Annotated in this window: 116 protein-coding genes (1 of these 116 running past the window's edge); 4 read left to right on the top strand and 112 right to left on the bottom strand. The window is 37.4% G+C overall.

The genetic code is table 11. The features are described 5' to 3' along the window. The 86 genes from dapA to smc all read right to left on the bottom strand — a co-directional run. Positions 1–493, bottom strand: the 5' portion of a protein-coding gene (gene dapA / locus QBK89_RS05390) for a 4-hydroxy-tetrahydrodipicolinate synthase (protein ID WP_284140005.1). 377 nt of this gene lie to the left of the window's left edge; 493 of the gene's 870 nt are visible here — the first part of the coding sequence; the start codon lies at positions 491–493; the stop codon falls past the left edge of the window. A gap of 19 nt (positions 494–512) precedes the next feature. Then, complete coding sequence (gene dapG, locus QBK89_RS05385; protein WP_284140004.1) at positions 513–1,736, bottom strand: aspartate kinase; 1,224 nt, start codon at positions 1,734–1,736, stop codon at positions 513–515. Positions 1,737–1,764: 28 nt separating this feature from the next. After that, positions 1,765–2,820: an aspartate-semialdehyde dehydrogenase gene (gene asd, locus QBK89_RS05380; RefSeq protein WP_284140003.1), complete on the bottom strand. Its 1,056-nt coding sequence runs from the start codon at positions 2,818–2,820 to the stop codon at positions 1,765–1,767. Positions 2,821–2,891: 71 nt separating this feature from the next. Continuing rightward, entirely contained in the window at positions 2,892–3,482 is a 591-nt protein-coding gene (gene dpaB, locus QBK89_RS05375) for a dipicolinate synthase subunit B (RefSeq protein ID WP_284140002.1), read from the bottom strand. Next, positions 3,479–4,366 (bottom strand): dipicolinic acid synthetase subunit A, encoded by an 888-nt coding sequence (gene dpaA, locus QBK89_RS05370; protein WP_284140001.1) that lies wholly within the window; start codon positions 4,364–4,366, stop codon positions 3,479–3,481. The genes dpaB and dpaA overlap by 4 nt, the downstream gene beginning before the upstream one ends. Positions 4,367–4,504: 138 nt before the next feature. Next, positions 4,505–4,738 (bottom strand): YlmC/YmxH family sporulation protein, encoded by a 234-nt coding sequence (locus QBK89_RS05365; protein WP_284140000.1) that lies wholly within the window; start codon positions 4,736–4,738, stop codon positions 4,505–4,507. Positions 4,739–4,809: 71 nt separating this feature from the next. After that, positions 4,810–6,033, bottom strand: coding sequence for a M16 family metallopeptidase (locus QBK89_RS05360; protein WP_284139999.1), 1,224 nt, complete (start codon positions 6,031–6,033; stop codon positions 4,810–4,812). Between the two features lie 46 nt (positions 6,034–6,079). After that, positions 6,080–7,030 (bottom strand): polysaccharide deacetylase family protein, encoded by a 951-nt coding sequence (locus QBK89_RS05355; RefSeq protein WP_284139998.1) that lies wholly within the window; start codon positions 7,028–7,030, stop codon positions 6,080–6,082. 803 nt (positions 7,031–7,833) lie between these two features. Continuing rightward, positions 7,834–9,933 carry a polyribonucleotide nucleotidyltransferase gene (gene pnp / locus QBK89_RS05350; RefSeq protein WP_284139997.1) on the bottom strand — a complete coding sequence of 700 codons (2,100 nt, stop codon included), beginning with the start codon at positions 9,931–9,933 and terminating at the stop codon, positions 7,834–7,836. 357 nt (positions 9,934–10,290) lie between these two features. Next, on the bottom strand, positions 10,291–10,560 hold the full coding sequence (gene rpsO, locus QBK89_RS05345; RefSeq protein WP_284139996.1) for a 30S ribosomal protein S15: 270 nt from the start codon (positions 10,558–10,560) through the stop codon (positions 10,291–10,293). Between the two features lie 158 nt (positions 10,561–10,718). Further along, complete coding sequence (locus tag QBK89_RS05340; RefSeq protein WP_284139995.1) at positions 10,719–11,672, bottom strand: bifunctional riboflavin kinase/FAD synthetase; 954 nt, start codon at positions 11,670–11,672, stop codon at positions 10,719–10,721. Between the two features lie 20 nt (positions 11,673–11,692). After that, the gene (gene truB / locus QBK89_RS05335; protein WP_284139994.1) at positions 11,693–12,583 is read right to left on the bottom strand and encodes a tRNA pseudouridine(55) synthase TruB; all 891 of its coding nucleotides are present in this window, start codon (positions 12,581–12,583) and stop codon (positions 11,693–11,695) included. Between the two features lie 95 nt (positions 12,584–12,678). Next, entirely contained in the window at positions 12,679–13,020 is a 342-nt protein-coding gene (rbfA, locus tag QBK89_RS05330) for a 30S ribosome-binding factor RbfA (protein WP_284139993.1), read from the bottom strand. A 27-nt stretch (positions 13,021–13,047) separates the two neighbouring features. Beyond that, positions 13,048–13,326 (bottom strand): DUF503 domain-containing protein, encoded by a 279-nt coding sequence (locus QBK89_RS05325; RefSeq protein ID WP_284139992.1) that lies wholly within the window; start codon positions 13,324–13,326, stop codon positions 13,048–13,050. Next, on the bottom strand, positions 13,323–15,482 hold the full coding sequence (gene infB / locus QBK89_RS05320) for a translation initiation factor IF-2 (RefSeq protein ID WP_284139991.1): 2,160 nt from the start codon (positions 15,480–15,482) through the stop codon (positions 13,323–13,325). Before infB ends, QBK89_RS05325 begins: the two co-directional genes overlap by 4 nt. Positions 15,483–15,498: 16 nt before the next feature. Further along, positions 15,499–15,804, bottom strand: a complete 306-nt coding sequence (locus QBK89_RS05315; RefSeq protein ID WP_284139990.1) for a L7Ae/L30e/S12e/Gadd45 family ribosomal protein — start codon at positions 15,802–15,804, stop codon at positions 15,499–15,501. Next, entirely contained in the window at positions 15,801–16,073 is a 273-nt protein-coding gene (rnpM, locus tag QBK89_RS05310) for an RNase P modulator RnpM (RefSeq protein ID WP_284139989.1), read from the bottom strand. The genes QBK89_RS05315 and rnpM overlap by 4 nt, the downstream gene beginning before the upstream one ends. 12 nt (positions 16,074–16,085) lie before the next feature. Then, positions 16,086–17,180, bottom strand: a complete 1,095-nt coding sequence (nusA, locus tag QBK89_RS05305; RefSeq protein ID WP_284139988.1) for a transcription termination factor NusA — start codon at positions 17,178–17,180, stop codon at positions 16,086–16,088. A 14-nt stretch (positions 17,181–17,194) separates the two neighbouring features. After that, positions 17,195–17,665, bottom strand: a complete 471-nt coding sequence (gene rimP / locus QBK89_RS05300) for a ribosome maturation factor RimP (RefSeq protein WP_284139987.1) — start codon at positions 17,663–17,665, stop codon at positions 17,195–17,197. A gap of 356 nt (positions 17,666–18,021) precedes the next feature. Beyond that, the gene (locus tag QBK89_RS05295) at positions 18,022–18,840 is read right to left on the bottom strand and encodes an STAS domain-containing protein (RefSeq protein WP_284140116.1); all 819 of its coding nucleotides are present in this window, start codon (positions 18,838–18,840) and stop codon (positions 18,022–18,024) included. 236 nt (positions 18,841–19,076) lie between these two features. Continuing rightward, the gene (locus QBK89_RS05290) at positions 19,077–23,363 is read right to left on the bottom strand and encodes a PolC-type DNA polymerase III (RefSeq protein ID WP_284139986.1); all 4,287 of its coding nucleotides are present in this window, start codon (positions 23,361–23,363) and stop codon (positions 19,077–19,079) included. A gap of 105 nt (positions 23,364–23,468) precedes the next feature. Next, the gene (gene rseP, locus QBK89_RS05285; protein WP_284139985.1) at positions 23,469–24,728 is read right to left on the bottom strand and encodes an RIP metalloprotease RseP; all 1,260 of its coding nucleotides are present in this window, start codon (positions 24,726–24,728) and stop codon (positions 23,469–23,471) included. A gap of 169 nt (positions 24,729–24,897) precedes the next feature. Then, the gene (locus QBK89_RS05280; protein WP_284139984.1) at positions 24,898–25,671 is read right to left on the bottom strand and encodes a phosphatidate cytidylyltransferase; all 774 of its coding nucleotides are present in this window, start codon (positions 25,669–25,671) and stop codon (positions 24,898–24,900) included. Between the two features lie 15 nt (positions 25,672–25,686). Beyond that, positions 25,687–26,448 (bottom strand): isoprenyl transferase, encoded by a 762-nt coding sequence (locus QBK89_RS05275; RefSeq protein WP_284139983.1) that lies wholly within the window; start codon positions 26,446–26,448, stop codon positions 25,687–25,689. 254 nt (positions 26,449–26,702) lie between these two features. Next, complete coding sequence (gene frr / locus QBK89_RS05270) at positions 26,703–27,260, bottom strand: ribosome recycling factor (RefSeq protein ID WP_284139982.1); 558 nt, start codon at positions 27,258–27,260, stop codon at positions 26,703–26,705. A 3-nt stretch (positions 27,261–27,263) separates the two neighbouring features. Then, positions 27,264–27,986 carry a UMP kinase gene (pyrH, locus tag QBK89_RS05265; protein WP_284139981.1) on the bottom strand — a complete coding sequence of 241 codons (723 nt, stop codon included), beginning with the start codon at positions 27,984–27,986 and terminating at the stop codon, positions 27,264–27,266. 109 nt (positions 27,987–28,095) lie between these two features. Further along, positions 28,096–28,980 carry a translation elongation factor Ts gene (gene tsf, locus QBK89_RS05260; RefSeq protein ID WP_284139980.1) on the bottom strand — a complete coding sequence of 295 codons (885 nt, stop codon included), beginning with the start codon at positions 28,978–28,980 and terminating at the stop codon, positions 28,096–28,098. A gap of 205 nt (positions 28,981–29,185) precedes the next feature. Next, positions 29,186–29,938 (bottom strand): 30S ribosomal protein S2, encoded by a 753-nt coding sequence (rpsB, locus tag QBK89_RS05255; RefSeq protein ID WP_284139979.1) that lies wholly within the window; start codon positions 29,936–29,938, stop codon positions 29,186–29,188. A gap of 196 nt (positions 29,939–30,134) precedes the next feature. Further along, a complete protein-coding gene (locus tag QBK89_RS05250) occupies positions 30,135–30,614 on the bottom strand; it encodes a DUF6115 domain-containing protein (protein ID WP_284139978.1) in 480 nt (159 codons plus the stop codon). A gap of 11 nt (positions 30,615–30,625) precedes the next feature. Beyond that, positions 30,626–30,940, bottom strand: coding sequence for a hypothetical protein (locus tag QBK89_RS05245; RefSeq protein ID WP_284139977.1), 315 nt, complete (start codon positions 30,938–30,940; stop codon positions 30,626–30,628). A 46-nt stretch (positions 30,941–30,986) separates the two neighbouring features. After that, positions 30,987–32,360: a DUF342 domain-containing protein gene (locus tag QBK89_RS05240; RefSeq protein WP_284139976.1), complete on the bottom strand. Its 1,374-nt coding sequence runs from the start codon at positions 32,358–32,360 to the stop codon at positions 30,987–30,989. A 70-nt stretch (positions 32,361–32,430) separates the two neighbouring features. Continuing rightward, a complete protein-coding gene (locus QBK89_RS05235) occupies positions 32,431–33,210 on the bottom strand; it encodes a FliA/WhiG family RNA polymerase sigma factor (protein WP_284139975.1) in 780 nt (259 codons plus the stop codon). Positions 33,211–33,238: 28 nt separating this feature from the next. Further along, positions 33,239–33,736, bottom strand: a complete 498-nt coding sequence (locus QBK89_RS05230; protein WP_284139974.1) for a chemotaxis protein CheD — start codon at positions 33,734–33,736, stop codon at positions 33,239–33,241. Beyond that, on the bottom strand, positions 33,729–34,364 hold the full coding sequence (locus tag QBK89_RS05225; RefSeq protein WP_284139973.1) for a chemotaxis protein CheC: 636 nt from the start codon (positions 34,362–34,364) through the stop codon (positions 33,729–33,731). Before QBK89_RS05225 ends, QBK89_RS05230 begins: the two co-directional genes overlap by 8 nt. A gap of 4 nt (positions 34,365–34,368) precedes the next feature. Further along, positions 34,369–34,839: a chemotaxis protein CheW gene (locus tag QBK89_RS05220; RefSeq protein WP_284139972.1), complete on the bottom strand. Its 471-nt coding sequence runs from the start codon at positions 34,837–34,839 to the stop codon at positions 34,369–34,371. 90 nt (positions 34,840–34,929) lie between these two features. Then, positions 34,930–36,948 (bottom strand): chemotaxis protein CheA, encoded by a 2,019-nt coding sequence (locus tag QBK89_RS05215; RefSeq protein ID WP_284139971.1) that lies wholly within the window; start codon positions 36,946–36,948, stop codon positions 34,930–34,932. A gap of 11 nt (positions 36,949–36,959) precedes the next feature. Continuing rightward, a complete protein-coding gene (locus QBK89_RS05210; protein WP_284139970.1) occupies positions 36,960–38,009 on the bottom strand; it encodes a protein-glutamate methylesterase/protein-glutamine glutaminase in 1,050 nt (349 codons plus the stop codon). A 6-nt stretch (positions 38,010–38,015) separates the two neighbouring features. After that, positions 38,016–38,885 carry a MinD/ParA family protein gene (locus tag QBK89_RS05205; protein ID WP_284139969.1) on the bottom strand — a complete coding sequence of 290 codons (870 nt, stop codon included), beginning with the start codon at positions 38,883–38,885 and terminating at the stop codon, positions 38,016–38,018. Next, positions 38,878–40,011, bottom strand: coding sequence for a flagellar biosynthesis GTPase FlhF (gene flhF, locus QBK89_RS05200; RefSeq protein WP_284139968.1), 1,134 nt, complete (start codon positions 40,009–40,011; stop codon positions 38,878–38,880). The genes QBK89_RS05205 and flhF overlap by 8 nt, the downstream gene beginning before the upstream one ends. After that, positions 40,008–42,041 (bottom strand): flagellar biosynthesis protein FlhA, encoded by a 2,034-nt coding sequence (flhA, locus tag QBK89_RS05195; protein ID WP_284139967.1) that lies wholly within the window; start codon positions 42,039–42,041, stop codon positions 40,008–40,010. The genes flhF and flhA overlap by 4 nt, the downstream gene beginning before the upstream one ends. A gap of 19 nt (positions 42,042–42,060) precedes the next feature. Next, on the bottom strand, positions 42,061–43,140 hold the full coding sequence (flhB, locus tag QBK89_RS05190; protein WP_284139966.1) for a flagellar biosynthesis protein FlhB: 1,080 nt from the start codon (positions 43,138–43,140) through the stop codon (positions 42,061–42,063). Position 43,141: 1 nt separating this feature from the next. Then, entirely contained in the window at positions 43,142–43,921 is a 780-nt protein-coding gene (fliR, locus tag QBK89_RS05185) for a flagellar biosynthetic protein FliR (RefSeq protein WP_284139965.1), read from the bottom strand. 3 nt (positions 43,922–43,924) lie between these two features. Beyond that, positions 43,925–44,194, bottom strand: a complete 270-nt coding sequence (gene fliQ, locus QBK89_RS05180) for a flagellar biosynthesis protein FliQ (protein ID WP_284139964.1) — start codon at positions 44,192–44,194, stop codon at positions 43,925–43,927. Positions 44,195–44,225: 31 nt separating this feature from the next. Then, positions 44,226–44,891 carry a flagellar type III secretion system pore protein FliP gene (gene fliP / locus QBK89_RS05175; RefSeq protein ID WP_284139963.1) on the bottom strand — a complete coding sequence of 222 codons (666 nt, stop codon included), beginning with the start codon at positions 44,889–44,891 and terminating at the stop codon, positions 44,226–44,228. After that, positions 44,884–45,558: a flagellar biosynthetic protein FliO gene (locus QBK89_RS05170; protein ID WP_284139962.1), complete on the bottom strand. Its 675-nt coding sequence runs from the start codon at positions 45,556–45,558 to the stop codon at positions 44,884–44,886. Before QBK89_RS05170 ends, fliP begins: the two co-directional genes overlap by 8 nt. 16 nt (positions 45,559–45,574) lie before the next feature. Further along, positions 45,575–45,937 carry a response regulator gene (locus QBK89_RS05165; protein ID WP_284139961.1) on the bottom strand — a complete coding sequence of 121 codons (363 nt, stop codon included), beginning with the start codon at positions 45,935–45,937 and terminating at the stop codon, positions 45,575–45,577. A 17-nt stretch (positions 45,938–45,954) separates the two neighbouring features. Beyond that, entirely contained in the window at positions 45,955–47,088 is a 1,134-nt protein-coding gene (fliY, locus tag QBK89_RS05160) for a flagellar motor switch phosphatase FliY (RefSeq protein ID WP_284139960.1), read from the bottom strand. After that, positions 47,078–48,076, bottom strand: coding sequence for a flagellar motor switch protein FliM (gene fliM / locus QBK89_RS05155; protein WP_284139959.1), 999 nt, complete (start codon positions 48,074–48,076; stop codon positions 47,078–47,080). The genes fliY and fliM overlap by 11 nt, the downstream gene beginning before the upstream one ends. Positions 48,077–48,135: 59 nt before the next feature. Further along, positions 48,136–48,555, bottom strand: a complete 420-nt coding sequence (gene fliL / locus QBK89_RS05150) for a flagellar basal body-associated protein FliL (RefSeq protein ID WP_284139958.1) — start codon at positions 48,553–48,555, stop codon at positions 48,136–48,138. Further along, positions 48,548–48,769, bottom strand: coding sequence for a flagellar FlbD family protein (locus QBK89_RS05145; protein ID WP_284139957.1), 222 nt, complete (start codon positions 48,767–48,769; stop codon positions 48,548–48,550). The genes fliL and QBK89_RS05145 overlap by 8 nt, the downstream gene beginning before the upstream one ends. 45 nt (positions 48,770–48,814) lie before the next feature. Continuing rightward, a complete protein-coding gene (gene flgG, locus QBK89_RS05140) occupies positions 48,815–49,681 on the bottom strand; it encodes a flagellar basal body rod protein FlgG (protein ID WP_284139956.1) in 867 nt (288 codons plus the stop codon). 76 nt (positions 49,682–49,757) lie between these two features. Then, complete coding sequence (locus QBK89_RS05135) at positions 49,758–50,129, bottom strand: TIGR02530 family flagellar biosynthesis protein (protein ID WP_284139955.1); 372 nt, start codon at positions 50,127–50,129, stop codon at positions 49,758–49,760. Between the two features lie 14 nt (positions 50,130–50,143). After that, a complete protein-coding gene (flgD, locus tag QBK89_RS05130) occupies positions 50,144–50,617 on the bottom strand; it encodes a flagellar hook assembly protein FlgD (protein WP_284139954.1) in 474 nt (157 codons plus the stop codon). 9 nt (positions 50,618–50,626) lie between these two features. Then, on the bottom strand, positions 50,627–51,949 hold the full coding sequence (locus QBK89_RS05125) for a flagellar hook-length control protein FliK (protein WP_284139953.1): 1,323 nt from the start codon (positions 51,947–51,949) through the stop codon (positions 50,627–50,629). 36 nt (positions 51,950–51,985) lie between these two features. Beyond that, positions 51,986–52,570, bottom strand: coding sequence for a MotE family protein (locus QBK89_RS05120; protein ID WP_284139952.1), 585 nt, complete (start codon positions 52,568–52,570; stop codon positions 51,986–51,988). A gap of 5 nt (positions 52,571–52,575) precedes the next feature. Next, positions 52,576–53,022: a flagellar export protein FliJ gene (gene fliJ / locus QBK89_RS05115; RefSeq protein WP_284139951.1), complete on the bottom strand. Its 447-nt coding sequence runs from the start codon at positions 53,020–53,022 to the stop codon at positions 52,576–52,578. Then, positions 53,023–54,342, bottom strand: coding sequence for a flagellar protein export ATPase FliI (gene fliI, locus QBK89_RS05110; protein WP_284139950.1), 1,320 nt, complete (start codon positions 54,340–54,342; stop codon positions 53,023–53,025). After that, complete coding sequence (gene fliH, locus QBK89_RS05105) at positions 54,342–55,085, bottom strand: flagellar assembly protein FliH (protein WP_284139949.1); 744 nt, start codon at positions 55,083–55,085, stop codon at positions 54,342–54,344. Before fliH ends, fliI begins: the two co-directional genes overlap by 1 nt. Beyond that, positions 55,078–56,091 carry a flagellar motor switch protein FliG gene (gene fliG, locus QBK89_RS05100; protein WP_284139948.1) on the bottom strand — a complete coding sequence of 338 codons (1,014 nt, stop codon included), beginning with the start codon at positions 56,089–56,091 and terminating at the stop codon, positions 55,078–55,080. The genes fliH and fliG overlap by 8 nt, the downstream gene beginning before the upstream one ends. Before the next feature lie 14 nt (positions 56,092–56,105). Beyond that, entirely contained in the window at positions 56,106–57,698 is a 1,593-nt protein-coding gene (gene fliF / locus QBK89_RS05095; RefSeq protein WP_284139947.1) for a flagellar basal-body MS-ring/collar protein FliF, read from the bottom strand. Positions 57,699–57,747: 49 nt separating this feature from the next. Then, on the bottom strand, positions 57,748–58,047 hold the full coding sequence (gene fliE / locus QBK89_RS05090) for a flagellar hook-basal body complex protein FliE (RefSeq protein WP_284139946.1): 300 nt from the start codon (positions 58,045–58,047) through the stop codon (positions 57,748–57,750). A 14-nt stretch (positions 58,048–58,061) separates the two neighbouring features. Beyond that, entirely contained in the window at positions 58,062–58,511 is a 450-nt protein-coding gene (gene flgC / locus QBK89_RS05085) for a flagellar basal body rod protein FlgC (protein WP_284139945.1), read from the bottom strand. Positions 58,512–58,513: 2 nt separating this feature from the next. Further along, complete coding sequence (gene flgB, locus QBK89_RS05080; protein WP_284139944.1) at positions 58,514–58,909, bottom strand: flagellar basal body rod protein FlgB; 396 nt, start codon at positions 58,907–58,909, stop codon at positions 58,514–58,516. A gap of 561 nt (positions 58,910–59,470) precedes the next feature. Beyond that, positions 59,471–60,250 (bottom strand): GTP-sensing pleiotropic transcriptional regulator CodY, encoded by a 780-nt coding sequence (gene codY / locus QBK89_RS05075; protein ID WP_284139943.1) that lies wholly within the window; start codon positions 60,248–60,250, stop codon positions 59,471–59,473. 29 nt (positions 60,251–60,279) lie between these two features. Beyond that, a complete protein-coding gene (gene hslU / locus QBK89_RS05070) occupies positions 60,280–61,674 on the bottom strand; it encodes an ATP-dependent protease ATPase subunit HslU (protein ID WP_284139942.1) in 1,395 nt (464 codons plus the stop codon). Positions 61,675–61,695: 21 nt separating this feature from the next. Then, positions 61,696–62,241 (bottom strand): ATP-dependent protease subunit HslV, encoded by a 546-nt coding sequence (hslV, locus tag QBK89_RS05065; RefSeq protein WP_284139941.1) that lies wholly within the window; start codon positions 62,239–62,241, stop codon positions 61,696–61,698. A 26-nt stretch (positions 62,242–62,267) separates the two neighbouring features. Further along, positions 62,268–63,173: a tyrosine recombinase XerC gene (xerC, locus tag QBK89_RS05060; protein ID WP_284139940.1), complete on the bottom strand. Its 906-nt coding sequence runs from the start codon at positions 63,171–63,173 to the stop codon at positions 62,268–62,270. Between the two features lie 431 nt (positions 63,174–63,604). Then, positions 63,605–65,683 (bottom strand): type I DNA topoisomerase, encoded by a 2,079-nt coding sequence (gene topA, locus QBK89_RS05055; RefSeq protein ID WP_284139939.1) that lies wholly within the window; start codon positions 65,681–65,683, stop codon positions 63,605–63,607. 160 nt (positions 65,684–65,843) lie between these two features. After that, entirely contained in the window at positions 65,844–66,743 is a 900-nt protein-coding gene (dprA, locus tag QBK89_RS05050) for a DNA-processing protein DprA (RefSeq protein WP_284139938.1), read from the bottom strand. A gap of 116 nt (positions 66,744–66,859) precedes the next feature. After that, a complete protein-coding gene (sucD, locus tag QBK89_RS05045) occupies positions 66,860–67,762 on the bottom strand; it encodes a succinate--CoA ligase subunit alpha (protein WP_284139937.1) in 903 nt (300 codons plus the stop codon). A gap of 57 nt (positions 67,763–67,819) precedes the next feature. Next, on the bottom strand, positions 67,820–68,980 hold the full coding sequence (sucC, locus tag QBK89_RS05040; RefSeq protein WP_284139936.1) for an ADP-forming succinate--CoA ligase subunit beta: 1,161 nt from the start codon (positions 68,978–68,980) through the stop codon (positions 67,820–67,822). Positions 68,981–69,070: 90 nt separating this feature from the next. Then, complete coding sequence (locus QBK89_RS05035) at positions 69,071–69,340, bottom strand: EscU/YscU/HrcU family type III secretion system export apparatus switch protein (protein WP_284139935.1); 270 nt, start codon at positions 69,338–69,340, stop codon at positions 69,071–69,073. Continuing rightward, positions 69,337–71,097, bottom strand: a complete 1,761-nt coding sequence (locus QBK89_RS05030) for a hypothetical protein (RefSeq protein WP_284139934.1) — start codon at positions 71,095–71,097, stop codon at positions 69,337–69,339. The genes QBK89_RS05035 and QBK89_RS05030 overlap by 4 nt, the downstream gene beginning before the upstream one ends. Before the next feature lie 52 nt (positions 71,098–71,149). Then, the gene (locus QBK89_RS05025) at positions 71,150–71,917 is read right to left on the bottom strand and encodes a ribonuclease HII (RefSeq protein ID WP_284139933.1); all 768 of its coding nucleotides are present in this window, start codon (positions 71,915–71,917) and stop codon (positions 71,150–71,152) included. A 152-nt stretch (positions 71,918–72,069) separates the two neighbouring features. Beyond that, on the bottom strand, positions 72,070–72,918 hold the full coding sequence (gene ylqF / locus QBK89_RS05020; protein ID WP_284139932.1) for a ribosome biogenesis GTPase YlqF: 849 nt from the start codon (positions 72,916–72,918) through the stop codon (positions 72,070–72,072). A 6-nt stretch (positions 72,919–72,924) separates the two neighbouring features. Next, positions 72,925–73,497: a signal peptidase I gene (gene lepB / locus QBK89_RS05015; RefSeq protein WP_284139931.1), complete on the bottom strand. Its 573-nt coding sequence runs from the start codon at positions 73,495–73,497 to the stop codon at positions 72,925–72,927. Positions 73,498–73,656: 159 nt separating this feature from the next. Then, positions 73,657–74,001, bottom strand: a complete 345-nt coding sequence (rplS, locus tag QBK89_RS05010; RefSeq protein ID WP_284139930.1) for a 50S ribosomal protein L19 — start codon at positions 73,999–74,001, stop codon at positions 73,657–73,659. A 172-nt stretch (positions 74,002–74,173) separates the two neighbouring features. Next, entirely contained in the window at positions 74,174–74,917 is a 744-nt protein-coding gene (trmD, locus tag QBK89_RS05005; RefSeq protein ID WP_284139929.1) for a tRNA (guanosine(37)-N1)-methyltransferase TrmD, read from the bottom strand. Then, positions 74,917–75,435, bottom strand: a complete 519-nt coding sequence (gene rimM / locus QBK89_RS05000) for a ribosome maturation factor RimM (RefSeq protein ID WP_284139928.1) — start codon at positions 75,433–75,435, stop codon at positions 74,917–74,919. The genes trmD and rimM overlap by 1 nt, the downstream gene beginning before the upstream one ends. Then, the gene (locus tag QBK89_RS04995; RefSeq protein WP_284139927.1) at positions 75,428–75,835 is read right to left on the bottom strand and encodes a YlqD family protein; all 408 of its coding nucleotides are present in this window, start codon (positions 75,833–75,835) and stop codon (positions 75,428–75,430) included. Before QBK89_RS04995 ends, rimM begins: the two co-directional genes overlap by 8 nt. Positions 75,836–75,924: 89 nt before the next feature. After that, positions 75,925–76,152, bottom strand: coding sequence for a KH domain-containing protein (locus QBK89_RS04990; RefSeq protein WP_284139926.1), 228 nt, complete (start codon positions 76,150–76,152; stop codon positions 75,925–75,927). A gap of 16 nt (positions 76,153–76,168) precedes the next feature. Next, entirely contained in the window at positions 76,169–76,441 is a 273-nt protein-coding gene (gene rpsP, locus QBK89_RS04985) for a 30S ribosomal protein S16 (RefSeq protein WP_284139925.1), read from the bottom strand. Positions 76,442–76,520: 79 nt separating this feature from the next. Continuing rightward, entirely contained in the window at positions 76,521–77,864 is a 1,344-nt protein-coding gene (gene ffh, locus QBK89_RS04980) for a signal recognition particle protein (protein ID WP_284139924.1), read from the bottom strand. 13 nt (positions 77,865–77,877) lie between these two features. After that, positions 77,878–78,201 (bottom strand): putative DNA-binding protein, encoded by a 324-nt coding sequence (locus QBK89_RS04975; protein WP_284139923.1) that lies wholly within the window; start codon positions 78,199–78,201, stop codon positions 77,878–77,880. 70 nt (positions 78,202–78,271) lie between these two features. Next, entirely contained in the window at positions 78,272–79,273 is a 1,002-nt protein-coding gene (ftsY, locus tag QBK89_RS04970; protein WP_284139922.1) for a signal recognition particle-docking protein FtsY, read from the bottom strand. 17 nt (positions 79,274–79,290) lie between these two features. After that, on the bottom strand, positions 79,291–82,857 hold the full coding sequence (gene smc / locus QBK89_RS04965; RefSeq protein WP_284139921.1) for a chromosome segregation protein SMC: 3,567 nt from the start codon (positions 82,855–82,857) through the stop codon (positions 79,291–79,293). A 241-nt stretch (positions 82,858–83,098) separates the two neighbouring features. On the opposite strand from smc, the gene QBK89_RS04960 reads away from it, so the two are divergent. Beyond that, positions 83,099–83,323, top strand: a complete 225-nt coding sequence (locus QBK89_RS04960) for a DUF1128 domain-containing protein (protein WP_284139920.1) — start codon at positions 83,099–83,101, stop codon at positions 83,321–83,323. A gap of 93 nt (positions 83,324–83,416) precedes the next feature. On the opposite strand, the gene rnc is transcribed toward QBK89_RS04960, so the two are convergent. The 9 genes from rnc to sdaAB form a co-directional block, all read right to left on the bottom strand. Further along, positions 83,417–84,103 carry a ribonuclease III gene (gene rnc / locus QBK89_RS04955; RefSeq protein WP_284139919.1) on the bottom strand — a complete coding sequence of 229 codons (687 nt, stop codon included), beginning with the start codon at positions 84,101–84,103 and terminating at the stop codon, positions 83,417–83,419. Between the two features lie 124 nt (positions 84,104–84,227). After that, positions 84,228–84,461, bottom strand: coding sequence for an acyl carrier protein (gene acpP / locus QBK89_RS04950; RefSeq protein WP_284139918.1), 234 nt, complete (start codon positions 84,459–84,461; stop codon positions 84,228–84,230). A 36-nt stretch (positions 84,462–84,497) separates the two neighbouring features. After that, complete coding sequence (gene fabG, locus QBK89_RS04945; RefSeq protein ID WP_284139917.1) at positions 84,498–85,238, bottom strand: 3-oxoacyl-[acyl-carrier-protein] reductase; 741 nt, start codon at positions 85,236–85,238, stop codon at positions 84,498–84,500. Next, the gene (gene fabD, locus QBK89_RS04940) at positions 85,239–86,177 is read right to left on the bottom strand and encodes an ACP S-malonyltransferase (RefSeq protein ID WP_284139916.1); all 939 of its coding nucleotides are present in this window, start codon (positions 86,175–86,177) and stop codon (positions 85,239–85,241) included. 4 nt (positions 86,178–86,181) lie between these two features. Then, positions 86,182–87,189, bottom strand: coding sequence for a phosphate acyltransferase PlsX (plsX, locus tag QBK89_RS04935; RefSeq protein ID WP_284139915.1), 1,008 nt, complete (start codon positions 87,187–87,189; stop codon positions 86,182–86,184). A 73-nt stretch (positions 87,190–87,262) separates the two neighbouring features. After that, a complete protein-coding gene (gene fapR / locus QBK89_RS04930; RefSeq protein WP_284140115.1) occupies positions 87,263–87,835 on the bottom strand; it encodes a transcription factor FapR in 573 nt (190 codons plus the stop codon). Between the two features lie 89 nt (positions 87,836–87,924). Then, complete coding sequence (recG, locus tag QBK89_RS04925) at positions 87,925–89,958, bottom strand: ATP-dependent DNA helicase RecG (protein ID WP_284139914.1); 2,034 nt, start codon at positions 89,956–89,958, stop codon at positions 87,925–87,927. Positions 89,959–89,975: 17 nt separating this feature from the next. Then, positions 89,976–90,851: an L-serine ammonia-lyase, iron-sulfur-dependent, subunit alpha gene (sdaAA, locus tag QBK89_RS04920; RefSeq protein ID WP_284139913.1), complete on the bottom strand. Its 876-nt coding sequence runs from the start codon at positions 90,849–90,851 to the stop codon at positions 89,976–89,978. 19 nt (positions 90,852–90,870) lie between these two features. Further along, the gene (gene sdaAB / locus QBK89_RS04915) at positions 90,871–91,533 is read right to left on the bottom strand and encodes an L-serine ammonia-lyase, iron-sulfur-dependent subunit beta (protein WP_284139912.1); all 663 of its coding nucleotides are present in this window, start codon (positions 91,531–91,533) and stop codon (positions 90,871–90,873) included. 295 nt (positions 91,534–91,828) lie between these two features. On the opposite strand from sdaAB, the gene QBK89_RS04910 reads away from it, so the two are divergent. Further along, positions 91,829–93,106 carry an NCS2 family permease gene (locus tag QBK89_RS04910; RefSeq protein ID WP_284139911.1) on the top strand — a complete coding sequence of 426 codons (1,278 nt, stop codon included), beginning with the start codon at positions 91,829–91,831 and terminating at the stop codon, positions 93,104–93,106. An 853-nt stretch (positions 93,107–93,959) separates the two neighbouring features. Here the strand turns inward: QBK89_RS04910 and QBK89_RS04905 are convergent. Both QBK89_RS04905 and QBK89_RS04900 read right to left on the bottom strand, forming a co-directional pair. Then, positions 93,960–95,624 (bottom strand): DAK2 domain-containing protein, encoded by a 1,665-nt coding sequence (locus QBK89_RS04905; RefSeq protein ID WP_284139910.1) that lies wholly within the window; start codon positions 95,622–95,624, stop codon positions 93,960–93,962. Positions 95,625–95,654: 30 nt separating this feature from the next. After that, positions 95,655–96,017 (bottom strand): Asp23/Gls24 family envelope stress response protein, encoded by a 363-nt coding sequence (locus QBK89_RS04900; protein ID WP_284139909.1) that lies wholly within the window; start codon positions 96,015–96,017, stop codon positions 95,655–95,657. A 323-nt stretch (positions 96,018–96,340) separates the two neighbouring features. Between QBK89_RS04900 and rpmB the strand changes: the two genes are divergently transcribed. Further along, the gene (rpmB, locus tag QBK89_RS04895) at positions 96,341–96,529 is read left to right on the top strand and encodes a 50S ribosomal protein L28 (RefSeq protein ID WP_088050134.1); all 189 of its coding nucleotides are present in this window, start codon (positions 96,341–96,343) and stop codon (positions 96,527–96,529) included. A gap of 364 nt (positions 96,530–96,893) precedes the next feature. Here rpmB and spoVM read toward each other — a convergent pair whose 3' ends face one another. The 15 genes from spoVM to QBK89_RS04820 form a co-directional block, all read right to left on the bottom strand. Continuing rightward, positions 96,894–96,977: a stage V sporulation protein SpoVM gene (gene spoVM, locus QBK89_RS04890; protein WP_284140114.1), complete on the bottom strand. Its 84-nt coding sequence runs from the start codon at positions 96,975–96,977 to the stop codon at positions 96,894–96,896. A 50-nt stretch (positions 96,978–97,027) separates the two neighbouring features. Next, positions 97,028–97,675, bottom strand: coding sequence for a thiamine diphosphokinase (locus QBK89_RS04885; protein WP_284139908.1), 648 nt, complete (start codon positions 97,673–97,675; stop codon positions 97,028–97,030). A gap of 4 nt (positions 97,676–97,679) precedes the next feature. Then, the gene (gene rpe, locus QBK89_RS04880; protein WP_284139907.1) at positions 97,680–98,336 is read right to left on the bottom strand and encodes a ribulose-phosphate 3-epimerase; all 657 of its coding nucleotides are present in this window, start codon (positions 98,334–98,336) and stop codon (positions 97,680–97,682) included. A 2-nt stretch (positions 98,337–98,338) separates the two neighbouring features. After that, positions 98,339–99,220: a ribosome small subunit-dependent GTPase A gene (gene rsgA, locus QBK89_RS04875; RefSeq protein ID WP_284139906.1), complete on the bottom strand. Its 882-nt coding sequence runs from the start codon at positions 99,218–99,220 to the stop codon at positions 98,339–98,341. After that, positions 99,221–101,239, bottom strand: coding sequence for a Stk1 family PASTA domain-containing Ser/Thr kinase (pknB, locus tag QBK89_RS04870; RefSeq protein WP_284139905.1), 2,019 nt, complete (start codon positions 101,237–101,239; stop codon positions 99,221–99,223). Further along, positions 101,233–101,994 carry a Stp1/IreP family PP2C-type Ser/Thr phosphatase gene (locus QBK89_RS04865; RefSeq protein WP_284140113.1) on the bottom strand — a complete coding sequence of 254 codons (762 nt, stop codon included), beginning with the start codon at positions 101,992–101,994 and terminating at the stop codon, positions 101,233–101,235. Before QBK89_RS04865 ends, pknB begins: the two co-directional genes overlap by 7 nt. 140 nt (positions 101,995–102,134) lie before the next feature. Next, positions 102,135–103,484 carry a 16S rRNA (cytosine(967)-C(5))-methyltransferase RsmB gene (gene rsmB, locus QBK89_RS04860; RefSeq protein WP_284139904.1) on the bottom strand — a complete coding sequence of 450 codons (1,350 nt, stop codon included), beginning with the start codon at positions 103,482–103,484 and terminating at the stop codon, positions 102,135–102,137. Positions 103,485–103,486: 2 nt separating this feature from the next. Beyond that, positions 103,487–104,428 carry a methionyl-tRNA formyltransferase gene (gene fmt, locus QBK89_RS04855; protein WP_284139903.1) on the bottom strand — a complete coding sequence of 314 codons (942 nt, stop codon included), beginning with the start codon at positions 104,426–104,428 and terminating at the stop codon, positions 103,487–103,489. 24 nt (positions 104,429–104,452) lie between these two features. Continuing rightward, a complete protein-coding gene (gene priA / locus QBK89_RS04850) occupies positions 104,453–106,861 on the bottom strand; it encodes a primosomal protein N' (RefSeq protein ID WP_284139902.1) in 2,409 nt (802 codons plus the stop codon). After that, on the bottom strand, positions 106,861–108,066 hold the full coding sequence (gene coaBC / locus QBK89_RS04845; RefSeq protein WP_284139901.1) for a bifunctional phosphopantothenoylcysteine decarboxylase/phosphopantothenate--cysteine ligase CoaBC: 1,206 nt from the start codon (positions 108,064–108,066) through the stop codon (positions 106,861–106,863). The genes priA and coaBC overlap by 1 nt, the downstream gene beginning before the upstream one ends. Positions 108,067–108,242: 176 nt before the next feature. Continuing rightward, on the bottom strand, positions 108,243–108,443 hold the full coding sequence (rpoZ, locus tag QBK89_RS04840) for a DNA-directed RNA polymerase subunit omega (RefSeq protein WP_284139900.1): 201 nt from the start codon (positions 108,441–108,443) through the stop codon (positions 108,243–108,245). Beyond that, positions 108,440–109,060 (bottom strand): guanylate kinase, encoded by a 621-nt coding sequence (gmk, locus tag QBK89_RS04835; protein ID WP_284139899.1) that lies wholly within the window; start codon positions 109,058–109,060, stop codon positions 108,440–108,442. Before gmk ends, rpoZ begins: the two co-directional genes overlap by 4 nt. 71 nt (positions 109,061–109,131) lie before the next feature. Beyond that, positions 109,132–109,392: an extracellular matrix/biofilm regulator RemA gene (gene remA / locus QBK89_RS04830; RefSeq protein ID WP_284139898.1), complete on the bottom strand. Its 261-nt coding sequence runs from the start codon at positions 109,390–109,392 to the stop codon at positions 109,132–109,134. 84 nt (positions 109,393–109,476) lie between these two features. Beyond that, complete coding sequence (locus QBK89_RS04825; protein ID WP_284139897.1) at positions 109,477–110,361, bottom strand: YicC/YloC family endoribonuclease; 885 nt, start codon at positions 110,359–110,361, stop codon at positions 109,477–109,479. A gap of 348 nt (positions 110,362–110,709) precedes the next feature. Next, positions 110,710–113,364: a calcium-translocating P-type ATPase, SERCA-type gene (locus tag QBK89_RS04820; RefSeq protein ID WP_284139896.1), complete on the bottom strand. Its 2,655-nt coding sequence runs from the start codon at positions 113,362–113,364 to the stop codon at positions 110,710–110,712. A gap of 120 nt (positions 113,365–113,484) precedes the next feature. Here QBK89_RS04820 and QBK89_RS04815 point away from each other — a divergent pair, with 120 nt between their 5' ends. Next, positions 113,485–115,188, top strand: coding sequence for an Rqc2 family fibronectin-binding protein (locus QBK89_RS04815; RefSeq protein ID WP_284139895.1), 1,704 nt, complete (start codon positions 113,485–113,487; stop codon positions 115,186–115,188). Positions 115,189–115,343 lie beyond the last annotated feature (155 nt).

The following is a 115,343-nucleotide window of genomic DNA, read 5'->3' as shown; positions in this document are numbered from 1 at the left end:
TAGCCTCTTTTACAGAAACGATATTATCAATATTACTTAACGAAATAATTGTTTCTGCATTCATTTTAACGACAGATCGGCCTGGAATATTATAAAGCATGATTGGTAACGTAGTTTCCTTTGCAATCGCACTAAAATGCGCTTCTAATCCTTTTTGGTTAGGCTTGTTATAATATGGTGCGACAAGCATAATCCCATCTACACCACACGCTTCAGCTTGTTTTGTTAACGCGATGGATGTAGCTGTATTATTACTTCCTGTACCAGCGATGACTGGTACTCTTTTATTTGCAGCAGCAACAACATGCTTAAAAAGTGCGACTTTTTCATCTGTTGATAAGGTTGGTGATTCACCTGTCGTTCCAGCCACGACCAAACCATCTGTACCATTTTCTATTAAATGGTCGACAAGCCGCGTTGTTTGATCAAAATCAATGTCCCCTTTTTCATTAAAAGGAGTTACCATCGCAGTTAATACTTTTCCAAAGTCCATTGAACAACACCTATCCTTATTATAACTTGTTTATTTTTCCTAATTCAAAGGCATCATGTAATGCATTTACTGCTTTCTTTAAATCATCCTCTTGTACAAGCACCCATATCGTTGTATGACTATCTGCTGATTGTAAAATTCGCACGCCTGCACTTGTTAACGCACGGACAATACGCGAAGCAACACCGGGAACACCAGTCATCCCTGCTCCGACCGCAGAAACTTTTGCACATTTTTCCGTCACCTCTGGATCATACCCTAACGTTTTTAAAATATGAACGGCTTTTTGTGTAAAAGCTTCCGGTACCGTATAAATAACTCCTGTTGGAGAGATGTTAATAAAGTCTACAGATATACCAGCATCAGCCATCGCCTTAAAAACATCCGATTGAAATAAATGCTCGCCTTCTTTAAACACCTTTATTTGAGTAACAGATGAAATATGGGCGATTCCAGTTATTAAACGATCCGTAATATCGACTCCAAATTCACTTTCACGAGAAGCGGTAACGAGTGTACCTCCTTCATCAGCATATGTCGATCGTACACGCATCGGAATTTTAGCTTGCATCGCAATTTCAACTGCACGCGGATGAATGACCTTTGCACCTTGATAAGCTAAATTACAAATTTCAGTATATGTCACGACATCAAGCGGACATGCAGATTCAACAACTCGTGGATCTGCTGTCATTATCCCATTTACATCAGTGAATATTTCAATACTTTCTGCTTGCACTGCAGCTCCAAGTGCGGCAGCCGTCGTATCGCTGCCACCACGTCCAATTGTTGTAATTTCGCCATCTTCTGTCTGTCCTTGAAATCCAGCTACGACAACAACATCATGTTCTTCAAAGGCGTGGTAAATTCGTTCTGGATTTACACGTTTAATTTTCGCTTGATTAAAATCATTATTCGTAATAAATCCTGCTTGTGCCCCTGTTAAAGCAATAGCCCGAATATGGTTTCGCTTCAATTCGTTTGTTAATACGACAGAAGCAATTGTTTCTCCACAAGACATGAGTAAATCAAGCTCTCTTTTTGAACTGTGATTTGCAGGAAAGTCGACTAATCCAAGTAAAGAATCTGTTGCATATGGATCTGGTTTTCGTCCTAATGCAGATACAACGACAATCAGCTTATAGTCCTTCATCAGTGCATCTTTTATATGTTTTAATACATGTTTTCTATTTTCTGCGCTTTGAACCGAAGTTCCACCAAATTTTTGAACCAAAATCTGCATGCTTACACCTCTATTTTATGTCCCAATTCTACATTTTCGTTAACCAATTATTTTTTATCGCTCGTTCTGCAATTTGTACGGTGTTCAATGCCGCACCCTTTATTAGATTGTCGGACACTACCCATAAATGAAATCCTTTTGCATTGTCCAAGTCTTTCCTAACCCTTCCTACAAATACTGCTTCTTTATTCGCAGCTGACATAGGTGTTGGATAGGTTTGTGTATTTGGATCATCCTGCAATATTACACCCTCTGCTTTCTCCAATACATTCCATAAATCGCCAACCTGTAAATCTTCTTTTTCTACCTCAATATAAATACTTTCTGCATGAGAAGTGAAAAAAGGAAGTCTAACGCAAGTTGCAGCAACCTCTAAATCATCTGCATGCATTATTTTTTTTGTTTCATTAATCATCTTCATTTCTTCAAAAGTATACCCATTCTCTTCAAATAAATCAATTTGTGGTAATGCGTTAAATGCTATTGGATAATGCTTTTTATCTCCTTTTACAGGTAAAAGCTTGGCATCCATTTCGGAATGATTCAAATATGCTTTCGCTTGCGCTTCTAGCTCGTGACAAGCCTCTGTACCAGCGCCAGATACTGCTTGATAGGTAGAAACGATAATTCGAGTTAGACCAAATGCTTCCTTAATAGGCTGCAGTGCCGCGACCATTTGAATGGTAGAACAGTTTGGATTCGCGATAATCCCTTGGTGAGTCTTAATATCTGCCTCGTTAACCTCTGGTACAACGAGCGGAACATCTTTATTCATGCGAAAAGCACTCGTATTATCTATTACTAATGCTCCGCGCTTTACTGCCTCTGGAGCCAATAGTTTTGAAACCGATCCTCCTGCAGAAAACAGAGCAATATCTATTCCTTCAAAACTACCAGGTTCCGCTTTCTCTACAACTACTTCTTCATTTCGGAATGTTATTTTCGTTCCTGCAGACCTTTCAGAGGACAACAGCTTTAATGTATCAACAGGAAAGTTTTTACGTTCTAAAAGCTCGACTATTTTTTGTCCTACCGCTCCAGTTGCTCCAACTATTGCTATATTGAATGTAGATTTTACAGCCATTTAAGCTACTCCCTTCACCTTACAATCATCTATGAGTTATCAACTATCTTTTATATTTTATCATACTACCTTTATTCCTTAAATGGAACAATAACAGGTTGCAGCTGTTTATAATTTATCGCAGCATCAATAGTTTCAGGAAGAAGTTCCATTTTAGCAACAAGTGAATTGGGCTTTTTTATTGGATCATCCTGTCCGAATGGTATCATATAAATGAATTTACTCGCCATTAGTCGCATTAAATTAACGCCATTTAAACCAAGTGCATCGTTCGTTGATATTCCGAGAACAACTGGCTTTTGATTTCTCATCGTTGCTTTAGCTGCCATTAAAGGAGGAGAATCCGTTAATGCATTAGCAAGCTTACTCATCGAATTGCCAGTTAAAGGTGCTAGAACCATGCAATCTAGTGGATTTTTCGGTCCCAAAGGTTCTGCATCGGGCATCGTCGCAATCACGTTTTTACCTGTTATTGCTTCTATCTTTTCGATATGATCTTCTGCCTTCCCAAACTTTGTATCAACGGTTCTTACAGTGTAAGAAACAATCGGTACGACCTCAGCCTTTAATTCCATTAGTCGTTCGAGCTGTGGAAAAACAGCATCATACGTACAATGAGATCCAGTTAAACCAAATCCAACCCGTTTGCCTTCTAAATTCATGGGGTAATCTCCTTTCTTCCATTCAAAATTTGAATAATAACATCGGCTAAAATTTTACCCGCTGTTTTTGGTGCAACAACTCCAGGTAAACTTCGAGCCAAAATAGCTTTAATACCACGCTGTTTAGCAAAATCAAAATCCGTTCCACCTGGTTTTGAAGCTAAATCAAATATTAAAGCATGGGACGGAAGCTGTTGAATTGCCTCTTTTGTTATGACCGGTGCGGGAATAGTATTGATTAATAAATCGCATTGCTCTGTATAATCAGGTAGGTTGTTTAACGGAATTGCCTGTAAACCCATTTCTGTAATTCTCGCTAAATCCTTTATACTACTTGCAGCTACGGATACCTTCGCACCTAAGGCTGAAAATTTATTAGCTACGGTATTGCCAACTCTGCCAAAGCCAGCAACAATAATACGAGAGGAATGGATTGTATAGTCTGTATGTTCAATAGCCATCATGATCGTTCCTTCAGCTGTAGGAATCGAATTATAAATTGCAACATCATCTCGATCCAATAATGGAATAAGTGTTGCTTTTGCATTCGCCATCATGCTATCTAAATATTGATTCGTAATTCCTGTAAAAACAACCGTCCCATAAGGCAGTCTTTCAAACCATTCTCGCCGTACATATATCTTTTGATCAGAAAAAACTGCTTCTACTTCTCCGGCTTTTTTCGTTCCCGTAATAGGTAAAATAACGACATCGAGCTTTTCTGGCTCTAAGTCATCAAAGTCCATTTTTTTCGTTCCCGTAAATCCTTGTTCTAATTTGTCATATCCAACAATGATTGTCGTAACATCGCCAAGCCCATGCAATTGACGAATCAACTCCAAGTACCTCGCATCTCCACCGATAACAGCTATTGTCTGATTCATTCGATAGAACACCCTCCAAGCAACATTCTTTTTATCATCTTACTATTTAAAAGCTTTTTCCTTATAGCTTATGATGTTTACGTTAGAGAGTGATTACATATCAAAAAAAACTGGTATCCTACTCGGGATACCAGTTTACTATTCCATCTCGATCATGATCATGTCTTCACCAATTTTTTTTATGGATCGCCAATTAATTTTAATTTCTTCTCCTTCTTTTTTGAGTCCAAACCACTTATAATTCGGAATAATAAGTGACTTTATTTGTCCAGTTTCCTCATCTATTTCTAAATCTGTTTGCCCAAGAATTCCTAATCGTGATCCATGATATACATTAACGATTTCTTTCCCACTAATATCTCTATACCGCATCGATATCCTCCTAACTAGCATCGTTAATCTATATATATGTAGCAATGAAAAAACCTATGTATATACATAGGTTAATTTTGCTTATTCGGTGCAATGATTGCAATAGAAGGGCTTTTCTCAAATACAGTTGAGAGTACACGTTGGACAGACTCCAATGTTACCGCATCTATTTCAGCAAGCATTTCGTCCATAGAACGATGTCGCTGAAGTAATAATTCATTTTTACCGTTACGACTCATTCGACTGCTGGTGCTTTCTAATCCAAGCATAAAGCCGCCTTTTAATTGTTCCTTACTATTTTTTAGTTCTTTCTCGGTCAAGCCTTCTTTTACAAAGCTTGCGATCGTTTGGTCGATTGTTTCTCGTAATAAAGGAAGCTGTTCCTTCCCTGTTCCAGCATATATTGTCAAGAGTCCATTATCTAAGAACGAAGAATGGTATGAGAAGACGGAATAAGCAAGCCCTTGCTTTTCGCGAACCTCTTGAAACAACCTTGAACTCATACTTCCACCCAAGACATTATTCATCACTGTTAAACTATAAATATCTTGATCAGAAACAGAAAAGCCTTCATACCCAATACATACATGCGCTTGCTCTGTTTCCTTATGTCTTTCGATTTGGTTGTTTATGAATGCGGGCTTAGTCAATCGTTCACTGTTACTATTTCTTGTAAACGTACCAAAATAAGCTGCTACTTTTGAAATAAATGACGTATCAACATTACCAGCTATGGATACAACGACATTGTCTGGCGTGTATTGCGCATCAATATACTGTCTTAACGTTTCTGGTGTAAACGTGGCCAATTGTTTTTCTGTGCCTAAGATTGGGAGTCCTAGTGCATGGTCTCCATATGATGCACGAGCTAACAAGTCGTGTACTAGATCGTCTGGTGTATCCTCATACATTTTAATTTCTTCATAAACTACCTTTTTTTCTCGCTCCATTTCAGATTCGTCAAACGTCGAATTGAAAAACATGTCAGCAAGAATATCTAGTGCTTCTTCTTTATGTGTATCTAAAACCTTCGCATAAAAGCATGTATATTCCTTTGATGTAAAGGCATTTACTTGACCACCAATGGCATCAAAAGCTTCTGCGATATCCTTTGCAGTTCTACTACTCGTTCCCTTAAAAAACATATGCTCAATAAAATGTGAAATACCATTTAGTGCTTCGTTTTCATTCCGTGAACCAGTTAAAACCCATATGCCAATCGTTACAGACCGAACTGAGGGGATTGTTTCTAACACTACTCGAAGTCCGTTATTACATGTATGTTTTTGTATCAAAAAAATTTCCTCCTATATACCTTCTATATATCGCGATATTATTCTATTACCTATCCTCGCTTAATAGCTTGTCAACGGTACTGATTTTATACCCTTTTTTCTTAATCTCTTGGATCATTTGATCTATGCCCTTTTCTACAGACGCAGTAGGATGCATTAAAATCATTGCTCCTGGATGCACTTTATCCATTACTCGATTCATCATAACAGAAACAGATGGATTCTTCCAATCAATCGTATCCACTGTCCACAGTATTGTTTCCATTTTTAAATTATGTGCAACTTCTACAACCGAATCGGAAAAGCTACCACTTGGAGGAGCGAACCATTTCGGTGTTTTACCGATAATTGCTTCTAAAATCTCATTTGTTTGATTGATTTGTTCTAGAATTGCCTGATTTGAAATCCTAGCCATGTCCGGATGATTATAAGCATGATTTCCAATTAAATGGCCTTCATCATCGATCATCTTTACAAAATCTGCATTTTCCTTTGCCCATTTTCCTTCAATAAAAAAGGTTGCCTTCACATTATTTTTCTTTAATTGACTTAGTATACCTGGAACATACTCCGTTCCCCACGAAACATTAATTAAAAATGCTACCATCTTCTTTTCTGGATGCCCTCGGTAAATCGGGGCTGCCGGCAAATCCTGCAAGGATACTTTCGGCGATAGTTGATCATAAACAAGAAGTTTTTCTGAGAACATGCCTTTTTTCTTCATGTTTTGATAGGATTTCGAAATATTCACCTGAAGGCCATTTCTCCCTGGCGTTTTTTTCCAAACTTTATCAATATATGCATCCTGTGGTGCTTTATTATACGTTTCAGCCTTTGCTTGAATTTCTTTATACAATGGTGCTTCTTTTTTTACAACCTGCATTGTGTTTAAAGATTGATCAAAGGATGCTGTAAAGGGATTATAATCCTCACTATATGCTGTAAAAAACAATATGGCAAACACAATTAGAGTTATTAAACCACGGAAACGTCTCATGACAACCCCCTCCTCAATGGAAGTATATGAGAGAAAAGGACAAGATATGTTCTGCATAGGAAAAGTGCATTAAAAAAGGTTCTCTGGCAAATGTGGTGGTGTGATTTTGACTCCACCATCTCTTTTACTAGATGTATATTATAACTAATACTTGTGCCTAAACCGCAGTGTATATGCTTGCATGGTCTCAGCTAATTCGGTAAAGGAAATCACTTTACCAAGTAAGTCTTCAGACGCGTGCTAGTCCTATAGGACAAGGAACGCTACTGCAGCGACACATCGCACGCAGAAAAAGTAAACGGTAAAAATGAACCACGCATTAAAATCTATTTTACCTGCATCGGTGCAATCGAAGTACAACCTATACTGATGCAAAGTTAGAAACTGCTTCACCTCCATCAGCGGAAGAACCCTACGAAGACTCCTGCAGTAAAAGTAACAACCGAAAATCCTTATTGCGACACGACAGTGGAGCAATAATAGTTGAGGTGGCGCCTGCGGAAAGCGAAGTAGGTTTCTGTAGCGAGATTGTAAGCACGTTTCAAACAGAAAAAGGCATAGCCGCAACCATTTACGACTATGCCAATTTTTAATAACAGTTGAATCACTACTCCCAAAAGTTAGTTTCACTCTAACTTTTCTTACTACCAGTCAAGTGGTTGGTGTATCGAATGCGTGTATTTTTTTTTGCTTCTATTGAATCCCTGATAGAAAAGAGGCACTATCATACTTAGCATAGAGCCATAAAAAACAAAAAGAAACTGGTATTCCAGCTTCTTCTACTCTAAATCAATTTAGATTGCTTATTTACCTTCATTTTGTTCCTTTAGGACAGCTTTACGTGAGAGATTTACTCGGCCTTGGTGGTCTACTTCCTTTACCTTAACCATTATTTCATCCCCAAGCTTTACAACGTCCTCCACCTTATTCGTTCTTTCCTCTGCAAGCTCGGAAATATGAACAAGTCCGTCTTTTCCTTTAAACAATTCTACGAATGCACCAAATTTTTCTATCCGTTTTACTTTTCCTAAATAAATTTGGCCAACTTCAACTTCTCGTACAAGATCTTCAATGATTTTTTTCGCTTTTTCATTCATGTCCGTATCTGTAGAGGAGATGAATATTCCACCATCTTGCTCGATGTCAATTTTAACGCCAGTTTCATCAATAATTTTATTAATTTGTTTTCCACTTGGTCCAATAACATCACGGATTTTATCAGGATTGATATGCATCGTTAATATTTTTGGAGCATATTGAGAAAGCTCTACTTTTGGCTCTTTAATTGTTGCAAGCATGGATTCTAATATTTGCATGCGTCCTACTTTAGCTTGTGTTAGTGCTTCTGTTAATATCTCTCTTGATAATCCATCAATTTTAATGTCCATCTGGAGTGCTGTTACACCGTTAGCAGTACCAGCAACTTTAAAGTCCATATCTCCTAAAGCATCTTCCATTCCTTGGATATCAGTAAGTATCGTATAATCGTCTCCTGATTTCACAAGTCCCATCGCAATCCCAGCGACTGGTGCTTTAATCGGAACACCTGCATCCATCATTGCTAATGTGCTTGCACAAATACTTGCTTGAGATGTTGAGCCATTAGATTCAAGTACTTCTGATACAAGACGTATCGTATAAGGGAAATCTTTGTCAGATGGTACTACTTTCTCTAGTGCTCTTTCTCCTAAAGCACCATGACCGATTTCGCGACGACCCGGTCCTCGGATTGGTCCAGTTTCACCAACACTATATTGTGGGAAATTATAATGATGCATAAATCGTTTTGATTCCTCTAAATCTAAGCCATCTAATATTTGCACATCTCCTAGTGCACCTAGCGTACAAATGCTCAATGCCTGTGTTTGACCACGCGTAAACAAACCTGAACCATGTGTTCTTGGGAGCACACTGATTCTAGAAGATAGTGGACGAATTTCATCTGGTTTACGCCCATCTGGACGAACCTTTTCTTTTGTAATGAGGCGACGCACTTCTTCTTTTACAATGCGGTCTAACACTGCTTTTACTTGCTTGATTGTTGCTTCTTCTTCCGCTTCATAAGCTGCTAATACCTCTTCTTTTACCGTATTAATAGCAGCTTCTCTAGCATGCTTTTCTTTTACTTGAATCGCAGTAATTAATTTATCTTTTGCCGCAGCATCAATTTGATCTGATAAAGCTTGCTCTACATCAAACAGCTTAACTTCCATTTTTTCTTGTCCAACCGCTTGAATAATCTCTTCTTGGAAAGCTACGAGACGCTTGATTTCTTCATGTCCAAACATAATTGCTTCTAACATGATTTCTTCTGGCACTTCATCTGCACCAGCCTCAACCATATTTATTGCATCCTTTGTTCCTGCCACAGTTAGATCAATATCACTTTGCTCTTCTTGTTCGATGGAAGGATTAATAATAAACTCTCCATTTACTCTTCCTACATGAACCCCAGCAATCGGTTCTGAGAAAGGAATGTCAGAAATGCTCAATGCGATGGAAGAACCAATCATTGCAGCGATTTCGCTAGAACAATCTTGATCAACACTCATTACCGTACTAATTACTTGTACTTCATTACGGAATCCGTCGGGGAATAAAGGACGAATTGGTCTATCGATTAAGCGTGATGCTAAAATCGCTTTTTCGCTTGGTCGCCCTTCTCGCTTAATAAATCCACCAGGGATTTTTCCTACTGCATAAAGTCGTTCTTCATAGTTCACCGTTAATGGAAAAAACGGTAAATCCTTCGGTTCCTTTGAAGCTGTTGCAGCAGCTAGCACTGCTGTATCGCCATAATGGACCATACATGCACCGTTTGCTTGTTTTGCTAGTTCTCCAATTTCTACATTAAATTTTTTTCCGGCGATTTCTGTGGAAAAAACTTTTTTTCCTTCTGCCATAAATAGTTGAACTCCTTTCAAAAAACATTCTAAATTCTATTTTATAGTTTCCTTTGTTGCATGTAAATTTTATGTATGTGAATCAGTGTGAAGCATTTTGATTATCATAACTTTTAGCTCTCGTACGAAAAAACAGTTCCTATATCGTAAACTGTCCGTCAATTACAGTATTCCTACATCAATCATAATCCATTCTCAACATTGCATGGAAGACACATAGCAAGAAGAAAGTAGAAACCCGGAGCTTGACGAGGACTTTTGATGAGATCATAAGCAAATGCCTTCACTGTGTTCGCACCACAATCATTTCTTTCAATTGTAAAAAAAAGCAGGATTTCTCCTGCTTTTTCCATCATTTTATCGACGTAAACCAAGTCGTTTAATTAGTTCGCGGTAACGAGTAACATCTTTATTACGTAGATAAGTTAACAAGTTACGACGTTTACCAACCATCTTCATTAAACCACGGCGTGAATGGTGGTCTTTTTTATGAACACGTAGATGCTCATTAAGTGTTGTGATTTCTTCCGTTAGTACAGCAATTTGTACTTCTGGAGAACCAGTGTCGTTTTCATGAACCTTGTATTCATTGATGATTTCATTCTTACGTTCCTTCGTGATAGCCATATGGCTCACCTCCTAGTAATTTTTCATATCCCCAGTTCCCTAGCAAACGCCGGAGTTGCAATTTGCCAAGCAAACGGTTTTACGTTCTTAAGATTACATGTTTTTCATTAAAATTGCAAGTACAAAGAATAGATTTCGTGATATTTTTATTTCCTTTGCTATACACGATGGGGAAGCTCTGAAAAATAGTTGCGAATTACGGCTTCATCATTTTTCATTTGCTTGATTAACCCATCAACTGTCGTGAATTTCTGTTCATCTCGAATAAAACGGAACCATTGTAATTGTAATTCTTCTCCATACAAATCATTATTATAATCGAATATATAAACTTCTAAAGATAAGGAATCTCGATTCTCTGTAAATGTTGGATTCGTACCGAGACTGGCCATTCCCTCATAGCTTTCATTCTTATAGCTGACTTTTACTGCGTAAATTCCCGGCTTAGGCAACAAAGCCGCATCATTTACTTTTAAATTTGCTGTTGGAAAGCCTAATGTTCGACCCCGTTTCTCTCCATCAACAACCATTCCATATAAAGAAAGAGGTCTGCCAAGTAATTGCGCAGTTTTTTCCATATCTCCTGCTGCAAGGAAGCTTCGAATACGAGTGGAGCTTATTTTCTCCTTATCCATTTCAACCTTTGTGATCGTAGAATAGGTAAAATGATTATCTGCATATTCCTTCATATCTTCCATTGTACCTTGTCCTCGATGTCCATATGTAAAATCAAATCCAGCAACAAGATGCTTAATATGCAGTCCGATAATAAAATGATCAATAAACGCTTTTGGTGATAAGGAAGAAAGTTCCTTGTTAAAGGTAATAATATAGAAACGATCCACACCAAGGCGCTGTAAAATCTCTTGTTTTTCACGGAGTGGTGTAATATATTTTACATCTTCTCGTCCTGCTTTCAAAACAACAGATGGATGTGGAAAAAAAGATATGACAGCACTCTCCATCTCTCGCTTCTTTGCTTCATCGACAGCTGCTTCGATAACCTGTTGATGCCCAAGATGAACACCATCAAAAAAACCAATTGCTGCAACTGTTTTTGGTAATGCCTCTAGGTTTAATGTATGCGGATACGTTAATTCAATTGTTCGCAATTTCTTCACCTACACTTTATCTATCCGTTAAACACACGTACAGGCTTTATCTGATCGGGTTTCTCCGGATGGTTTTGATAGATTGCCAATAATGTTTCATCATATATGACAGCAAACGGGTCAGTGTTTAATGCCTTTTCTGGCGTGGTTAGCTTTTGTCCATTCTGCACTTTTTGCTTTGTTTCAAGATCCACATGTAGTTTATCTAAATGCTGAATACCTTTTAGAATTGGCTGCAATAAATCTTGTTCAATACCTAAGCTTACTGCTTCTTCTATCTGAGAAAATGTCACGGTATTCTCTTTAGAAAATGCTCCTGTTTCCATTCTTACTAAGTCGTGCATATGGGCTGGATAACCAAGCTCGCCTCCAATATCAACACAAAGTGTACGTATATAGGTCCCCTTTGAACAAATCACCTCGATTTTAATCGAGCTTGGGGCTTTATAATTGATCAGCTTTATGTCATAAATGATGACTTCTCTCACTGGACGTTCTACTTGAATATTTTGTCGAGCATATTCATACAGTTTTTTTCCGTTTACCTTTACCGCAGAATACATTGGTGGGACTTGTTTAATTCTACCCATAAATGATTGTAGCACATTTTCAATATCCTGTTTAGAAGGTGGATTAATAATTGGCTTATTTTCGATTATTTCTCCATGGGCATCCTCTGTTTCCGTCGCAGTACCAAGTTGTATTTCAGCGATGTATCTTTTTTTTGTATCCGTTAAAAATGGAACAATTTTTGTCGCTTGCCCAATACATATCGGTAATACACCTTCTACCTCGGGGTCTAAAGTGCCCGTATGACCTACTTTTCTCGTCCGTAATAACCTTCTTATTTTCATGACACAATCATGGGATGTCATGCCTCTTGGCTTCCAAAGTGGTAAAATACCATCCATTGATTTTCCTCCAATGCTATCTAAAGCCGCTCCATATGGAAAAATCCGACTCACAATAAAGGTGAGTCAGATTTATGCTAGCTAATTTTCAATTACTAGTTGTTTAAGTCGCGTAAAATCGACTCAATATGATTACCATATTCAAGTGCTTCATCAAATTCAAAGGTTAGCTCAGGTGTTTTGCGCAACCGAATTCGTTTTCCAATTTCTGAACGAATAAACCCTTTTGCTTTTGCAAGACCTAATAACGTATCGTGCTTTTGCTTTTCATCACCTAATACGGAAATGAAAATTTTTGCCTGTTGCAAATCACCTGTTACCTCAACATCCGTAACAGTTACGAAGCCTACTCGAGGATCCTTGATTTTTCGACCAAGAATTTCCCCAAGCTCCTTTTTCATTTGCTCTGCAATTCGATTGGCTCGTATATTACTCATTAAATTCACCTCATTGTAAGAAAGCCACTATAAGCGTGCAATATTGGTAATCGTACGTTCCATTTCAGCGTATGAATCAATGACGCGCAGTACATCATGTATTACTTTCTCAGCATGAACATAATCATTGGATATCGTTACGATGCCAAGCTTTGTTCGTTGCCAAAGGTCGTGGTAATCCAACTCTGTAACAGATACATTAAAATCTTTACGGATTTTATTGATCAAACGTTTTAAAACAGAGCGCTTTTGCTTTAACGAATTTCCTTCATACATGATGCACTCAACCTCTAAAAAGAGAATCATTGTCGTTCGATTTCCTCCATTACAAACGCTTCAATAACGTCGCCTTCTTTAATATCATTGAAATTTTTGATTGTGATTCCACATTCATAGTTTTGCGCTACTTCTTTCACATCATCCTTAAAACGCCTTAAAGCATCGATTTCTCCCTCAAACAAAACGACTCCGTCTCGAATAAGGCGTACTCCCGCATCACGTGTGATTTTTCCATCAGTAACATAGCTTCCAGCAATTGTACCAATTTTAGATACTTTGAACGTTTCGCGGACTTCTGCTTGACCTATTACTTTTTCAGCATATTCTGGATCAAGCATTCCTTTCATTGCTGCCTCAATTTCCTCAATCGCTTTATAAATAACACGATGAAGACGAACATCAACATTTTCTGATTCAGCAGCTTTTTTCGCATTCACATCAGGTCGTACATTAAAACCAATTACAATCGCATTTGAAGCAGAAGCTAAAATAATGTCGGATTCCGTAATCGCTCCTACGCCTGTATGAATAATTTTTATATTAACGCCTTCAACATCTATTTTTTGCAAGGATGAAGCAAGTGCTTCAGCAGATCCTTGAACATCTGCTTTAATAATGATATTAATTTCCTTCATTTCTCCCTGCTTAATTTGTTCAAATAAATCATCCAAGCTAACTTTTGTTTGTTCGCTACGATTTTCTTGGATTTGCTTTTGTTGACGAGCTTCTCCAACTTGACGCGCTTTTTTCTCATCTTCAAAAACGAGGAAGCGATCCCCTGCTTGTGGAACATCATTTAATCCAGTAATTTCAACAGGTGTTGATGGTCCCGCTTCTTTCACGCGCTTACCAATATCATTCACCATTGCGCGCACACGGCCATACGTACTACCAACAACGATGGAATCTCCAACCTTTAACGTTCCATTTTGAACGAGTAAAGTAGCAACAGAGCCTCTTCCTTTATCAAGCTGTGCTTCAATTACTGTTCCAAGTGCGCTTCTGTTTTCATTTGCCTTCAATTCCTCTACTTCAGAAACAAGTAAAATCATTTCTAACAAATCGTCAATACCTTCGCGTTTAATAGCAGATAAATTAACAAAGATTGTACTGCCGCCCCAATCCTCTGGAATGAGCTGATGCTCCGTTAACTCTTGCATCACACGATCTGGATTTGCTGTTTCTTTATCCATTTTATTTACAGCGACAATGATCGGTACCTCTGCCGCTTTTGCGTGATTAATCGCTTCAACTGTCTGAGGCATAACACCATCATCAGCAGCCACAACAAGTATCGCGATATCCGTGATTTGAGCTCCACGTGAACGCATACTTGTAAAAGCAGCGTGACCTGGTGTATCTAAGAAAGTAATCTTTTTACCTTCTCTTTCAATTTGATATGCGCCAATATGCTGGGTGATTCCGCCTGCTTCTCCTTCAGTTACCTTCGTATGACGAATGGCATCAAGCAAGGTTGTTTTTCCATGGTCAACGTGACCCATTATCGTTACGATTGCAGGACGTTCTTTTAGTTGATCTTCATCGTCTTCAACGATATATTTATCAAGATCTGTATCCTCTAGGATAATCTCTTTTTTAGCTTCCACTTCAAACTCTGCACAAATTAATTCAATGGCATCATCATCTAGGTCTTGATTTTTAGTCGCCATCACGCCGAGAAACATCAATTTTTTAATAATTTCTGAAGCGTCCTTGTTCAGCTTTTCTGCAAGCTCGCTTACGGTAAGGGTACCGTGATATACAATTTCCTTCGGTGTTTCTTTTACTACCGACTGCTTCGTTGAAACGTTATTTCCCTTATTCCCTTTATTACCTCGTTGTTTATGCTTTCGATTATCATTTTGTCTATTGCCCTGATGCTGTGGTTTTTGCTTTCCTTTATTTGCTTTGTCTGTTCGTGGCTGTGTTCCTTGATTTTTAGGTTTTCCTTCTTGCTTGGATCCTTTTTGCCCACTCGTTTTTGCAGATTCAGAATCCTTCTTTTCACTCGCTTTTTTCTCATCTGCTTGCTTAAATTTATTATCTAATTTTGTAATCACATCAGGTGTAATGGTTGACATGTGGTTCGTAACCTCAAAGTTGATTTCATTTAAAAAATTAATAACATCCTTACTTGCGATATTGTTTTGTTTTGCATATTCATATATACGCATTTTACTCATACGTTCACCCCCGAATTTAATTGCCGAGTAACGAAATTAATTTGTTTGCAAATCCTGTATCTAAAATTGCAATTGCTACTCTTTGTGATTTGCCAATCGCATCAGATAGTGCATGTCTATCTTCCTCTACGATTAAACAAGGTATATGATAAGTTTGACATTTATCTGTCAGCTTCTTCTTCGTTTGTGGTCCGATATCGTTTGCCAGCAATACGAGTTTTGCTCGTTTTTTTTGGATATCCTTAACAATTTGTTCTTCCCCAAGGGAACATTTCCCTGCACGAAGCGCTAAACCTAACAAATTCAAATAGTTCGTTTTCATACGTTTTTACCAACAAGGCTTCGTAAATCATCATAGATAGTTGGAGAAATATCGGCCTCTAAATGACGCGCAAGTATTTTCGTTTTTTCCGCTTCTTCAATAACCGCTAGCTCATTCGAAATATATGCTCCTCGTCCGTTTTTCTTCCCGGTAGGATCAACAAATACTTCTCCGTCCTTTGTACGAACGATTCGAATCAATTCCTTCTTTGGTCTCATTTCATTGGTTACTACACATTTTCGTAATGGAACTTTTCGCTTCTGGACCAATTAAATCCCTCCTCATTCAAAAAGATCTTCCTGAATGTCAGCATCTTCTTCGCCTTCTTGGAGCAGTCCTTCTTCACGAGCCTCTGATTCACTCTTAATATCAATTTTCCACCCTGTTAATTTAGCTGCTAAGCGGGCGTTTTGTCCGCGCTTTCCAATTGCTAGGGATAATTGATAATCTGGAACAATAACGGTAGTCGCTTTTTCATCCTCATTTACAATAACCTTCACTACTTTTGAAGGACTTAAAGCATTCGATACATAAATGACTGGATCCTCTGACCACTCTACAATATCGATTTTTTCGCCTTTTAATTCATTGACAATTGCTTGTACGCGTTGTCCTTTTTGTCCAACACAGGAACCAACTGGATCAACTTCAGTGTCTTCAGCATAAACGGAAATTTTAGAACGATCACCTGCTTCACGTGCAACTGATTTAATTTCCACTGTGCCATCAAATATTTCAGGTACTTCCATTTCAAATAAACGCTTTAAAAGCCCTGGATGCGAACGAGAGATATAAATTTGCGGTCCCTTACTCGTATTTTCTACTTTCGTAACATAAACCTTTAACCGATCATGTACTAGATATTCTTCTGTAGGCATTTGCTCGGCTTCTGCAAGCTTTGCTTCGATCTTCCCAAGATTTACATATACGAATCGTGGATCTTTTCGTTGGATAATTCCTGTCATAACATCATCTTCACGGTCCGCATATTCACTGAAAATAACGCCACGCTCTGCTTCACGAACACGTTGTGTCACCACTTGTTTTGCTGCTTGTGCTGCAATACGTCCAAAATCTTTCGGCGTTACCTCTACCTCAATTACATCCTCGATTTCATAATTAGGATCAATTGCTTTTGCTTCCTCTAAGGTTATTTCCTGCTGATTATCTTCTACTTCTTCAACAATTGTCTTACGTGAAAACACGCGCATTTTTCCTGATTTTTCATCTAAATCGACACGTACATTTGTAGCTGATTTAAAATTCTTTTTATACGCGGAAATTAACGCCGCTTCTAATGCCTCTAATAATATTTCTTTATCGATGCCTTTTTCTTTTGCTAATGATTCAATTGCATCAAACAGTTGACTGCTCACCTTTTATTCCCCCTTTAAAATACAACTGCCAGTCTTGCTTTTGCTATTTTATCAAAAGGTATCTCTACCTTTTTCTTCCGTGTTTTTACTTTGTATTCAATCGTTGCTACATCATTTACAAAGGCTAAAAGTGTTCCTTCATATTCTTTTTCACCATCAATGGGTTCATATAATTTAACAAAAATATGATCGGCAATATGCTTTTGGAAATCCTCTTTTGTTTTTAATGGTCGTTCTACTCCTGGCGAGGATACTTCTAGGAAATAAGCTTCCTTAACAGGATCTGCCTCGTCGAGCTTTTCACTTAATCGTTCTGATACTTCTCCACATTCCATAATATCGATACCACCAACTTTATCGATATACACACGCAAGAACCAATTTTTTCCTTCTTTTACATATTCAACGTCCACTAATTCTAGATTTTTTTCATCCAAAATAGGTTGAACCAATTCCTCGGTTGTCTTGACAACATGTGAGCTCAAAACCCATCCTCCTTTTTTTGTGTAATTAATTTGTTGTTATTATTATTGCCGATTTTCATCGTTTCATTTGAACTGGAACCCAATTAGATGTGCTTTTAAATGGCATTCCCAAAATGCTATCAATATAAAACCCTTGCCAAAATCGATGGGCAAGGGAGAAATCTGACGCATGATGGGTGATAGTATGAAGAAAGAGTGGGCGTTTTCCCACTCTTGTAACCATTCGTATCAATACTCACAATAAAAATATATCACAATGCTTCGGAAGTTGCAACAATGTTGTTGACAAAAATTGGACGTTATCCTTCTCCATTTAGAAATTAACTCAAAAACATCTACGCTTTCATATTATGCGCTTACAAATAATTATGTAATACCGATTGTAGTGTACCTTTTGTTTCCGCACGTTTACCAAAGTCAATGTTTAATGTTGCCATGCTCCGCACAATTTCTGGCCGTAAACCGGTAATTACAGGACGACATCCCATCATTTCAATACCATCTAACAATCGCAAAAAGGGTTGAATCGCTTCTTCATCCATCTGTGCAATCCCTGAAAGATCCATTATCAACGTCTCAACACGCAATCTTCCAATTTCTAATAAAACTTTTTCTTCAATAATATTCGCACGGTAAGAATCGATTCTACCGATTAATGGTAAAATACTTACCGTTTGGGTGATCGGGATAATGGGCACGGACAAATTATCAACAAGCTTCCGTTGTTCTTCGATTAATTCATCTTTCGCTTTGGAATAACTTATAAAAAAACCATTTAAAAATTGATCGATTAATTGATTTGTTTTTTCTTCCATTTGATAAAAGTCTTCTGCAGCACGCTTATGTTGATTTAATTTATCCCACTCATATAAAAACTCCCAGAGGGTTCTACGAATAGCCTGTACCCATTCAAGCTTAAAAGATAATGTTAAAGCATATTTTGCCCATAACCCACCTTCTTGTTTTGCGAATAAATCAACTTCTTCGTCTGCTTCGTCAACAACAAGTAGAACGAGCCGTTCTGCATTCGCAATAAGATTAATATTTCCGATTGCTTTAATTTCTTCAATCTTATCTTTTACTGTTTTAGCTTGAACTAACAAACGTTTTTCAAAAATATCTCGATTTGCCTTTAAAAAAGTTCGAATATCCTTTTCATTTTTAAACGCCACAATCCAGGCCCCCTTTTATTGCTATCTAATAAACATATACGTAGTTTAAACTAGATTTATTGTACCATGTTCCATTTTACTAGCAAAAATAAATTACTTAGGCACTAAAAAGATATGGAAGAGATGGGATGTATTAATTAAGTTCTTCTATTTTCACATTCCTTTAAAAAGGTCAGGTAGTCCATCGAAAGATGTACGCCCTGACCTTTTTCAGCCCTATGTTTTTCATATGCTATTTATTAAAACAATGAAAGTTGATTTTTTTCAGCCATGCCTTCTAAACAGCCATGATTATCAAGATATTCAAGGACAGTTTTAGATATTTTACTTCTTTCACGTAAATCTTCCTTTGATAGAAACTCTCCTTCTTCTCGAGCTTTTACAATGTTAATGGCCGCATTTGTACCAAGGCCATCTACTGCATTAAAAGGTGGAATTAACGCATCACCTTCGACAATAAACTCGGTTGCGCTAGATTTATATAGATCAACCTTTTTAAAAGAAAAGCCTCTTTCACACATTTCTAAAGCAATTTCTAATACGGTTAACAGGTTTTTCTCTTTTGGAGAGGCATCGTTTCCCTTCTGAGCAATTACAGATATCTTCTGTTTCATTGCATCAGACCCTTTCACCATCGTATCAAGGTCAAAATCATCTGCTCTTACTGTGAAATATGCAGCATAAAATAAGATTGGATAATGCACTTTAAAATATGCAATTCGAACCGCCATTAACACATAAGCGGCAGCGTGTGCTTTCGGGAACATATATTTAATCTTTTTACAGGATTCAATATACCAATCTGGTACGCCTTGCTTTTTCATTTCAATTATCCATTCATCCTGTAATCCTTTCCCTTTACGAACCGACTCCATAATTTTAAATGCTAACGAGGCATCAAGTCCTTTATGCATCAAGTACACCATAATATCATCACGACAACCGATAACATCTGGGAGCTGACATATTCCATCGTTAATAAGCTCCTGCGCATTTCCAAGCCATACATCTGTTCCATGAGAAAGACCAGAAATAATGACAAGCTCTGCAAAGGTTGTTGGCTTTGTATCTTCCAACATTTGTCGTACAAATTTCGTTCCAAACTCAGGTACACCTAATGTTCCAGTCTTACAATTAATTTGCTCAGCTGTAACTCCTAGTGATGAAGTTCCTGAAAATATTTTCATCACTTCGGCATCGTCCGTAGGGATTGTTTTCGGATCAATTCCACTTAGATCTTGCAGCATTCTAATTACGGTTGGATCATCGTGTCCAAGTATATCCAACTTTAGTAAATTATCGTGGATCGAATGGAAATCAAAATGTGTTGTACGCCATTCACTATTACGATCATCAGCAGGATATTGAATAGGTGTAAAATCATATATTTCCTTATCTCCAGGAACAACAATAATTCCTCCTGGATGCTGGCCAGTTGTTCGCTTAACTCCAGTACAGCCTTGTACGAGCCGTTCTACTTCCGCTGCCTTTAACACGAGCTGCTTATCAGATGCATACCCCTTTACATACCCAAATGCCGTTTTTTCGGCTATCGTTCCAATCGTTCCTGCGCGGTAAACATTGTCTTCTCCAAATAACACCTTTGTATAATTATGTGCTTTTGGTTGATATTCACCTGAGAAGTTTAAATCAATATCTGGAACTTTATCTCCTTTAAAACCAAGAAATGTTTCAAAAGGAATGTCCTGTCCATCCTTCGTTAAGGAAGCTTGACAGTTTGGACATGTTTTATCAGGTAAATCAAATCCACTTCCGACGGAACCATCTGTAATAAACTCATGATAATGACATGCAGCGCACACGTAATGAGGTGGTAAAGGATTTACCTCTGTTATTTCTGTCATCGTTGCAACTAGTGAAGAACCAACTGATCCCCTTGATCCTACTAAATAGCCGTCATCAAGTGACTTCTTTACTAGTTTATGAGAAATAAGATAAATTACAGCGAAACCATGTCCAATAATACTTGCTAATTCTTTTTCTAGTCGATCAACAACGATTTGTGGTACCGGATTTCCATATATACTTTCCGCCCGGCTATAGCATAGATCACGGATTTCTTGGTCAGCACCTTCGATTGTCGGTGTGTATAGGCCGTCTTTTACAGGAGCTACTTCTTCAATTTGATCTGCTAAAGCTTGCGTATTTGTTACAACAACTTCTTTAGCTACCTCTTTCCCGAGAAAATCAAAGCATTCTAGCATTTCACTAGTTGTTCTAAACGGTGTATCAGGTAGTTGTTGTCTATTTAATGGATTACCAGCTTGAGAAGCTATTAAAATTTGACGATACATCTTTTCATGATCTTCAATATAATGTACGTTACCAGTTGCTACAACGATTTTATCCATTCGTTTACCTAGTTCAACTAGTTTCCGTATAATATCTAAAAGCTGTGCTTCATTTTGAACGAGTTCCTTTTCCATTAAATGTACAAAATTCGCTGGAGGCTGTATTTCAATATAATCATAAAATGCAGCAGCCTTTTCTGCTTCCTCTGCTGATTTTTGCATCATCGTCTCAAATACTTCTCCTTTATCACATGCTGTACCAATTAAAATTCCGTCTCGCAGTTTTTGTAGTAATGATCGAGGTACTCGTGGAACGCGATAGAAATAATCAATATGTGCATGCGAAACAAGCTTATAGATGTTTTTTAACCCTGTTTCATTTTGTGCTAATAATGTGCAGTGATAAGGTCGTGAGCGCTGATACGCATTGCCCTCTCCCATATGATTGTTAAGCTGTAAATGGTTGGTAATTTCTCGTTTTAAGAGAAGCTGCAGCAGCTTCCACATCAGGTAGCCAGTAGCCTCCGCATCGTATATTGCACGGTGGTGCTGTGTTAGTTCGATATCTAGATGCTTACACAATGTATTTAAACGGTGATTTTTCAACTCGGGAAATAAAAAGCGTGCAAGCTCTAACGTATCAATAACAGGCTGTTCTACTTGGTTATATTCAATCCTCTTATAGCCTTGATTTAAAAAGCCAATATCAAAGCTTGCATTGTGTGCAACTAGGATAGAATCCCGTGCCCATTTCTCAAAATCCTTTAACACTTCTGCAATTTCTGGCGCATCCTTTACCATCTCATCGGTTATACCTGTTAGTTCTATTGTTGTTTGTGATAAGGGGTGGTGTGGATTTGCAAATGCTTCAAAACGATCAATAATTTCACCTTGATGGATTTTCACCCCAGCTAACTCGATAATCGTATCATATACGGCTGAAAGTCCAGTCGTTTCCACATCAAATACAACATATGTACCTGTTTCCAAGTCAATATCCTGTTCATTATAAGCAATTGGAACACCGTCATCTACAAGGTTTACTTCTACGCCATATAGCACCTTTATTCCATGCTTTTTTCCAGCATGAAAAGCATCCGGGAAGCCTTGTACTCCTGCATGGTCTGTAATGGCAACTGCTTTATGCCCCCATTTTGCTGCTTGTTCAACGAGTCTAGAAGGTGAAACAACCGCATCGATTTGACTCATCGTCGTATGTGCGTGTAGCTCCACTCTTTTTTCTTCATCTGGAGCAGTATCCTGCTTTACTGCTACGGTTACTTCATGTATATCATTCGCCATCATCGCAAGCTCATTAGAATACATGTCTGTTTGAATGCTACCTCTCGCTTTAATCCACATTCCTTTTTTTAATTTCTCAAAAGTCGCAGCATCCTCGTCATTTTTAGAAAACATTTTTATTTGTAGCGAATCTGTATAATCTGTTGCTTTTGCAATTAATAGACTTCGACCCGAACGTAATTTACGTATATCTACGGCAAATACATACCCTTGAACAGTTATACGTCGCTCTTCTTCTTGTATTTCTTCCATAGACATTGGCTCATCCTGAATTTTATAGCCAAGCACGAACGGTTTATCGTCTCCTCCTTGTTGTTTTTCCTGATCCCGTTTTTCTTTTTCCTGCATTGTTTTAAGGATCAATTGTTGATCTTCTGCTGCCTTTTGTTTTCTAAATGCTTGTATTGCTTCCTGCTCATTTTTTACTTCGATAACAAATGGGAACGCTGGCAAGCCAACTTTTTTGCAAAATTGGTGAAAATCAGGTTCGAGCTTCTTTTTTAGCGCATGTGCTTCTGCGTCATTCCTAGCAACTAATGCTAATTTATGATTTACAATAGAAGGCGCTTGTCCACAAACTTGATCACGATAACCTGGTGAGATTGGAGTCGATTGAACAAAATGCTGCCAATATTCCAGAATAGTTTCCTTGTCACACTCATTTGACTGTGCAATAATCGTTAGCTCTGTTTGAGCGATATGATGAAATGTCTCATGAAGTTTTGCAGAAATCAGCTGATAAACCGTAAGCGGCAAAACATTTAATACTTGGATATAGAAATGCCATTTTTTATCTTGCTTAAAAACCTCTAGGCGTTCTAATGTACTATCATTTAAATACCCTGCATATTCTTCAGATATTTGGAGCTGTTGTAGTAAAATCATCATTTTTTCTTTTTTTGATATGTCCATTGTTATGCCTCCTGGAAAAGCCATCTAAATCCATAATCATAATGGAAAACCCTTGCCACAATAACAGACAAGGGTTTCTATTCGTTTCAAGCACACTAAAAGCAATTATAAAAAGAGTCGTTGTATATCATTCCACGTTACAATGATCATTAAAAGCATAAGTAACGCAAAACCGATAAAGTGGACAATTCCTTCTTTTTGCGGATCCATAGGTTTACCGCGAACCGCTTCAATTGCAATAAACATTAACCTGCCACCATCCAATGCAGGTAATGGTACAAGGTTGACGATTCCAAGGTTAACACTTAAAATCGCTGTCCACATGAGGAAATTCATAAAACCAGTTTGAACCACTTGGTCAGTTACATCATAAATTCCTACTGGACCTGATAACATGTCAATCGAGTACTGACCAGTAATCAACATAAACAAATTCGTTAAAATTAGCTTTGTTGTGTCATAAGTTTTTACAACACCATATTGAAACGCACCTAAAAAGGACTTTTCAAATGCTTGGCGCACACCGATTTGACCAATTACCATATCCTGAGCTTCGACTTTTTTAGGTGTAACCGTTAATGTCTCTGTAGAATCATCCCGTTTTACAACCATTTGCAGCTCATTCTCCGGATTTTCTCGAACGATTTCCGTAAATTCCTCCCACGTTGAAACAGGATTTCCATCGATCTCAATAATTTCATCCCCGCTTTGAAAACCTGCTGTTGCTGCAGGGCTTCCTGGCTGTACATCATTAATTGCAGCTTGCTCTACAGGAACCCCTTGAATGGTACCAATTATTAAGAACAGAACCATAGCAAGTAAGAAGTTCATCATTGGTCCAGCAAAAAGCTGCATGGCACGTTGACGAATACTTTTAGAAGCAAATTGACGATCAAATGGGGCAATTTGTGTTTCTTTTTCATCCATCACAAAAAATGCCTTTGGATCTACTTTAAAACGAAGCTTTTCTTCCTCATTATCCGTATCATAGCCTTCAATAACAAGCTGATGATCTAAGTCGGCGTACTCTACTTCAATTACTCGCGCATTCGGATGCTTTGACTTATTATTTACAATAATTTTATTTACACAGTTATCTTCGTTAAACTCAAGACCAATATGGTGGCCAGGCTTTAATTCAATTATTTCTGGATCTTCACCAGCAACGCGAACATAACCACCGATTGGCAGTAATCGAATCGTATATAGTGTCTCATTTTTTGTAAAGGCAAAGATTTTTGGACCAAATCCGATTGCAAATTCACGTGCAAGCATTCCAGCTCTCTTGGCAAAGATTAAGTGGCCTAGCTCGTGAATGAATACAAGCAGTCCAAACATAAAAATAAACGCAATAATTGTATTCAAATGCTGCACCATCCTTTAAAAATTAGGGAGAAAATTCCTTTCTTGTATCCATAACCAGTTCTTTTAAAACGATCTTGTCTTTCTATTAATTAGTTTACACTATACCATATGTTTTATATATAATAAATATATTATATTTATCTGTTTTCCTAATTAAAACTAATTTTATTCAATGGATAAACTGAATAAAGTGAAGCATTGGAAACACGAAAATCAAGCTGTCAAATCGGTCAAGGATGCCACCATGGCCTGGTAAAATATTTCCAGAATCTTTTACGCCAAAATGACGCTTAAAGGCAGATTCAACTAAGTCACCTACTTGTCCAAAAATAGAGACAAGTACCGTTACGCCTAGTACAGCTGACATAGATAATTCAAATGGATACATTAATTGAAAAACAATACCTACAATAGCGGCTAAAACAATGCCGCCAATTGCTCCTTCAATTGTTTTATTCGGACTAATTTCTGGCCAGAGCTTATGTTTTCCCAATGCTTTACCAACGAAATAAGCTCCTGTATCCGTTGCGTAAACGAGTAATAGTACAAAGAAAATCTTAGCTAACCCATCAGCACGGGTTTCTAGAAAATAATAAAAACCCATTCCAACATAAATCGTAGCTAAAATAACAAAACCAGCATTCTCAAAGGTGAATTTATTCTTAATAACCACTGTAAAAGCTAGAATTAGCAATACGAACAGCATAAGCCATTCGGCCTTCGTAAAAAAAGTCATCAAGTTACGGTCTAATAATAACCAAAGAACAGCAATAGCAAGTAACGCCGGAAAAGAAAATAAAGGTATTTTTCCCATACGCATAAACTCAATTAAAGCAATTGTCGCTAATGCATATAACAAAACTGTAAATGGCCAATTGCCATAAATTAAAATTGGAATAAAAATAAGTAATGCCCAGCTTGCGGTAATTATCCGTTGCTTCATTTGATTATCATCACCTTATAATCCTCCATAGCGTCGCTTCCGAAGCTGATAATCCTGAAGCGCCTCTACAAATTTTTCTTCTGTAAAATCTGGCCAATAAGTCTCTGTAAACCAAAATTCTGAGTAAGCTAATTGCCAGAGTAAAAAATTACTTATTCGTTGTTCACCACTTGTACGAATGAGTAAGTCTGGATCTGACAGCCCTTTCGTATACAAATAGTTAGCAAAAACATGTTCATCTAGTGACTCAGCTGAAAGCTGTTGCTGTTCTACATCTGTAACAATTTGTTTCATTGCTTGGATTATCTCATCTCTACCCCCATAATTCAAAGCAAAATTGAGTAATAATCCATCATTGTCTTTCGTTTGTTCTTTCGCATGCTGAACCGCTTCTCTCGTATGTGCAGGTAACGAATCAAAATCTCCAATTGTCTCTACTCGAACATTATTTTCCATTAATTCTGGTAAATATTTATGTAGAAACTCTTTCGGAAGTTTCATCAAAAAATCAACTTCTAGCTTCGGCCGCTTCCAATTTTCAGTGGAAAATGTAAATAAGGTTAGAACATCAACCTCATATTTCACTGCAGCCCTCACAGTTGTTTGAACGGTATCCATACCCGCTTTATGCCCCGCAATACGTGGTAGTCCTCTTTTTTTTGCCCATCTCCCATTTCCATCCATGATAATGGCCACATGGGAAGGGATATTTATAAGCTCAAAATCGTTTAATGGCTTTTTTTGTTTCTTTTTTAAAAATGGAAGTTTTATCGACATAAATTGTCCTCCGAATATTGAAGATTGTTCTCAGCAAACAATCCATAGAATCCTACACTATATATATATGATAAGAAAAGATATTGAATCATTATTATAACATGAAAATCCATTCTTCATTATACCTAGTTTTCATCTATTCGAAAAACAAAAGCCCTCTTAAACAAGAGGGCTTTTTGCATCTTATTTGTTTTCACCCGATGAAAGCATGTTAATAAATCTTCTATGGATTGTGGGTTCTAATCGTTTTAAGACTAAACTTCCATAATTTCGTTTTCTTTTGTTTTTGCAAGCTGATCAATTTTACCAGTGAAATTATCTGTTTCTTTTTGTACATCATCCTGAGACTGACGAAGTTCATCTTCCGTGATTTCACTGTCTTTCTCAAGTTTTTTCAAGCGATCATTGGCATCACGACGAATATTTCTAATTTGCACGCGTGCTTCCTCTGCGTATTTGCCGACTACTTTAACTAAATCTTTGCGTCTTTCTTCAGTTAAAGGTGGAATATTAATGCGAATCACATTCCCATCACTAGATGGAGATAAGCCTAAATCTGCCTTTTGAATCGCTTTTTCAATTTCACCTACAGCTGTTTTATCGTAAGGAGTAATGACTAATAAACGAGCTTCTGGAGCTGAAACCGTAGCAAGCTGATTTAGAGGTGTAGAGGCTCCGTAATAGTCAACATACACACTGTCTAAAAGACTAGGATTCGCTCTTCCCGCTCTTACTGTCGCAAGACTTCTGGAAAATGCTTGTACTGCTTGTTCCATCTTATCACGCGTATCTTTCAAGACTGCTTCTTTCACTTTTTATTTCCCCCTTATAGTAGTTCCAATTGTTTCACCAAGAACTGCTTTTTTAATATTACCGTTATCTGTAATAGAGAACACGATGAGCGGAATGTCGTTATCCATGCATAGAGAGGATGCTGTTGAGTCCATTACGCCTAGCCCTTCGTTCAGCATATCCATAAAGGATAACCGGTCATATTTAAACGCATCTTTATTAAGCTTAGGATCATCAGAGTAAACACCATCTACATTATTTTTTGCCATTAGTATTACTTCAGCTTCAATTTCAGCAGCTCTTAATGCTGCGGTTGTATCTGTCGAGAAGTAAGGATTTCCTGTTCCAGCTGCAAAAATAACAACGCGCTTTTTCTCTAGATGACGGATTGCTTTTCTACGAATGTATGGTTCAGCTACTTGGCGCATCTCTATGGAAGTTTGTACTCTTGTTGGAATACCGATGTTTTCCAAACTATCCTGCAAAGCAAGCGAATTCATAATCGTAGCAAGCATTCCCATATAATCTGCGGTTGCACGATCCATTCCCATTTCACTGCCAACCTTACCACGCCAAATGTTTCCTCCGCCTACAACAATGGCAATCTCTACACCTAATTCAGCCACTTCCTTTACTTGATTTGCAATTGACTGAATAACACTAGGTTCAATACCATAACCTTGTTCTCCACTAAGTGCTTCTCCGCTAAGCTTTAAAACGATTCTACGGTAACCAGCTGTTGTCATAATAACCTCCATAGAAAATTTATATGTTTATTTATTCTTGTTTGTTTGTATCGTTAAGTAATTCTATTGAGAAATAGGGAACAATAGATGTCCCCTATGACAATAGCTTTTATTTTTTAATTTGACTCATTACTTCTTCAGCAAAGTTTTCTTCACGCTTCTCCATACCTTCGCCAACTTCATAACGAACAAATGCTTTTACTGTAGCATTTTTATCAGCAACGTATTTCTTCACTTTCTGGTCTGGATCCTTTACAAAGCTTTGCTCGAGCAAGCAAATATCTTCAAAGAATTTACCTAGTCGACCTTCAACCATCTTTTCAACGATTTTTTCTGGTTTACCTTCATTAAGTGCTTGTGTTTTTAGTACTTCGCGCTCACGGTTTACTTCTTCTTCTGCAACCTCGTCACGTGAAACATAGCTTGGGTTAACAGCAGCAACATGCATTGCGACATCTTTCGCAACTTGTTCATCTGTCGTACCTTCTAGCAATGTCAATACACCGATTCGTCCACCCATATGCAGGTAGCTTCCGAATGTATCATTATCGCCTTTAGTTAAAATCGTGAAACGGCGTAGGGAGATTTTTTCTCCAATTTTTGCAACCGCACCATTAATATATGTTTCTACAGTGTCTCCTTCACCATGAAGCTTTTGCTGTAATGCTTCTTCAACGGTTGTAGGCTTTTGTTCAACTAAATGCTTTCCTAAGTCTGCAAGAAGTTGTTTAAACTGATCATTTTTTGTTACAAAGTCTGTTTCACAGTTTACTTCTAAAAGTACTGCTGTATTATTGTGAACTTCAATATATGTGGAACCTTCAGCTGCAATACGATCTGCTTTCTTAGCAGCTTTTGCAATTCCTTTTTCGCGAAGATAATCAATTGCTTTTTCAATATTTCCGTCTGTTTCTTGTAACGCTTTTTTACAATCCATCATGCCAGCGCCTGTTTTTTCGCGTAATTCTTTAACCATTTGTGCAGTAATTGCCATCATAAATCCTCCTTGAATGTTTTGATGCTAAATTTTTAAGTCTTGAATTAGATAACCCCGCAAGTGATGTTGGATCTATAAGTAATACGCTGTAACTTAACAAATCACTCATAGTTATAGGAAGCACCTAAATCAAGTGAAATATCTCTTTCAAAAAAGGTGATAAAAGGCTTATCCTCTTATCACCTGACCTTTTCTTGAAAATTTATTCTTGTACAGCTTCTTCTTGAGTCGCTTCTTCTTTAATTTCCTCAACCTTAGCTTCTTCTAATTCTTCGCCTTGCTTTACTTCTAAAATAGCGTCGGCCATTTTAGATGTAAGAAGCTTTACAGCACGGATAGCGTCATCGTTTGCAGGAATAACATAATCAATTTCATCTGGATCACAGTTCGTATCAACGATACCAACAATCGGTATGTTTAGCTTATGCGCTTCCGCAATTGCAATACGTTCTTTACGTGGATCAATTACGAATAAAGCATCTGGAAGCTTTTTCATTTCTTTAATTCCACCTAGGAATTTAACAAGACGTTCTTTTTCTTTAAGAAGATTCACAACTTCTTTCTTCGGTAATACGTCGAATGTACCGTCTTCTTCCATACGCTCAATATCCTTTAAACGATTGATACGTTTACGGATTGTTTGGAAGTTTGTTAATGTTCCACCTAACCAGCGTTGGTTTACATAAAACATTCCAGAACGTGTTGCTTCATCGCGAACAGAGTCCTGTGCTTGTTTTTTCGTACCTACGAAAAGAACCGTTCCACCATTTGCAGCAATGTCCTTTACGAAATTGTATGCTTCTTCAACCTTCTTCACTGTTTTTTGTAGGTCAATAATATAAATACCGTTTCTTTCCGTGAAAATATACTTTTTCATTTTTGGATTCCAACGGCGAGTTTGGTGTCCAAAGTGAACACCTGCTTCAAGCAATTGCTTCATAGAAATTACTGACATTCTTTTTTCCTCCTAATGGTTTTTTTCCTCCGTTTGCATCATTTTTGTATAAAGACCAAGGGTTTCCGTAATTAGAACCCGAATTATGGCACCACATATACAAATTAACAAACGTGTGTTTTTATCCTGATTCATTCAATTTGAATGAACTTGGTATTTACACCAAAAATAAATATATCATACGATAATGATGCAATCAAGTATTTCTATTATTTTTTGCATGTAATTTTATAATTAAAGCTGCTTCTGTTTTTCCACAGTTTAACTCTTTTGCAATTGCATCTGTACTTTTCCCTAGATGATGTAGCTGTAAAATCCTTGCTTGTAAAGAAGCTTCAACTTGGTCATCTGTTTGATCATCTTTTCCTTTTGCATGGATTAACGATTCATCCTGTTCCTCATTCGTAGCCACTACTTCTGACTTAGCTACCTTCTCGTTCTTTATATATGCTGGAGTAGCAGCGAAATTGGCCTTTTCCTTGGCCTTCGATAATAAGATATCTTCCTGTAACCGCCTATTTTCTTCTTTTATTTCCTCGATATACGTTTCCATGAGCTGAATAAGCTCATCTGGTGCTTGTTGTTTAGAATGATATGATTGCTTAAATATGATAAAAATAACTGTCAAAGAAATAAGATGTAATAAAAAGCTTACAAACAATAAAAATGAAATCATTTTAACCCCTTCTATCTTCTATAATCAATGGTATTTCCTAAGTAAGGATGTTCGTTCCGTGCTTGTTTTTCTTGCTCGTCTTTTTTTTCCTCTTTGTGGCGCTCATGCTGCTGTTTTTCTTCTTGCTTATTCATTTTCACATAATCAAACTGTTCTAATTCATTTACTTTTTTACGTTTTGCTAATTCTTGCTTTAATTGACTTTGTGCAAGCGACTCTTGGAAATGCTGATTTTGCTTAAGCATTTGTTCTTGTTGTTTTCCTGCATCCTGTACTCTTGGCAGCGCTACTTGCATCTCTATTGACTTCCAACTCAATAGAACCACATCCTTAGTATTGGTAAGAACTATATTTAAAAGGTTGGATGCCTGATTACAGGCTGTTGATTACGATTTCATTTTGTTCTAGTTTTATTTTAACATATTTATGATTTGTATTAATTAATCGTTTATATTTTCCAAATGAAACGATTACATTTGGAAATAAATGATCTCTTACAAGTAAAGTCGCTTCCTCTTCTTTTCCAATACTCGCATTCGTTTGCTGAAGAAGAGAATCAATTTCTTCCAATCTTTTCTTCACTTTATACATGGAATTTTGTTGGCGTAGCAAGGTGATTCTCATTTTGGCATCTTGATTTTGAATGCTTGTATTTTGGGCTAATTTTTTGCCAATCGCTTCAAGCTTTATTAATGTGGCTTGCAGTTCCTTCTTCTCTGCATTCAGTTTTTGTTCACGCTCATTAACTTCCTTCATAATCCCGAAATATAATTCTGTTTTCGTATTTAATCGATTCCCAATATCCTTTGCTTCAATCGATTTTCCAGCAGATAATGATCCACCAATAATATTTCCTCGTTGGCAGAAAACTTGATTCTCTGCAGTACATTCACTATGCAATATTGAATTTTCTACATACAAATCCTTTCCTGCGTGCACAATTCCTTGATTTATATAGCCGATATGAATACTGTCTGCTGCCTTAAGCACACCCTTCTGTAAACCAGCTAATCCTTCTGAAATCATAATGGAACCACCTGAAATAACCGTAGCTGCCTCAACCATTCCGAAAACTTTAATGTCTCCCTCTGCTTTTACAGTATATCCAGATGGGATATCCCCTTTTATAATGATGGAACCAACAAAATCAATGTTCCCTGTTTTCATCGTTATCGTTTCATTTAATTCATATACATTATGCACATGGATAAAACGATCATTCACACTAACCTGACCGTCCGCATCTGCATAAAAGGATAAATCTGATTCTTTATAAATAACATGTTTACCTGGTTTAACATTACTCGGTTTTCCATCTCTGGCTGCTAGTTTATTACCAAAAATATCCATTCCATCTTGACCCTTTGTTGGTTCCGTAATCGTAGCAAGGCGCTGTCCGCTTTTAACAGACGGAATACGCATGACATCTCTGAAATTCCAGTCATCACTTTTGGTAATCTCTGTGCTGAAGTCAAATTCATAAGTTGTTTCACTGTCTTTTCCATGTTGTGCTGGAGTTCCTTGGGCAATGAGTAGTGGAAATTGAATGGAAGCATCCTTAGATACAATTAGTTGTACATTTTCTTGGATTATACCAAACCGAATATTTTGCTGCTTCAAAAAATTAATCATATCTGATTCGTGAAGCTGTACATCTAATTCGCTATATTCATCCGTACAATGAAGATAAGCGTTCATTCGATCCTTAGAATTATTAATCTTAAAAAATCTTTGTAATTGTTCCATGATTCTTAGCCCCTTTAGTATATTCGCAACACTATCATAATGAAAAAGTTACTCAACCATCACATGCAGACTAAAAGTGAACGACAACTTTCCCAAGCGTTTTACGGAGCTTGAAAATTGCATTTTTATGAATTTGTGAAATCCGTGATGTAGTTAATCCTAATACATGTCCAATTTCCGTAAATGTTAGCTCATCATTGTAAAACAAACTAATAATTATCTGTTCGTTCTTATTGAGCGCTTTTATCCCTTCCTTAAGTTCATCCTTTAATTCAAGGTTTAGAATATTGTCTTCTGGTTTTATAACCATTTCATCTGGAATTGAATAGCCAATTCCCTCTTTTCGATCCTGTGCATTTTCTTTTGGTTTTTCTTCAATGGACAGCATGCTTGTAAACAATGCGTCCTTTACAATTGTTTCGACCTCTTTTACATCTAATCCTACTTTATTAGCTATTTCCTCCGATGTTGGTTCTCTTTGAAGTTTTTGAAAAAGCTCCTGAGCGGCATGATCAATTTTTTTTGATTTTTCTCTGATGGACCGAGGCACCCAATCATCTCTTCGTAATCCATCAATGATTGCCCCTTTTATTCGGAAGGAAGCATATGTATCAAATTTCAATTCTCGGCTAGGCTCAAACTTCTTTAATGCATCAAACAAACCTAACAATCCATAGCTTCTTAAATCATCTTTACTAATCATGCTTGGCAAGTGACTCGCAGTTCTTTCTACATGAAAACTAACAAGATACATGTAGTGTTGTATTAAGTCATCTGCTGCATGACAATCCTTATCCTGGAGCCATCGATTCCATAGCTCTTGCTCTAGAGGAGATTGATTTTTTTTCATTCCATACGCTCCTCTCCATGTCCATTAGTTAAATATACGTTTCACCTTTGTTTACTGTCTTAATTTTTAATTTACCTGTTTCTGGTTCAAATTCAATCGTCCGTCCGCAATTGCCACCCACGTCAGAAGCAATGATTGGAATACGAAAAATTTCAAGTTGCCTTTCAACCGCCTCTACATTTCTTGGACCTATCCGCATTGTATCCGAGCTTACAGACAATTGAAACATCTGTGCTCCACCAGCCAACTTCGCCTGAAGGGAAGATTTTCTAGCACCATTTTCTACTAATAGCTCAATTAACTTGGGTATTGCTGTATCTGCGTACTTACTTTCATTTAAATTAGATTGCTTATTCAGGCTTGAGTCAGGTAGCATAACATGTGCCATACCAGCAATTTTCTTTGGTAAATCATAAATCACCGCCCCAACACATGAGCCAAGTCCAGAAGTACGAATCGTGTCTGGTGCTTTTACGATATTAAGATCTGCTATACCTACTTTAATCACGGTTTGCATCTTATTCATAGCCGTTAATCCCTAATGCATGAAATAGCTTTGAAAACGCCTCTGGATCGGGCAGGAAAAAGAACTGCCCCATATTCCCATCCATGTGTTTCTTTTTGTTTATTTTCGTATCAATAATAATCGCATAGTCCGATACTTGTGATAACTCATTTAAGCCAACCGTTAATATCGCTCCCGCCATATCAATACCAAAATATGGAATAGAAGGATGTAAATCCAAATCTGTAAAGTCAGATAGAGCTGATAAATAAGAACCTGTTAAAATGTTGCCAATTTCTTGTAGCGCAGATATCGCTAAATCGTTTGGCACTTGATCGTCATCATAAAGCGTAATTTCATTGCCTGTCACTTCATTAACCAACTCAACTGCTTCTTCCATCGATAAAATAAAGAAAACAGTACCTGGTGCATCCCCATGAATTCGAAACATGATCGCTACAATTAAGTTCTCAGGCCCGCCTAATAAATCCATAACTTCATCAAATGCAACAATGTTTACTGCTGGAACCTGCATGTCAATTTTTTTATTAAGGAGCTTGGATAAGGAAGTTGCTGCATTTCCAGCACCGATATTGCCAATCTCTCGCAGTACATCCTTTTGCATGCTCGTAAGTTGATTGAAGTGCATTCCATTACCCTTCAACATGTTTTAATTCATTCATTTCGTCATTCGATAATACCTTTTGTAAATCTAAAAGAATAAGAAGTCGCTTATCGAGTTTTGCCACTCCCTCGATATAATCGACATCCACAGCTCCTACCACTTCTGGAGGTGGTTCAATAGCATCTTTTGGAATATCGATGACATCATTAGCAGCGTCTACAATGAGTCCGACTTCTAAATCATCAAGATTGAGAATAATAATTCTAGTGGATTCGTTGTATTCTTGTTCTTCGATCCCAAATCGAACTCGAAGATCTATAATTGGTGTTACCACGCCACGCAAATTAATAACTCCTTTTACAAATGGCGCTGTTTGTGGAACTCTTGTAATTGGGAGTAATCGTTCAATCCCACCTACTTTACTTACTTCTACAGCATACTCTTCATCCTTTAATTGAAACACAATTACTTTTTTGTCCAGCATTATATCATTTTCCATCTTTCAAGCCTCCCTGTTTGTTTTCAAAGGTTAGGGTTTACATTCCTAGCCTTTTATTAATGCAATGAACAGCTGTTTTCCTTTTTGAATCTATTTAATTAGTGCATTGCTATCAATAATTAATGCTACTTCACCATTTCCAAGAATAGTTGCACCAGATATAGCAAATATATTACTTAAATAATCTCCCATTGATTTTAGGACAACCTCTTGCTGACCAATAAAGGAATCAACAACAAGACCTGCTAATTTATCACCTTTTTTAACAACAACGACAGAAACATATTCATCTGCTTCTTTCTCTTCTTGTGGAACTTGAAAAATACGCTTTAAAAATGCAAGTGGTACAACATTTCCTCTAAAATCGATTATCTTTTTCTTATGTGCAGACATGATTTCGTCTTTTCGAATCACGGCAGTTTCAATAATCGAGGACAATGGAATAGCAAATTTTTCTTTTCCTATTTCAACGAGTAATACAGACATAATTGATAGAGTCAGCGGCAATTGTATTGAAAAAACAGATCCTTTTCCAACTTCTGAATCAATGGTGAGATTTCCACCTAATGATTCAATTTTATTTTTTACAACATCTAACCCTACTCCACGTCCAGAAATATCAGAAATTTCTTCTGCTGTAGAGAATCCACTCTCCATAATTAACTCAAATATTTGTTGGTCGGTTAAAGCTTCTGATTGTTTTTCTGTTATGACACCGCTTTTAATTGCTTTGTTCAATACTTTATCTTTATTAATTCCGGCTCCATCATCAGAAATTTCAATGAAAACATGATTTCCGCTATGAAATGCTTCTAGCTTAATTGTCCCTTGTGCCTGCTTTCCTTTTTGCAAGCGTTCTTCAGGGGTTTCGATCCCATGATCAATTGCATTTCGTAAAAGATGTACGAGCGGATCACCAATTTCATCAATTACTGTACGGTCTAACTCCGTATCAGCCCCGATAATATCTAACTCTATGTTTTTATGCAGCTCTCGAGCTAACTTGCGAATCATTCTTGGAAAACGACTGAAAACCTGGTCAACGGGAACCATGCGCATTGTTAATATAATATTTTGAAGGTTACCAGAAACTCGTGTCATTCGTTCCACGGTTTCTTCTAGTTCTGGATGCTTTACATCCATTGCAATCTGTTCAAGCCTTCCGCGATCAATAACAAGTTCTTCAAATAAATTCATTAACATATCAAGGCGTTCAATATTTACTCGAATTGTTTTAGTTGATGCCCCAGTTTTAGAAGTAGAATTATTATTCGCTTCAGTATCACTTACTGCTTGTGCTACGTCTGTTTCTGTTAGCTGTTCTTCTCTTTCCGTTTTATTAGATTGCACAGAGAAAGGTGTTACTTCTACATGATGAATTTCTGAAACTTTGTTAATCTTATTCTTTATTTCATTTTGAGAAGAGGTGGATACAAATAAGATGTTAAAACTCGTGTCGAAATTCTCTTCTTCTAGTTCAGTTACAGCTGGAGAGGATTTAATTACTTCTCCAAGCTTCTCTAGTATTTCAAAGATCATAAACACGCGTGCGCCCTTTAATAAACAGTCATTCGTTAGTTCCACCATAATTTCGTAATTGTGGAACCCTCTTTCCAATGATTCATTTAAAATGGACAATTCAAATTCATCGAGATGATCGAATGCTTGCGTAGATACAGCTTCTTTAGAGTCAGCAGTTCGAGTACGAGTAGAATCCGAATCGACTGTTTCACCATTTTCTAGTTTTTCTAGCTGAAGTGCTATATTGACAACATCTCTTGCACCATTGCCTCCGTTTGAAATATCCTCCACCATTGCATTCAGATGATCCACTGCTTCGAATAAGATATCCAACATAGATGCTTGAACAGAAAGCTTGTCATACCGAATGCCGTCAAACACATTTTCTAGCTTGTGTGTTAAATTAGCCAGATCCTGATACCCCATTGTTGCTGACATTCCTTTTAAAGTATGGGCTGCTCGGAATATTTCTTCAATAATTGTTTTTTCTGAAGGTTTTTTTTCTAACTCGAGTAACTGCTTGTATAAGACCTCTAAATGCTCCGTGCTTTCATCGATAAATACATCTAAATATTGCGTTGTATCCATTTTATCCCCTCCTATTCCGGTAGTAATTTACAGATTGTTTCTCCAATTTGATGAAGATGAACAATATAATTAACGGAGTTTGTTTTCACTGCGGCCTTTGGCATTCCATAAACAACAGCAGATTCCTCCGATTCTGCAATAATTACGGTATTGGGATCCTTTTCTTTCATTAGCTTTATACTATTTGCGCCATCACTACCCATCCCAGTTAGCACGATAGCGATTTTGTTCAGCTTTGTTAACGTCGAAATGGATTCAAATAAAACATCAACAGATGGGCGGTGACCGCTTATTAAGGCATCTTGTGAAAGCTCAATAGCATAGGTAGTTCCAACTTGACGAATTCGCATATGATAATCTCCTGGTGCTATATACACCGTTCCATTATGTAAAATCTCACCATGAGTTGCTTCTTTTACGCGAACCTGGGTCAAACTATTTAAGCGATCTGCTAGCGAGCGAGTAAATCCTGCAGGCATATGCTGCACAATGACAACTGGTGCAGCAATATTCTTCGGAAGCTCTGTCAGTACTCGCTGTATAGCTCTCGGTCCTCCAGTGGAGGTTCCAATTGCAACAATTGATTTAGAAAATTGCTTATTCTGCTGTTTAGGTAGGATTCGAGATAAATCGTTTTGTTTTGGTTTTGCTGTTTGCAGCTTTACATTTGCAGCTGCTATTACTTTGGAGATAATCTCTTCCTTAATCTTGGCAATATCAAGTGAAATAGATCCTGATGGTTTCGCAATAAAATCGACTGCCCCTTTTGAAATAGCTTGAACAGTTTTAGCAGCACCATCTTTCGTTAGACTAGATAGCATAACTACTGGTGTTGGCATTTCTTTCATAATACGTGTTAATGTGCTTATTCCATCCATTTCTGGCATTTCCACATCAAGAGTAATTACATCTGGTGCATGCTTTCTAGCTTTCTCTAAGCCGTCAACACCATTTCTTGCAGTTGCTACTACTAGAATGTGGTCAGCACTTTCTAAAATATCAGCGATCATTTTTCTCATAAATGCAGAGTCGTCAATTACTAGCACGCGAATTTTTTTCATTGCTGGCTACCTCTTTACAAATCGTTTTAATTTGCCGATAAAAGTATCAGCTTGTTTTGTACGTCTTGTTGTTGCTTGATTTGTATGATAATTTACTACAAGCAGCTTAAGTGCCCTTGCAACGGCAGATTTTTTATTCAACAATACGTATGGAATTTGACGTGTTACAGCAAGTGATACGTTTTTGTCTTGTGGTAACACACCTAACATATGTACATTTATATCTAGGAAGTGGAAGATAATTCGTTTAAACCTCTCTAAGGCTTTGGTCCCGCTTTTGGGGTTCTCAGCTTGATTCATCACTATATATATCGGCATATTATCTTCATTGTTAATAATATGCTTGATCATGCTGTACGCATCCATAATTGCGGTTGGCTCTGGTGTTGTAACAACAATACACTCATCTGATGCTAGCACAAAATGAATGCTTTCAGCGGTAATACCTGCTCCCATATCAAAAACAATATAGTCGTACTTTTGAACTATTTTTGCATATTGATCGAGAAAGTAATCCATTTTGGTATTGTCTAATGTGAATATAGAGGCTAATCCAGATCCACCAGCTAAAAAATGTAACCCATTTGGACCTTCTTCGATTATCTCGGTAATCGATAATTGTCTTTCGAGCATATCAACAATGGTATAACTCGTTTGTTGTCCAATTAATATTTCAATATTACCCATGCCAATGTCTAAATCCATGAGGAGGACATCATATCCAGCGCGAATTAACTCGATCGAGAAATTTAATGCTGTATTTGACTTACCCACTCCACCTTTTCCACTTACAAATGAGATTGTTTTTCCAATTTTTTCATTGGAAAGTGGAGGGGCCTTTAATTGTTTTCGTAAGCCTTCCGCCTGATCAGCCATCAATAAATTCACCTACTAAAAATTTACTAATTTTATATGGTGTTGGCATGATTATATCGTCCGGAACATCTTGACCATTTGTAATATACGCTATTCCCATGCCTTGAAGTAATGCCAGGGTCGCAATACTGCCATATCGACTTGTTTCATCCATTTTCGTAAATATCATCTCTTTAATTGGTACTCCACTAAATTGGTTTATAACATCTATTAAATCCTGTTGTTTAGCAGTTAACGATAATACAAGATATGTTTCTACATTTTTTTCAAGGTCAATCGTATTTTTTAATTCTTGCACATAGTGGTCATCTCGAAAATTTCTACCTGCTGTATCAACTAGAATTAAATCATAATCCTTGTATTGATTGACAGCTCGTTTATAATCGTCTAATGAATAAGCTACTTCGATCGGAACATCTAATATGCTTGCATACGTTTTTAATTGTTCGATTGCAGCAATTCGATATGTATCTGTTGTAATAAAAGCAACTCGTTTTTTATCCTTTAACACACTATTGGCTGCTAGCTTGGCAATCGTTGTTGTCTTTCCCACCCCTGTAGGTCCAACAAATTGAACAATCTTTTTTTGATAAGAAATTCCTTCAAAAGTTAGTGGAGATAGCTGCTTTTCTATTACTGCTAATGTATCTTTTACAATTTGCTCTGTTGAAGGTGCATCTACTAAACTATCATGTAATTCGATAACTTTATTTATAATAGATGCTGCGAGTTGTGCTTCTAGTTCTTGCTCAACTAGGTGCTCGTACATTGGTTGATATGTCGGCGGAAAAGTAGTTGGTTGTTGTGCCGCTTGTTGTTCCATCATCTTTTTTAAGTACTTAATTTCCATCAACACAGGATCATCTTGTTTTAACTTTTTTTGAGCAAAAGGCTTCTTTTTTAAGTTAGGTTCTTGAAATGCCATCGTTTCAGCTTGCGGCTTTTTTCGTATCGGATTAGGATCCAAAGCAGCAATCACCTCGATTTTTCGCTTTTTAAAAAAACCGAGGAAGCCACCTTTTTGAACTTCTTTAGAATTTAAGATAACTGCATCTGTGCCAAGCTCTTTTCTAATTTGATGCATCGCTTCTGGCATTGTCGGTGCTACGTATTTTTTTATTTTCATGCTACATTCACCACCCCAACACTTTGTACATTTACATTTGGCTCTAATTCATTGTAAGAAAGAACAACGACCTGTGGCATAAAACGATCTAAAATCTGCTTTAAGTACATCCGAACTGCAGGAGAGCATAAAAGAATGGCTGTTTCTTCCTGCAATGCAAGTTTTTCGGCTTCTCCGTGAATGGTCTTGATTATTTCTTGTTGAACGTCTGGCTCCATGGCGAGATAATTCCCGTGCTCTGTCTGTTGCACGCTTTCCGCAATAATCTTTTCTACCTTTCCTGATACAGTTATGACTCGAATAGACATATCTTCTTGTGCATACTGCTTCGTTATTTGTGCAGATAATGCTTGTCTTACATATTCTGAAAGAAGATCGGCATCGTTCGTCATTTTTGAGAAATCTGCCAATGTTTCAAATATCACTGGCAAATTACGAATCGAAACATTTTCCTTTAATAGCTTGCTTAAAACCTTCTGAATATCACCAATTGCTAAAGGCTCTGGTGTAACTTCTTCGACTAATATCGGGTAATTCTCTTTTAGATGATCGATAAGCTGTTTTGTTTCTTGTCTTCCTAATAATGTATATGCCTCTTGCTTTAATATTTCAGTTATATGCGTGGAAACAACAGAAGGTGGATCTACTACCGTATATCCTAAGAGTTCAGCTTCATCTTTACTCTCCTCACTAATCCACTTTGCAGGCAATCCAAAGGCAGGTTCCTTTGTCTCGATTCCTTCAATCGATTCTTCTTCCATATTCGGTGTCATTGCCAAGTAATGGTCAAGCAATAATTCACCAGAGGCAACTTCATTACCTTTGATTTTCAAACGATACTCATTCGGGTTTAATTGGATGTTATCACGAATTCGAACAACAGGAATTACAATTCCAAGCTCTATTGCAAGCTGACGCCGAATCATAATCACTCGATCTAATAGATCCCCTCCTTGTTTCGTATCAACAAGTGGAATTAAGGCATAGCCAAATTCAAATTCAATCGGATCCATGCTTAAAAGGCTAACTACATTTTCTGATGACTTCATTGCGGAGGACTCTGTTTCATCTTCTGCTTCTTCTACTTGAACTTCAGATGCTTCCGGCTTCTTCGTTAAAAAGTAGGCACTGATTCCAAGTGTTGCTGCAATGGAAGTAGTTAAGAAAAAGTTAATCGGAGTCAAACCGAGTAAAAAGATTGCACCCGCAGCGATGAAAAGCAACTTTGGATATTGAAGCAACTGATCTGTTACATCGCTTCCAAGGTTACCAGTCGTACTAATTCTCGTTACAACGATTCCTGTTGCGGTTGAGATAAGCAAGGCTGGTATTTGACTTACTAATCCATCTCCTACAGTGAGTCGCATAAAGGTATTTATTGCCTCTTGGAAAGAAAGGTCCATTTGCACCATTCCAATGATTAATCCGAAAAGAATGTTAATTAATACAATGATGATTCCAGCAATAGCATCCCCTTTTACAAACTTACTGGCCCCATCCATCGAACCATGAAAGTCTGCTTCCTTTTCTACCTTTTCACGTCTTTCTTTTGCTTGCTGCTCAGAAATTAAACCAGCATTAAGGTCAGCGTCAATACTCATTTGCTTTCCTGGCATTGCATCTAATGTAAAACGTGCGGCTACCTCGGATACCCGTTCTGCCCCTTTTGTAATAACGAGAAACTGAATAATCACTAAGATAACGAATACGACAAAACCGACTAACGGATTATTACCAATAACAAAGCTACCAAATGTGTCTACAACGCCTCCTGCTTCTGCTTTTGATAAAATAGATCTCGTCGTAGAAACATTTAAGCCAAGACGGAACAATGTTAAGAGCAATAATAGAGAAGGAAAAATAGAAAATTGAAGTGGCTCTTGCGTATTCATCGAAACAAGAATAACAATTAATGCTAACGATATGTTAAGCAAAATAAGAATACTGAGCATCCATCCTGGCAATGGAATTACCAGCATGACAATTATTAATATAACACCTAGCAGAACGGATAAATCTCGGGCTTTCATAATCTTCTCCCCTTATTGCTTATGCTTTTTTACCTATTCGATATACGTAAGCCAATATTTCTGCTACTGCCTGATAAAATTCTTCAGGAATTAAATCGCCAATTTCAAGTCGACTATATAATGCTCTGGCCAAGGGACGATTTTCTACAGTAGAAATATTATGGGCTTTTGCGACTTCCCTAATTTTTAAAGCTACCAAGTCTGTTCCTTTGGCAATGACATATGGTGCATTCGCTTTATTTTCATCGTACTTTATAGCTACCGCAAAATGTGTCGGGTTAGTTATAATAACATCTGCGTTTGGAACTTCGCTCATCATACGACGCATTGCCATTTGCCTTTGCTTTTCTTTAATTTTAGACTTAATTAATGGATCTCCTTCAATGTTCTTATGTTCATCTTTAATATCCTGTTTTGACATTCGCATATTTTTTTCGAAATCATAGCGTTGATACGCATAATCAAAAACAGCAAGAAACAACAAGACAACAGCAGCTGATATTCCCATCACCATCGCGGTCTTTCCAAAAAAAGCCAAGGATGAATCTGCATTCTTAAAGGATAACATGAGCATTTCATCCTTATACATCCAAATTACCATAAAGGTTATTGCACCAATGAATGTAATCTTTAATAATGATTTTGCTAGCTCTACAAGCGCTCGAACCGAGAAAATTCGTTTAGCCCCTTGAATTGGATCAATTTTTTTTAAGTCTAATTTCAAAGGCTCTGTCGTAAACAAGAAACCAATTTGCATTAAATTCGAAGCTAGTCCTGCTACTATGGCAATTAAAAATACCGGTGCTAACAATTTTGCTGTCTCAATAGTTATTCCATTAAAAAGTTGACTTACTGTTTTTTCGGTAATATCCCAATGAATAAATTCCGTAAAGGACTGGCGATACATCGCCAGCATGCCATTTTTTATATACGCACCAAATATGACTAATATAATAAAGGAAAATAAAAGCAATAGGCCTGTATTAACATCTTGGCTTTTCGCTACCTTTCCTTTCTTTCGTTCATCCTGCCTTTTCTTTGGCGTTGCCTTTTCTGTTTTTTCACCCGCAAAAAATTGTAAATCCAATTTTAATAGCAAGCTACGCACCTCCAAACAACTGCATTAACCTATGCATTGTCTCGTACATCAGACTAAACAAGCCTTTTGCCAAAGAAACATACAGGCTCATAAAAAATAGAATCACGACAAAACTAACTAGTATTTTGAGTGGCAGTCCAACAACGAAAACATTTAACTGTGGAACTGTTCTAGCAATGATTCCCAATGCCACATCCACTAAAAACAAACAACCTACTATAGGAATGGATATTTGAAATGCAATAACAAACATTTTATTAAAAGAAGTAATAACAAAATCTGCAATTGTCCCATCTTGAAATGGAATGAAACGATCTAATGGAATAAATTCAAAACTATAAAATATCCCATCAATTAATAAATGATGTCCATTAACCGATAATAAGAATAAGAGCGCAATAATATAAAAATACTGTCCCATTAATGGGCTTTGCGCCCCAGTTTGGGGATCAATCACATTTGCGATAGCAAATCCCATTTGAAAATCTATAAATCCACCAGCAATTTGAATGGCAGATACAATAATATACGCAATTAGGCCAATTAACACTCCAACCAACATTTCCTTTAGTATCAAGAAAGGATATGTACTATCAAACATAATTGCCGAGCCATCTACCGTATAGTAAAGGATGAATGCTAGAAAAAAACTAATTCCAATTTTAAATGGGACGGGTATCGTACGATAAGAAAACAAAGGCATTACTACAAAAAATGCAGTGACACGAATAAAAACCAATAAAAAAACAGGAATACTTTGCAAGTTTATAAATTCTAGCATATCTTACCCTACAAACTTATTTAAATTTTGATAAATATCAATCGTAAATTCTACCATTTTAGTTAACATCCATGGTCCGAAAAAAATCATCCCGACTAATACTGCAACTATTTTCGGAATAAAGGCAAGCGTCTGTTCTTGGATTTGGGTTGTTGCCTGAAAGACACTTACAAGCAGCCCTACCCCTAAGGCAAGAATTAATAAAGGGCCAGTAACAAGTAAAATGGTATAAATGCCTTTTTCAGCAAGCGTCAAAACAAATTCGCTACTCAATGAAACACACCTTCTTTTTTAGAATCGACCGTTAAAACCCATCGAGAATGGAATGACTAATCAAGTACCAACCATCGACTAATACGAATAATAATATTTTAAACGGTAACGAAATCATTACCGGCGGTAACATCATCATCCCCATAGACATTAGAACACTAGCAACTGCCATATCTATAATTAGGAAGGGAACAAAAATCATAAATCCCATTTGAAAGGCTGTTTTCAATTCACTAATTGCAAAAGCAGGGACTAGTGTGGTCAAAGGAATATCTTGGACACTTTCTGGCTTTTCCAATTCGGCATAATTCATAAATAATGCAAGGTCTTTTTGTCGCGTATGCTTTGCCATAAATTCCTTCATCGGCGAGCTCGCTCGGTCATATGCTTCATCTAATGTTATTTCTTCATCAAATAATGGTTGTAACGCATTATCATAAACATCACTAAAGGTAGGTGCCATAATAAAGAATGTTAGAAACATTGCTAAGCCAATTAACACCTGATTAGGTGGCATTTGTTGCGTTGCTAACGATGTTCTTACAAAGGATAAAACAATGATAATTCGAGTGAAACTCGTCATCAATATTAGAATACTTGGTGCTAAAGATAATACCGTTAACAAAAGTAATAGCTTAACCGATGTAGAGACGGATGAAGGATCTGAACTAGAAAACATATCTATAAATTCATTCATGGGAATCTTCCTTCTGCTTTGATTGGCTAATTAATTCTTTTCTATTCTGGCTTAGGTGTTGTAATTCTTTCGCAAATAAATTTTTAAAATCTTTTTGCTCGTTCTTAAAACGTCCTTCGCCTTGTTTGCTACCCGAGTTTTTAAGTAATGAAGAAAGAAACTTGCCAGGCTTTACAGACATGAGTTCCTCGCTTGCTACGTCTAGCTCTTGTTTCATTTCTTCATCATTGATCTCTTGAAGCATATGTATATCATCGCCTACACCGATTAAGAAATACTTTTTACCTACTCGGATAATCTGAATAGATTTATTTTGACCTACCGCTATTCCACCAAGGTTTTCAAGTGTTTTTACATGATTAAATCGTTTATTCCGATGATTCAAAAACCGTAACAGTGCATAGATAAGTGCTAAAATGAAAAATAATGCGATGATCGTTTTTAGAATACTAATCCATATAGATTCGTTTTTCTCCACTTTTTCTACACTTTCTTCATCTGCTTTAACCGATGGGCTTTCGTTTGTATCCGCTTCATCTACTTCGCTATTCTCATTTGTTTCTAGCCAATCAGATACATTCGTTTCCTTCGCCATCATTTCCGTTGGAAAATAAATATTCCAAATGAGCAAAATGATCCCTATACTAATGGAAATCTTATTTTTCATCGATCTCACTCGTTTCCTAGTTTAACGCTTTTTGAATCGCTTCAATGACACGGTCTGCTTGGAATGGTTTTACAATAAAATCCTTGGCACCAGCTTGAATCGCATCAATAACCATTGCTTGCTGTCCCATTGCAGAGCACATAATAATTTTAGCGTCCGGATGTGACTCTTTAATTGTCTTTAATGCTGTAATACCATCCATTTCTGGCATTGTAATATCAAGAGTTACTAAATCAGGCTTTAACTCATTATATTTTTCAACTGCTTGCGCACCATCCTGCGCTTCTCCTACAACTTCAAAGCCATTTTTAACTAAAATATCCTTGATCATCATTCGCATAAATGCTGCATCATCTACAATTAAAATACGATTTGCCATATGTAATTCCCCCATAATTATCTTAGTTTTTTCAATCTATCAGATTGACTTGCAATGTCCGTTAAACGTACGCCAAAGTTTTCATCAATAACGACAACTTCACCTTTGGCAATCAATTTATCATTTACTAATATATCAACAGGCTCTCCGGCCAACTTATCTAGTTCAACAATCGATCCTGCTTGCATGTCAAGAATCTCCTTAATAGATCTTCTCGTTCTTCCAAGCTCAACTGTTACCTTTAATTGAATATCTAATAGCATATCTAAGTTACGTTGTTCATTTTGAGCAAGTTCAACCTGATCAAAATTAGAGAATGCCGCTTGTTGAACAGACGCGTTTTGGACGTTTGTTGGGTTTCCGATAAATTGTGGCTCACCAGTAATTTGGTCTGTTGCTACTACATTTGGCTTAGTGTGATTATTCTGCCCATTCATATCCACTTCTCGTTCCATTTCAATTGTAGCTGCTTGCTCCTCTTGATTTGTTATTTCTTCAACTAATTGTTTTGCAAAATCAATCGGCATCACTTGCATAATGTTAGAATCAACTAAAGTTCCAACCTTTAATTGAAAGGATACCTTAACAAGCGCTTCTTCTTCCTTAATTTGTTCGTTTTCTTTCACATCATCTTTTTGATTTAGTTGAATCGAAGGTGGTGAAATATCTACTTTTTTCTTAAAGACAGTGGACATACTCGTAGCAGCCGCACCCATCATTTGGTTCATTGCTTCTTGAACTGCGCTTAAGTGGATTTCATTTAATTCTTCTTCAGGTGATTGCCCATCTCCACCAAGCATAACGTCCGATATAATTGCAGCATCTTCTGTTTTCATAATGAACAAATTACTTCCTGTAAAGCCTTCCGTATAGTTCACTCGAATGCTAACATGTGGAATAGAGAATTCTTCCATGATGCTTGTTTGCGTCATAATAGATACTTCTGGAGTTGTTATCTCTACTTTTTGACTTAATAACGTCGACAATGTCGTTGCAGAGCTTCCAAAAGAAATATTACCAATTTCTCCGAGCGTATCCTTTTCAATTGTTGTTAAATATTCTTCTTCACTATGAAGGGATGTATCATCATCGTCACCGACCTTCAATAGTGCATCTATTTCATCCTGTGAAAGCATTCCATCATCCATCATTTTGATTCCCCCCTTTAATTTCTTCCAATAGTTGAACAGACATTTTATTTTTTACTTTTCCAGGCTGTACAAGGAATTTCGGTTCATTGTTAAACAACAATTGTAATGGCTGTTCAATCGATTGATTTAATGAAATTACATCATTTGCTTTTAGTTTTAAAAATTGCTCAATATTTATGGAGGTTTCTCCCAAAATCGCCTTTACTTCAAGTAATGCAGGCTGAATGTTTGCAGAAATCTTCTTAGAGGCTTCTACGTCTCGCTTTTCCGGTGTCGCCTGCATCCAATAGTGTACAGAAAGCCTCGGAATAATTGGTTCAAGTACGATATGTGGAATACAAATATTGATCATTCCACTTGCTTCACCGATTGTTGTGTTTAAGGATACGACAACAACCGTTTCATTTGGTGCAACCATTTGAAGAAATTGAGGATTCACCTCTAAATCTTCTAGAATTGGATCGATCTCAATAAGATCGGACCATGCTTCCTGAAGATTAACAACAGCTTTTTCAAATAGCTGTGTCATGAGTAATGTCTCTATTTCTGTTAGATTTTCAACCTTATTGATGCTCGTACCCTTTCCACCAAGAATGCGATCCAACATACTGTATGCAATGTTTGGATTTACCTCCATGATAATTCTTCCATCTAGTGGAGCAAGACTAAACACATTTAATATCGTCATACTTGGTATGGATCGAATAAATTCCTCGTATGGAATCTGATCAACAGACGCGACCGATATATTAACATATGTGCGCAGTTGGCCAGACAAAAACGTGGTCAATAGACGCGCATAATTTTCGTGAATACGGCTTAAACTACGAATCTGATCCTTGGAGAATCGTAAAGCTCGTTTAAAATCATACACTCGAACCTTTTTTTCCTTTTCCTCTTGAATGAGTTCGTCAGCATTCATTTCACCTGATGAAATTGCAGATAACAAAGCATCTATTTCGTTTTGTGATAATACTTCCTCGACCAAAAAATCACCTCCACATTGGAGAAAATACCACTGCTTATCATTCTATTCTTTAAATCTCCTTATTGGAGAATCTTATTAATGGTATAAACATCGGTTATTTTTCCATCTTTCATAACTTCGTTTAATTTCGATTGAACAACATCTTCTAGATCGGACAAGCCGGTTTTAAAATCTTCTTCATTCATCTTCGCGAGCTCTTTAATTAGGATGTTTTTTACTTGAAATTCGCGTTTACTAATTTCTTTTTTTGCATCTTTTCCATCCGTTAGTATTTGAAATTGAATACGGACAAAGCTTCCATCTTCAAGATCAGTTGTAACTTCTGGTGTTTCATACGAATATTCCACGATGTCATCAATCGTCTGTGCATCGCTTCGATTGTTATTGCCAATAAGGTTCAAAATGATGACAGCTGCAACAGTAGCAATAAATAACAAACTAATTAATGATGTGATCGTCATTTTAACCATTTTATTCATTTCCTTCACCTGCCTCTTCCACAAATAGTCGCTGTAATCCAATCTTTTCATAATATGCTGTCACTAATTGGATAACTGTTTTTTCAGGTTCTTTCACAACAATTTTCTTCCCATTAAACATCGTAATGGTAGTATCAGGAAACGATTGAATTTGTTCAATCATAATTGCATTTAAGGTGAACGTATCTCCATTAAGCCGTGTTAATTGAATCATATTGGGCGGAAGTGCCTAAATTAGACACTTCCTACCTCCTTATTTTTATCGTTTTAAGTTAACAAGCTCCTGTAGGATTTCATCAGATGTTGTAATGATTCTAGTATTTGCTTGGAAGCCACGCTGAGCTGTAATCATTTCCGTAAATTCCTCAGCTAAGTCTACATTCGACATTTCAAGCGCACCACTTATAACGGATGCTACTCCATCTGTTTCAGGTACAAGTAAATTTGCTGATAAACCTGCGTTTTGTGTGTTTAAGAACAAGTTACTTCCTGCTTTTTGAAGACCTGCTGGATTTGAAAATTGCGCAAGCGCAATTTGCCCTGCAACTTGTGTATCACCTGCTTGATCGATATACGTAACCGTACCATTTGATTCCACACTAAAGCTTTTAGCCGTGCTAGGAATTTGGATTGTCGAATGTGATGCAGTTGAGATAGCTCCCGATGCTGTATCATATGGAAAACCTATTAAATACAACCCTTGTGGATTAACAATACTTCCATCTTCATCCAAGTAAAAGTTCCCTGCACGCGTATAAGCTACACTAGCAGTATCAAGCGGGATATTTGTTGGATCAGCACCAATATCACTTGCCACAACAAACATTCCATCTCCTTCTAATGCAAAGTCTAATGGGTTGTTCGTTGTTTGACGAAAGCCTTGTGTATGAATGTTATCAATGGAACCTAATTGCGAGCCAAGACCTACCTGTGCAGGATTCACTCCCCCGCGAGTTGCATTTGGCGCTTGAGCTCCACGCGTCATCTGACTCATCATATCTTGAAACGTTGCACGTCCTTTTTTAAATCCGGCGGTATTAACGTTAGCGATATTGTTACCAATTACATCTAGCTTCGTTTGAAAGTTTCGCATTCCTGAAATTCCTGAGTACATTGAACGTAACATATTCATTCTCCCTTATTGTATGTTAATTAGCTGTATCAATCCTTCAACAGCCCTTGGCTTCCCATTCGGGTCCAGCCTATTGGTTAATAACGATTGTTCCGTTAATATTGGTAAAGATTCTACTTGTTGCTTCTTCACGGTTCATTGCCGTGACGACAACGTTGTTTTTTAGATTCACAAGTAATGCAGCATTACTTGTTACGACTAAAGAATCTGTTACACCTTTATCTCTTGCTTCCGTAACCTTTTGCGAAATCGTCTGCCACTCTTTTGCGTTAATTGTAATATTTCGCTCTTGAAGGCGTTGCGTGGCATGTTTACTTAGCTTTAATTCTTCTTGTTGTAATAATATTTCTTTAAAGCTAGCAGTAGGTTGTTTCGCTTTAGTTGGTCCTTTAGGAAGCGGTAAAATATGATGTTGCTGTAAATGTTGGATACGTGGATCCATTTTGATTCACTTCCTTACGCGTTTCCTCCTTGGTCGCCATTTTCATTGTCAAAAGTAGGATCACTGATTTGCGTGATTGCATCAGCATACACCTTTTCTCCGTTATCAAGCTCTAATATAGCCCAGCCATCCTTTTGACTCACCGCAACCACTTTTCCTTTTTCCGTTCCTGTCACTTGGCCAGTTTCATCATCGAAAACTTGATACGTAACTTCTTTGCCTACCATGTGACTGTACTGAATCACTGGTGACATCAATTGACTTTGCACCAATGTTTCTATTGAATTAGACATGTTCATCATTTGTTCAAGTGAAGAGAAGGTTGCCATTTGTGCAACAAAATCGCGATCTTCCATCGGATTTAATGGATCTTGGTTTTGCAACTGTGTCATCAATATTTTTAAAAATTCATCTTTTCCTAACTCAGCACTTGGCGTTCTTCCCTTTGGCTGGTTGTTTAAATAAAGTGATGGATCAATTTTAGTCATCTCATTCACCTACACTTTCTCATTCATTAGGAAGTCACTGAATTGTAGCTCAGCATTTTCCTCCTGTTGCTGTTGTTGCTCTTTAGCATCGCCAGACTCGTTTTGTTGCTGTTCCTTTAACATTTGTTCCCCTTGCTGTTCTTTCGTAAAGCTCTGCGAAGATTGTAATGTGATTTCTTGCTTTTCAACCACTACCTGGTGCGGTGAAAACATGTGCTTTAGTTGATGCATATTTTTTTCAAGCATCTCTTTTGCAGCATGGGAAGAAACAAGTATTTTCACTGCCATTTCACCATTTATCTGTGTGAAACGAACCATCATCTCACCAAGATTTTCAGGGCGTAGCATGATCGATAACTGTTGTTTTCCACCTGGCGTCGTCAAAAATCGACTTGATTGAACAATTCTCTGAAGCTGATCCATTGTTTCTGTTTCAGCAGTTGGAGAGTGTTGTGGTTGATTAATGTATAACACATATTGTTCTACCTTCGACATTGGTATGTTATGACCCGCTGGCACAGTGTGTAAAACAGGGCGATCTACCGTCATTGATGTTGACTCTATTGCGTTTGCTACCCACTTTGCTACATCCTGACTACTCACCTTGGATTCCATTGCATATAATTTATTAGAGGCAAATTGATTTCGTTTATGAAAGGCTTGAACAAGCTCCTTCCAAATGCCATTTAATCTTTTTTCCTCGTTAGGTAAAGCATCGAATAATTTTGCCAACTCTGGCGTAGCAGACGTTTTCTTGCTAAGCATCTCCCATTGGTTTAACAAAGTAAGCAGCTTGGGAGCAACCTGTTTCATATCTTGCTCATTGACAATTCCCTTCAATAACGAGTGGGCTTCTTTTACAATCTGTATAAGCTCTACCAGTATTGGATTGATTCTTATGGCTTCAAGGTCTAATGTGTTCAACCCTCCAAGTTTTTCAACTTCCGCGAGTAACTTGTCCAGTAGCTCCCCTTGTTCTTGTGTTGTTGCTTTATCGTCTAGTAAGATCCCCAATACACCTTCAGAACCTAAATCAGATATACCTTCTCCTTCACTCCCTGGAATAGTTTCTAGTGAAGCATCATCTCGTCCTAGAAAAAGCTGTGTTAAGAGTGCTTGCAACTCCAATTGCGACTGGTTACTCGGTAGCGTAGGATTGCCTTGGTAAAAAGACATAAATGGATTTGACTCGTCTTTAAGCACCGCTTGATTTCGAGCTAATAAAGCATGAAATAAGGCTTCCTTATTTAAGTCATCTGTAGGTTGCTTGTTTTCTCCCATCAAACGAGCGTTTACGTTTCCTTGTTGAAATAGCATGGCAATCGCATTCATTTTTTCACCTCCTTTCAATTAAAAATTGAAAATTTATTATTCATTACTATTCATTAAGCGTTGTGTTAAATCTGCAGCTATTTCTGGATCCATTGCTCCTAAAATTTTACCGCGAACTTCATTTGAAAGTTCATTCATTAGGATAATTGCAGTTTCCTTTTCCATCTTTGTAACAATATTTGCAGCTTTCACGTCATCCATATCTTGAAATGAACGAGCAATTGCTTTTATGTTGTTTTGCTCGGAACCGGCTTCATCTTTGGATGCATTAGCATTTTTCTTTTCTAATTTAGCAATTTCCTGTTTCAACTGCTCGATCGTACCTTCAAGGCTTGCAACTTCCTCATTTAAATCCTCAATTTGTGCATCTTTTCCTTCTATTACACGCTTCGTTTCTTGCTCTTTATCTTGCTTTACTTTTTCTTCATCTGTTGTAATGACAGATGAAAGAACTGGAATTTTATTGCCCGTGTTTTTTGCCCAGTCCACCACATTTACGCCGGCAATGCTAAAAATAACAGCCGCTAAAATTAATGCGATAACCACTGGTATCACAATGGCAAAAATAAACCAAAGAATCGGATTCATCTTGTTTTTATTTTCTTTTTTTTGCTTGACCATATGTCTCACCTATTTTTATAGCTAATATGCTGTTGGATTGATATTGCATCCATGGATTCATTTTCCACTTTTTGAGCTAACTCTTCCGCTGCTTGTCTACGATGTTCAATTACGCTTTCGAATTTTTTCACTTCAACATGCGCATCCGTAAGCTTTAACTGTTTCGATTCCATTGATTCCCGCGCTTTTTGAACCGTTGCTTGTAAATCTACTATTTGGCGATTTAAACTTTCAATATAGGCCATTTGCTCGCGTATTTTTTCTAATGAAATCGAATCTGCTAAAAACGCGTCGTAAGATTTTTCAGCATCCTCTTTTTTTCTTAATATCGTATAAAGCTTTGTTGCCACTTCTTCAAAAATTTCCATCGACTCACGGTAAGCAATTTGTGCATCTTTTTTTTCTTGTTCGCGCAAATTGAGAACCTTGGAAAGTGCCATCGTTTGAACCATTTATGCATTTCCTCCATTCAATAGCTCCGACATTTGAGTAATTGATTCATCCAATGTGACAGATTCATAGACCCCTTGTTGCAAAAACCGCTGTATCTTTGGATGAAATGAAATTGCTTGATCAATTTCAGCATTTGTTCCTCTTTTATATGCGCCAATTTGAATGAGCTCACTATTTTCTTCATATGTTGCCATTAACGATCGCAACTTTTGGGCTACCTCTAAATGCGTTTTGCTCGTAATCTGATTCATTACACGACTAATTGATTTCAAGACATTTATCGCTGGGTACTGCCCTTTTTCAGCAAGCTTCCTATCCATAACGAAATGACCATCTAATATCCCTCGTACCGTATCGGCAATCGGCTCATTCATATCATCACCATCAACTAGAACGGTATAAAATGCTGTAATGGTGCCATTTTCATTTGTGCCTGTTCGTTCTAACAATTTAGGTAATGTCGCGAATACAGATGGAGTGTATCCCTTAGTTGTTGGTGGTTCACCTGTTGCGAGACCAATTTCTCTTTGCGCCATCGCTACACGTGTGACAGAATCCATCATTAGATTCACTTGATAACCTAGGTCTCGAAAATATTCACTAATTGCTGTCGCTGTATAAGCTCCTTTTATCCGCATTAAAGCAGGTTGGTCAGAGGTGGCAACAACAACAATGGATTTTTTTAATCCTTCTTCCCCTAAATCGTTATCAATGAATTCTCTAACTTCTCTCCCACGTTCACCGATTAATGCAATTACATTAATATCTGCACTACTGTTACGAGCAATCATTCCTAGAAGTGTACTTTTTCCAACACCACTTCCTGCAAAAATACCAATACGCTGTCCCGTTCCAACTGTGAGAAGTGAGTCTATTGCCTTCACTCCAACTTGGATCGGTGCATTTATTGGAGGACGGGTCATTGGATTTGGTGGAGTCTGCTCTGTTAAGTAATTTGATAATCCTTTTGGAAGCAATGATTGATCTAAAGGGACACCTAAAGAATCTACTACCTTTCCCAATAAACCTCTTCCTACTTTAATACTTAATGGTTTTCCTGTTGATTCTACTAGACAGCCTGGTCCAATCTCCGTTACCTCTGCATATGGCATAAGAATGATGCGTTCATGATTAAAACCAACAACTTCCGATAAAACGGGGGATTTATTTTTGTTTGCCGGATGAATGTAGCATACTTCACCAATATTAGCTGCCGGTCCTAACGATTCGATCATTAAACCAACTACTTGTAAAACCTTTCCATAATGCTTATAAGTATCAACTTGGTCAATTGCTTGCTTTATAAGAGAACTATTCATTATTCATTCCCCGCCATTATTTCACTAAGTGCCTGTCTAATTTGGCTTAATTGCGTGTCAATACTTGCATCGATCTGCCCAAATGGATGTTCAATAATGCACCCATCCTCTGGAAGCTCATCATTTGCATAAATAGAAAGCTTGGTATCATCTTCTACGATGCGAGAAAGCTCACTTTTTTGTTGTAATACAAATTCATAGGAATTTGGTGGAACATAGATTGAAATGATCGACTTATCCTTTATTTCTTTTATTGCATCTTGTAACAAACCGATATATGCGGAAGGTTCCGCTTTAATTTCTTGATTCAATATTCTCTCTGAAATATAAATCGCTAAATCCAATATCGTTTGATCACTTCGTTCAACAGCGGCATGATAATCCTTTCGGGCAGCATCTGTAATAGTGTTCGCCTGCTCAATTAACTGTTGATACTGTGTGAGGCTTTCTTGTTTCCCAAGCTCAAAACCAGCTTGATAACCTTCTTCCTTTGCTGCCTCCATTAATTCATTACGCTCGTTCTTCCAGTTTTCTTTTGCTTCATTAATCCTAGAAGTTGTTTCTTGAAGTAGTCTTTCTTGTTCTTTCTGGATGCTCTGCAACTTCTCTTCTGAGTCTTTGATCGAAGCAAGGAGATGCTTCTTCTCTATTAATAAGCTATCATTTGTTGTCGAGACTTGAGGTGGTGATTCAACTTGAATTGATTTAATCTTTATTACTCTTTCGCCATGTAGATTAGACAATGATATCGTCTCCTCCGCCTCGAGCTATCACGATTTCTCCAACTTCTTCTAGTCTTCTAATAACAGCAACAATTCTTGTTTGCGCTTCTTCTACGTCACGCAACCTGACAGGCCCCATATATTCCATCTCTTCTTTAAAGGTTTCTGACATTCGTTGTGACATGTTTTTAAATACGATTTCTTTAACTTCTTCACTAGCGACTTTTAATGCCAATCGTAAATCTTCATTTTCAACTTCACGGATAACACGTTGAATTGCGCGATTATCCAATACAACAATATCTTCAAAGACAAACATGCGTTTCTTAATTTCATCTGCTAGATCTGGGTCTTGAATCTCTAAAGCATCAAGTATCGTACGCTCAGTACTACGATCTACTCCATTCAACACTTCAACAACAGCTTGGATACCACCTGTTTGCGTATAATCCTCTGTAAAAGATGAAGAAATGTTTCTTTCGAGTATTTGCTCGACCTGTCCAATTATTTCAGGAGAGGTGGAATCCATTGTCGCAATTCGTTTCGCAATATCCGCCTGTACCTCTTGTGACAACGCAGACAATATTTGCCCTGCTTGTTCCGGATCTAAATAGGAAAGGACGAGTGCAATAATTTGCGGATGCTCATTTTGTATAAAATTTAGAATTTGCTGTGGATCTGCTTTCCTTGCAAAATCAAAAGGTCTTACTTGCAAGGAAGACGTTAGTCGGTTAATAATACTAGATGCTTCCTGCGAACCAAACGCTTTTTCAAGCACTGTTTTCGCATAACCAATTCCACCTTGCGAGATATAGTCCTGCGCTAATGCTATTTGATGAAATTGTTCTAGTACTTGTTCCTTCATTGAATTATCTACTTTTTTTACTGAGGAAATCTCTAAGCTGAGCTTTTCAATCTCCTCTTCTGATAAATGCTTATATACTTGAGCAGATACGTCCGGACCAAGAGAGATTAATAGTATCGCCGCTTTTTGTTTTCCTGTCAGTCCTTCTTTTTGTCTTGCCATGTCCGATAAACCTCCTACTCTTCCCCAATCCAGCTACGGAGTAATTTCGCAAAGTCTTCTGGCTTGTCTTGCGCCATTTTTTCGAGCTGTTTTTTGCGAACGACTAATTCAGAATCTGGATTTTCTTGAATGTCCGGAATTTCCATTTGCTGTTCTAAATTAGTTGACTCTTCCATTAATGCCGCTTCATTCTTCCTTCTATTCCGTATTAAAAGGAATATTAAAATAGCGATTATCAATAAAAGTGCTACACCAGCAATGTACATCCACGTTGAAATACCTTTACTTCCACCAGAAACATTTGCATTCGTACTAAATTCTTGAAAAACGATAGAGGTTTTATCATCTGGTATTACTTCGCCATACTCTTTATCGACTGACGTACTTATAATCGAATTAAGGATGGAAGCAATCCCTTCCTGTACAACGCCCTGTTCTTGTTGAGATAAATATTGAATGTTATTTCCGTCTTTCGTTTTCACATTGTTCACCGCTACTTGAATCCCTAAGTCTCGAACCTTATAAGGACTTTCGACGATTTCCTTCCGAATACGGTTAAATTCATTATTAATTGTTTCTTTTACTAGTTCATATTCCCCATCACTATTGGATTCTGTCGCTTCATAATTCGGAATATCGCCTTCCCCTGTTCCAGTTGTTCCTCCTACAGGTGGATTTCCTGAGTATGTTTCATGTATTTTTTCTACACTTACAGGTAGACCTTCCATATTTTCTTTATCTACTGGGTCGACAATTTCCTCAACCCTGTTTTCCTTCGTAAAATCAATGTCAGATGTTACAGAGACGATGACATTATCTAAACCAACCATTGTACCAAGCATTTGCTGTACACGACGTTGGATATCTCGTTCAAAATCTTTTTTTACTGTTTGTTGATATGTATAGTTATCTTGTGCAACATTACCATCTGCATTACTTTGATCGTAATATTCAAAGTACTGGTTCATTATTGCGATGTTCTCAGGTGGTAGATTGGGCACTGCTTTTGACACTAAATGATATAACGAATTAATTTGATTCCCTTGAAACTGATAGCCTGGCTGCACTGTTAAAACAATTGAAGCGCTCGCAGGCAGTGTTGCCTCACTCACAAACACAGGTTCCTTAGGCATGTTAATCATTACTTTTGCATTTTCGATGCCTTCAATTCCTTTTATCAAATTTTGCAGCTCGGTTTGCATTGCATCGAGCTTCATAATATTAAACTCATTATCTGTTATGCCCCATGAAACATTTTCACTAAAAAAAGAGTAATCGATATTCCCACTATTCGGAATCCCTTGGCCTGCAAGTTCTACAAGTAATGTATCTGCTTGCTCCTTTGGCACAGTGATAATGGTTCCACCCTGTTCCAACTCATAGGGAATTCCTCTCGTATCTAATTCCGCTTTAATTTGTCCTACTTCCTTAAGAGACAAATTATTATATAAAGGAACATACTTCGAGCTAGTAGAAAGTAATGAAATAACTACCAATAATGCAATCACTATTCCAATAGAACCAAAAATAATTCCTTTTTGAGTTTTTGAACGGTTTGTCCAAAAAAGCTTTGCCTGCTGATTAAATTTCATCATTTTTTCCTTCATATAATCCCCCGCCAAAGTTCACAAACATGAATAAATAGATCGTTCATACTTACACTTGCATTCGCATTACTTCATTGTAAGCATCAATTGCTTTACGCTGAATTTGCACAGCAGTTTCTAATGTAATACTTGCTTTTTGGGCTGTGATCATGACATCGTGTAAATCATCAATTTTACCAGCCGCGAGTAATTCCGTCTTTTTATCCGATAATGTTTGTGCTTCATTTACCTTTTCGATTGCCTTCTTTAACGTGTTACCGAATTCTGCTTGCGCCTTTCCAGGACTTGTAACTTGTTTATTTCCTTCTATAATTCCCGAGTTTTGAATCCCTTGTATTGATTGCAACATATAAATCCTCCCATCTATTTACCGATTTCTAGTGCTTTCATTAGCATGCTTTTACTCGCATTTAAAGCAGTAATATTCGCTTCGTAAGATCTTGTTGCACTCATTAAATCAACCATTTCTTTTAATGGATCAACATTGGGTAATTGAACGTAGCCTGCATCATCTGCGTCAGGATGAGCTGGGTTATAAACCAATTTAAACGGTTCGTCATCCGCTACGATTCCGGTTACTTTTACACCATCGGTTTTCTCTGCATTTGCAGCCTTATGCAAAAATGATTGAAAGCTTCCTTCACGTGGTGCAACAGTTACCATTTTCCGACGATATGGCTCATATTCTCCGTTCTCATTTACAGTTGCGCGAGTTGTTTGTGCGTTTGCTATGTTTGCTGAAATTACATCCATGCGTAGCCGCTGAGCAGTGAGTGCACTTGAACTAGCATTAAACGAATGAAAAATCGTCATCTTTACCTACCTCCTTTTAATACCGACTCAAGACTTCGGAACTTTCCATTAATTCTATCAACAAGACTATTATAATAAATTTGGTTTTTAGCTAATTCAGCCATTTCTTTATCAACATCCACGTTATTGCCATTATGGTTATACATGGTATTGGTTTTTCTAATCATTTGGTAAGGTTTATGTATGTCTTCATTAAAAGCAATATGCTTTTTATGTGTTCGTTTTGCGGCAAGGGAATCTTGAAGTGCATTATTTAACACATCTTTAAAGACAACATCCTTCGCTTTGTATCCAGGGGTGTCGTTATTTGAGATATTGGTAGAGATCGTTTGATTTTTAATACTTGCAAAATCTAAGGATTTCTCCAAAGTTTGGATAGTTCCTCCAAAAAGATCCATGACTTACCTCCTATTTTTTGTATTTCATACATGTAAAATGGTAATTTTGGTACAAAAAACTTATGTAAGACCGACACAATTCTTTGTGACTATACGAACATTGTAGATTATATTAAACATAAAGTCTACCAAAATTCGACAATTATTATGTTGGGAAATTAAAATAGTAATAAAATACCATTACTTTATTACTATTTTACTATTATTTCTTTCCTCTACCCCTCAAAAATAAAAACTCGCAGAGATATTTATGAGCGTTAAATTATCTTTTTTGAATAAAAATTCCTACCAAATAATAGATAGTAGTTCTTTATGCCTGACAATCGTGTGATTTAGCTAGTTTTCGACAAGTTTTCTGAAACATAAGAACTAGTTTTCATTGGATTTTTTGTTAAAGAGAGAATCAGTATAAGGAAAAGTTATTATTAAACGAGGATGGAAAACACCTTTGCACAAATCGATGTTTTAAAAAGGAGCTACGTCTTATCATTTGGTGCTCGATGAAATAAAAATAGGCTGTTCATGATGAACAGCCTATTTTATGCCTATTTTATTCTTTTATTATCTTGAACGAAGCTTTTCAAGCTCTACCAAGAATTTATCATTTAATACCTTAATATACGTACCCTTCATACCTAAAGAGCGTGACTCAATAACTCCAGCACTTTCGAGTTTACGAAGCGCATTTACAATAACAGAACGTGTTATTCCTACTCGGTCTGCAATTTTACTTGCAACTAAAAGCCCTTCTTTACCATTTAATTCTTCAAAAATATGATCAATCGCTTCTAATTCACTATAGGATAGGGAACTGATTGCCATTTGAACCACAGCTTTGCTTCGTGCTTCCATCTCAATTTCTTCTGTTTTTTCGTGTAGAATTTCCATACCTACTACTGTAGAACCGTATTCAGCAAGGAGTAAATCATCATCGTTAAAGCTTTCAGTTAAACGACCAAGAATTAATGTACCTAAGCGCTCTCCGCCACCAATAATTGGAACAATCGTAGTTAGACCGTTTTTAAACAAATCGCGATTTTCAACAGGGAATACGGTATATTCACTATTCACATCAAGATTAGCAGTTGTTTCGCGAATATTAAACAATCCTTCTGTATACGTTTCAGGAAATTGTCTATCTTCTAACATTCCCTTCATTCTTTCATTTTCAATCTCTTGGTTAATTGCATATCCTAAAAGCTTCCCACGTCTACTTACAATAAAGATGTTTCCTTTAATTACATCTCTTAAGGAAGCAGCCATATCATTAAAGTTTACTGACTTTCCTGTTGCCTTCTGTAGCATTGCGTTAATTTTTCTAGCACGTGTTAATAGATCCATTATAATCTTCCTCCATTCAATTCTTTAAATTATAGGATAAATTGGCTTAAATCCTTGTTTTTTACGATGGTGCTCAATTTATTATCGACATATGCTGGTGTAATTTCAATGGTTTCCATTAATATGTCGGGAGCTTCAAATGATAGATCTTCTAAAAGCTTTTCCAAGATCGTATGAAGTCTTCTTGCTCCAATATTATCTGTGTCTTGATTTACTTGAAAGGCAATTTCCGCTAGTCTGTCTATCGCCTCATTCGTAAACACAACGTTAATACCTTCTGTTTTTAACAGTGCGGTATATTGCTTTAACAAGGCATTGGACGGTTCCTTTAAAATGCGCTTAAAATCCTCAGTTGAAAGTTTTTCTAACTCTACTCGAATAGGAAATCTCCCTTGAAGCTCTGGAATTAAATCCGAAGGTTTCGCCATATGGAATGCCCCTGCAGCAATAAATAACATGTGATCGGTTTTAACAGGACCATGCTTTGTCACAATTGTAGATCCTTCTACAATTGGTAAGATGTCTCGCTGGACACCTTCACGAGAAACATTTGGAGAATGCTCCTGTTTACCAGCAACTTTATCGATTTCATCGATAAATATGATCCCAGATTGCTCGGCACGAACAATTGCTTCCTGCGCTACTTCCTCCATGTCAATCAGCTTTTGAGCTTCTTGTTGAGTTAGCACTTTTCTTGCCTCTGATACTGGAAGCTTCCGAGTCTTTTTCTTTTTTGGCATGAATTGTCCTAACGCATCTTGCATATTCATACCCATATGCTCCATGCCAGAGCCTTGAAGCATATCAAAAAAAGATGGTTGTAATTCTTCAATATTTACAGTAACGATGTTGTCTTCTAATTCGCCTAATGCTAATTGATGTTGTACTCGCTGGCGTTTTGTTCTGATTTCATGGTCCTGTTCCTGATCCTTTTCTTGGTCGTCATCACTTTGCTGACCCGAAAAGAGTAATTCAAATGGATTTTTAACACTTGTTTGCTTTTTGGTCTGCGGCACAAGCAAGGTCACAAGAATTTTTTCCGCCTCTTGTTTTGCTTTTTCCATTACTGAATTCATCTTTTCTTCACGAACCATGCGTACAGACATTTCTACCAAATCGCGAACCATCGATTCTACATCGCGCCCAACGTAACCAACTTCAGTAAACTTCGTAGCTTCTACTTTAATAAATGGTGCGCCAACAAGTTTAGCAAGCCTTCTAGCGATTTCGGTTTTCCCAACCCCAGTTGGACCGATCATCAAAATGTTTTTTGGTACTATTTCGTCTTTAATTTTTTCTTCAAGCTTCATACGTCGATAGCGATTTCTAAGTGCAACAGCTACCGATTTTTTAGCTTGCTGTTGACCAATAATATATTTATCCAACTGACCCACAATTTGCTTTGGAGTTAAATCTACACCCATTCCTTTGTAATGGCCTCCTTATTACTCTAAAACTTCTAGAGTAAGCTGATCATTAGTAAACACACAAATTTCACCAGCAATTGTTAAAGCTGCTTCCGCAATGTCTTTCGCTGTCATTTGGTCTGCATACTTAGCCATTGCTCTTCCAGCACTTAGAGCATAATTCCCTCCTGAACCAATTGCGAGGATACCATCATCTGGTTCAATGACTTCTCCAGTGCCGGAAACTAAAAACATATGCTGCTTATTCATGACAATCAACATAGCTTCTAACTTGCGAAGTACTTTGTCACTTCGCCACTCTTTTGCTAATTCAACAGCTGCCCTAGCTAAATTACCATTATACGCCTCAAGCTTACCTTCAAACTTTTCAAAAAGCGTGAAAGCATCCGCAACAGAACCAGCAAATCCAGCTAAAACCTGCCCATTGTATAGCTTGCGTACCTTTTTTGCTTTATGCTTCATTACGACAGAGTTCCCTAAAGTTACTTGACCATCGCCACACATAGCGCATTGTCCGTTATGCATGATTGAAAAAATTGTCGTAGCATGCATTTCATTCGCCAATAAACTCACCTCTTCACTGGCATATTTCAATGATGTGCTCTAGGATGACTGTTCATATAAACTGTTCGCAAACGATCTTTCGTAACATGTGTATATATTTGCGTAGAGGATAGATTTTCATGCCCAAGTAATTCTTGGACGGTTCGTAAATCAGCACCTTCATTTAACATATGTGTTGCAAATGTATGTCTTAATTTATGTGGGTGCACATGTATAGTAAGAGACGCTTGCTCTACTAGCTTATTAAGAATTAAGCGAATCCCACGAACAGTTAATGGATTACCTCGAGCATTTAAAAATACAGCATCAGTAGTATTCCCAGACTTCTCTATTAATTGTTTTCTACCGTCCTGTATGTAAGTTTCCAAAGCGGCTTCAGCAAACCTTCCAAAAGGAATATATCGTTCTTTATTTCCTTTTCCTTTTACAAACATTGTTCCAATAGCAAAATCAATATCGACGAGTTTTAAGTTTTGACACTCACTAACTCGCATACCTGTAGCATATAGAACTTCTAATATTGCTTGATTTCGTTGTCCTAATGAACTCGATAAATCACTTACTTCAAACAATTTTTCAAGTTCTTCTGTATATAAGAAGCCTGGTATTGATTTTCCTGCCTTTGGTAATGATACTTGAACAAATGGATTGCCAGTAACGATATTCTCTCGTTCTAGGAATCGATAAAAACTTCTCAAACTAGAGATGTTTCTAGACACTGATCTTCTGCTCAGCTTTCGGCTATACAACGTAGTTAAGAATAAACGCACAACTCGATAATCAATCTCAGCTAGTTCTGTTAACCCTTCCTGCTCCATAAACAAAAAAAATGTTTCCAGATCATTCTGATAATATTTTACAGTATATGGAGAAGCGTTTTTTTCAATTTGCAAATACTCCATAAATTGCTTGCACGCTATCTCATGCTTCATTACGTCTTCACCCCATTGAACAGCGACTAAATCATATCATACTGAATTTGAGAAAGCAATAAATTTAACAAAATTGTAACAAGATTCAGAATCGATTACTATTTTTTGAAAATGGAAACAAGATTTAATGAATTTTAGTAGGATTTTCTTAGAAGTTAAGCTCACTACTAAACTTATTATCATACAGTGTGTGTCAAGTAAAAACACTTACCAATAGGGAATTATATCCCTTTTTAATTAAATAGTCAACTAATTTACGTTTCATAGAAAATGGGAACGATACTATCATCATAACCGTTTTATCACAACATTAATCATAATACATTGAATTTTTTTGTTTCATAAGATCATTAGCGTTAATTACTACATACCAAAACCGAATCAAAGACAAACGAAAAAGTCGTTTGACTATAGATCAAACGACTTGTCATCTAGCTTTGTAGCTTTTCTTTATAATCACATTTCGTACATTGAATTTGGGTTGTTTTTTTATTTCGCTTTTCTACAAGCAAGGATTCACATTTAGGACAAGGTCTAGCAACTGGCTTATCCCAAGAAACGAAATCACATTCAGGAAATTGATCACAACCGTAAAACACACGACGTTTCTTTGATTTCCTTTCGACAATGTTTCCTTTTTTACATTTTGGACATGGTACGCCTATTTCTTTCAATATCGGTTTTGTATTCCGACACTCTGGAAAATTGGAACATGCCATAAACTTCCCATAGCGGCCCATTTTAAATACCATCTCATGTCCGCACTTCTCACAATCCTCGCCAGCAGGCTCATCTTTGATCTCAATTTTATCCATTTCATTTTCTGCAACTACAAGTCGCTTATTAAAATCACCATAAAAATCATCGATGATTTGAACCCATTGGATATTACCATCTTCAATTGAATCTAATTCACTTTCCATTTTCACAGTAAAATCAACATCGATAATTTCTGGGAAAAATTCTTTTAGTAAATCAATAACGATAATACCAAGTTCAGTAGGAACAAAACGTTTATTGTCAATACTTACATAGCCTCTTCTTTGAATGGTGTCCAAAGTTGGGGCGTACGTAGATGGTCTCCCAATCCCTTTTTCCTCCATCGTCTTTACAAGTCGAGCTTCTGTATAGCGTGGTGGTGGTTGCGTAAAATGCTGATTCGGATCAATGGAGTTCGCTTGTACAATCATACCTTCAGATAGGTCTGGAAGAAGCTTGTTCTCATCCTTTTTATTATCATCATTTCCTTCTACGTATACCTTCATAAAGCCTTTAAACTTTATAGTAGAGCCGGTTGCCCGAAACTCAACATTATTATTTAACAAGTGGACTGTCATTGTATCGAGCACAGCTGCAGCCATTTGACTCGCTAAAAACCGTTCCCAAATAAGCTTGTAAAGACGCAATTGATCACGAGATAAAATATCCTTTAATGAGCTTGGATCACGATTAACTGAAGTTGGACGAATGGCTTCGTGAGCATCTTGTGCTCCTTCTTTTTGCTTATCATTCGCTTGCTTTCCAAGAAACTCTTTCCCAAATTTGTCTTCAATATAAATTGTCGCTTCTTGTTTTGCAGTTTGCGAGATACGCGTTGAATCAGTACGCATATACGTAATTAACCCGGTGATTCCACCTGCTTTTTTTCCTAGGTCAATTCCTTCATACAACTGTTGGGCAATCATCATCGTTTTCTTCGCTCGGAAATTTAATTTACGAGCTGCTTCTTGCTGTAAGGAAGAAGTTGTAAATGGCTTTGCTGGATTACGTCTTCTTTCACGTTTGTTTACTTTATCAACAGCAAACTCTTTTCCGGATAGTAGCTTTTGAATTTCTTTTACATCTACTTCCGATTTTAATTCTCTTTTTTTCCCATCTACTCCATAGAAAGATCCTTCAAACAACTCTTTTTCTTTCTGAAAAGCTGCTTCGATAGTCCAATATTCTTCTGGTTTAAAATCTTTAATTTCCTGTTCTCTATCAATGATCATTTTGAGGGCTACAGATTGAACACGTCCAGCACTCAATCCTTTTTTTACTTTTTTCCATAATAATGGGCTAATATTATAGCCGACTAAACGATCCAATATTCTTCTTGCTTGCTGGGCATCAACTAGATTATGATTAATCGACCTTGGATTTTTAAATGATTCCTTTATTGCATCCTTTGTAATTTCATTAAATACAACGCGACATTTCGAATCTTCATCAATGTTAAGTGCATGAGCTAAATGCCATGCAATGGCTTCTCCCTCACGATCGGGGTCAGCTGCTAAATAAATTTTCTTAACTTTTTTTGCTGATGTTTTCAAGTCCTTTAATATATCACCTTTGCCTCGAATGGTAATATATTTCGGTTTAAAATCATCTTCTGTATCTACACCCATCTGACTTTTGGGAAGATCTCGAACATGCCCCATCGATGCTTTTACTTTATACTTTTTTCCTAAATATCGTTCAATCGTTTTAGCCTTGGCAGGCGATTCTACGATTACAAGATAGTCTGCCATATTTCTTTCCTCCTAAAATGAGGTGCAAAATAAATTATCTTAAGTTTGCGCTTCATGTGTGCCATTAACTGCACTTAATAAAATGGAAATCTTCACTAATATTAAATATATATAATACTTTTGTCAAACGAACTGATAAACGTCATTCAATTAGCAATCGTTATCTTTGCCAAATACCTTTTATCGTTTCCCAGTCTTCTTCGATATCTTCCCACTTCGTTATAAGCTTTGCTCCCTCTTGAATAATTTTGTGACATCCCTTAGTTTGTGGAATCCAAGGGTCTCCTGGAGTAGCAAATACTTCTCTTCCCTGCTCTAATGCTTGTTCAACTGTAATTAGCGTTCCGCTTCGTTCCATCGCTTCAATTACTAAGGTTCCGAACCCCAATCCACTAATAATTCGATTTCTTTCTGGAAAGTGATAAGGCTGAGGGGCTGTTGTCGGCGGATACTCTGATAGAATTAATCCATTACTTGTGATTATTTCCTTAAACAATCCTACGTTTTGTTTTGGATAAATATGCTGAAAACCACTTCCTAGCACTGCAATTGTATATCCTTTTTCAGCTAAAGCAGTTCGATGTGCAAAGCTATCGATCCCTTTTGCCATCCCACTAACAATGACCCAGCCTTGTTTAATAAGTGGAGACAATAAATATGTCGTTTTCTTCATTCCTTCATTAGAAGGAGTTCTAGTTCCAACAACACTTAGGGACGGGAACTGATGTAATAGATTCATATTCCCTATCGCAAATAAAACAAGCGGCAAGTCCTTTATCGTTTTTAACATAGCAGGGTAGATGTCGTCAACTATTGTAATAATTGTATATCGGGAACTGTCTCTTTTTATGTCGTACAAAAGTGCTTCATTGTGTAGGTCTTTGTATAAAATGTAGGCTATATTTGCTGGTATAGCTAAAGTAGCAGCAAGCTGTGAGGTAGAATACTCGTAGAGTTTTGTTAATGAGGGATCTTGATGAAGAAGCTTATGAAGCCTTGCTCTAGTAATGCCTTTACAATAGTATAAATGAATCAACCGATCGCGAAATGTAGAGGGCAATAAATCACATCCTTAAGAAAAGAGCTGGTACAATTCGGAAGTTTCTAATACAATCCTAGAATACTTACATCGCAGATTAAATCTAGAATACCTTTGTACCAGCCTCTTATTATTTTTTAATGTGTTTTACATTTTTCATCGAGTCCACGTTCTTTAAGAACCTGAATCATCGTTTCTCCCATTACTGCTGGAGTATCCGCAACTGCAATGCCACACTCTCTCATAATCCGTATTTTCTCATCTGCAGTTCCTTTTCCTCCAGAAATAATTGCTCCAGCATGCCCCATGCGTTTCCCAGGAGGTGCAGTAGCGCCGCCTATAAAGCCAACAACGGGTTTTTTCATGTTTGCCTTTACCCATTCTGCAGCTTCTTCTTCCGCAGTTCCACCAATCTCACCAATCATTATTACCGCTTCTGTTTCAGGATCTTCATTAAATGCCTGAAGCACATCAATAAAGTTTGTACCATTAACTGGGTCTCCACCAATACCAACAGCTGTTGTTTGACCATAACCAGAAGTTGATAATTGATGAACTGCTTCATACGTTAACGTACCGGAACGTGATACAACACCAATGTGACCTTTTTTATGAATATAACCTGGCATAATCCCAATCTTACATTCTTCCGGTGTAATTACACCTGGGCAATTTGGTCCAACTAGGCGCGTTTTCTTGCCTTCCATATAACGTTTTACTTTTACCATATCCATTACAGGAATATGCTCCGTAATACAAATTACAAGATCCAATTCTGCATCGACAGCCTCAAGAATGGCATCTGCAGCAAATGGAGCTGGCACATAAATAACAGATGCATTTGCTCCTGTTTTTTCTACTGCTTCCTGTACCGTATTAAAAACCGGAACGCCTTCTACTTCTGTACCGCCTTTTTTCGGTGTTACACCACCAACGATTTTTGTTCCATATTCAAGCATTTGTTTTGTATGAAATCTGGCTGTTCCACCAGTTATACCTTGGACAATAACTTTTGTATCCTTATTAACATATACACTCATCTTCGTCCGTCCTTTCTATCAGCTTTCTCGAAATTTTTGTGTTTTCTTTTGAAGCTATTACTTCACCATGGAAACAATTTTTTGCGCACCATCTGCCATCGAATCAGCAGAAGTAATATTGAGCTTAGATTCCTCAAGTATTTTCTTTCCAAGGTCAACGTTTGTTCCTTCAAGGCGAACTACTAATGGAATCTCTAAGCCTACTTGCTTCGTTGCTTCCACTACACCTTCCGCAATAACGTCGCACTTCATAATTCCACCGAATATATTGACAAAAATTCCTTTTACATTTGGATCGGACAAAATGATTTTAAAGGCTTCCGTTACCTTTTCAGCAGTTGCACCACCTCCAACATCTAGGAAGTTTGCTGGATCACCGCCATAGTGCTTAATAATATCCATTGTGGACATGGCGAGGCCTGCACCATTTACCATGCAACCAATGTTTCCATCTAAAGAAATATAGCTCAAATCATATTTAGAAGCTTCAATTTCTTTTTCATCTTCTTCATCAAGATCGCGCAACGCCATAATATCTTTTTGTCGATAAAGTGCGTTATCATCGAAGTTAAGCTTTGCATCAAGTGCAAGTACTTCTCCGTCACCTGTCGTTACAAGTGGATTAATTTCTGCTATCGAGCAATCTTTCTCAACGAATGCCTGATAAAGGCCCATCATGAATTTCACCGCTTTTGATAGCAGTTCATCTGGAATATTAATATGAAATGCCAGTCTTCTAGCTTGATAACCAGTTAAACCGACAACAGGATCGATTACTTCCTTAAAGATCTTTTCAGGTGTTTTGGCTGCTACTTCTTCAATTTCTGTACCACCTTCTTCAGAAGCCATCATGACCACACGAGAGGTTGCGCGATCTAATACAACACCAACATAGTATTCTTTTTTAATGTCACAGCCCTCTTCAATAAGGAGACGTTTTACTTCCTTACCTTCTGGGCCTGTTTGGTGCGTTACAAGCACTTTTCCAAGTATTTCATCTGCATATGTACGCACTTCGTCTAAACTTTTGGCAACTTTTACACCACCAGCTTTACCCCTACCGCCGGCATGGATTTGTGCTTTAACGACTGTTACGGAAGATCCGAGCTTTTTAGCAGCCTCCATAGCTTCATCTACTGTATAAGCTACATAGCCATTCGGAACTTTTACGCCGTAATTACGTAAAACTTCTTTGCCTTGATACTCATGAATGTTCATCCTTCATCCTCCCATCAAATTCACTGCATTTCCATTGTATTAAAAAACAACAAATTTCACAAGAATAAGCGAAACTTGTTGTCTAGTCGATTATAAATCTATTTCCTGATCTGTTCGGTAAACAAAAGCAAATACTTCCGCAACTACTTGATAGAGCTCTGCGGGAATCGTTTCATTGATATTCAGCTTAGCCAGTAACTCCACAAGAGATGGGTCTTCTAGAATAGGGACATTCGCTTTTTTTGCCTCTGCTATAATATTATCAGCTACCAATCCCTTGCCAATTGCTGTTACTTTTGGTGCATGACTTTTCTTAACGTCATACTGTAAAGCTGCTGCCTTCTGTCTTTTTTCGTTCATATTCGATAATCTACCCCTTCATAGATGGCATTATCCTTTTTCACTGAGGTGGAAGGATTTGTACGCTCCATTTCTTTAAATGGCTCATAACCAATTGAGGTTAGCTGATAATCTATGGAAGCCAATCCTGCTTTTATATCCTCCTGGTACTTTTTAGCATAATCCTTTAATTTAGGATGATCATTAAAAATAACGATGGACACTGCTCGTTTTTGAATGTGCATATCAATCACGGTTTGTTTTAAGTTTGCTAGTTCAAGGTAAAACAACACGCGACAATGATCACTATCGATTTTTCCATTCGCATTTTTTCTACCTTCAAAATCTATTTTAACATCTTGAGGCAGTCCCAACTTTCCAGCAGGAAACTGTAGCTGTGCTTGAATAAGCTGACCACTCTCCTGCACAGATTGAAGCTGTAGTCCATTTAAAACGTGAATTAACTGCTGTGCTCTATCAGAAACGTTCGTATCGCCCCGCTGTTGCACAACTTGTAGCAATAACGCTTTCATTGTATTCATTTGATGCTGCTGGTTCCCCCTAGCAATCTCGTTTTCTAAAGAAAGCCCTGATAACTGAAAGAAACGATTCATATGTGAGAGAAACGCATCTTTGAGAGATGGAAGTGACACGGTAGGCGATTCGGACAATCTAGGAAGCATGTGCGATACTTCCTCAAAAGTCGTTGTAGCTGCTAACGTCCGAATCATTGCGACTATTTGCTTTAGATGACCGAGCTCATTTTTTACATTTACTAAATTATTACCTTCTTGAGGAAGACCTAACGCTCGTAAAACATGGTCAACTGCCTGTTTAAAGGAAGTGAATTGCTGTTCTGTTAAACTAGCAGTACCTTTTAACGGCATCCCTTCAACAATTGCCCAATTGTTTAAAAAGGTGGTCGCGTGCTCTTGTATTGTAGCCTTCATGCCTATTGTAGAAGTAAACAACTGCTTTAGCCTAGAAACATCGAATGGAAAGCTGGAAGTTGCATGTTGTTCTAGCTTTGTATTACCTTGCAAATCTAAACCATGAAGTAATTGCTGCTTCCAATTAGAAAATGGAACAGATAAATCGATAAACCGCAATGCTTTCATCATATGAAATAATCTTGGATTATCTTGACGCGCCTCCGTTAGCATCCATTCCAATAATACTCCTTTTCCTTCCATAGCAGGCTGTGTTAATTCACTAATTTGTTGCATTAGTGCATGCTGTGCGATAGTGGGATTTTTTACTGCCTTTAATACATTAAAAAGACCGGATAATTGTGTAGATACACTTAAACTGTGCTGCGTTTTCATTGCTTGAAAAATCGATTCTTTTATTGGTATTGATTGCGCGATCATTTGCTTTAGCGTTTGTAACACTTCCGTTGAGGTTCCATACTTTTCAAGAATAGGAAATGCTTTTTGCAACTGCTGCACATCAAAAGGGATCTTCTCATAAACAAGTAATTGTGTGAATATGTTCATTCCTTTTGTTGCCTTAAAACCAAGCTGCTTTAATAGCTGCATCATACTATCCTCAGAGTTTAAAGTTACTTGTTCGTTTACAACCTTTAAATGAACCATGTCCGCCGTTTGCTGTACTTGAAAAAAATATTTCTCTCCAACAGTCAATGCTGCTTCCAGTTGAGCAATCATCATTTTTGAGCCTAACTGGATTGCTGCCTTATTATTCGGGTAAAGTTTTAATATCTTACCTTGCACAATTTGTCCAGGTCGAAGTTCATTAGAAGATGACGTGGTTTTCATTATAGAATTAGCTCCTGATATGTATTGAATACCCAACGAAATGACCTCCTACCTATTGATTTGCTCCTTTGACTGGGGCAAATGACTTGCGATGATATGGTGTGATTCCATATGTTTTAAGTGCCTCTAAATGAGCTTTAGTTCCATATCCCATATTTCTATTAAATTGATACATTGGATATTGTTCATGAATTTCTTGCATGAGAGTATCACGGGTAACCTTTGCCAAAATACTTGCAGCAGCGATAGAAATACTTTTTTGGTCTCCTTTGGTCATTGCTTTTGAAGGCCAAGGTAATCGATCAAGGTTCACCGCATCAATTAACACGTAATCGGGTGCAATATGAAGCTCATCTAATGCAAGCCGCATTGCACGTTTCGTAGCTTCAAAAATATTAATGTCATCAATAATGGAATTGTCCTGAACAGCAATACTATAGGAGATAGCTTGATCTTTAATAATGTGAAAAAATTCATTTCTTTGTGCCTCATTTAACTGCTTCGAATCGTTAAGTCCTAGCAATTTAAAATGAGGAGGTAAAATAACTGCTGCAGCAACAACAGGGCCAGCTAGTGGACCGCGTCCAGCCTCATCCATGCCAGCAATATACATATACCCATTTTTTCTACCTTCATTTTCAAAGTGACACATTGTTTGAAACTGTTTTTCTAGTAATAATACGTGTTGTTGTTTTGCTTCGTATCTTTTTAAAAGGGCTTGTACACCCTTTCGATTATCATTTTTTAGCTCTTGAAGCAATGTATCCTTTACTTCCCCACTAGCTAAGATTGTTTTAATTTCCGTTATTGTAGCACTCATTTTCTTAGCACCTTACTTTCTATCTCTATTATCGGTTTCTTTATTGGCAATGTGAACGATAAAACTATAGAACCTGTTGAATTTGATAAATTATATTTAGTTTACCATGTTCATAGCAAAACAAATAGCATCCATCCTATGATGCATGCTATTTAATCTAAAGCCGTTTCTAATGTAATTGCTCCGAGTCTACCAGTTCGCAAATCTTGAAGCACAATTTCTGCTACTTTATCAAAATTAACATTGCCGCCGCTCTCTAAGGCACCGCGCTTTTTCCCAATCTGTGTAAAAACATCCCACATATCCGTCATTTGTCTATCAACATCATAGCGCTCTTCCATCAAAGAAGGATAATGCTGCTGTAAATAATTGATAACAAACGCGGCTACATCCTGTAAGGATAACAGCTGATCTTTAATCGTACCAATTGCTGCCAATCGATAGCCGACCATTTCATCCTCAAACTTCGGCCATAAAATTCCTGGCGTATCTAAAAGTTCAAAATCCTTCTTCACCTTAATCCAAAGCTGATGTTTTGTTATACCAGGGCGATCACCTGTTTTAGCAATTTTTTTATTTGCTAAGCGGTTAATCAATGTCGACTTTCCTACATTGGGAATACCAACGATCATTGCTCTTGCTGCTCTTGGTTTAATCCCTTTTTTTTGTAGCTTTGCCATTTTTTCATTTCCTAATGCTTTAGCAGTTTGGATTATTTGAGTGATATCGGCTCTATCATTAACATTTACTGCAACTGATGGGATATCCATTTGCTCGAAATGGGTAATCCAATGATCTGTTTCTTTTTGATCTGCCAAGTCACGTTTCATCAGCACAATCATTTTACGCTTTTGCTGTAATACTTGTTGAAGCATTGGATTTTGCGAGGATAAAGGTGCACGAGCATCTACTAGTTCGACAACAAAATCAACTAATTTCAGCTTTTCTTCGATTTCCCTTCTTGCTTTTGCCATATGTCCTGGAAACCATTGTATTGTCATAGTATGCTACTCTCCCTCTCCTAACACTTGCATGCGTTTAAATGGCCAATAAATCACACTAGTCTTACCTACGATTTGCTCCATTGAAATTAGTCCAAGATCACGACTATCAACAGAATTCCCACGATTATCTCCTAGAACAAGTACGTGGTCTTTCGGAATTGCCTCATATTCTCCAGGTAAATTCTCAAGTGAAAAATCCTCTGTTAATATTTGATATGGCTTCATCTTTTGTTTTTGTTCTTCTAAAAAAGGTTCCTCAACCGCTTCACCATTAATGTAAAGTACATTGTCCCTTACAGCTACATGCTCTCCAGGAAGACCGATGACTCGCTTAATAAAATCCTTTTTATTAGAAGCATGAAAAACAATAATATCAAACCGATTCGGTTCATGAATACGATAATCAAATTTATTTACAATCATCTGATCTCGATTATGTAATGTTGGCATCATTGATGGTCCATCCACTATAATTGGGGTGAAAAAAAATGTTCGCACAATAAAGGCCAGCGCAAAAGCAATTAATAGTGCCTTCACCCAATCAAACCAATCACTTTTTCGCTTAGCCTTTCCCATAAATCGCCCTCCATTACAAGTTATATAGTTTTATTTTAATCTATAAGTAGAATTTCATTCAATGATAAAATGATTGCATTGTAAAACAATCGAGTAAAAAAGGAGCTTGCACATTAATGCTAAGCTCCTTTCCTACATGTGTTCGAAAAGAATCTAATCTTATCGACGCTCTTTAATACGTGCAGCTTTTCCACGTAGACTACGTAGGTAGTAAAGCTTCGCACGACGTACAATACCACGGCGAGAAACTTCAATCTTATCGATACGTGGTGAATGTACAGGGAATGTACGTTCAACTCCAACACCGTAAGAGATTTTTCTAACTGTAAATGTTTCACTGATTCCACCGTTTTGACGCTTGATTACAACGCCTTCAAAAACCTGAATACGTTCACGGGTTCCTTCAACAACCTTCACGTGAACTTTTACAGTATCTCCCGGGCGGAAATCAGGATGGTCTGTACGAAGTTGATCTTTTGTAACAGCTTCGATTAATTGTTGCATCCTGTTTCACTCCTTCCAACCCAATGCTCATATCGGTAAATATGACAGCGGAACATTGTTTATAGCGCTAAAGCATACACTTAAGCACAATCATTAATATACCATAATGATGCTAGTAGTTCAACTACTTTTACACAGTACATCGTACATTTTATAGAAAATAAACCAGCGACTAATCGCTTACTTTGTTATTAGGATGACTTGTTAACCAATCCCATTCTTCATCTGAGAGAATATCTTTCGTTAATAGCTCTTTTCTCCGCGCATACGTCCGTTCTAACGACTTTTGTCGACGCCACTCTCTAATTCGTTTATGATCTCCAGATAAGAGAACTTCCGGCACATGCATTCCCCGAAAATCAGCAGGTCTCGTATAATGTGGATATTCAAGTAAGCCAGTAGAAAATGAATCTTCTGGCGCCGATGCTTGATTCCCTAGAACATCCGGTATTAAACGTACAACACTATCAATGACTACCATCGCACCAAGCTCGCCGCCTGTTAAAATATAATCTCCAATTGATATCTCATCCGTAACTAGATGCTCACGGATTCGCTCATCATAGCCTTCGTAATGTCCACAAATAAATAGTAAATGCTCTTCTTGCGCCAATTCTTCCGCTTTCCTTTGCGTATAAGGCTCTCCTTGTGGACACATCAAAATAACACGGGGCTTTTCTTTTTTCCTATTTGTCACAGCTTCTACTGCATCGAATACAGGCTGTGGTGTCAAAACCATTCCTGCTCCGCCACCATATGGATAATCATCAACCTTGTTATGCTTATTTTCGGTATAATCTCGAAAATTCACAAGATCATAGGAAAGCTTTCCCTTATCCTGTGCTTTTTTTAACATGGATGAATTCATCACGCCTGAAAACATTTCAGGAAACAAAGTCAATATGTCGATATGCATTAGTCTAGCAATCCTTCCATTGGTTCAATCATGATTCTTTTCTGATCCACATCAATGTCTTTCACAACATCTGGGATATACGGAATAAGCAAGTCCTTTCCCGCTTTTTGTTTTATTACCCAAACATCATTTGCACCAGGCGAGAGTATTTCTTTTATAACGCCTAATTCTTCCTTCGTTGTTAAGGAAAACACTTTACATCCAATAATCTCATGGTAATAAAATTCACCATCTGCTAATTCTGTTAGCTGAGAATCATCGATTTTCAAAAATGCACCTTTAAATCCTTCCACATCATTTATATTGTCATAGCCTGAAAAGTGAAGCAAATCAAACCCTTTGTGCATTCGATGCCCATCGATGGTAACTTTGATAAGGCTCCCTTCAGCATTCGCAATATATAAGGAATTTCCTCGTGTGAAGCGCTCTGCAAAATCCGTAATTCTAAGCACCTTCACTTCACCACGGATTCCGTGTGTATTTACAATTTTTCCTACTTTAAACATTTTGTCAGTCATTTTTTTCACCATGCTCTTCTATTCGAATGATTACTTCATCCTCTAGTACAATTGCTTGTTCCCCCATAAATTCATGCCAATGCATTCCTTCTTCGACCTCAACAAGAGCTTCAACTTCTCCCTCAACAATTTCACTACCAAGCGATAGCATATCTAACTGTTCTATCTTAAATTCAATCAGTTTAATTTTTTCTTTGCGATTTTTAATTTCTTGCTGAAATCGATCAATAATCTCTTGTTTGGAAACACCAGTTTTATTTTGAAGCTTCCGCTGCTCAAATAGCAGTTGTTGACACTCTTGCTCAAGTCGCAGTTTATGATGAACAAAATTATCGTGCAATTTCTTTTTACTTTTTTCGGTAATAATTTGCTTAACCTGGACCTTTTTAATGATTTTCATTTGCTTTTCCTCGCTCTCACATCATTGTCCGACGCAATCTAAATAGAGAGGTATGGATGTGTAAAAAGGGAAAGGTCATCCCTCTCCCTTTACATAATATCCAGATAAATACGTTTTTTTGCATCCGACTTAGCTGCATATACAACTGTTCGGATTGCTTTTGCGATACGGCCATTTTTGCCAATAACCTTCCCTACATCTTGTTGATTAACAGTAAGATGATATACAATCTTTGCTTCTTCCTCTGTTTCTGTTACCTTGATGTCCTCGGGAAAATCAACAAGCGGTGTAACGATAGTCTCAATTAGGGCTTTCATGCGCTATCACACTACCTTACTTTTGGTTTTTTTGGTCGTGGAATTTCTTCATGATGCCTTCTTTTGAAAATAAATTACGAACAGTATCACTTGGTTTTGCTCCGTTTGCCATCCAGTTTAATGCTTTTTCTTCATCTATTTTAACCTCAACTGGATTTACTACTGGGTTATATGTTCCAATTTGCTCGATAGAACGTCCATCACGTGGTGCACGTGAATCAGCAACTACGATACGATAAAAAGGATTTCTTTTAGACCCCATACGCTTTAAACGAATTTTTACAGCCATTTTCTTGCACCTCCATTAATATGTTTTACACAGTTTTAAATTTTAACAGAAACATTGAAGCCTGTAAAGTGTTTTTACATTACATGAAAGGAAATTTAAAACCTTTGCCTTTTTTTCCTTTTTGCATGTTCGTCATTTGCTTCATCATTTTCTTCATTTCATCAAACTGCTTGAGTAAACGATTCACTTGTGAAACAGAGGTTCCAGATCCTTTTGCAATTCGTTTCTTTCGATTTGCATTCATAATGCTAGGATCTTGACGCTCCTGCTTTGTCATCGACTGTACAATTGCCTCTACATGAGAAAGTTGTTTTTCATCAATTTGAACATTTTTTAGCCCTTTAACTTTATTTGCACCTGGCATCATTGTCAAAAGGTCTTCCAGTGGACCCATTTTTTTCACTTGGCCCATTTGTTCTAGAAAATCATCAAAAGTAAAGGACATCGTCCGCATTTTTTCTTCTAATTCTTTTGCTTGCTTTTCGTCAACATTTGCTTGTGCTTTTTCAATTAAGGTTAATACATCACCCATACCTAATATACGAGAAGCCATTCGCTCTGGGTGAAATACTTCTAATTGATCTAGCTTTTCTCCCATTCCGGCAAATTTAATAGGCTTTCCGGTGACTGCTTTAATGGATAATGCTGCTCCTCCACGAGTATCGCCATCAAGCTTTGTTAACACAACTCCAGAAATATCTAATTGGTCATTAAAGCTTTCGGCTACATTAACAGCATCCTGACCTGTCATTGCATCAACAACTAGGAAAATCTCATCAGGTTTTACATTCGCTTTAATTTCCTGTAATTCATCCATTAAATTCTGATCGACATGAAGTCGACCAGCGGTGTCAATAATAACATAGTCTTGATGCTCTGCCTTCGCCTTTTCAATTGCTTTTGTAGCAATTTCTATTGGACTTACATCTGTTCCCATGGAGAAAACAGGCATATCCAATTGTTTTCCTAACGTCTCAAGCTGATTAATTGCAGCTGGGCGATAAATATCACAAGCTACTAAAAGGGGACTACGGTTATATTTTTTGCGTAATAAATTAGCTAGCTTTCCTGTTGTAGTCGTTTTTCCTGCCCCTTGTAATCCCACCATCATAATAACGGTTGGTGAGCGATCAGCAACGGCGATTTTACTTTGCTCGCCGCCCATTAATGCGGTGAGCTCTTCTTTCACTACTTTAATAACTTGCTGTCCTGGTGTTAGACTTTCCATTACTTCTTGCCCGATTGATCGTTCCTTAATACGCTTTATAAGGTCCTTTACTACTTTAAAATTAACGTCGGCTTCAAGTAATGCGAGTCGCACCTCACGAGTCATTTCTTTTACGTCCTGCTCAGACACTTTTCCTTTGCCGGTAATTTTTTTAATCGTATGTTGTAAACGGTCGGCCAATCCTTCAAATGCCATAGAAGGTGTCCCCCTAATCTATTTCTTTTAATTGTTGAAGCAATGGTTGAAGTGCTTTGTCTTCATTCCCTAGCTTCTGTTCTAACTGTTCTATAAGCTCCATACGTTTTTGAAATTTATCGTACAAATTTAATTTCTCTTCATATGTTTCAAGCATGGCTTCTGTACGTTTAATATTATCATACACTGCTTGGCGAGACACTTCCTTCAATTCGGAAATTTCACCTAAAGAATAATCTTCTGTATAGTACATTTCCAAGTAGTTACGTTGCTTTGGAGTTAAAAGCCCTTGGTAAAAATCTAATAAATAATTGACACGGGTCGTTTTCTCAAGCATTTTATTCATCCCTTGTTAAGTAGAATTGCTTTACGTAATATAATAACGAAAGCGTACAATTACTGTCAAGTTATTCTTCGTCTTCAGATGTCTCAAGCATATCTGCGAACAACCCGTACACAAAGGCATGCGCATCAAACTCCTGAAGATCTTCCATTCCTTCACCAAGTCCAACAAACTTAACCGGGATTTGGAGTTCATGACGAATCGCTAACACAATTCCGCCTTTCGCTGTACCATCTAATTTTGTTAATACAATGCCAGACACATTTGCTGCTTCGGAAAATGTTTTTGCCTGGCTTAACGCATTTTGACCAGTTGTAGCATCCAGTACGAGTAATACTTCATGTGGTGCCCCAGGAACTTCGCGTTCAATCACACGACGCACCTTTGCAAGCTCATTCATTAAGTTTACTTTATTTTGTAGTCGACCAGCAGTGTCACAAATTAAGACATCTGCTTTACGTGACTTGGCTGCCTTAATACCGTCAAAGATAACAGCAGCTGGATCGCTTCCTTCCCGCTGCTTAACCACTTCTACGCCTGCACGTTCTCCCCATACTTCAAGCTGCTCGATAGCACCCGCACGAAACGTATCGCCCGCTGCTAAAATAACATGTTTTCCTTCTTGCTTTAAGTTATGGGCAAGCTTGCCAATCGATGTTGTTTTTCCAGCACCATTTACACCTACAACAAGAATAATGGATAATTGATTCTCATTTAGTTCTAGCTTTTCGATGCTTTCGTTATCATCACCATAATAAATTTCCACAAGCTTTTCAGAAATAACATCTCTGACTTCTTTTGTATCCTTTATGTTTCTTCGTTTTACTTCCAATTTTAATTCATCAATTAAATCCATTACCGTCATAACACCAACATCAGCAGAAATTAAAGCTTCCTCTAGCTCCTCGAAAAAGTCTTCATCAACTTTCCGATACTTGGCAATTAAATCATTTATTTTACTCGAGAAAGAATTTCTTGTTTTTTCCATTCCTGTTTTATATTTTTCAGAAACCCCTTCAGTATCTGTTTTTTTAAACTTATTCTTTAATTTATCCATAAAGCTCATTTTGATCTAGATCCTCCTTACGATTGAATCAATTCCTTCGTTTCTTCTAAGCGAACGGATACAAGTCTAGATACTCCAGATTCTTGCATCGTCACACCGTAGAGTACATCCGCATTCTCCATTGTACCTTGACGGTGAGTTATAACGATAAATTGTGTTACTTCACTATAAAGTTTTACATATTTTGCAAAGCGCATAACATTTGCTTCGTCCAATGCAGCTTCTACTTCATCTAGTATACAAAACGGAACAGGACGCACTCTTAATATCGCAAACAAAAGAGAAATTGCCGTTAATGCACGTTCTCCACCAGATAGAAGTCCAAGGTGCTGCAGTTTTTTGCCTGGTGGTTGGGCAATAATATCCACACCTGTTTCTAATAAGTTTTTGGGGTCGGTAAGCTTTAATTCTGCACGCCCTCCACCAAATAATTCTTTAAACACGATTGCAAATTCTTCCTTAATCTTACTAAACGTGTCATCAAAAAGTGCTTCCATTTCTTCATCCATTTCAGCAATAACATCGTATAGTGTTTGCTTTGCTTTTACTAGATCATTTTGCTGTTCAGATAAAAAGGAATGGCGTTCCGCAATACGATCATATTCCCCAATTGCCCCAAGGTTAACTGTTCCTAATCGATCAATAGCAAGTTTAATTTGCCTCACTTCTTCGGCAGCTTCTTGCGTGTTTTCCACTTTTTCAACGAGTTGACTCGCCTTTTCAAACGTGATTACATATTCTGTTTGCAGATGGTTTAATTTAGTTTCTAATTCAACATCCAGGCGATTTGAACGAACCTCCAGTTGCTGAATTTGCTTTACAAGTGCTTGGTGATTTTTGTTTTCTTCCTTTAACTCGCGATCTCGATCCTGTTGTAGCTGTGTACGCCGAGCACGATTTGACCGCTTTTCTTGAATTTGAATAATTAACTTTTCTTTTTCTGCTTTACTCGCTGTAATGTTTGCATCAATTTCTTCTTCTGTTTCATTGCTCTGCTTCATTTCAACTAATTCGATTAATTCTTTCGTACAGTCGCTTAACTGCATCTCTATATCAGAAACCTGTTCTTCAAGGGATGAAGTTTTTTCTAGCTGGTTTGTGACTTGAATTTCTTGTTCTGCAAGAAGAACTTGCTTTTGATGGAGGTCATCCTGCAATAGTTCCTGATTTTCTTTTAGCTCATTTTCTTGTTTGGATAATTCGTCAATTTGCTCCTGAATCGATGCAAGTTCTTTTTCAATTTCCGTAAGCTGTTTTTCAACTTGTATATCACGGGTTTCTAATGCTTCACGATCAAGTCTATGCTGCTCTTCTTCTTGATCATAGATAGATAAGTTTTCATTAATTGAATGAAGCTTCATTTCATATTCTTTATCTGCTGCTTTAGCATCCTGTAACGCAATATTACACGCTTCCAATTTTTGCTCTAATTTCATCAGCTTTTGCTCTTGTTCAGTGATGCGCGATTTTTGTTCTGAAACGCTATGCTCAAAACGCTGTGCTTTTCGTTCAAAGTCATTTAGCTTTTCTGTAATTTCCTGTAAATCCTTTTCTCTCGTAAATAATGATTGGTTTGTTTTCTTTTGCGCACCACCAGACATCGAGCCTCCAGGATTCACAACATCTCCTTCTAGGGTAACAATACGATACTTGCGCATGACAAGATTTGCTATTTCATTTGCATCCTTTAACGTTTTTGCGATAATTACATGCCCCATGAGATGATTAATCGCTCTTCTAAAGGTATCATTTGTTTGAACTAGATTTGCTGCAATATCCACGAATCCAGGGTGTTGTTCTACTTTTTTAAGAATATCCCCTGTAATAAAGCGTTGTTGAATCGATTCAAGTGGTAAAAAAGTCGCCCTCCCATTATTCGTTTGCTTTAACCAAGCAATAGCTTTACGGGCAGCTTGATCATCTTGCACAACGATATGCTGTGCTTGACCACCTAATACCGTTTCAATAGCAGTAATATAGTTTTTGGGGACTTCCATAAGTTCAATAACAGCACCATGAATATGAGTTAATTTACTATCTTCCCTTGCTTTTAGAACGGATTTAACTCCATGAAAAAAGCCTTGAAAGTCCTCTTTCATTTCTTCTAGCATTTCTTTTCTTGATTTTAGCTTTTCAATATACTGATAACCTTGATAAAGCTTCGTTTGCGATTCTTGGTATGTATGACGTGTGGCATCTAGTTCTTGTTTTAATTCCTTCATATCATTGTCAGTGCTTTGAAATTCCAATTCTTTTTCATGTAATTCTTTTTTCATATGTTCACTAGAATTCGTCAACTCTGTTCTAGTTGCAATTAAATCTTGGAATCTTTGCACTTGTTTATGATGCTTTGACGTAATTTGCGTAAGCTGATTTTGAATCGATTGTCTTTCATTTCTTTTCGCGGCCTGATCATTTAAAAACTCGATATACTGTGCTTTTAAATCCTCGATTTTCTCTGCAATATCCTCTTGACCATTCACTAATTTGCTTTCTAAAGCTACAACGAGTTCCTTCGTTTGCTTTCTAGCTTGTTGTAAAGCGACAAGCTTTTCTTTTTCAACATGGAGCTCCTCTTTAATACGTTCTAAGCGATCCATTAATTCCTTTTTTTGTTGCTCTAATTTTTCCTTGTTTTCTGCATAATGCTTTGTCCGCTCATTAAATACTTGCTTTTTGCCTTCTAATTTTTCAAGCTGCTCTGTTGTCTGCAATAAGCTCGATTGCATTTCTTCAATAGAATTATCTATTTTTTGAATAAGCTGTCTTTCTTGCTCAATAGCAGCTTCCTTTTGTTGAATCAATGTTTTTTGTTCAATTTCATTCATTTTTTCTTTTTCGAGTTGTTGCATTGCTTGCTGCCATTCATTATTCAATTGCTCAATTTCAGTAGCAAGTAACGCTATTTCTTTTTCTTTTAGGAGGTCTTTTAGTTTAACAAATTCCTTTGCTGTTTCTGCTTGCTCCTTTAGTGGATCGATTTGTTGCTCAATTTCATAAATAATATCTTCCACACGATTCAGGTTTTCTTGTGTTTCAGCCAGCTTATACTCGGCTTTCTTCTTACGCTGCTTATATTTCAACACACCCGCTGCTTCTTCAAAAATGGTCCGTCGTTCCTCTGCCTTGGAGCTTAAAATTTCCTCAACTTTTCCCTGACTAATAATGGAGAAGGCATCACGACCAAGCCCTGAATCCATAAAAAGATCGACGATATCCTTTAAACGGCAGGATTGCTTATTAATATAGAATTCACTATCACCTGAACGATATACTCGGCGAGTGACACTAACTTCATCATAATCTATCGGAAGACGTTGATCACTATTATCTAAAACCAATGTTACTTCAGCGACATTTAAAGCTTTTCTCGTATCACTTCCTTGGAAAATGATATCTTCCATCTTTGAGCCGCGTAGTGATTTTGCAGATTGCTCCCCAAGTACCCAGCGAATTGCATCAGTAATGTTACTTTTTCCGCTTCCATTCGGACCAACAACTGCTGTCACTCCAGGGACAAATTCCACATTAATCCTTTCCGCAAAAGATTTAAAACCTACGCTTTCCAACCGTTTCAAAAACATATACATTCTCCTTAATGTTGCAAAAATCTAATCCTAACGAGTTCTTACTTTAAATTCTCGCTGTTTATCACTGGATTTTAGCTTTTATCTATTATATCGTCATAATTAATATGGGCGTTAACTGCATTTACGTATTGGCTTTTTAACGCATTTATTTTATCATAAAGAAAGGGACAAAAGAAGGGTGTTCCTTAGCTAGAACGGTATTTTAATCTATTCTATATCATTTCGAGGTGAAATAATGAACTTAAACGTCCCTACAAAGGAAAATATGCAGATTATTTTAGATGAAATTGCTGAAAAGCTTAGCGTTGTCAATCGATCTATTATGGATGCAGCAGATTATGATTTAGAAAAGTATGAAGAATTAAAGCAAATGCATGCACTTGTTCTCCAAAAAGGATCGTTAAGCGCCTTTGAAGTGCAAGCATTTCTAGATGAATTGCGGACAGTAAGAAAGTCCTAACAATGGTGTACATCTGTAATCGAAAATAAACAACAACCAGTCTACTTTTTGTACCCTGGTTGTTGTTTTATTTCAGCTTTTCACTTTTATTCCTCATTGGTTTTTGTATTTATCAATTGCATGTTTAGCAGCTCTTTGCTCTGCTTCTTTTTTCGTTCGACCAGTTCCCTTGCCAAACACCTTACCATTCAATACTACTTCCGCCACAAATTCTTTATTATGTGAAGGACCTGTTTCGGCAATAATTTTATACTCCAAGGTTTGATTTTTATGCTGTTGACTAAGCTCTTGTAGCTGACTTTTATAATCCATCGTATGCGAAAAAGCACCAGTTGTAATTTTCGGAAATACCTGTTCTTCTAGAAAATTTAATGCTTGTCCAAAGCCTTGATCAAGATAAAGCGCTCCAAGAAAAGCTTCAAATACATCCGCTAAAATCGCTGGCCGCTCTCGACCACCTGTTTGTTCTTCCCCTTTTCCAAGCAATAAAAACTCTCCAAAATGAAGGTCACGCGCAAATTTTTCAAGGGACGCTTCGCAAACAATCGCTGCCCGCAGTTTCGTCATTTCTCCCTCAGGCATGGCTTCGTTTGTACGGTATAAAAATTGCGATATACCTAACTCTAAAACAGCATCACCTAAAAATTCTAAACGCTCATTATCCGAAAACTGTTTTCCCCGATGCTCATTCACATACGATGAATGAGTAAATGCTTGTTGAAGTAATTGCTGCTTATTAAATGAAATGCCTAATCGCTCTTCTAGTTGATGAAACTGCATTTGTTGACACCTCGTTCTCTAAAAAATAGATGGAGGTTGCCCTTATAACTAGTAACTTGTAGCTACCACATTATAAGTGGACAGCCTCTCCATTATTTTAGTTTTTCAGGAAATCCTGATTTTATTAGTTTTGACTGTTTATATAATTAACAGCATCACCTACTGTATTAATTTTTTCAGCCTCTTCATCAGCAATTTCCATATCAAACTCATCCTCAAGCTCCATTACAAGCTCCACAACGTCTAACGAATCTGCTTCCAAATCTTCTTTAAAAGAAGCTTCCATCGTTACTTTAGACGCATCTACATCAAGCTTATCAACTATGATTTCTTTTACGCGATCAAATACATCTGCCACCCTTTTCACCTCCCTTCAAAGAATATAATCTACACATTACATCACCATACCACCATCAATGTGAATCGTTTGACCAGTAATATAATTTGCATCCTCAGAAGCAAGAAAACGAACTACTCTTGCAACATCCTCAGGTGCTCCAAATTTTTCTAATGGAATCATGCCAAGCATTGCTTGCTTTTGTTCTTCAGTTAACGCATCTGTCATGTCTGTTGAAATAAATCCAGGGGCTACTGCATTTACAAGAATATTGCGCGATGCCAGCTCTTTTGCCGTCGTTTTTGTTAAACCAATGACACCTGCTTTTGCAGCTACATAATTAGCCTGACCTGGATTTCCACTCACACCAACGATAGATGCAACATTAATAATTCTACCTGCACGCTGCTTCATCATTTGTCGTGTAACGGATTTCGTACAGACAAAAACGCCTTTTAAATTTGTATCGATGACGGCATCAAACTCATCTACTTTCATTCGCATGAGCAAATTATCCTTTGTAATTCCTGCATTATTCACTAAAACATCGATACTTCCAAAGCGTTCAACCACTTCTTTCACCATCGCCTTGACGCTTTCTTCATCTGCAACATTTGCTTGAATTTTAAATGCTTGCACTCCTAATGCTTGAATTTCATCAACCACTTGCTGTGCTTTTACTTCATTTCCTGCATAGTTAACTGCAACATTTGCACCTTGCTTCGCCAGCTCCAGTGCAATTTCACGTCCGATTCCTCTGGACGCACCAGTAACAATGGCACTTTTTCCCTTTAGCATTTATGCTTCCCCCTTAAACCAGGAAATAAATTCCTCCATCGTTTTCTTGTCTTGTACGGCAAAGGTTTGAACTGTCTTGTCTATTTTTTTCACGAGACCACATAACACCTTGCCAGTTCCTACTTCAACAAATGCATCAATTTCTGTTTCAAGCATATTCCGAATGGATTCCTCGAAACGAACTGGGGAATATAACTGTTTTATTAATAAAGCTTTAATCGCTTCACTATCTGTCGTAGGAGCTGCTGATACATTTGCATAAACTGGAATGCTTGCATCATGAAACGTTATTTCCTCTAGATAATGTGCGAATTCCTCATTTGCCGCTTTCATTAACCTTGAATGAAATGGGCCGCTGACATTTAAAGGCATTACCCGTTTCGCACCTTTATCTTTTAAGATAGTCGAAGCTTGTTCAATACCCTCTTTTGATCCCGAAATAACAATTTGACCTGGACAATTTAAATTTGCCACATCAACAACCTCGTTATCGATCTCCTGCAAAGCTGTTTCAAGTGCTTCTTGCGTCATACCTAAAACCGCTGCCATCGTTCCCTGTCCCTTTGGAAAAGCCTGCTCCATTAAGCGTCCTCTTGTTGCAACAAGTGGCAAAGCCTGCTGAAGAGACAATGCTCCTGCTGCTACAAGTGCACTATATTCACCAAGGCTATGCCCAATTAGCATGACAGGCTGAATTCCTTCTTCAAGTAATAATGTATGTGCTGCAATGGAAGATAGCAGCAAGGCGGGCTGTGCATTTTCCGTTTCCGTTAAGGTCTCTTTTGGTCCTTCAAACATGATTTTCCTCAAATCAATATTTAAAATTTGGTTTGCCTCTGTATAAAGCGCTTGAATCGAAGCATGTGAATCATGTATTTCTTGACCCATTCCAATTGTTTGGGAACCTTGTCCTGGAAACATAAAAGCCACTTTTTTCATGCGTTCACACATCCTCCTTTTTCACTGTTTCTAAATTTTCAATTGTTGATGCAATCGTATCTGTCACACCAAACTCCACCATATGGCTAGCTTGCTTTATTGCACTAACGATTGCTCGACTATTTGAAGAACCATGTGCTTTAATAACTGGAGCAGCGAGTCCAAAAAGCCCTGCTCCTCCATATTCTGCGTAATCAAGTTTGTTTTTAAGACCCTTTAAGTCTTTTTTCACAACTGCAGCTGCGAGCTTGGTTTTTATAGAACTCATAAACGTTCCTTTTAACATAGAAAACATTGTCAACGCTGTGCCTTCAATGGTTTTTAAAGCAATATTTCCACTAAAACCATCTGTAACGACAACATCAGCTACACCATTTAGTAAATCCCTCGCCTCTACATTTCCAATAAAATTAATAGGCGCATCCTTTAATAGTGTAAATGCTTTTTTAGTGAGTTCATTTCCTTTTCCATCTTCTGTTCCAACATTTAAAAGTCCGACAGTCGGATTTTTTATTGCGCGAACCTTTTCCGCATAGATAGATCCCATAATCCCATACTGCAACAAATGCGTTGGTTTTGCTTCTACATTCGCTCCGACATCAAGCATTAGGAAGCCTTTTCCATCAACAGTTGGTAGGGTAGGACTTAATGCAGGGCGGTCAATTCCCGGGATTCGACCAACAACAAACAGTCCTGCGCTCATTAGGGCTCCTGTATTTCCAGCAGATATACATGCATCCGCACGTTTTTCTTTTACTTCTTTTGCCATCAGTACCATAGAGGCATTTTTCTTTTTGCGAACTGCTCGAACTGGTTCATCTTCACTCGTTATTACTTCATCGGTGTGCATCACTTCAATGTTGGTTGAATCAGTTAAAAATGGGGTTATCTTTTGTTCATCACCAACTAATAATATGTGTAAATTATTGTTTTCTGCTATAGCTTCCATCGCTCCTTGAACGATTGCTTGTGGAGCATGGTCACCACCCATAGCGTCAATTGCTAGTCTCATTTATGTAACTCCTTTTGAAAGAATTCAATGCAGTATTTATTATTCGATTGTATTTTGACAAAGGTTTATTCTCTTAGTTTGATTGTTGCTCTGCTGAACGATACATATAGAATTTGCCAGAGAAAACTTTTTCGTTTTCGACATAGCTATCCACAAGAACAATTGTAAGGCCTTTTTCTGTATTTCCTTCGACATGTGCTTTTGCAACTACTCTTTCGCCTTCTTTAACTTGTCTAGTAAATTTAATCTCCGATTTTGCTGTTAAAGCTAATTCATCATTTATGACTGCTACCGCTAACGAGTTTGCCTGCGCGAACAAATGATGCCCACGGGCAATATTATTTCGAGAAAACACGTGCTCTTTGCCAATATCTAATATGGAAATTGCACGTTTATCCAACTCTAAATCAACAATTTCTCCAATGACATCTTCCATCGTAAGCGCACGAACCGTTTCATTCCATTGTGATGTTGCTACTGATTTAATCCGCTCACGGAGTTCAGGAATAGCGAGTTCCATTCTATCTAATCGTATCGTTTGAATGCTAACAGAAAACTTATTTGCTAATGCTTCATCCGTTATAAATGGCGTTTGGTCTATTGTTTCTTGTAAAAGTCGTTGCCTTTCTATTTTAGGCATTCTCATATTCATGCACCGTCCAATATCCTCCAAATCTTTATGACTTGGTACTAATAGTAATATATAATACCAATAAAAATTATGCAAGTGTCTATTTAATCAAGCTTTGTCGAATAAACACCATCTTCTTCTAATTTTCTTTGTAACATTTTATAATCCTTGTCACATAACAGCAAGTCGTTGCGAATTATTTCCTGGGCATCATTTCTTGCCGTTTCCAATGCACGATAATCGTGAATCATATCGGCAACTTTAAAATCTGGAAGACCACTTTGTTTTTTACCAAAAAAATCACCAGGTCCTCGAAGTTTTAAGTCTTGCTCTGCTAATTCAAAGCCATCATTTGTTTCTGTCATAATTTTCATCCGTTCTTTTCCGATCTCCCCTTTAGGATCGGCAATTAATATACAGTAGCTTTGTTTATCTCCTCTTCCTACTCTTCCCCGAAGCTGATGGAGCTGAGAAAGTCCAAATCGTTCTGCATCATAAATTACCATCACCGTAGCATTCGGAACGTTTACCCCTACCTCTACTACCGTTGTCGATACTAGTATTTTAATCTCGTTTAAAGCGAATTGCTTCATTACATTGTCCTTCTCATCGACATGCAACCTGCCATGCATCAATCCAACTTGAATCGAAGCATCATAATACGCTTTTAGTTGCTCATAAAGATCAACTGCGTTTTGAATATCTAATTTATCCGATTCCTCGATTAACGGACAAATCACATATGCCTGTTCACCTGCCGTAATTCGTTTTTCTATAAAGAGTAGAACACGATCTAGCATATTATCTTTTATCCAGTACGTTTCAATTTGTTTTCTTCCTGCAGGCATTTCATTAATTATGGAAACATCCATATCACCAAATGCGGTAATAGCAAGTGTTCTAGGAATAGGCGTTGCGGTCATAAAAAGCACGTCCGGGTGAAGTCCTTTATTCCGTAAGCTCCGTCTTTGTTCTACACCAAATCGATGCTGTTCATCGATAATAACAAAACCGAGATTATCAAAGTTAACATCTTCCTGAATCAGTGCATGTGTACCAATTACAAGGTCAATTTGTTTGTTTTCGATAGCCGTTGTTAGTTCTCTACGCTTCTTTCCTTTTACAGAACCAGTTAAGAGGGCGACCGATACGCGGTCACCAAATAACGTTTTCAATGATTCATAATGCTGTTCAGCTAAGATTTCTGTTGGAACCATTAATGCTCCTTGCTTTCCAGCAGTAATGGACGCATACAAGCAAATGGCAGCAACCACTGTTTTACCTGAACCCACATCACCTTGAAGCAAACGATTCATTCGAAAAGGAGATTCCATATCGGAAAGGATTTGTTCCACAGCTTGTTTTTGTGCCTTAGTTAATTGGAAAGGAAGATCTTCTATAAAGGCTTGCACTGTTTCTTTATCATATTGCTGCGCATTTCCTGTTGTTGCTTGGCGTTTAAGTTTTCGAAGTAGCTGCATTTTTAATTGAAATAACAAAAATTCCTCATATGTAAAACGCCTTCGTGCATGCTTCAATGCATTTCTATTTTCAGGGAAATGCATCGTGAATAACGCTTCCCTTCGCTTTGGAAGCTTGTAAGCTGTTAAAAAGGTTGCTGGGAGCAGTTCATCAATATTATTCGCATATTCATCTAAAGCATGTTTAATCGCTTTTTTTAATCTAAAATTCGTCATATCTCCTTTAACGGAATATATAGGTTGAATTTCAGCATGTGTTTCTGCTGCACCCTTCTTATAATTACTTACTGTAATTTGCAGTCGATGTGCATCCCATTTGCCCGTCAGTGTGATAATGTCTCCTTGTTTGATTTGCTTTTTTGCAAATGCACGATTAAACATAACTGCCTTAACCGCAATCCCCTCTACTTCTACATTAAATTGGAGTCGGGATTTTTTCTTTCCGAAAAAGGAAAGAGAAGGATCATGAATTACCCTTCCCTCAATGGTAACTTTATCTTCGTGAATTAATTCTCCGATGGGCTTGATCTCAAACACATCGTAGCGTGAAGGAAAATAAAACAATAGATCCTCTATTGTAAAAATATGCATTAACTCAAATTCCTCTGCTACCTTTGGACCAATCCCCTTTACATTTGTTATCGAATCTTTCAGCATGAGTACTCATCACTCTTTCAATCTGACATTCCAAATATTTTATCCTTTAAAAAACGCCCAGTTGGTGTATCTGCAAGCCCACCCTCACCTGTTTCTCGAAGTGCAGATGGCATCGTTTTACCGATCCGGTACATTGCGCCAATTACCTCGTCACACGGGATGCGACTCTCTACTCCAGCAAGTGCCATATCTGCCGATACAATAGCAAGTGATGATCCAGCTGCATTTCGCTTTACACAAGGAACTTCAACAAGTCCTGCTACAGGATCGCAAACAAGACCTAGCATGTTTTTTAACGTAATAGCAAATGCTTCAGCGCATTGCTGTGGTGTACCACCCGCCATTTCGACAATCGCAGCGGAAGCCATCGCACCAGCTGATCCGACTTCTGCTTGGCAGCCTCCTGCCGCACCCGAAATAAACGCATTATTCGCAACTACAAAACCAAATGCACCTGATGTAAACAAATACCGAATCATTTCTTCACGTGTAGGGTTTAATCGTTCTTTCACTGCAAACAATGTACCAGGCACACATCCCGCACTTCCTGCAGTGGGGGTAGCACAAATAATCCCCATCGCTGCATTCACCTCGTTCGTTCCCATTGCCTTGCTTACAGCATCCATCACTAAGTGTCCTGAAAGAGGTGTATGCTCTTTCATATAATTTTGAATTCGCACTGCATCTCCACCTGTGAGGCCTGTAACTGATTCAACCCCCTTAAGACTGTCTTCTATTGCCTTTTCCATAACAACCAAATTTTTTTCCATTTCATCGAATACTTCTTGACGTGATTTATTTTTCACATCCATTTCTTGGCGAATCATTACTTCTGATATTGTAATGTTTTCATTCTCTGCGATTTCAACCAATTCTGCTACAGTTCGAAACATGAAAACACTCCTCCCTTATCTAGCTTACAATCTTAGATATTTGAATGATATGATCCGCATTTTCTAGTTCATGCAATACGGAATCCTCCACATTTTGATCTACCTCAATGACCATTAGTGCTTCTTTTCCTACGTCCTTCCGATTAACTTCCATATGTCCAATATTTATTTCATGCTTTGCCAATATTTTTGTAACAGAAGCAATTGCACCAAATCGATCATTATGCATAATTAAAATGGCGGGATGATTTCCTGATAGCCTTAATTCAAAGCCGTTTAACTCGGTAATTTCAACTTTCCCACCACCGATTGATATACCAACCAATTCAATGCTGTCTTTTTCATTACCGACAATTAAACGTGCCGTGTTTGGGTGATCTGTTGCTGCACTGTCTTCAATAAACTGGATATGAAAGCTCTGCTCTTCTGCAATTACTAATGATTGCGCCATACGTGTATCATCTGTTTCAAAGCCAAGTAATCCTCCTGCTAATGCAAGGTCGGTACCATGTCCTTTGTATGTCTTTGCAAAAGATCCATAAAGATGGATTTTAGCCCATGTTGGTTCACTACCAAGTAAATTCCGGGCGGCTTTTCCAATTCTTGCTGCACCAGCGGTATGTGAGCTTGACGGACCAATCATAACCGGACCTATAATATCAAATACAGAGTTATACTTCATGAACATCACCCCTATGCTTTATATTAATATAGTTCTCTTCTTTAGACCTATTGTAGATTATAACAAAAACCTTGTTAAATATCATTCTCATTATTATGGAATCCCTAAGCACTATTTGAACGTTGCTTTATGCTTCATTTATTATCTAATTCCTCTATATAGGAACCTTTCATTGCTTTCCTAAGCTAAACCATTTATAATTATCTCTTGTGGATACCGTCCAAGTGTTACGCTATGTTTCGTAAGGAGACGGAATCGGGTGGGAGAGGGATAGAAAGAGTTATGAGGAGAAAACATGCCTTATAATGTGAAACAACCGAAGTTGAAGCAAGCTTGGGGAACGGAATTAATTGCTGGTCTTGTTGGATATTTAACAACCGTTTATATAGTTATTGTTAATGGCTCTATCCTTAGTGAAGCAGGTATTCCGCTTGAAAGTGGCATGATTGCAACCATTTTAGCAAGCTTTACAGGAACTTTATTGATGGCCGTTTATGCAAAGCTGCCATTAATATTAATCCCAGGCATGGGAATTAACGCATTGTTTGCTTACTCCATTGTGACCGGTACAGGAATGTCTTTTCAGGAAGGGCTAGCAGTTGTTTTAGTTGCTTCCATAATATTTCTTATTACCGCATTTACAAAACTAGGAAACGTGCTTAAAAATGCAATTCCTGACTCACTGAAGCATGCAATAACAGTAGGACTTGGATTTTTTCTCATTTTAATTGGATTAGAAAAAAGTGGTCTCGTTGTAAAAGGGGAACATACCATTGTTGCAATTGGGGACTTTACCAGTCCAATCGTTATTGTTAGCTTAATTACCTTGTTCTTAGCAATATTTCTGTTTGTAAAAAACATTCCTGCCAATTTTCTTATAACGATGATTGGTGGTACCATACTTGCTTATGTATTCGGAACACTTCAATCATCTGGAGCAACATTAGATGTTGATCTGAAGGAAGCGATTTTTGTTCCGTCCTTTACTGCAATCAATGAGCTGTCATTTTGGCTTGCTGTTTTTCCATTGGCTATGATTCTCATATTTGAAAATATGGGGTTAATCCATGGACAACTAGGGATGCTACAAAAACAAGAGAATTATGCACGCGCTTATCAGACAACTGCTTTTTCTTCTTTACTTTGTGCTTTTTTCGGGACATCCCCTACCGTTTCAGCAGCAGAAAATGCAGCAGTAATTGCATCTAAAGGAAAAACATGGATTGCAGCTTTAACAGCAAGTATCTTATTTCTTGCAACATTTCTGTTCATTCCATGGATATCGATAATTCCTAACACGGCAATTAGCCCTATTTTAATTATCGTTGGTGTGCTAATGGCGCAAAACATTCGTCACATTTCATTGGAAGATTTATCAGAAGCTATCCCTGCATTTTTGGTGACGGCGATGATTCCTTTTACTTACAGCATTGCAGACGGAATGGCCTTTGGGTTTATCGCATATCCAATCGTAAAAGTTGCATTAGGAAAAAGAAAAGAGCTATCTCCTGTGCTTCTAGTTATTGCTAGCTTATTCGTTTTAGACTTTGTCGTAAAAATAATCGATTTGTAAATAACAGAAGCGCAACTAAAAAACTCTATGGAGCATTCGATATGCTCTATGGAGTTTTTTTGGTTCTCTGTCAAATGTGGTGATATGATTTTCACTCCACCATCTCTTTTATTAGATGTATATTATAAATAATGCTTGTGCCTAAACCACAGGAAATAAGCCCGATTTCCACAGGCACGGTCACAGCTAACTTGGTAAAGGAAAGAGATCTTCCAGAGCGTGCTGGACCTAAGACATGAAACGCTACAGCAACGACACATTGCACGCAGAAAAAGCAAATGGAAAAAGACAACAACCCATTAAAATTATTTCAATTGTATCGGTGCAATCGAATTACGACCTATACCGATGCAAAATTGGAAACTGCTGCACCACCATTAGTGGAAGAAACCAACGAAGACTCCTGCAGGGAAAGAAACAACCGAAAATCATTATTGCGCCAATACAGTGGAGCAATAAGAGTTAGTATGAAGGCAAGCTAAATATCGCCTTTGCGATCAATGCTTGCACTTCACTTACCGTGGCGCCCGTGGAAAGCGCCCACCTGAATTGGAAATTAACGGAGTGCCAATCAAATCAAAAAGGCATAGCCACAACCATTTACGACTATGTCATTTTTAAAGAACAGCTGAATCACTACTAACTCTACTTCAAAAGTTAGTTTTTTACTCTTACTTTTAGGTACCGAATGCGTGTGTTTTTTTGCTTCTATTGAAGCCTTGATAGAACCAAGGGTACCACCACATGTAGTATAGAGCCCTTTTTATATTACGGAATAAAGCAAACTACATCTATACAGACCAAAAAAGCTGCCTTATATCGTTTAGATAATAAGGCAGCTTTTAACATTTAATTACTCCACAGAAAAAATATAAGAATAGATAGGTTGTTTCCCGTTATGAATTTCAATTTCTACATCTTCAAATGTAGCTTCAATATAAGCTTCCAATTGCTTTACTTCTTCCGCTTGCACATCTTCCCCATATAATATGGTTAAGATTTCATCATCTTCTTCGATCATTTCTTCTAGTAATAATTTAGCTGTTTCCAATTTGTCTGAATGAGTCGCTTTAATTTTACCATCTTCTATCCCCATAAAGTTCCCATTCTCGATTGTAATCCCGTCAATTTGCGTATCACGAACCGCATACGTAATTTGACCTGTTTTAACTTGCTTACTTGCCTCTAGCATTTGATCTTTATTCTCGTCTAATGTATTTTCCGGATGGAAAGCAAGTAACGCACTTATCCCTTGTGGAATTGTTTTTGTTGCAACAACAACGGCATTTGTATCAGCTAATTCCGCTGCTTGCTCTGCTGCCATCACGATATTTTTATTGTTCGGTAAGATAATAACATGCTTAGCATTTGCTTCTTTTATAGCTTCCGCAATATCCTGCGTGCTCGGATTCATTGTTTGTCCACCTTCAATAACAACAGAAGCTCCAAGGCTTTCAAAAAGTGCTTTTAAACCAGAACCCATCGCAACTGTGACGATTGCATTCTCCACTTTTTCTTTCGGTGCAGCTTTCTTCTCAGTTTTATCACCAACAATGGAAGTATGCTGTTCACGCATGTTCTCGATTTTCATATTAATCAAGCTACCGTACCGCTGTCCTATAGTCATCACATTTCCTGGATATTCCGCATGAATATGGACTTTTACGACATCATCATCTGAAACAACGAGTAATGAATCACCATGCTCACTTAACTCATTACGGAATGCTTCTTCGTCGAATGGTTTTTCATTTAATTTATCATCTTCAAACTTCACCATAAATTCCGTGCAATATCCGAATTCTATTTCAGATGTATCCATAAAATCTTGCGCTATTTTATGGTGCTCTGCATTTACCATGTCTTGCATTCCTACCGTGTCAATGCTTTCAGGTAGCTCTTCCCCTTTTAAAGCAGCTAAAAAGCCTTCATAAATCGTTACGAGGCCTTGTCCGCCAGAGTCAACTACTCCTACTTCTTTTAAAACAGGTAAAAGATCTGGTGTACGTTTTAGGGATGCTTTTGCTTCTTTCAATACTTTTTCCATCAAATCGATGATATCTTTTGCTTTAGAAGCTTCTTGAACCGCCTTCGCTGCCGCATCCTTTGCTACAGTTAAGATTGTACCCTCCACTGGCTTCATAACCGCTTTATATGCTGTTTTAACACCACTATCAAAGGCAACAGCAAGATCTTCAGGTGTAATGGCTGATTTTTGTTCCATCCCTTTAGCAAATCCTCTAAAAATTTGGGATAAAATAACACCTGAATTTCCTCGCGCTCCCATGAGTAGCCCTTTAGAGAATGCTTGAGCCACTTCGGATATGTTTGTCGTGTTAAGCTGTTTAACCTCATTTGCACCTGAAGTCATTGAGAGATTCATGTTTGTTCCTGTATCGCCGTCGGGTACTGGAAAAACATTAAGTGCATTTATTTTTTCGGCATTGTTGGATAAATGGTGTGCTCCTAAACGTACCATTTGCGAAAACATCATGCCATCTAAATTGTCAATCGTCACTATACTTCCTCCTCCAAAACAATACTACGTTTAATCCTTAGAAACACGTACTCCTTGTATGAAAATATTTACGGAGTCAATTTGCAACCCTAAGGATTTATTTAATATGTACTTTACCTGTGATTGCACATTATGTGCCACTTCAGATATTTTTGTTCCATAGCTCACAATTATATACATATCAATATGGAGATGATTGTCTTCTTGTCTCACAATCACTCCTCGAGAAAAGTTTTCCTTCCGAAGGATCTCTGCAATTCCATCTCTAATTTGACTTTTTGATGCCATTCCTACAATGCCGTAACATTCAACTGCAGCACCACCAGCGATAGTTGCAATCACTTCATTCGTAATGGTCACGTGACCATCATTTGTATTCAACTCTATGGACATATTAATCCTCCTTCATTACTTTAATCATAATCATATTTTACTACATGCATGGATTTTTTAAAAGCAGACCTATCTCCACAAAAAATGTGACCATGATCTTGAATAAAATTATGGGACGATTTTATTCATAGATGGTCTCCTATATCAATTAAGTGTATCTATGATTTCGTCTCACATTTAATTAGTTTTTGCCCCTTATAACAATGAACGAATATTTTTGTTCTGTCAAGAGATTTTTCTTTATAGAAATATTGCATTATACAATGACTTATGGTAAATTGAATAAGTATTAATTGACACAGGTATGAGTAGGAGGGATTAACATGGCAAGAAAATGTGTTGTAACCGGTCGTCAAACACGCAGTGGAAACCAACGTTCCCACGCTATGAATTCCAACAAGCGTAATTGGAAAGCTAACGTACAAAAAGTTCGTATTATGGTAGATGGAAAACCAAAACGCGTATATGTTTCTGCACGCGCCTTAAAATCTGGCAAAGTAGAACGCGTATAATTATATACAACTATCATTCGTTATGAACAGAAGCACCCACTTGTTGGGTGCTTTTTTCATTTTCTATCGATTTGGCTTGATGTTAAATATAGTGTCCTCTGTTATATAGAGGTCTACTGTGTACAACGAATTTTATCATGGATTTACTCGGATAAAAGTTAATTGTAGGTTACTCGAACTCTTGTTACACAAGTAACGTCAGAGATAGGAGTGATAAATTTATCTTTGGGCTTGAAGCCTTTAGACAAGAAATACATCACCACATTTGCCAAAGAACCATCTATATTTACGTTAATTATAAAGCTTGTTTACAGCGTATAAAAAAAGCTTCTGTCAACCAATAATTGACAAAAGCAACTTCTGACTATTTCTCTTTTTTAAAAACACCGATCACGATTCGAACAAAGCCTCCGATAAATCTTGGAAGTTTAATAGTATAAAATTTCATGAGTTCGACCTCCTCATTTTGCAAAAAGCTTACATTGGAATCGTAACAAATTAGGAATCACGACTCTTTACTAGTATTAATATGCCTTCAGTGTATGAAAAAGTACCACTATTTGAAATAAGCTTATTTGAAATACATCGTGTCGAACCCAATGAAATCGTCGCAGCTTTTAATGGATAATAAAACCCTTGTAATGTTAAACCTGTTACCGAATTGGTTAGCGGAAGAAAAGAAATATTTGGATATCTTCCATTTTCCTGCACAGTATACGATCCCGGCTTTGTAACTTCTAATTCATTTAAATTATCCACTATAATTCCACGAATCCCTTTTTCTAGAAGTAGATATAAAGCTTGGACATTCACTAAGGTATGATCTAGGCGACCACCGGTTACAGCAAACAAATATACTTTTTGAGGATTTAATTCGATTGCTTTATTTAACGCAATTTCAAGGTCTGTTTCATCCTTTTCGTCTGGATACGCTTTATAATTAGAAGCATGCTTTTCTATTAGATTCTTTTGTAACTTATCAACTGAATCAAAGTCACCTAATGCATAATCCAGCTTCATACCTGCCTCAATTATATAGGTTGCTCCAAGATCGGCTCCAATCCAAATGTCTACTTCTCCGCTATAATCGGTCAAATCTGGCAATGCATCCCTCGGTCCATTTGCTACAATTGCAACACATACCATCTATTTAACCCTTTGTTGACTCTATAATTGATTGAATTGCTTCTTGACGGTCTGTTTTATTAAAAATAGCACTTCCTGCAACTAACACATCTGCTCCTGCATCGGTACACCATTTTGCTGTTTCTGTATTTACACCACCGTCTACTTCTATCTCAAACGTTAGATTTCGTTCTTTTCTCCACTTAGCAACTTGTTTTATTTTTTCTGCCGCTTCATAAATAAAGGACTGTCCTCCGAATCCAGGGTTAACTGTCATAATTAATACTAAATCCACATTTGGAAGAACATCGCGAATCATTTCAATGGGTGTCCCTGGATTAATGGTTACACCAGCTTTTACGCCAGCATTTTTAATCATTTCAATTGTTCGGTGTAAATGGACACAGGCTTCTTGATGAACTGTAATGATTGAAGCGCCAGCATCAGCAAATGCCTGAATATATTGATCTGGGTTTTGGATCATTAAATGAACATCTAAAGGAAGGGATGTAATCGGCTTTATTGCATCGACAATTAATGGTCCAATTGTAATATTTGGTACAAAATTACCGTCCATTACGTCTACATGGATGTAATCCGCACCTCCTGCCTCTACATCTTTTATTTCCTCTCCTAGCTTGGCAAAATCAGCTGATAAAATAGATGGTGCAATTTTCGTCATCGTTAATACCTCGGCTTTCTTAATTGGATTTCTTCATAAAAGCGAACATAATGATCATAGCGATAATTCATAATGTCCCCTTTTTCTACAGCTTCTTTTACTGCACATTTTGGCTCATTAATATGCATACAGCCACGAAATTTACAAGCATGCTGACGTTCTCTAAACTCTGGAAAGCATGTGGCGAGTATGTCCAGTTCTATTTCTTGAAAATCTAACGAACTAAATCCAGGTGTATCCGCAATGAGTCCACCATTTATTTCTACTAATTCCACATGGCGTGTTGTATGCTTTCCTCTTCCTAGGCTTTTTGATATTTCTCCTGTTTCAAGGGTTAAGGATGGCTGCAGTGCATTTAATAAGGATGATTTCCCAACACCTGATTGTCCAGCAAATACCGTTACACGTTCCTTAAAGTAATGCTTTATTGCTTCAACATCTTCCGTGCTTTTTGTGGAAATAAACTCGATCGGATAACCAATTTGTTCATACTCACGCTTGAATTTCTCCATGCTGACCATGTCTTTATCTGTCAGCTTATCCTTTTTTGTTATAAAAATAATTGGTTTAATTTCTTTTGCTTCAATCAATACTAAAAAGCGATCGAGCAGAACCGTACTAAACACTGGTTCTGCTGCTGAGCTAATAATGACAGCCTGATCAACATTGGCAATTGGTGGACGAACCAATTCATTTTTTCGTTGTTTAATTTCTGTAATGTATCCTTCTCGATGATCATTTATATCATATACGACAAAGTCTCCGACTAAAGGAGTTATCTTTTTATTACGGAAAACACCTCTCCCTTTACACGAAATGATCTCTTGGCCTGTTTTCACATAATAAAATCCGCTCAGTGCCTTCATTATCCTGCCTTCTGGCATTTATTCACCCTCTTCGTATGCTACAGTTTTGTTAAGGACTACTTCACCATCACGTATCACTTTGTATTCCCCATTCGAGTCTGGTGCAATCATTAACTTAATCGTATACTCCTTGTCCTTCGTAATCTCATCTTCTTTGTAAACTTCCGATATTTGATTATTCATATCTCCGATGTATATTTGAACCGTTTGAGGTGTTGGCTTTTCATCATCTTCTGCCTCTTCTTCTGGATTATAAGGAACCGTAAATGTAATCGAATGCGTTGATGGTGGTTTTTCTTCTGGACCAATGGAAATGTATACATCTACCGTTGCACCTTTCTCCAATGCAGTGTTTGCAGAAGGCTTTTGTCGGATAACTTGTCCTTTAGGAACGGTATCAGAGTTCTCTTCAATTTCATTCATCTTAAGACCCTGATCAGCTAAATATTCCTTTACCTCATCACGTGACATTCCACGTAAATTATTTAAGCTAATCAATTCTGGACCACTGCTTATTTCAAAGATAACCTTTGTCTCCCCAGGAATTACTTCCGCATCTGGAGCGGGTTGAATTTGATTAATAATCTCACCTACTGGCTGATCCGAATGCTTTTCGTACGCAATTACTTCCTGGTAATTTTTTTCTTCTAGCATTCTTTTTACTTGATCAAAGTCCCGTCCTACATAATCTTCAAACGTTTCTTTTTCTTTTCCTTGGCTAACAAAAACCGTTACGGTATAATTTTCCTTCACCGATTTTCCTGCTTTTGGATCCGTTTTTACAACATAGCCTTCTTCAATTTCATCGGAATATATCATTTCTTGTTCTGCTTTTAAATTTAATTCTTCCAATGCATCAACAGCATCCTGATACTCCATTTCAGCAACATTTGGTATAACAACATCCTTCGGCTTTAACATACCTGGAACCAAGAAAAGTGCAGCAACAAGTGAAGCAAGTAAAACAAACAGAATAGTGAAGCTAATGATAAGCTTCTTTTTTCTTCGTTGCTTTTTATCTGGAACCGGTTTGGATTTCGATTTTGATTTTACTTTTTCTTTTCCCTTTTTATTTGCTTTTTTTGTATCTGCATTTGCTTGATGCACGATCGTATCTTGATGTGAATCCGATATTTGCGTTTCTGTAATAATCGGAATCGCCTTCGTCTCCTCTCCTAACTCATTAGGTGGAACATATTTTTCTTCATTAATACGACTTGGATCAAGTGCAGACTCTAGACTTGCTTCCATTTCGTATACCGTAGCGAATCGGTGAAATGGATCCTTTGCTGTTGATTTTAAAACAATATTTTCCACACTTTGTGGAATTTCAGGGTGAAACCTTCGAACAGAAGGGGTTTCGTTTTGCAAATGCATTAAAGCAATTGACACTGGGGATTGCCCAGAAAACGGCAGCCGTCCTGTTAACAGCTCATAAAAAACAATACCTAGTGAATAAATATCCGATTTTTTAGTTGCCATTCCACCTCTTGCTTGTTCCGGTGATAAATAATGAACAGAGCCTAGCACAGAATTAGTCTGTGTCAATGCAGTAGCACTCAATGCAATCGCGATTCCAAAATCTGTTACTTTTACTTGACCATATGTATTGATTAAAATATTTTGAGGCTTTATATCACGATGGACAATATCATTTTCATGTGCATGGGCAATAGCTGAGGTTATTTGCTTCATAATATCAATTGCTTCCATAACCTCCAATGGTCCATGACGGTGAATATATTCCTTTAAAGTCATCCCCTCTACATATTCCATAACCATATATAAAATATGATCTTCTTCTCCTACATCATAAATATTTACGATATTAGGGTGGGATAAGCTGGTTGCTGATTGTGCTTCTCTATCAAATCGAGCAATAAATTCTTCATCATTTGCAAATTCCAATCGCAATACCTTAATTGCTACATCTCTTTCAAGAATTATATCGGTCGCCAAATATACATTGGCCATCCCGCCTCCACCAATTGTTTCTTTAATTTGATAACGTTCTCCTAATAATCGACCGCTTAGCACGCTTCATCACCAGCTTTCTCTGATGAAATATGCTGAATCATCACAAGGGATACATTATCTTCCCCACCGCGTTCGTTTGCTAATTGAATCATTTGTTGTCCTGCCGTCTTTAAATCGGTTGCTTCTTGTATGAAAGTAAATAGTTCTTCATCTTCAACCTTATCCGTTAGTCCATCCGAGCATAATAATAGCTTGTCTCCTGATTCCCAACTAATTGATTGAATGTCCGAAGCAACCTGTTCTTCAGTACCTAACGCTTTCAAAACAATGTTTTTTCGCGGGTGATGCTGGGCATCTACCTTCGTAATTTGACCAGATCGAACAAGTTCATTTACGAGAGAGTGGTCTTCAGTAACTTGATTAAATCCGTGTTCATTGAGCACATAGCATCGACTGTCACCAATATGCGCAATTGTAAAAAACTCATTCGTACAAATCGCAATAACAATCGTTGTACCCATTCCTTTACATTCTTCGTTTTCGATTGAATGCTGGTAAATTGAATGGTTAATATCATTTAATGCATGAGATAGCCATTCTTCAGCCTTCTCCGGTGAGGTCAATTCTGATGTGGCTAGCCATTTTTGTTCCATTTGCTTTGTTGCCATTTGACTTGCAACATCTCCTGCACGATGGCCACCCATTCCATCAGCAATAACGGCCATTATTTGACCAGAGGCATTTTTGTATACACCTCCAGCATCTTCGTTATGGCGTCTAACCTGACCTGTATCTGTTAAAAACAGTCCTTCCATCATTCCACCCCATTAATCATAGGCTTTTATTTATATACAGTATTACACAAAAAGCACAATAAAAGAATTTTTTTATGTTTTTTTAATCTATAACGAATTAAAGCCATCTCTTCACGAGCGAAGTTCAGAATATATGACATCTACAAGTGGCGTGTTAATCTAGTTAAAAAGAAGCCATCCGTATTATACGTTTGTGGGAATATTTGTAAACCATATGGTGTTATTCCTTGGGACTCATTTAATATAGTGGGAAGCTCTTCAAAAAAATGTGCATCCACATTAAATTCAGGATTACTTGTAAGAAACGCTTTTATCACTTCTTCATTTTCTGTTGGATCCACAGTACATGTACTATAAATAAGACTACCTTTGTCTTTTAATAATGGTGCTACACTGTCTAAAATTTCACGTTGGATTTTAGCTAATTGAGCAATATCGTTTTCTGTTTTACTATATTTTATATCCGGCTTTCCTCGAACAACCCCTAGTCCTGAACAAGGCGCATCAACAAGGATGCGATCAAAACTTTCGGACGCATACATCGTATGTAGTTGTCTTGCATCAGCTTGCTTTGGCTCGATAATAGACAATTGAAGCTGCTCCATTTTTTGCTGGATTAGCTTGATCTTGCGTTGGTGTAAATCATGTGCATGAATTTCACCGCTGTTTTGCATTTTTTCTGCAAGGTGTGTTACTTTCCCGCCAGGTGCACTACAAGCATCAAGAACTTTCATGCCAGGTTCAGCTTGCATCATTTCACCAACAAGCATCGAACTTTGATCTTGAATGGTAACTTTCCCTGCTTTCCACAACGCTGATTTCATGATATTCCCTTTTTCAATTATGATTCCTTGCTCTGAGAAGTCAGATGGGCGAACTTCTATCCCCTCTTTTTGCAATATTGCCATTGCTTCATCACGATTAATTAGCAGGGGTTGAACGCGAATTGATACTGGTTTATGTGTTGTATTCGCTATACACATTGCTTTTGTAATTTCATAACCGTAATGTGTTATCCAACGTTGTACAAGCCATGTAGGATGACTCGTTTCCACGGCTATTCGTTCCACATCGTCTGAAATTAAATCAGTATTTGGTACGCCATTTCGCTGAATGTTTCGTAACACGCCATTAATCAAAGCTGCAATGCCACGATGCCCTCGTTGTTTGCCGATTTCTACTGCTTCATGGATGATGGCATGGTCTGGAATCTTATCTAAATAAACCATTTGATAGATCGACATACGAAGAAGCATCTGTACCCATGGCTGAAGCCTCTTTTTCCCTTTTATAAAATGCTGGATATAAAAGTCCAATGTTAGCTTTTGTTGTATGGTTCCGTAAACTATTTCAGTTAGTAAAGCCTCATCTTTTACAGGAATATGCTTTGATTTAATTTCATGATTAATTAATAAATGACTATATCCGTTGTCTTGATCGATTCGTAGTAAAAGATCTAATATTGTATTTCGAAGCAGATATTTTTCCACAATTACTCACCTAATATTTTTCCGATTTTAATTCGTTCACTGGATCCTAATAAATATTCCTTGACAGACATTCGTTTTTTTCCTGATGGTTGAATTTCTGTAATTCTCACAGCTTTTTTGTTACCGCATATTACCGTTAAACCTTCGTCATTTGGCTTAGCAACAATTTGCCCTGGTACACCTGAATATTCATTATTATCAACTTCTCCCCACCAAACTTTCATTGGTTGATTATCATATGTTGTAAACGCTACTGGCCATGGATGAAGTCCCCTAATTTGGTTATAAATCGAAGTGTTTGCTTTACTCCAGTCGATACGCTCTTGCTCACGCTTAATATTAGCTGCAAACGTTGCCTTTACATCATCTTGCTTCATGGGCTGAAGCTCACCATTAAATAGCTTCGGTAAGGTTTCTATTAATAATTGTGCCCCTGCTGTTGATAATTTATCATGCATCGATCCTACATGATCAGCTTGTTCAATTGGCACACGAACTTGCGTTAAGATATCACCTGCATCAAGATTCTCAACCATATACATTATGGTTATACCTGTCTCTTGTTTTCCTTGCATGATTGCATAATGGATTGGTGCTCCCCCACGTAATTCAGGTAATAACGAGGCATGAACATTAATACAACCAAATGCTGGTGCATCTAATAGACCTTTAGGAAGCAATTGTCCATATGCCGCAGTAACGATTAAATCTGGGTTATAATCAATAATTTCCTGGTATGCTTTCGTCAATTTTTCAGGCTGATAAATCGGAATACCATGCTGTTCTGCTTCTACCTTTACAGGAGGAGGAGTCAATATTTTTTTTCTTCCCTTTGGTCGATCAGGTTGTGTAACAACAAGTACTACTTCATATTCGGATTCTATTAGCGTTTTTAAAATTGGCACTGAAAAATCTGGTGTACCCATAAATACAATTCGTTTCAAGCAAATCCCTTCTTTCCTATAGCTTTACATGAGTTGATACGGCTGCATATCAACAGTTACTAGTAAATCTTCCTTGCGAATTTCTTCATCTAATTGGTCGATAATCTTTTTAATATATACGCGAAGCTTTGGTTCGTTTTTGTATTTTAACATGCATTGATAGCGATATCTATCCTTCATCTTTAAAATTGGAGATGGTGTTGGTCCAAGAACAACCGTATCTTTGTGCACGCATTGTACGAGCATCCTTGCTATTCGTTGTGTTACCTGAACAGCTTTCGCATGATTAGGATGAGAAACCGTTAATAACGTTAAATATACATAAGGTGGGTATTGGAATGTTCTTCTCATCTTCATTTCATGTTGAAAAAATTGCTCAAAATCATATTTACTCGCTAACATAATACTATAATGTTCAGGTGTATACGTCTGAACAATTACTTTCCCTGGCAATTCATGTCTACCTGCTCTCCCACTAACCTGTGTTAAAAGCTGAAAGGTTTTTTCAGAAGAACGAAAATCAGGTAAATGTAACATCGAATCAGCAGTTAATACACCTACCAATGTGACATTTTCAAAATCAAGTCCTTTTGCAATCATTTGCGTCCCGAGAAGAATGTCTGCTTCTTTGTTCGCAAATTGTCGCAGCAACCGTTCATGTGCGCCTTTTCTACTTGTTGTATCGACATCCATACGTATAATGCGGGCTTCTGGAATAAGCTGTGTTAACGCTTCTTCCACACGCTGGGTCCCTGTTCCAAAATAGCGAATAGAATCACTCTCACAGGAAGGACAATTTGATGGCATTGGCTCCTCATAGGAGCAATAATGGCATTTTAATTGATTGCTCTGCTTATGAAACGTTAAAGCGATGTCACAATGGGGGCATTCTTTCACATGGCCACAATCTCTGCACATGACAAACGTGGAATAGCCGCGACGATTTAATAGAAGCACAATTTGTTCACCACGCGCCATTGTTGCTTCTACTTCTTCTTTGAGCGCTCTCGAAAACATGGTGCGATTTCCTGCATGAAGCTCATTTCGCATATCAATTATTTCTACCTCTGGCATCCCTTTATTATTTGTTCGTTTATTTAAGGTTAATAGCTTATAAACATGCTTCTTTGCACGTGCATAAGATTCTAGTGTCGGCGTGGCACTTCCTAAAATAACTGGACAATTATTCGTTTTTCCACGCTGAATTGCAACATCACGCGCATGATATCTTGGCTGATCTTCCTGCTTGTAGGTTGTCTCATGCTCTTCGTCAATAATAATAATGCCTATATTTTCAAACGGTGCAAAAATAGCCGAACGTGCTCCAACAACTACTTTTACTTCCTTCCGATAGATCTTTCGCCACTCATCATATTTTTCACCATTTGATAATGCACTATGCAACACAGCAACTTTTGATCCAAACCTTCCTTTAAAACGGTTAACCATCTGTGGTGTAAGTGATATTTCAGGAACAAGTACAATTGCTTCCTGCCCTTTTTCTAAAACATCTTGAATAGCTTGAAGATAAATCTCCGTTTTACCACTCCCGGTAATTCCGTGCAGTAAAAATATATCGTGCTTTCCTTGCTCAATCTGCTTTTTAATCGGCTTAATTGCTTTTGCTTGCTGCTCAGTTAATGGTAATGGCGCTGTTTGTGGAAAAGAAGAATCGTCATATGGATTTCGGTACACCTCTTGCTTATATGTTTTTAGTAATGATTTCTGAACTAAGGTTCTAATAGTAGAATGACTTGTATAAAACTGCTTTAATAAAGCGGATTGTTCCACTGCTTCCGAATGATTAATAAAGAAACGAATAATATCTCGTTGTTTTTTTGCAGACGTCGGTAAATCCAATAATGCTTCTTCTAGTAAATAAAGCTCCTTTGCAGGTGACACCATTGTAATTTGTTTCTTCGTAATTCTAGATTTTACAATGTATTCAAGCTCAATTTCTCCAGTCTCTATTACTTTTCTCAATAAGCGATAAGGAACCTTAGCAGCGACAAATTCTGCGTATGCTAATCGATCGCGTCCCTGAAATAGAATTTCTAATTGATCTGGTAACCGCTCCGTTGTCATACGAACGAGCTCTTTATCATAGTTTGCTTTTAACACTTGTGGAAGCATTGCTTGATAAGCAGTAATATAAAAGCTTAATGTTTCATTAGCAAGCCACTTACCAAGTTTAAGCAATTCATCGGTTAACACAGGAGTAATATCAAGCACGTCAACGATTTCTTTTAATTTATCAAAATGAGAGGAATCTGCTTTTCCTACAACAAACCCCATGACCTTCCGCGAACCGAACGGTATAATAACACGCATTCCAACTTCTAGCACTTCTTGGAAACGAGTTGGAACGAGGTAGTCAAATGTTTGATTTACCTGGCGGCTCGGAACGTCAACAATCACTTTTGCAATATCCACTATGCTTCATCCTTCATATCTTGTTCAATCAATAGTAATAGCTGTTCCGCAATCTTTTGTTTCGTCGCTAGTGGAAGCTGTTTTTCCGAGCCTTTTTTGTTTAGATAGGTTACGGTATTCGTATCGCCTTCAAATCCAGCTCCTTTTATCGCAACATTGTTAATAACAATCGCATCTAACTTTTTTTTCAATAGCTTTTTCCGTCCATATTCGATAGGATGTGCTGTTTCTGCAGCAAATCCTACTAGAAATTGATCTGTTTTCCTTTGGCCAAGCGTAGCTAAGATATCTTTTGTCCGTTCCATTTCAATTTGCCATTCGCCAGCCTTTTTTTTCATTTTATCGTCATAAACAAGCTTTGGTCTGTAATCTGCAACAGCAGCAGACTTGATTACAATATCATGTGTATCAAAATGGGCTAAAACAGCGTCATACATCTCTTCGGCTGTAACAATATCTATTCGTTTAATTTGTTTATGCTGGATTGATAGTGTAACAGGCCCCGTAATCAACGTAACTTCTGCCCCCATTGAAGCTGCTGCCTCTGCCAATGCAAATCCCATTTTTCCGGAAGAGCGATTCGTAAAAAAGCGCACTGGATCAATTTTTTCTCTTGTAGGACCTGCAGTAATAAGTACTTTTTTCCCTACGAGCTTTTGCTGGATTTGCTGGTGCGATTGAATTACTTTAATAATCTGTTCTGGCTCCTCAAGTCTTCCTTTTCCTATCCATCCACATGCAAGATAGCCTGCACCTGGTTCAATAAAGTGACAGTCCCTTTGAACTAGTAGCTGCATATTATGCATCACCGCTGGATGCTGATACATATTTACATTCATTGCCGGGGCAATGTAAATAGGTGCTTGTGTAGCTAGTAATGTAGTAGTTAACATATCATCCGCAATTCCATTGGCCAGCTTTGCAATTATATTTGCCGTTGCTGGAGCAATAATAACGAGATCTGCCCAATCCGCAACATCAATATGCGCAATGACCTTAGGATCTTGTTCATCAAATGTATCTGTATAAACACGGTTTCGAGATAATGCTTGAAAGGTAAGAGGAGAAACAAATTCACATGCACTTTTTGTCATGACCACTCGTACATTTGCGCCTTGCTGCGTTAGCTTACTCGTAAGTGCACATGCCTTATATGCAGCAATTCCTCCTGTAACTCCTAATAATATGTTTTTATTAGCAACCATCTTATTCATCCTCTTTGTATTAATCTTTCTATCACTCTAGTTTAGTTATACCATATTTTGCATTACATTTGTCGGTTCTACTATTTGCTTTTGAGGGTTGTTTTACACGGTTTCATTCACTTTAACTAAAAAGAGAATACCCTCGCGAACTAATTATAAGCGAGGGTAATTGTCTCTTATTTATTTTCTTCTATTACTAATTTTCCAGCCAAAATTTCTTCTAGTGCCATACCTACAAATTTATGTGATTTGGGTGTTTCAATCATTAAGTTGTTTAACTCACGAATTTGTCTTGCACGTTTTGCAGATAAAGTTACCAGACTATATTTTGATTTAATTTTGTCCTGTAGTGCATCAATGGATGGTTCAAGCATCATTTTATTTCATCCTCCAATATTTTCTTATATTGTTTAGCAATTCGTTCCCGCTTTAAATGTTCACTTTGAATAATGGATTGTATTTTATGAACAGCTTGATTGACATCATCGTTCACGACAACATAATCATAAGCATCCATTAATTCAATTTCATTTCTTGCTTCTTTTAAACGATTTTTAACTAATTCATCTGATTCGGTCCCACGACTAACAATTCGATTTTTCAATTCCTCTAAGCTTGGAGGAAATAGAAAAATAAAGACTCCTTCAGGAAAGTTTTTCTTCACTTGTAATGCACCTTGCACTTCAATTTCTAAAAAAACATCGTACCCTGCCTGCAGCGTTTCCTCAACATATTCTCTTGGTGTGCCATAGTAATTATTTACGTATTGCGCATATTCCAGTAATTTGTTCTCGGCAACTAACTGTTCAAATTCTTCCTTTGATTTATAAAAATAATCTACACCGTCTACCTCGCCAGGGCGTTTATTACGAGTAGTCATAGAAATCGAGTATTTCAAATCTGTTTTCCGATCAAAAAGCTCCTTTCTGACCGTACCCTTTCCTACTCCAGATGGTCCAGATAAAACAAATAATATGCCTTTCTCTTCAATCAACGCGTTTCCTCCTAATAATGCTGATAACATCTAATTATAATTACTTTTTATCATCTAATCAATACTTTATGCTACTCATCGGAAATTTCATCATGGCTTAATACACGTTGTCCAACTGTTTCCGGCTGAACGGCAGATAATACAACATGATCACTATCTGTTATAATTACTGCTCTCGTACGTCTACCATACGTTGCATCCACCAATTTATTATTATCCCTAGCTACTGTAATAATCCGTTTAATTGGCGCTGATTCTGGTGAAACAATGGAAATAACCCGGTTAGCAGATACAACATTACCAAAACCTATATTTACTAATTGTAAGCCCACACTTTTTCCCCCTTACTTCACTAACTCTCTTTAATTTAATAATATCATCCATTATATGGGAACTAGTTATTAAAATACAACGTTTTACTCGATATTTTGAACTTGTTCTTTAATTTTCTCTAAAATTGTTTTTAAGTTTACTGTCCATTCGCCAATTTGACTATCCGATGATTTCGACCCAATCGTATTAATTTCCCGGTGCATTTCTTGAACGATAAAATCAAGTTTTCTTCCGATTGCTTCTGCTTGATGCATCGTTTCTTTAAACAATTCAGTATGGCTCCTCAAGCGAGTGATTTCTTCTGTTATATCGCCTTTTTCAGCGAGTAAGGAAATTTCTTGATAAATACGATGATCTTCAATTTTTTCCTGGTAATTTTCTAAGTGTTCATGGAGACGTTCTAATATGCGTGCACGATATTCGGAAATAACCTGTGCTCTGCGCTCTTCTATTAATAATACCATATTTTGAACGGTTTTTATTCTATCTGTTAAATCTTTCGCTAAAAAGGCACCTTCTTCTTTTCTCATCTCAAATACTTTTAGCACTGCTCGCTCTGTACTCTTAAGCACATGTCCTATCAATTCATGCGGTTGCTGTTCCTTTTCATGTATCGTTATAATCTCTGGTAATGCAGTAAGCATAGCTATGGGAATATCCCCTGATAATTGATACCTTTCCTTAGCTTGCTTAAGCTCATTCATATATTCATCAAGCAAAGCCCAATCTGTTGTAAGTGTTCGACTGACAAAACCAGTCCCTTCTATGCTAATAAACACTTCAATTCGACCACGGTGAAACGTCTTCGCAATAATACGCTTTATTTTTTCTTCTAAGAATAGCAAGGAACGAGGAAGCTTCAATACGACATCTAGAAAACGATGATTTATACTTTTAATTTCCACATTAATGGTATTATTTTCTATTGTAATTTGATCTCTTCCATAGCCTGTCATACTGTTCGTCATAAAAATCACATCCATTTTATGTATAGACTCATTATACCAATGAAATTCCATGAACAAAAGTGACCATAATTTTTTACCTGAATACGTTACGAGCAACGATGGCAAAAGATCCTTCCCCATAAAAGCAGAAGAGGATAACAGCCTCAACAACTCGATAAGTAATTTATTCGAATGAAAACATAAAAAAATAAGTCTGAATATATTCAGACTTATTTTAGTGAAGAAGCCGCTTTTTGCTTTCGAGGAAGTTGAAGTGCTGCCCACGAAAAGCGAAGAGTATTAGGCTAGAACGTAAATCGCACAATCGCTTTTTTGAATGAAAAAAATCTTGTCCCAGCGTCATTTCATTTATTTTTTTGTGAATCCAAACAAAAATGTTGGTATCGCACTTAATCCGAGTATGAGCAACCAATCACGCCCACTTAAGAAAGTCGTATGGAAAATAGGTTGTAATGGTTGCCAGTAAATCACGATAAGCAATAAAATAATGGAAGACAGCACAGATAAGACGAGATACATATTCTCAAATGGATTTCGATCAAAAATAGACTGCTCACAACGACAATCAAATACATGAATCAATTGCGCCATGACAAGTGTTGCAAAAGCCACTGTTTGCCCATGCACTAAGTGGGCAGAATGATCATACGTAAGTATGAATGCAATTAATGTAATAATCCCGATTACAATTCCTCTACTAACAATTTTAAAGCCAAGTCCTCTGGAGAATACACCTTCTCTAGGATTTCTAGGACCTCTTCTCATAACATCCTTTTCTGCCTGATCTAATCCCAATGCCATTGCCGGTAATCCGTCAGTTACAAGGTTAACCCATAATATCTGCACAGGTACTAAAGGTAATGGTAGTGCCAAAAGCATAGCAAACAGCATGACCAGTATTTCTCCAACATTTGATGCTAATAAATATCGGATAAATTTTCGGATATTCTCATAAATATTACGCCCTTCATTAATAGCAGCTTTTATCGTGGCAAAGTTATCATCCATTAAAATAAGTGATGATGCTTCTTTTGTTACATCTGTTCCACTAATCCCCATGCTTATTCCAATATCACTTGCCTTAATCGCCGGTGCATCATTAATCCCATCTCCTGTCATGGCAACGACATGTCCTTTTGCTTGAAATGCTTGGACAATTTTAAGCTTATGGGCAGGAGTTACACGTGCAAAAACATATACATCATCAATAACCGCTTCTAGCTCATCTACTGACATTCGATTTAACTGTTGCCCATCAATAACCTTCCCGTCATTTGGAAGCAAGTTTAAATTCTCAGCAATTGCCTTTGCTGTTTTAGCATGATCTCCTGTAATCATTACCGTTTTTATCCCAGCGGCCTGACACTCGGCTATAGCCCCTTTTACTTCTTTTCTAGGCGGATCCATCATTCCAAATAATCCAATAAAGGTCATATCTTTTTCTAAAAAGTCAGCATCTAAGGAAGCGTTCTTAGAAAGAGGCTTCATGCTAATCGCAATCGTCCGTAACGCTTTTTCAGCCATATGATCAATTGCTGCTTCAATATTCGTTTTATTAGCATGCTTTAATAACGTTCGCCCATTTGCTTCCATCACATACGATGACCGTGGTAGTAATACTTCAGGTGCTCCTTTTGTAATAAGAAAACGTCGCTTGTTCTCATCCTCTAAAATAATACTCATTCGTTTACGGTCAGAGTCAAAAGGAATCTCTTTAATAATTCGAAATGACTCTGCTAATTCCATCGATAATCCAAGTTTTCTAGCAGCAACGATTAAAGCTCCATCAGTTGGATCACCGTCTACATAATATTTTCCTTTGCGAACGAATAAAGAAGCATTATTACAAAGCATTCCATACAAAAGCATCATTTCCAAATTAGGAAAGTGTCGATCTATCTTACGCTCCTGTACATAATAATCACCAATTACATCATATCCATCACCAGTTACAGAAAGATTTTTTCCATTTAAGAACAACGATTTTACGGTCATCTGGTTTTCCGTCATTGTTCCTGTTTTATCCGAGCAAATAACTGATGCACAGCCGAGTGTTTCTACTGCTGAAAGCTTTCTTACGATAGCGCGCTTTCGAATCATTCGCTGTACACCTAGTGATAAGGCAACCGTCACAATTGCTGGCAGACCTTCTGGAATAGCGGCTACAGCTAATGAAACCCCTGCAAGAAACATTTGATATACTGGATGTCCTTGATAAATTCCAACGATGACTACGAGCAATGTAAGCATTAATGCTACAAAAATTAATATTTTCCCTAGCTCTGCTAGCTTTCGCTCCAACGGTGTTGGTACTTTTTTTGTACTGGCCATTAAGGAAGCAATTTGCCCCATTACGGTATGCATTCCTGTACCAACAACAATACCAATTGCATGACCTCGAGTAACCATCGTTCCTTTAAAGCCCATATTTAATTGATCCTGTGGGTCTAGGTCATCACTTGAAATAGCTGTTGCATGCTTGGCAACTGGTAGTGACTCACCGGTCAGTGCAGACTCTTCTGTTTCCATACCATTAGATTGAACAATACGAATGTCTGCTGGAATACGATCGCCACTGTATACCCGAACAACGTCGCCGGTAACTACATCCTTTGAAGCGATTTTTTCCCATTTCCCTTCACGAAGCACATTTGCCATAGGTGCAGATAATTCCTTGAGCTTTTCCAATGAATTTTCTGCTTTTTGCTCTTGAAAATATCCAATAAATCCATTAATTAGTACAATAACCATAATAGCAATGGCATCAATATATTCTCCGAGCATTCCTGCTATTAATGTTGCAGCGAGAAGCACGAGAACCATAAAATCTTGAAATTGCTTTAAAAAAATTAACCCTTTTGATACTTTTTTGCTGCCTTCTAATACATTAGGCCCAAATTCTTTTCGTCTTTTTTCTACTTGCTTTTGCGTTAGTCCCTTACTCGTTACTACATGAAGCTTTTGCTCTACCCGTTCAATATCAAGCTGATACCATTTTTTCACGATTCATTCCTCCAAGCGATAATCAAAACAGCATTAAATTCATAGCACAGATTTGCTTTATTCCATATCTATGCAGACTTGTCCTGAAACATGCTATAATTGCCTGAGAGGTGAAGTCATATGCCATTTGACGGTATCGTTACAAGAGCAGTAACTGAAGAATTAAAAAAACAACTAATTCCTGGAAAGATTACTAGAATCCATCAGCCAACAGACACAGAATTAACCCTTACTATACGAAGTCAAGGAACAAATCACACCCTATTATTTTCAATCCATCCAACCTATGCCAGATTCCATGTAACAAATGATAAATATATTAATCCAGAAACACCCTCCATGTTTTGCATGGTGCTTCGCAAATATTTGGCAGGTGCAATCATAGATTCAATTGATCAACTAGGATTAGAACGAATTATTACGTTTTCTATCCAAACTCGAAATGAAATTGGCGATATTGCCAATCACAAGCTAGTTTTAGAGTTGATGGGCAAGCATAGCAATATCATGCTAATTGATGAGGAGAAAAATCATATTTTAGATAGTATGAAGCACATTTCGCTGGCCAAAAATCGTCATCGGACAATTCTTCCTGGTGCTCAATATTTGCTTCCGCCAACACAAAACAAAGCAAATCCGCTGCTGATTCACGGGGAAGAGCTTATTCGTAAGCTTGATTTTAACGCTGGAATGCTGGATAAACAGATAGTCCAAACATTAGAGGGCTTTTCTCCAACGATTGCAAAAGAGATTATTGCCCGTTCCGAGCTAGGAAAGCCGGAAACATATGCTGAAAAGTTCTCAGAAATACAATCATTACTTCTGCAACATCACTATGAGCCTACGATATACAAAAACAAACGCGAAGATTTTCATGTCATTCCACTAACAGCGTTTCATGGTGAAAAGGTAACATTCGATACTGCAAACGAAATGCTTGATCAATTCTTTTCTGGAAAAGCCGAGCGGGATCGTGTAAAACAACAAGCGAAGGATTTATTTAAGTTTATTCGCAATGAAAAAGAAAAGAATGAACGCAAGCTAAAAAAACATAGACAAACGTTAAAGAAAGCGGAAAATGCGAACCAGTATCAAAAGATGGGAGAGCTTTTGACTGCTAATATGCATTTAGTTTCTATTGGAGATACAGAAGTAACGGTGATTGATTATTATGATCCGGATCAAATTGAGTTCACGATTCAGCTTCAACCGAATAAAACCCCAAGCGAAAATGCGCAAAGCTTTTTTAAAAAATACCAAAAACTGAAAACGTCGAGACAGGTAATCGAAATAGAAATAGAAAAAACGATTTCTGAAATCAACTATTTAGATCAATTATTACAGCAAATTGACGTTGCTAGTGAAGAAGATATTGAAGAAATAAGAGAAGAATTACGTGAAGAAGGATATTTGAAACACAAATCAAAGCAAAAAAAGAAGGCAAATAACCAACGCAAGCCGAAGCTAGAGACCTACGAATCCTCTGATGGAACATTGATTCTCGTTGGGAAAAACAACAAACAGAATGAGTATTTAACAACAAAATTAGCCTTTCGTGATGAGATATGGTTGCATACGAAAGATATACCAGGCTCCCATGTTGTTATTCGCTCAAAGGACCCTTCTGAAACGACCATTATAGAAGCTGCTAAATTAGCTGCCTACTTTAGTAAATCGCGAAGCTCATCTTCAGTGCCAGTCGATTACACGAAGGTAAGACATGTCAAAAAACCAAATGGAGCCAAGCCTGGCTATGTAACGTATGAGCAGCAAAAAACCGTTTTTGTTACACCTGAAACATCTATTCTTGCTTTAAAAAAATAAAGAAAAGGATTTGTAAAAAAAGGGCTAATCGTGATGTGAACCCCTAGAGTTAGACCAAAAAATCTAACTCTAGGGGTGTTTTAGTATGGCAAAGTATGACTTGGCTTTTAAGCTAGCGGTGGTACAAGCTTATTTAGCAGGAGAAGGAGGTTATT

Source organism: Virgibacillus sp. LDC-1 (assembly GCF_030137545.1).
GTDB lineage: Bacteria > Bacillota > Bacilli > Bacillales > Amphibacillaceae > LDC-1.
The sequence above is the reverse complement of the archived record's forward strand: the minus strand, read 5'-3'. Positions and strand labels throughout refer to the sequence as shown.

Bases quoted from the DNA above. Each gene is read 5' to 3' on its own strand.
- dapG (WP_284140004.1), bottom strand. From the start codon at position 1,736: ATGCAGATTTTGGTTCAAAAATTTGGTGGAACTTCGGTTCAAAGCGCA.
- asd (WP_284140003.1), bottom strand. From the start codon at position 2,820: ATGGCTGTAAAATCTACATTCAATATAGCAATAGTTGGAGCAACTGGA.
- dpaB (WP_284140002.1), bottom strand. From the start codon at position 3,482: ATGAATTTAGAAGGCAAACGGGTTGGATTTGGTTTAACTGGATCTCAT.
- dpaA (WP_284140001.1), bottom strand. From the start codon at position 4,366: ATGAATCAGACAATAGCTGTTATCGGTGGAGATGCGAGGTACTTGGAG.
- QBK89_RS05365 (WP_284140000.1), bottom strand. From the start codon at position 4,738: ATGCGGTATAGAGATATTAGTGGGAAAGAAATCGTTAATGTATATCAT.
- QBK89_RS05355 (WP_284139998.1), bottom strand. From the start codon at position 7,030: ATGAGACGTTTCCGTGGTTTAATAACTCTAATTGTGTTTGCCATATTG.
- pnp (WP_284139997.1), bottom strand. From the start codon at position 9,933: ATGGCAGAAGGAAAAAAAGTTTTTTCCACAGAAATCGCCGGAAAAAAA.
- rpsO (WP_284139996.1), bottom strand. From the start codon at position 10,560: ATGGCTATCACGAAGGAACGTAAGAATGAAATCATCAATGAATACAAG.
- truB (WP_284139994.1), bottom strand. From the start codon at position 12,583: ATGGATGGTATTTTACCACTTTGGAAGCCAAGAGGCATGACATCCCAT.
- rbfA (WP_284139993.1), bottom strand. From the start codon at position 13,020: ATGAGTAATATACGAGCCAATCGAATTGCAGAGCAAATGAAAAAGGAG.
- QBK89_RS05325 (WP_284139992.1), bottom strand. From the start codon at position 13,326: ATGATTCTCTTTTTAGAGGTTGAGTGCATCATGTATGAAGGAAATTCG.
- infB (WP_284139991.1), bottom strand. From the start codon at position 15,482: ATGAGTAAAATGCGTATATATGAATATGCAAAACAAAACAATATCGCA.
- QBK89_RS05315 (WP_284139990.1), bottom strand. From the start codon at position 15,804: ATGAAAACGAACTATTTGAATTTGTTAGGTTTAGCGCTTCGTGCAGGG.
- QBK89_RS05290 (WP_284139986.1), bottom strand. From the start codon at position 23,363: ATGGACATATCAAAAAAAGAAAAAATGATGATTTTACTACAACAGCTC.
- QBK89_RS05280 (WP_284139984.1), bottom strand. From the start codon at position 25,671: ATGAAGCAACGGATAATTACCGCAAGCTGGGCATTACTTATTTTTATT.
- QBK89_RS05275 (WP_284139983.1), bottom strand. From the start codon at position 26,448: ATGTCGATAAAACTTCCATTTTTAAAAAAGAAACAAAAAAAGCCATTA.
- pyrH (WP_284139981.1), bottom strand. From the start codon at position 27,986: ATGACAACAGCTGGTTACCGTAGAATCGTTTTAAAGCTTAGCGGAGAA.
- tsf (WP_284139980.1), bottom strand. From the start codon at position 28,980: ATGGCAATTACTGCACAAATGGTTAAAGAATTACGCGAAAAAACAGGC.
- rpsB (WP_284139979.1), bottom strand. From the start codon at position 29,938: ATGTCAGTAATTTCTATGAAGCAATTGCTTGAAGCAGGTGTTCACTTT.
- QBK89_RS05250 (WP_284139978.1), bottom strand. From the start codon at position 30,614: ATGATTTCATTTTTATTGTTTGTAAGCTTTTTATTACATCTTATTTCT.
- QBK89_RS05240 (WP_284139976.1), bottom strand. From the start codon at position 32,360: ATGGAACAATTACAAAGATTTTTTAAGATTAATAATTCTAAGGATCGA.
- QBK89_RS05235 (WP_284139975.1), bottom strand. From the start codon at position 33,210: ATGAAAAAAAATCAATCTCCTCTAGAGCAAGAGCTATGGAATCGATGG.
- QBK89_RS05230 (WP_284139974.1), bottom strand. From the start codon at position 33,736: ATGAATAAGATGCAAACCGTGATTAAAGTAGGTATAGCAGATCTTAAT.
- QBK89_RS05225 (WP_284139973.1), bottom strand. From the start codon at position 34,364: ATGCACTTCAATCAACTTACGAGCATGCAAAAGGATGTACTGCGAGAG.
- QBK89_RS05220 (WP_284139972.1), bottom strand. From the start codon at position 34,839: ATGGAAAATGATATAATGCTGGACAAAAAAGTAATTGTGTTTCAATTA.
- QBK89_RS05215 (WP_284139971.1), bottom strand. From the start codon at position 36,948: ATGGATACAACGCAATATTTAGATGTATTTATCGATGAAAGCACGGAG.
- QBK89_RS05210 (WP_284139970.1), bottom strand. From the start codon at position 38,009: ATGAAAAAAATTCGCGTGCTAGTAATTGACGACTCTGCATTTATGAGA.
- QBK89_RS05205 (WP_284139969.1), bottom strand. From the start codon at position 38,885: ATGGCTGATCAGGCGGAAGGCTTACGAAAACAATTAAAGGCCCCTCCA.
- flhF (WP_284139968.1), bottom strand. From the start codon at position 40,011: ATGAAAATAAAAAAATACGTAGCACCGACAATGCCAGAAGCGATGCAT.
- flhA (WP_284139967.1), bottom strand. From the start codon at position 42,041: ATGAAAGCCCGAGATTTATCCGTTCTGCTAGGTGTTATATTAATAATT.
- fliR (WP_284139965.1), bottom strand. From the start codon at position 43,921: ATGCTAGAATTTATAAACTTGCAAAGTATTCCTGTTTTTTTATTGGTT.
- fliP (WP_284139963.1), bottom strand. From the start codon at position 44,891: ATGAATGAATTTATAGATATGTTTTCTAGTTCAGATCCTTCATCCGTC.
- QBK89_RS05170 (WP_284139962.1), bottom strand. From the start codon at position 45,558: ATGAAAAATAAGATTTCCATTAGTATAGGGATCATTTTGCTCATTTGG.
- QBK89_RS05165 (WP_284139961.1), bottom strand. From the start codon at position 45,937: ATGGCAAATCGTATTTTAATTGTAGATGATGCAGCATTTATGCGAATG.
- fliY (WP_284139960.1), bottom strand. From the start codon at position 47,088: ATGATGGATGATGGAATGCTTTCACAGGATGAAATAGATGCACTATTG.
- fliL (WP_284139958.1), bottom strand. From the start codon at position 48,555: ATGAATAAAATGGTTAAAATGACGATCACATCATTAATTAGTTTGTTA.
- QBK89_RS05145 (WP_284139957.1), bottom strand. From the start codon at position 48,769: ATGATTCAATTAACACGGCTTAATGGAGATACGTTCACCTTAAATGCA.
- flgG (WP_284139956.1), bottom strand. From the start codon at position 49,681: ATGTTACGTTCAATGTACTCAGGAATTTCAGGAATGCGAAACTTTCAA.
- QBK89_RS05135 (WP_284139955.1), bottom strand. From the start codon at position 50,129: ATGGATCCACGTATCCAACATTTACAGCAACATCATATTTTACCGCTT.
- flgD (WP_284139954.1), bottom strand. From the start codon at position 50,617: ATGACTAAAATTGATCCATCACTTTATTTAAACAACCAGCCAAAGGGA.
- QBK89_RS05125 (WP_284139953.1), bottom strand. From the start codon at position 51,949: ATGAATGCGATTGCCATGCTATTTCAACAAGGAAACGTAAACGCTCGT.
- QBK89_RS05120 (WP_284139952.1), bottom strand. From the start codon at position 52,570: ATGGTCAAGCAAAAAAAAGAAAATAAAAACAAGATGAATCCGATTCTT.
- fliJ (WP_284139951.1), bottom strand. From the start codon at position 53,022: ATGGTTCAAACGATGGCACTTTCCAAGGTTCTCAATTTGCGCGAACAA.
- fliI (WP_284139950.1), bottom strand. From the start codon at position 54,342: ATGAATAGTTCTCTTATAAAGCAAGCAATTGACCAAGTTGATACTTAT.
- fliG (WP_284139948.1), bottom strand. From the start codon at position 56,091: ATGGCAAGACAAAAAGAAGGACTGACAGGAAAACAAAAAGCGGCGATA.
- fliF (WP_284139947.1), bottom strand. From the start codon at position 57,698: ATGAAGGAAAAAATGATGAAATTTAATCAGCAGGCAAAGCTTTTTTGG.
- fliE (WP_284139946.1), bottom strand. From the start codon at position 58,047: ATGTTGCAATCAATACAAGGGATTCAAAACTCGGGAATTATAGAAGGA.
- flgC (WP_284139945.1), bottom strand. From the start codon at position 58,511: ATGACGATTTTTCATTCGTTTAATGCTAGTTCAAGTGCACTCACTGCT.
- flgB (WP_284139944.1), bottom strand. From the start codon at position 58,909: ATGGATCTTTTTGGAGGAACTATCCAAACTTTGGAGAAATCCTTAGAT.
- codY (WP_284139943.1), bottom strand. From the start codon at position 60,250: ATGGATCTATTAACACGTGCTAGAAAAATTAACGCAATGCTACAGAAG.
- hslU (WP_284139942.1), bottom strand. From the start codon at position 61,674: ATGGGTGTAGATTTAACTCCAAAGCAAATTGTGGGTCAGTTGGATAAA.
- xerC (WP_284139940.1), bottom strand. From the start codon at position 63,173: ATGAAGCATGAGATAGCGTGCAAGCAATTTATGGAGTATTTGCAAATT.
- topA (WP_284139939.1), bottom strand. From the start codon at position 65,683: ATGGCAGACTATCTTGTAATCGTAGAATCGCCTGCCAAGGCTAAAACG.
- sucD (WP_284139937.1), bottom strand. From the start codon at position 67,762: ATGAGTGTATATGTTAATAAGGATACAAAAGTTATTGTCCAAGGTATA.
- sucC (WP_284139936.1), bottom strand. From the start codon at position 68,980: ATGAACATTCATGAGTATCAAGGCAAAGAAGTTTTACGTAATTACGGC.
- QBK89_RS05035 (WP_284139935.1), bottom strand. From the start codon at position 69,340: ATGAACGAAAAAAGACAGAAGGCAGCAGCTTTACAGTATGACGTTAAG.
- QBK89_RS05030 (WP_284139934.1), bottom strand. From the start codon at position 71,097: ATGAAAACCACGTCATCTTCTAATGAACTTCGACCTGGACAAATTGTG.
- QBK89_RS05025 (WP_284139933.1), bottom strand. From the start codon at position 71,917: ATGAGTGCTACAATAACGGAAATTAAAACAATCTTAGCTAGTGGGGAA.
- ylqF (WP_284139932.1), bottom strand. From the start codon at position 72,918: ATGACAATACAATGGTTTCCAGGACATATGGCAAAAGCAAGAAGGGAA.
- lepB (WP_284139931.1), bottom strand. From the start codon at position 73,497: ATGGGAAAGGCTAAGCGAAAAAGTGATTGGTTTGATTGGGTGAAGGCA.
- rplS (WP_284139930.1), bottom strand. From the start codon at position 74,001: ATGCAACAATTAATCGAAGCTGTTACAAAAGATCAACTTCGTACAGAC.
- trmD (WP_284139929.1), bottom strand. From the start codon at position 74,917: ATGCATATCGACATATTGACTTTGTTTCCTGAAATGTTTTCAGGCGTG.
- rimM (WP_284139928.1), bottom strand. From the start codon at position 75,435: ATGACTGACAAAATGTTTAAAGTAGGAAAAATTGTAAATACACACGGA.
- QBK89_RS04995 (WP_284139927.1), bottom strand. From the start codon at position 75,835: ATGAAAATCATTAAAAAGGTCCAGGTTAAGCAAATTATTACCGAAAAA.
- QBK89_RS04990 (WP_284139926.1), bottom strand. From the start codon at position 76,152: ATGAAAGCCCTAATTGAGACTATCGTTACACCGCTTGTTGATTTTCCC.
- rpsP (WP_284139925.1), bottom strand. From the start codon at position 76,441: ATGGCTGTAAAAATTCGTTTAAAGCGTATGGGGTCTAAAAGAAATCCT.
- ffh (WP_284139924.1), bottom strand. From the start codon at position 77,864: ATGGCATTTGAAGGATTGGCCGACCGTTTACAACATACGATTAAAAAA.
- QBK89_RS04975 (WP_284139923.1), bottom strand. From the start codon at position 78,201: ATGCTTGAGAAAACGACCCGTGTCAATTATTTATTAGATTTTTACCAA.
- ftsY (WP_284139922.1), bottom strand. From the start codon at position 79,273: ATGAGCTTTATGGATAAATTAAAGAATAAGTTTAAAAAAACAGATACT.
- smc (WP_284139921.1), bottom strand. From the start codon at position 82,857: ATGTTTTTGAAACGGTTGGAAAGCGTAGGTTTTAAATCTTTTGCGGAA.
- QBK89_RS04960 (WP_284139920.1), top strand. From the start codon at position 83,099: ATGAACTTAAACGTCCCTACAAAGGAAAATATGCAGATTATTTTAGAT.
- rnc (WP_284139919.1), bottom strand. From the start codon at position 84,103: ATGCAGTTTCATCAACTAGAAGAGCGATTAGGCATTTCATTTAATAAG.
- fabG (WP_284139917.1), bottom strand. From the start codon at position 85,238: ATGCTAAAGGGAAAAAGTGCCATTGTTACTGGTGCGTCCAGAGGAATC.
- fabD (WP_284139916.1), bottom strand. From the start codon at position 86,177: ATGAAAAAAGTGGCTTTTATGTTTCCAGGACAAGGTTCCCAAACAATT.
- plsX (WP_284139915.1), bottom strand. From the start codon at position 87,189: ATGAGACTAGCAATTGACGCTATGGGTGGTGACCATGCTCCACAAGCA.
- fapR (WP_284140115.1), bottom strand. From the start codon at position 87,835: ATGAGAATGCCTAAAATAGAAAGGCAACGACTTTTACAAGAAACAATA.
- recG (WP_284139914.1), bottom strand. From the start codon at position 89,958: ATGCTGAAAGATTCGATAACAAATGTAAAGGGGATTGGTCCAAAGGTA.
- sdaAA (WP_284139913.1), bottom strand. From the start codon at position 90,851: ATGTTTCGAACTGTAGCAGAATTGGTTGAAATCGCAGAGAATGAAAAC.
- sdaAB (WP_284139912.1), bottom strand. From the start codon at position 91,533: ATGAAGTATAACTCTGTATTTGATATTATAGGTCCGGTTATGATTGGT.
- QBK89_RS04910 (WP_284139911.1), top strand. From the start codon at position 91,829: ATGCCTTATAATGTGAAACAACCGAAGTTGAAGCAAGCTTGGGGAACG.
- QBK89_RS04900 (WP_284139909.1), bottom strand. From the start codon at position 96,017: ATGTCCATAGAGTTGAATACAAATGATGGTCACGTGACCATTACGAAT.
- rpmB (WP_088050134.1), top strand. From the start codon at position 96,341: ATGGCAAGAAAATGTGTTGTAACCGGTCGTCAAACACGCAGTGGAAAC.
- spoVM (WP_284140114.1), bottom strand. From the start codon at position 96,977: ATGAAATTTTATACTATTAAACTTCCAAGATTTATCGGAGGCTTTGTT.
- QBK89_RS04885 (WP_284139908.1), bottom strand. From the start codon at position 97,675: ATGGTATGTGTTGCAATTGTAGCAAATGGACCGAGGGATGCATTGCCA.
- rpe (WP_284139907.1), bottom strand. From the start codon at position 98,336: ATGACGAAAATTGCACCATCTATTTTATCAGCTGATTTTGCCAAGCTA.
- rsgA (WP_284139906.1), bottom strand. From the start codon at position 99,220: ATGCCAGAAGGCAGGATAATGAAGGCACTGAGCGGATTTTATTATGTG.
- QBK89_RS04865 (WP_284140113.1), bottom strand. From the start codon at position 101,994: ATGGAAGGACTGTTTTTAACAGATACAGGTCAGGTTAGACGCCATAAC.
- coaBC (WP_284139901.1), bottom strand. From the start codon at position 108,066: ATGGTTGCTAATAAAAACATATTATTAGGAGTTACAGGAGGAATTGCT.
- rpoZ (WP_284139900.1), bottom strand. From the start codon at position 108,443: ATGATGCTTGAACCATCCATTGATGCACTACAGGACAAAATTAAATCA.
- QBK89_RS04825 (WP_284139897.1), bottom strand. From the start codon at position 110,361: ATGACGAACAGTATGACAGGCTATGGAAGAGATCAAATTACAATAGAA.
- QBK89_RS04815 (WP_284139895.1), top strand. From the start codon at position 113,485: ATGCCATTTGACGGTATCGTTACAAGAGCAGTAACTGAAGAATTAAAA.